The following is an 81368-nucleotide window of genomic DNA, read 5'->3' on the forward strand; positions in this document are numbered from 1 at the left end:
GGGCGGCCATTCTCCTAGAGCCATTTCAGGCAACCACCGCATCAGCCACACCCGGTCCTCCCGGACCGCCTCACATTCTTAAGGACCCCGCATGATCCAGGATCCCGGCATGAGAGCAGCTCAGCGCTCCGGCGAACTCGACTGGTTGCTGGACGACCTGGTACTGCGCGTGCACGAGGTACGGCACGCCGTGGTGCTCTCCAACGACGGACTCGCTGTCGGCGCCTCGACCGGGCTCGGCCGTGAGGACGCCGAACATCTCGCCGCCGTCGCCTCCGGTTTCCACAGCCTGGCCAAAGGTGCCGGCCGGCACTTCGGCGCCGGGGGCGTGCGCCAGACCATGGTGGAGATGGACGACGCCTTCCTGTTCGTGGCCGCCGCCGGAGACGGCTCCTGCCTGGCCGTCCTCACCGCCGTCACCGCCGACATAGGCCTGGTGGCGTACGAGATGGCACGGCTGGTCAAGCGGGTCGGCGAGCACCTCTACACGGCACCGCGCATGAACGCGCGGCCGCCCGCCGCCGGATGAGGCAAGGCGATCCGCACAGATGACCGAGGACTTCAAGGGCACCCCGCAGGAGCAGGGCAGCCAGTGGTACGACGGCGAGGCAGGCCCGCTCGTCCGGCCCTACGCCATGACCGGCGGCCGCACCAAGCCCGGCCCCACCGGAGTGGCCTTCGATCTCATCGCCCTGGTCACGCTCGACCCGGGGGCTCCCCACCTCGACGACGACCCCGCTCTGGGCCCCGAGCACCAGGCCCTTGTCGACCTGTGCCGTACGGAAACCCAGTCGGTCGCCGAACTCGCCGCGGGCGCAGACCTGCCCGTCGGCGTCGTCCGTGTCCTCCTCGGCGACCTCCTGGAACTCGGCCGCGTCACCGTGAGCCGACCCGTACCGCCTGCGCAGCTGCCCGACGAACGGATTCTGCGCGAGGTCATCGACGGACTGCGGGCGCTGTAGATGAACGTTCACGACGACCCGCGCGCGTACGGCCGCAGAGACGGCCGACTTCCGCACCCATGTGGGCGCGCAACGCGCCCGAATCGGTCACATCGAACAAAGAGCGGTCCCGGCGCCCCGCGGAGACCGGCCGTTGCCATGATGCTGACTTCGCACACGTGCACCGAAGCCGTGCGCGGACGCCGTGCCCCGGCGCGGCACGCGCGTACCGACGTCGACCCTTGCCGGCACTCCCGAGAGAAGTGATCGATGGTCTCCGAGACGTCCGACGCCACCGAGGGCGAGTCCACCGCCCTGGCGTTGAAGATACTGGTCGCCGGTGGATTCGGCGTGGGCAAGACCACCCTCGTGGGCGCGGTCAGCGAGATCAGGCCCCTGCGCACCGAGGAACTGCTGAGCGAGGCGGGTCAGTTGGTGGACGACACCGACGGCGTGGACCACAAGGTCACGACCACGGTCGCCATGGACTTCGGCCGCATCACCATCCGCTCCGGCCTCTCCCTGTACCTGTTCGGCACACCAGGACAGGACCGCTTCTGGTTCCTGTGGGACGAACTCTCGCAGGGGGCGCTGGGAGCGGTCGTCCTGGCCGACACCCGCCGCCTGGAGGACTGCTTCCCGGCTGTGGACTACTTCGAGCACCGGCACATCCCCTTCGTGGTGGCCGTCAACTGCTTCACCGGTGCCCGCGCCTACGGAGCACAGGACGTCTGCCGCGCACTGGACCTCGACCGGGGGACCCCTGTCGTGCTCTGCGACGCACGCGACCGCGACTCGGGGAAGGAGGTGCTGATCCGGCTCGTCGAGTACGCCGGGCGGATCCACACCGCCCGGCTGCTCGACTCCGTGAGCTGATCGGTCTGCCGGGGTGATCGGTCTCCGGGGGCTTCAGCCTGCTACGGCCTTCTGCGCCAGGACCTTGTCGATCGTGACCCTGACCAGGAGTTCTCCCGGCTGGCCGTTGCGCGCTCCGACCTCCTCGGCGTTCTCCTCGCCCATGTACCGAGCCGCGATCAGGGTGGCCCAGCGCCGGAGTTCGCCGAGTTCCTCGGAGAGCTGGGCGCGTCCCTGCAGGACGACGAAGTCGAACGGCGGGCGGTCGTCGTCCACGCAGAGGGCGACCCGCCCGTCCCGGGCCAGATTGCGCCCCTTCACGCTCTCCTTTGAGGTGTTGAACACCACCTCGTCCCCGTCGAGCAGGAACCAGATCGGGGCCACGTGGGGGCGCCCGTCAGCCCTGACGGTCGACAGCTTTGCGGTGCGCGTGCCCTGCGAGACAAAGGCCCGCCATTCCGTGTCAGTCATCTTCTGTGCCATGCCCCCATCCTGCTTGCCCGTCAGCCGGACGTGGTGAAGGCTGGCGGAGAGATCCTCCGACCAGGGGGAGTCGTCACACGGGGAGATCGCCATCATGGTGCACAAAGGACTGGGCTGGTTGCTGGACGACTTGACCGAGCGCGTGGAACATGTGCGGCACGCACTCGTCCTGTCCAACGACGGACTGGTGACAGGCGCGAGCACGGGACTGAGGCGCGAGGACGCCGAACATCTCGCGGCGGTCGCCTCCGGACTGCACAGCCTGGCCAAGGGGTCGGGCCGTCACTTCGGCGCCGGTCAGGTGCGCCAGACGATGGTGGAGTTCGACGACGCGGTGCTGTTCGTCACGGCGGCCGGCAGCGGCAGCTGTCTGTGCGTACTCAGTGCCGCGGAAGCAGACATCGGCCAGAGCGCCTACGAGATGACGCTGCTCGTCAACCGCGTGGGTGAGCACCTCGGCGTGGACGCCCGACAGCCTGAGCGCTTCCCATCCACAGAGCTCTGACCTGCTCCTTCTTCGACCTCCGCAAAGTTGTCCACAGGGTTGCCGCGTGATCGCCCGGAACGGCTACGGTGATGTGACTGCAAGCGCACGGAGCGTGAGCAGATCCGATCACGACTCCACGGGGGAGAGACGCCATGTCAGGCAACACCGTCACCCAGCCGGACGTCCTCACGTGCACGCCGAGCCGTGCCGCTCGCGAACTGGGACTGAAGCGACGCGAGTTCGATCTCGCGGTGAACCTCGGACGGATCCGCACGCTGCCCGACGAAGGCGGCGGAGGGCGCCGCGTCGCCCGCGCCGAGATCGAGAGGTTGCGCTCGCAGGACGGCTTTCCCGAGGCGCTCCTCGAACGGGTGCGGAGCGTGAGCACGAATGAGGCCGCACGCCTCATGGACGTGACGGGCGACCGGTTCACGCGGCTGGCCCGGCTCGGGCTGCTGGTGCCGGTCGCGTTCTACGTGAACCGTTATCGGACGCTCGTCTGGCTCTATCTGGCCGAGGAGGTCAGGCAGTTCGCGGCCGACGAGCAGAACGGGTCGCTGGTGAAGGGCCGTGTGCTGCCCGAGGGGCCGCGGGTTCGACTGCGGGACGGAGTGGACCTGCGCGCCCGCAACTGGAGGGGACGGCATCTGGGATTCCTCTTGCGCCAGGCCGCGGATCCCTGGGAGCGCGCCGGGGCCCTGGCGGCGCTGCTGGATCCCGTTCAGATCGCGGAGATCGTCAAGGATCCCTACGAGCGTGCCCACGTGCACCGGTTCCGTCCGGGGCCACCCACACACGGCGCGCCGGGGTCACCGTCGGCCCAGCTGGCCGAGCGGATCATGACGGCCGACGACCCGGACGAGATCAGCTGGCTGCGGGCCGACCTCGCCCATGTGCTGGACGAGGCCCGCGCCCACCGCCCGGCACCGCGCCCGGCACCGCGCCCGGCACCTCGTGCGGAGCGCAGGGCCGGAGGCGGAGGCGTGCGTGGTGCGGAACGCACACACCATGCGCGGTGCCTGTCGGTCTCGCGCCGCCCATCTGCTGCCGTCTCTGCGGCGCACTCCGCCCCCTGCCGGACGCCACTCGACCGGCGTCCCGAGGCGCGCACGCCCGAACCCCGGCCGGACACGCACGCACACGAGCCGGTACCCGAGCCGAAGCGCCCCCGTGGCCTTCTGGACCGCCTTCGCCGCAGAAGCTTGTGAACGACTCCGGCGCCCGCGCGGTCTTCCCCGCAACGCCCTGAACAATCGCTACAACGCCCTGAACAGTCCTTCCTGGACGACCGACACCAGAAGGCGGCCCTTCAGGTCGTAGATCCGTCCGCGGGCGAGCCCTCGCCCGCCGGTCGCGATCGGTGACTCCTGGTCGTACAGGAACCACTCGTCCGCGCGGAACGGCCGGTGGAACCACATCGCGTGGTCGAGCGACGCCATGTCGAAGCCGCGTGGACCCCACAGAGGCTCGACCGGGATGCGCACGGCGTCGAGCAGGGTCATGTCGCTGGCGTAGGTCAGGGCGCAGGTGTGCACCAGTGGGTCGTCGCCCAGCGGCCCGACCGCACGCATCCACACGGCGCTGCGCGGCTCGGCGCCCTTGACCTCTTCCGGCGTCCAGCGCAACCGGTCCACGTACCGGATGTCGAAGGGCTGGCGGCGCGCCATCCGCTCCAGCTGCTCCGGCAACGCGCCCAGCTGCTTCCGGATCTCCTCGACGACGGTCGGCAGGGACTCCGGGTCCGGTACCTCGCGGGCCGGCGGCAACTGGTGCTCGAAGCTCCCTTCCTCAGGCTTGTGAAAGGAGGCGGTGAGATTGAAGATCGTTCGGCCCTGCTGCACGGCCGTGACCCGGCGCGTCGTGAACGACCGCCCGTCCCGGACCCGCTCGACCTGGTACACGATCGGCACGCCGGGCCGCCCAGGGCGCAGGAAGTACGCGTGCAGCGAGTGCACCGGCCGGTCTCCCTCCGTGGTGCGCCCGGCGGCTACCAGCGCCTGGCCGGCCACCTGGCCACCGAAGACTCGCTGCAGCGACTCCTCGGGGCTGCGGCCGCGGAAGATGTTGACCTCGATCTGCTCCAGGTCCAGCAGATCGACAAGCCTCTCGGCCGGGTTTGTCATGGCTTTCCGTCTCCTGAACTCACAACTGGCCGACGTCGGTGACGCGGACCACGGCACGGCCTTCGGCGTCGGAGGCCGCAAGATCGATCTCGGCGCTGATGCCCCAGTCGTGATCGCTGTCGGGGTCGTCGAAGATCTGCCGGACGCGCCACAACCCGTGCTCCGGCTCCTCCTCGATCAGCAGCAGCTTGGGGCCGCGCGCGTCGGGGCCGGTGCCGAGGTCGTCGTACTCGTCCCAGTACTTGTCCATCACCTCGCCCCAGGCGTCGGCGTCCCAGCCGGACTCGGCGTCCATATCGCCCAGCTCGGCCACCTGGTCGAGGGCGGCGAGCTCGACCCGGCGGAACATGGCGTTGCGGACCAGAACCCGGAAGGCACGCGCGTTGGAGGTGACCGGCTTGACCTGGTCGGCCTTCTCCTGGGCCTCCTCTGCGGTCATCTCCTCCGGATTGGCCAGTTGCTCCCACTCGTCCAGCAGGCTGGAGTCGACCTGGCGCACCATCTCGCCGAGCCACTCGATCAGGTCCTGGAGGTCCTCGGACTTGAGGTCGTCCGGGATGTTGTGCTCAAGGGCCTTGTACGCGCCGGCCAGATAGCGCAGCACGATGCCCTCGGTCCGGGCCAGCTCGTAGAAGGACACCAACTCCGTGAAGGACATCGCCCGTTCGTACATGTCCCGGATCACGGACTTCGGCGACAGCGGATGGTCGCCGACCCATGGGTGACTCTTTCGGTATGTGCTGTAGGCGTGGAAGAGCAGTTCCTCCAGCGGCTTCGGATAGGAGATGTCCTGGAGACGCTCCATGCGCTCCTCGTACTCGACGCCGTCCGCCTTCATCGCCGCCACGGCCTCACCACGCGCCTTGTTCTGCTGGGCGGCGAGGATCTGCCGTGGGTCGTCCAGCGTGGACTCGACGACGGACACCATGTCCAGGGCGTAGGACGGCGACTCGGGGTCCAGCAGCTCGAACGCCGCGAGCGCGAAGGTGGACAGTGGCTGGTTGAGCGCGAAGTCCTGCTGAAGGTCGACGGTGAGACGGACGATGCGGCCCTCGCCGTCCGGCTTGTCCAGCTTCTCGACGATGCCGCCGTCCAACAGCGAGCGGTAGATGGCGATCGCGCGCCGGATGTGCCGCAGCTGCTGCCGGCGCGGCTCGTGGTTGTCCTCCAGGAGGTGCCGCATGGCCTCGAAGGCGTTGCCGGGCCGGGCGATCACCGACAGCAGCATGGTGTGCGTGACCCGGAAGCGGGACGTCAGCGGCTCAGGCTCGGAGGCGATGAGCTTGTCGAAGGTGTCCTCGCTCCAGGCGACGAAACCCTCCGGCGCCTTCTTGCGGACGACCTTCCGGCGCTTCTTCGGGTCGTCCCCCGCCTTGGCGAGCGCCTTCTCGTTCTCGATGACGTGCTCGGGAGCCTGGGCGACCACGAAGCCGGCCGTGTCGAAGCCCGCCCGCCCGGCGCGCCCGGCGATCTGGTGGAACTCACGTGCGCGCAGCGTGCGCACCCGACTGCCGTCGTACTTGGTCAGGGCGGTGAACAGCACGGTGCGGATGGGCACGTTGACGCCGACGCCCAGGGTGTCCGTGCCGCAGATGACCTTCAGCAGTCCGGCCTGGGCGAGTTTCTCCACCAGGCGGCGGTACTTGGGCAGCATGCCGGCGTGATGCACACCGATGCCGTGCCGGACATAACGGGAAAGGTTGCGGCCGAACTTGGTGGTGAAGCGGAAGTTGCCGATCAGCTCGGCGATCTGGTCCTTCTCCTCACGCGAGCACATGTTGATGCTCATCAGCGCCTGCGCCCGCTCCACCGCCTGGGCCTGAGTGAAGTGCACGATGTAGACGGGTGCCTGCCTGGTGTCCAGCAGCTCCGTCAGCGTCTCGGTGAGTGGGGTACGCCGGTACTCGTAGGACAGCGGTACCGGACGGGTCGCCGAGCGGACCACCGAGGTCGGCCGGCCGGTACGCCGGGTGAGGTCCTTCTCGAACATCGAGACGTCACCGAGGGTGGCCGACATGAGGACGAACTGCGCCTGCGGCAGTTCGAGGAGCGGGATCTGCCAGGCCCAGCCGCGGTCGGGCTCCGCGTAGAAGTGGAACTCGTCCATGACGACCTGGCCGATGTCCGCGTGCCTTCCGTCGCGCAGCGCGATCGAGGCCAGCACCTCGGCGGTGCAGCAGATGACCGGGGCGTCGGCGTTCACGGAGGCGTCGCCGGTGAGCATGCCGACGTTCTCGGTGCCGAACAGCTTGCACAGCTCGAAGAACTTCTCCGAGACCAGCGCCTTGATCGGAGCCGTGTAGAAGGTGACCTCGTCCCGGGCCAGGGCGGCGAAGTGGGCGCCCGCGGCGATCATGCTCTTGCCGGAGCCGGTGGGCGTCGACACGATCACGTTCGCGCCGGAGACCACCTCGATCAGCGCCTCCTCCTGGTGGGGGTAGAGCGTGAGACCGCGCTCCTGCGCCCACGACTCGAAGGCTTCGTAGAGGGCGTCGGGGTCGGCGGTCTGCGGCAGCTGATCGATGAGGGTCACGCCCCCATCTTGCCTGGCCTCCTGGCCGATGCGGGAATCGGATGCCCGCATGAAGATCGCGAACGCTACGCTGTGTCGCCGACACGACGTCAGCGCATCAAGTCAACTGGACAGCGGCGCACGAGGAATGGGGCGGGCAGCGGCAATGATGGGACCAGCACACTCTCTCTCGGGCGCCGCGGCCTGGCTCGGCGTCGGAGCCGCCGCCACCGCGGCAGGGCATGGGATGCCCTGGCCGGTCCTCCTGTGCGGCGCGCTGATCTGTGCCGGCGCCGCGCTCGCCCCCGACCTCGACCACAAGGCCGCCACCATCTCACGCTCCTTCGGTCCGCTGTCGCGCTGGCTCTGCGAGGTCGTCGACAAGCTCTCGTACGCCGTCTACAAGGCCACGAAGAAGCCGGGCGACCCGCGTCGCTCCGGCGGACACCGCACACTCACGCACACCTGGCTGTGGGCGGTCCTGATCGGCGTGGGCGCCTCGGTGCTGGCGATCACCGGCGGGCGCTGGGCGGTGCTGGCGATCCTCTTCGTGCATCTGGTGCTGGCCATCGAGGGCCTGCTGTGGCGGGCGACCCGAGGGGCCAGCGCCGATGTCCTGGTGTGGCTGCTGGCGGCCACGAGCGCCTGGATCATCGCCGGTGTTCTGGACCAGCCGGGCAACGGCGCGGACTGGCTGTTCACGGAGCCGGGCCAGGAGTACCTCTGGCTGGGACTGCCGATCGTGCTCGGCGCGCTGGTACACGACATCGGGGACGCGCTCACCGTCTCGGGGTGCCCGATACTCTGGCCGATTCCGGTGGGCCGCAAGCGCTGGTACCCGCTCGGGCCGCCGAAGGCCATGCGGTTCCGGGCGGGCAGCTGGGTGGAGCTCAAGGTACTCATGCCGACGTTCATGGTGCTCGGGGGAGTGGGCGGCGCGGCGGCCCTCAACGTGATCTGAGATCCCGCCCGGCGCGCGGCGTCAGTCGGAGCTTTGACGGGTCTCTTCCCCGTATCGGCGTTCGAAGCGGGCGACGCGGCCTTCCGTGTCCACCGTGCGGGCCTTGCCGGTGTAGAACGGGTGGCTCTCCGAGGAGATCTCCACATCCACGACGGGGTAGGTCTCGCCGTCGTCCCATTCGATGGTCTGGTCGCTGGTGGCGGTGGACCGGGTCAGAAAGGCGTACCCGGCGGAGCGGTCGCGGAAGACGACCGGGTGGTAGTCGGGGTGCTTGTCCTGCTGCATGGCTGCTCCTCGTGCGGAGGGGGCATGGCATGGGCGACGCGGGCATGAGCGCCGGGCGGGCGATGTGCACGGGCTCAGCCGGACAGCGCGTCCTCGTCGACGATGTGGACGGCGGCCTCCTCGGCGGAGGCGGCCGCGCCGTCGATGCCGACGTCCGTGGCGATCAGCGCGGACTCGTCGTCCTCGTGCGCACCCTCGTCAGGGGCGACGAGCCGCCCGGACCGGGCGGCGCCGACCTCGTTGTCCAGAAGTTCCCCGTCGGTGCCGTCGGCATCGCCGAGGCCGTCCCCTTCGGGTACGGGGGGATCGGGCAGTTCTTCGGCCAGCCGCTCGTCCAGCGTCTCGCCTCTCGCCCGCTCCGCCGCCGTCACGCCGGTGTGCTCCACCGCCCACGGACGCTCCGGGGGGGACCAGCCCCGGTCCAGGGGGTCCCTGACACCGTCGTACTCGAGGGTGTCCTCACCGTCGAGCAGCCCTGTGTCCTCCTGCTGCTCGGATCCGTCGGGCTGGTAGACGTCGTCTCCCCATCCGTCGGCGCTGTTCACGGGTACCTCCAGGTGGTGAGGACGGGGCCGCTCCGGCCACGGTCGGCGGCGTGCCGCCGGTGCCGGGGACACAGACTGCGCCCAACGCGCTACCGCGCACTTCGCCGGCGCTCCCCGAGCCTGCGCCGCTTTCCAGCCTTCCACCCCTGTTCGCCCCTGCGCAACGGCACAGGCACCGACAGCGGGCGGGTCACCGGGCGGCGAGGGCGGACCAGGGGATGCCCGCAGCGCGGGGCGCTTCCGCTGGTGAGGAGTCGAGCCGGTCGCGGGCGACGCCACTGGGCCGCCGACCGCGTCCGTGCGGCCGGTGACCACGGGGAGCGCGTCCACCGCGGGGTGCCGAGCCGGTCCAGGTCGCGCGGCAGCTCGTACTCGCGCAGCAGGGCGCTTCGGCTGGTGGGAGAGCAGCCGGTCGCGGGGGAGGCAGGGTGCTTCGGCTGGAGAGCAGAGCAGCCGGTGGCGGCTGAGGGACGGCGCTTCGGCGGGGACGGGCAGGTCGGCGGGTGACGGGCGTGCGAAGGATGCGCCGGGAGCGGGCGAGGCACCGTGGGGGGGCCCTGGCTCCAGATGCGGCCACATGCTTTCCCTCGCCGTCTCCCGAGGTGCCGCGTGCCGCCGGCCGTCACCCCCAACCCGTCCTCCCCAATCTTTCACCCCCAACCCTTCACCCTCATCCCTCATCCCTCATGCCTCACCCATGCCACGACCGCCACAGCGCCGCGTAGGCACCGTCCGCCGCGACCAGATCCCCATGGCTGCCCAGCTCGCTGATGCGGCCGTTCTCGACCACGGCGATCACGTCGGCGTCGTGGGCGGTGTGCAGGCGGTGGGCGATGGCGACGACGGTGCGGCCGTCGAGGACACGGGCAAGGGAGCGTTCCAGGTGACGTGCCGCACGCGGGTCGAGGAGGGACGTCGCCTCGTCCAGGACCAGCGTGTGCGGGTCGGCCAGCACCAGCCTGGCCAGCGCGATCTGCTGAGCCTGTGCCGGGGTGAGCGCGAGTCCGCCCGAGCCGACCTCGGTCTCCAGTCCCTTGTCCAGCGCACGGGCCCACCCGTCGGCGTCGACCGCCCCGAGGGCCGCCCACAGCTCGGCGTCGACGGCGTCGCTGCGGGCCAGCAGCAGGTTGTCGCGCAGGGAGCCGACGAAGACGTGGTGCTCCTGGTTGACGAGGGCCACGTGCGAACGGACGCGCTCCGCGGGCATGCGGGACAGCTCCGCGCCGCCGAGGGTGATCCGGCCTTCCCGCGGTGCGTAGATCCCCGCGAGCAGCCGTCCCAATGTCGACTTGCCGGCGCCGGAGGGGCCCACCAGCGCCAGCCGGGTGCCGGGGGCAACCTCAAGGGACACCTTGCGCAGTACGTCGACGCCCTCGACGTATCCGAAGTGCACCCGGTCGGCGTGCACGTCCCGGCCGTCGGGCGCCAGGGCCGAGTCCCCGGTGTCCGGCTCGATGTCGCGGACCCCGACGAGCCGGGCCAGCGACACCTGGGCGACCTGCAGCTCGTCGTACCAGCGCAGGATCAGACCGACCGGGTCGACGAGCATCTGTGCGATCAGTGCGCCCGTGGTGAGCTGCCCGACGCCGAGCCAGCCCTTGAGCACGAACACCCCGCCGACCATCAGGACGGAAGCGAGCACGGTCACATGAGTGACATTGATGACCGGAAACAGCACCGACCGCAGCCAGAGCGTGTAACGCTCCCAGGCGGTCCATTCCTTGATCCGGCGCTCGGACAGTTCCACCCGGCGGGCGCCGAGCCGGTGTGCCTCGACGGTGCGGCCCGCGTCCACGGTCTCGGCGAGCGCGGCGGCCACGGCGGCGTAGCCGGCGGCCTCCGAACGGTAGGCCGCCGGCGCCCGCCGGAAGTACCAGCGGCACCCGACCACGAGCAACGGCAGGGCCAGTAGTACGGCGGCCGCCAGCGGGGGTGCGGTGACGACCAGGCCACCCAGCAGCAGAGCCACCCACACCGCACCGATCGCCAGCTGGGGCACCGCCTCGCGCATGGCATTGGCGAGCCGGTCGATGTCGGTGGTGATCCGGGACAGCAGGTCACCCGTCCCGGCCCGCTCCAGGACTCCCGGCGGCAGCCCGACCGATCGCACCAGGAAGTCCTCGCGCAGGTCGGCCAGCATCCGCTCGCCGAGCATCGCGCCGCGCAGCCGCACCTCACGCACGAATACGGCCTGCACGACCAGCGAGAGCAGGAAGAACGCCACGGTGAGCCCCAGACGCACCTCGCGCGCCCCGTCCGACACCCGCTCGACGAGTCCGCCCAGCAGGTAGGGGCCCACCATGGAGGCGATCACGGCGACCGTGTTGACGGTCATGAGGAGCAGGAAGGCCGTGCGGTGACGGCGGAACAGTTCGGCCACGTAGGCGCGTACCGTCGCGGGGGCGCCGACAGGCAGGGTGTGCGCCGTCGTAGGGGCCGCCGGGTCGTACGCCGGGGGCGCTCCCCGCCCGCAGATCGCGCACGCCACCCGCGATCCGCGCCTCGGTGTGGGAGTCGACGGCGGACGTCGGCTCGTCCAGGACGAGCACCTCAGGGTCGGTGATCAGCGATCGGGCGAGGGCGAGCCGCTGGCGCTGGCCGCCGGAGAGGGAACGCCCGCGTTCGGTGATCCGGGCGTCCATCGGGTCGTCGGCGTCGAGCGAGCCCTGCACGAGTGCCGCCAGTACGTCCTCGCACTGCGCGGCCGCCAGTGCTTCCTCCGCGCGGACGTCTCCGGACGCGGGGACGTCGAGCAGTTCGCGCAGGGAGCCCGACAGCAGCACGGGATCCTTGTCCTGGACCAGAACGGCCGTCCTGGCGCGGTCCAGCGGCAGTGCGTCCAGCGGAACGCCGCCGAGCAGTACCGGCGTACCCGCCTCTGAGGGATGCCCGCCGAGACGCTCGGCCAGCCGCCCCGCCGCGTCAGGGTCGCCGCACACCACGGCGGTGAACCGGCCGGACGGCGCGAGCAGCCCCGTCTCCGGGTCGTACAGGTCCCCGGAGGGCAAGGCGCCTCGGTCCGCATGGCCGAGCGAGCCGGTGCGCGCGCCCGCGCCGGATGTCTCGGCCGAGCCCTCGCGCTCCCCCTCGGCATCCGTGACCCGCTCGAGCGACAGCACGCGCGCCGCCCGTTCGGCCGAGGGCCGGGAGAAGGAGTAGGCCATCGCGATCTCTTCGAAGTGCCGCAATGGGTAGGTGAGGAGCATGACCGAGCTGTAGACGGTGACGAGTTCGCCGACGGTGATCCGGCCCTGCCGGGCCAGATGGACGCCGTACCAGACGACCGCGGTCAGCAGCAGGCCGGGCAGCAGCACCTGGATCGCCGAGATCAGCGACCACATCCGGGCGCTGCGCACGGCCGCGTGACGGACCTCCTGGGAGGCACGGCGGTAGCGGTCGAGGAACAGTTCCTCACCGCCGATGCCACGCAGGACGCGCAGTCCGGCGACGGTGTCCGAGGCGAGCTCGGTCGCGTAACCTGCCTTCTCGCGCTGGAAGTCCGCCCGCCGGGTCGCTCGGGGGAGCAGCGGCAGTACGGCCAGCGCCAGCACGGGCAGGCCGACAGCCACGACGGCGCCGAGCGCCGGCTGGTAGACGACGAGGCCGACACAGACCAGCACGATCGTGACGGCCGCCGCGGTGAAGCGGGATACGGCCTCCACGAACCAGCCGATCTTCTCGACGTCGCCCGTGGAGACGGCAACGACCTCGCCGGCCGCGACCCGTCGTGTCAGCGCGGAACCCAGATGCGCGGCCTTGCGGGCCAGGAGTTGCTGCACCCGGGCGGCCGCGGTGATCCAGTTGGTGACGGCGGCCCGGTGCAGGAAGGTGTCGCCGAGGGCGTTGCCGGCGCAGGCCAGCACCATCAGCCCACCGGCGAGGGCGAGCCGCCCACCGGAGCCGTCGACCACGGCCTGCACGGCGAAGCCGACGCAGAACGGCAGCGAGGAGACCGACAGGAAGTGCACCAGGCCCCAGGCCAGTGCGATCAGCTGACCGCGCAGCTGGTTCCGGCCAAGCCACCACAGGAAGCGTGGCCCCGAACGCACGTCCGGCACGCCAGGGTCGGGATACGGAAGGTCTTGAATCTGCATGACGTCCCAGTGGCTCATGTCTGGCGGAGGGCGGAGGGCGGAGGGCGGAGGGGCGGAGGGCGGGTACGGCGTGTGGGGCGTGTGGGGCGGAGGTGGGGACAGGAGGGAATGGGAGGGGCAGCCACGGTGCCGAGTCGACACAGGGCGGAGTGGGCGGCACGCACGGTCCGGGGCATGCCGGCACCAAGCCGTGAAAGGCTCGCGCCATAACCTGGTAGGGGGCAAGCGGTTTTCCGACCCGCCGCACAGAACCGGTTACCGCCCGGCCTCCCTCGCGCCGCCCCCTGCCTCAGGGGCCGTCAGAAGGCCGGACAGAGGACGTCACGGGTTTCAGCCCCCGCGCTCGGGCCGACGGCGAGGTCCCGGTCAGAGACGTCCCCGGTCACCGAGCGGCCGACGGAGAGGTCGCGCCGGCACAGGCCGACGAGGATCCCGTCGCATCAACGGCACGGAAAGAGCCGCGCGCCGACGTCACTTCACGAGGGCGGCGTGCGGTCCTTCGTCCGGGGAAAAGGATTCAGCACTGCCCTTCCCCACCCCGCCCACCGTCGACCAGTGTGTCCAGCAGAGTCCCCAGCACCCGCCGCTCCACATCCGTCAGCGGCGCCAGGATCTCCTCCGCCGCCGACCTCCGCGCCCCGTGCAGCTCGCGCAGCGTCTCGCGTCCCTCGTCCGTGAGCTCGATCCGGATCACCCGGCGGTTGGCCGGATCCGGCGCCCTGCGCACCTGGCCGTTCGCCTCAAGCCCGTCGACCAGCGTCGTCACGGCCCTGGGTACGACCTCCAGCCGCCCCGCCAGATCGGCCATGCGGGGCGGTGCGTCGTACTCCGCGAGCGTGCGCAGGAGGCGGGACTGGGCGGGGGTGATGCCGAGGACACGCTGCTGGAGATGGCGTTTCTGGATCCGGTGCACCCGGCGGGTGAGCCGCAGCAACTGTTCCGCGAGCAGTCCGTCGGGATCGGGCATGGTCATGGGGGAACGATATCAGGATGGCATTCATTGTGAGTATAGGTAACAATGAGCTACGCTCCACTCAGTCAGCTTCGACCCACCCACGCAGGAGCCCATGAAGCCCGACCACGAACCCGTCTGGACGCCGCCGGCCGACAGCAACGAGCAGCCGCGGCAGGTGCGCCGCATCCTGAAGCTCTTCCGCCCGTACCGAGGCCGCCTCGCCGTGGTGGGTCTGCTTGTCGCCGCCGCGTCGGTCGTCTCGGTCGCCACGCCCTTCCTCCTGAAGGCGATCCTCGACACCGCGATCCCCGAGGGCCGCACCGGCCTGCTCACCCTGCTGGCCCTCGGCATGATCCTCAGCGCCGTGCTGACCAGCGTCTTCGGAGTCCTTCAGACGCTCATCTCCACCACGGTCGGCCAGCGTGTCATGCACGACCTGCGCACAGCGGTCTACGGCCGCCTGCAGCGCATGTCGCTCGCCTTCTTCACCCGCACCCGGACCGGCGAGGTCCAGTCCCGCATCGCCAACGACATCGGTGGTATGCAGGCGACCGTCACATCCACCGCCACCTCCCTGGTCTCCAACTTCACCAGCGTCGTCGCCACCGTCGTCGCGATGCTCGCCCTCGACTGGCGGCTGACCGTCGTCTCGCTGGTCCTGCTGCCGGTGTTCGTGTGGATCAGCCGCCGGGTCGGTGACGAACGCAGAAAGATCACCACTCGGCGCCAGAAGCAGATGGCCACGATGGCGGCGACGGTCACCGAGTCGCTCTCGGTCAGCGGCATTCTGCTCGGCCGCACGATGGGCCGCGCCGAGTCGCTCACGCGATCCTTCGCGGACGAGTCGGACCGGCTGGTCGATCTGGAAGTGCGGTCCAACATGGCCGGCCGCTGGCGGATGGCCGTCATCACGATCGTCATGGCCGCCATGCCCGCTGTCATCTACTGGACCGCCGGCGTCGCTCTCCACCTCGGCGGCCCCGGTGTCTCCATCGGCACGATCGTCGCCTTCGTCTCGCTCCAGCAGGGACTGTTCCGCCCGACGGTCAGCCTGCTGAGCACGGGCGTCCAGATCCAGACGTCACTGGCTCTGTTCCAGCGCATCTTCGAGTATCTGGACCTGCCCGTCGACATCACCGAAAGGGAACGCCCGACCCATCTCGACCGCGTCGAGGGAGAGGTCCGTTTCGAGGGTGTCGAGTTCCGGTACGACGGCAAGGGCACGCCGATCCTCGACGGTATCGACCTCACCGTCCCGGCCGGCGGCAGCCTCGCGATCGTCGGTCCGACCGGCGCCGGAAAGTCCACGCTGGGCTACCTCGTGCCGCGGCTCTACGACGTCACGGGTGGCCGTGTGACCCTCGACGGGGTCGACGTCCGTGACCTCGACTTCGACACCCTCGCGCGGGCGGTCGGCGTCGTCTCGCAGGAGACGTACCTCTTCCATGCCTCCGTTGCCGACAATCTGCGCTTCGCCAAGCCCGACGCCACCGACGAGGAACTGCACGCGGCAGCCCGGGCGGCCCAGATCCACGACCACATCGCCGCCCTGCCCGATGGCTACGACACGGTGGTCGGCGAGCGCGGTCACCGCTTCTCCGGCGGCGAGAAGCAGCGCCTGGCCATCGCCCGCACCATCCTGCGCGACCCGCCCGTGCTGATTCTCGACGAGGCGACGAGCGCCCTGGACACCCGCACCGAGCATGCCGTCCAGGAGGCGATCGACGCCCTGTCGGCCAACCGGACGACGCTCACGATCGCGCACCGGCTGTCCACTGTCCGCAGCGCCGACCAGATCCTCGTCCTGGACTCCGGCAGGGCGGTCGAGCGCGGGACGCACGAGGAACTGCTGGAACTGGACGGGAGATACGCGGCGCTGGTCCGCCGGGACGCCCAACTGGAGCCGACTAGATGAAGATATGCCGGGTTTGTGGTGATATACGGGTTACCGTGCCCGCATGCAGATGAACACTCCGCCACGGAGCACGACTCGCACGATTCGACTGACGCGCCGGGGCCGTATCGCCCTCGTCGCGGCCGGAGCCGTCGTAGCAGGCACCGCCGTGGCGGTGCCGCTGCTGATCCTGCGAGCCGAGGAGAAGCCGGCCAAGCCGGCCACCCTGGTCATCCCCGAGGGCTGGCGTGCGGAACAGGTCTACGCCGCCGTCGACAAGGCGCTCCGCCTGCCGTCCGGTACGACGAAGAAGGCCGTTCCCGGAGCCCACCTGAAACTGCCGAACGACGCCGGGGGCAACCCGGAGGGCTATCTCTTCCCGGCGACCTATCCGGTGCCCAAGGGGGCGACGCCGGAGAAGATGCTGGCCACGATGGTCGACACCGCCAACGACAAGTTCAACGGAGCGCCGATCGCCGCCGGTGCGCAGCGCAATGCCATGAACGTCTATCAGGCGGTCACCATCGCGAGCATCGTCCAGGCCGAGGCAGCGACCAAGGCCGACATGGGGAAGGTCGCCCGGGTCATCTTCAACCGACTGGAGCGCGGCATGCCGCTCCAGATGGACTCCACCATCAACTACGCCCTGAACCGCAGCACGCTCAGGACGACGCTGCAGGACACACGCATCAACAGCCCCTACAACTCCTACCAGCGCATGGGCCTGCCGCCCACGCCCATCGACAACCCCGGAGAGCAGGCGGTACGCGCCGCGATCACCCCGACGCCGGGGAACTGGCTGTACTTCGTCACGGTCAAGCCGGGCGACACCCGCTTCACCGCCGACTTCGCCCAGCATCAGCGCAACGTCAGCGAGTTCAACGCCCAGCAGCGGAGCCCGAGCGCGTCCCGCTGAGACGACGGGACACCACGACCGGCCCTGCTGGTGGGCGGGGTGGCCGGATGTCCCGTAAAGACGTGTGGATCACGCGGCGACCGATTCCTCCTGCTCGCGTTGCTCTCCCGGCTCCGGCTCCGTCGCCCCTGCCAGAAACCGCCTGATCTCCCGCGCCGCCGACCGGCCCGCCCGGTTCGCGCCGATGGTGCTGGCGGACGGGCCGTAGCCGACGAGATGGACCCGTGGGTCGGCGGCCGCGCGCGTCCCGTCCACGCGGATCCCGCCGCCCGGCTCGCGCAGCCGCAGGGGCGTAAGGTGCTCGATGGCTGGACGGAAGCCGGTCGCCCAGAGGATGACGTCGGCGTCGACATGCCGTCCCTCCTTCCACTCCACCCCGTCCGGGGTGATGCGGTCGAACATCGGCTGCCGGTCCAGTACTCCGTCCGCCAGGCCCTGCCGAATGGCGTCGTTCAGCGGCAGCCCGGTGACGGAGACCACACTCCTCGGCGGCAGCCCCTGCCGCACCCGCTCCTCGACCAGGGCGACCGCCGCGCGTCCCGCGTTCTCGTCGAAGGGTCCCTCGCGGAAGACGGGCGGGCGGCGGGTCACCCAGGTCGTGGCGGCCGCGAAGGGGGCGATCTCCAGCAGATGCTGGGTGCCGGAGGCGCCACCACCCACCACGACCACCCGCTGCCCGGCGAACGCCTCCGGGCCGGGGTACCGGGCGGTGTGCAACTGCCGTCCGCGAAAGCTCTCCCGGCCCGGATAGTGCGGCCAGAACGGCCGGTCCCAGGTGCCGGTCGCGTTGATCAGCGCCCGCGTGGCCCAGTCCCCGGCAGAGGTCTCGACCAGCAGCCGCCCGCCGGTGCCTTCCCGGACGGCTCGTACGTCGACCGGGCGCCGCACCCGCAGGTCGAACACCCGCTCGTAGGCGGCGAAGTACTCCTTGATGACCTGGGACGACGGCCGAGCCGGATCGGCGCCCGTAAGCTCCATCCCCGGCAGGGCGTGCATGCCGTGCACCTTGCCGTACGTCAGCGAGGGCCACCGGAACTGCCAGGCACCACCGGGACCGGGGGAATGGTCGAGCACCACGAAGTCACGGTCCGGCTCGAACCCGGTCCGCCGCAGGTGATAGGCGCCGGCCAGACCGGCCTGACCAGCACCTATGACGACAACCTCGACCTCGCGCGTGTTGTTCACGCTTCTACGAACAGCGCTGCGGCCGTGGATCTTCCCACCGGTCGGTCAGGACGCCGGGGCGTGATGAGTCAGGATGGGAAGCATGTCAGACGCCTTCACCACCCGACTGCTTTCGGTCTACTCCGGCTCCGAGGAGACGGTCGTCGATCTCACCCGTGACTGCGAGTCCTTCCTGGGGGAGGTGGCCGCGGGCCGTGACGGCCTGCTCAACGTCTTCGTCCCGCACGCGACCGCCGGAATCGCCCTCATCGAGACAGGCGCCGGCAGTGACGACGACCTCCTCACCGCCCTGCACACGCTGCTCCCCGCCGACGACCGCTGGCAGCACCGGCACGGCAGCCCCGGCCACGGCCGGGACCACGTTCTCCCGGCGATCGTCCCGCCCCATGCGACCCTGCCGGTCGTGGGCGGGCGGCTGGAACTGGGGACGTGGCAGTCGGTGTGCCTGGTCGATACAAACACCAGCAATACCAACAGGCAGGTGCGGTTGTCATTCCTCGGGTAGCTCTGAGGAATTCACGACTGTAGGGGCGATTTCCGGCCGTACCAAATGGGCGGTAACGGGGGTGGTCCGGCATCAGCCGACAGGCGACCTCGCGAACCCGTCGATGGATGAAGCGCTCGCCGGGGATCAACGAGCGGGAGCCGGCCGCGATCTGGGCGAGACGTATGAGCGCCGACCACTGCCCGAACGTACCGGACCGCCCGAGCACGGTCACCGTGGGCGGCGGATTCCCGGTCGCAGCGCATTGCATCGAGTGCCGTGCGGGCCGGCTTGATCGTCGCGGCGTCACCCAGCAGCTCCGCCGACCACGCCTCGCACAGGTCACCCAGCAGGATCGCGGCGCTCTTTCCGAACCGCGCCTCGTGTGGCCGCGGGCCTCGTTCGGTGAACTGCCGTTGTGCGGTGCGACGATCGTGCCGGGCTCCGGAGAGGTCTATGACGTCATCGTGGAGGAGCGCGAAGGTGTGGAACAGCTCGACACCGACAGCGGCCTGCAGCGCCGCGGCCGTGAGCAGCGCGCCGCTCACGGCGTACCAGCCGGCGCACAGATAAAGAGGGCGCACGCGTTTGCCACGCGCGCCAAGGAAGTCGCGCAGCACACGCAGCGGATCAGTGAGACGGATCGGGTTCGTCGTGCCGGAGGAGGCCGGCAGGGTGACCACCTTGTTGAAGACGGCCGCCGGCGACCTGGAGACCGGTCACCTCGAAGTGCTTCAGGCCGCCCAGTGTGACGGGCGCTTCAAGGGGTGGGGGACCTTCGTGCGGGCGTCGCCCCGCGCGGCGTTCAGCTGAGGCTGGGTGAGGAACAGTGCGCCGCGCAGGTCTGCCCCGCACAGGTTGGTGTCCCTCATGTCCGCGCCGATCATGTCGGCGTCGCGCAGGTCGGCGTCGGACAGGTCGGCCGCGATGAGCAGGGCGCCGCGCATGCTGGCGCCGCGCAGATTCGCGCCGCGAAGCCGCGAGCCGATGAGGCTGGCGCCCCGGTGGTTCTTCTTGCGCCCCGGGACCGCCGCACGGGCCAGTTCGCTGGCGCGCAGGAGCAGTGGGTTCACTTCGCCGCGCAGCGCGTCCACGTCGACAGCGAGCAATGTCTCGGCCGTGTCCCGGGTGAGCGCGTCGATCTGTTCGTACGCGCGGCGCAGGTCCCGGTGCGCGGGCCGGGCCGAGGGCAGGTCCAAGGCCTGCGCGGTGTACTTCAGGAGCTCCTGGAGCTGGCGCACGACGGGGAAGACTTCGTACATCGCGCGGGCCGAGTCCGGCGCCTCTCGCCAGCTGACGCCCTTGAAGGTGACCTGGGAGACCTTCTGGCCAGCGCCGAAGCAGTCGAACACCGTGCAGCCGCTGTAGCCCTTGTCGCGCAGCCGCTTGTGGATTCCGCAGCGGAAGTCCTCTTGGAGGTTTCCGCAGGGTGTGCCGGCGGACTTGTTCACCGGGAAGTCCGACGAACGAGAGAAGGGCAGCGCCACGCAGCACAAACCGAAGCAGCAGCCGCAGTCGGCTTGCAGGTCGGGGTGGGCGGCGTACGAGGTGCGCTCGGGCAAAACGGCGACTCCTGGTTCGGCGTGCGGCGAGGGCGGCGTGTGCTCGGCCCCACGCTTCCATTGTCCCTCATAAGCAGATTCTGCTCGTATGCCGTCGGGCAGAACCCACAGTGGTGGCAGGACGAGGTTCTTCTTGATCCGCCAGGCGAGGTGGCTGCCGGTCGCTTCGACCAGGCCCCACAGTTCGTGGCCGGCGAAGTTGCGGTCGGCCAGCAGCAGTATGCCGGGCCGCAGGGAGGCGAGAAGGCGGCGGGCGAGCTTGTGCTCGCTGAATTGGGCAATCGAGTCGAAGGCCGCGTCGATAAGGGCGTGGGTGCCGCACTCGATCAGGGCCATCAGTCTGACCTGACCCTATGAGGGCCGGGCCCGCTTCCTTGCTCAGCCCGGTGGTACCTACTGTCCGGGTAAGTGCGAACTCGGGAAGGAGGCCCTCAATGTCTGTCTACGTGGGTATTGACGTCCACCGCAATCGCTCGCAGATCGCCGTGGTCGGCGAGGACGGCTCGGTGCAGGTGAACCGGAACGTGCCCGACGGTGTCCAGCCCGTTATGGGGGTGATCGGGGATCTGCCGATCGGCGCGCCCGTCGCTTTCGAGGCCGCGTTCGGGTGGGGCTGGCTGGTGGAGATGCTGGAGGACTACGGCTTCGCCCCGCACCTGGTCCACCCCTCCCGGTGCAAGGCGATCGCCTCAGCCCGGCTCAAGAACGACAAGGTCGACGCCGCCACTCTTGCCCAGCTGCTGCGTGCGGATCTGCTGCCGGAGGCGTGGATCGCCCCGCTGGATGTCCGCCAGCAGCGCGCGCTGCTGCGGCACCGCTTCCACCTGGTGGGCCTGCGCACCCTGCTGCGCAACCGCATCCACGCAGTGCTGGCCGAACACGGCCTGGAGCGGGCCGGCGCCTGTCTCACCGCCGCGGGCCGAGCCTGGCTGGACGGCCTGGATCTGCCGGGCGCCTCCCGTACCGTCATCGACCAGCTGCTGGTACTCCTCGACTCACTAGCGGCGGGCCCTCGGAAGACCGACAAGCCCTCGGGAGGGAAGATCACCCGAGGATGAGCGGGAGATCTTGTCCAGCATCCAGCCGGACGGCTGCGCCGGCGTCCTCGTCCGCGGGCTCGGCGACCGCCGCGCGCGTGACGTGAAGGTGGTGTGCGGCCGAGGGGCGGGACAACCGCGATACCGGCGAGTGCGGCCACCCAACGAGATGGTTGAACTGTCAACCGATTACACTTGCCGCATAACGGGAATCGCGCGGTCGCTGACCGTGGCGGCGGGCGGAAGGTGGTCTCGATGAGCAACGTGGAAGCGGAGCCTTCGGAGGTACGGTGCGGGGCACTGGTCGACGACCGGCAGCCCGCAGCGGTGCCGCGTGTCGACGTGCTCTCCGCGCGGCAGGTACCCCTGGGCGGGCCACGGGCGATGCCCGTACGGCGGACGCTGCCGCAGCGTGCCCGGACGCTGATCGGGGCCTGGTGTTTCGCGGACCACTACGGTCCGGACGACGTCTCCCGGACGGGCGGCATGGACGTCGCCCCGCATCCCCACACCGGACTGCAGACGGTGAGCTGGCTGTTCAGCGGCGAGATCGAGCATCGCGACACCCTGGGCAGCCACGCCTTCGTCCGGCCCGGCGAGATGAACCTGATGACCGGTGGGTACGGCATCGCTCACACGGAGGTGTCCACCCCGGACACCACCGTTCTGCACGGCGTCCAGTTGTGGGTGGCGCTGCCCGAAGAGCACCGGAACACCGCGCGCGACTTCCAGCACTACGTGCCCGAAGCGGTACGGATCGAGGACGCCGAGATCAGGGTCTTCCTGGGGTCGCTCGCCGGGGACACCTCGCCGGTGCGAACCTTCTCGCCCCTGCTCGGCGCGGAGATCAACCTCGCGCCGCACGCGGCGATCACCCTGCCCGTCGACACCGCCTTCGAGCACGGCCTCCTCGTCGACAGCGGGGACGTCCGCGTGGCCAACACGCCGCTGCGCCCGGCGGAGCTGGGCTATGTCCACCCCGGCGTCGACTCCCTGACGCTGGTGAACGAGTCGGACGGCCCGGCTCGCACGGTGCTTCTCGGCGGTACCCCGTTCGACGAGGAGATCGTCATGTGGTGGAACTTCGTCGGCCGCAGTCACGAGGACATCGTCCGCGCCCGGGAGGACTGGGAGGCGTCCTCCGACCGCTTCGGCACCGTCGAGGGCTACCCGGGCGACCGCCTCCCCGCGCCGAGCCTGCCCAACGCGGTCATCGCGCCGCGCAGGAACCCTCCTCGCCGCTGAGCGCCAGAACGCTCCCCGCGCCGGCGCATCTCGGCCGATCTTCACCACCGGGAGCGGGGCGGATCAGAGGCATGACCACGCGGTCGTCCGGATTCCTGCCCTAATCTATGGCGGGTGAACGCACCGGGGGACATGGTCGACGGACGCTTCGAGCTGATCGAACGGCTCGGCAGCGGGGGCATGGGCACGGTCTGGCGGGCCCGGGACACCGTGCTGCACCGCGACGTCGCCCTCAAGGCCGTACGCCCGGACGCCGAGGCGTCCGAGGCCGTGCGGGAGCGGGTCATGCGCGAGGCGAGGGCCCTGGCGCGGCTCAGCAACCAGTATGTGGTGACGATCCACCAGATCGTCGAGGTGGATCCCCATCCCTGGATCGTGATGGAGCTGGTGCCGGGCGTCTCGCTCCAACAGCGGCTCAGGGAGGGGCCGTTGGGGCCGGGGGAGGCGGCGCGCATCGGCCGTCAGCTGCTCTCCGGTTTGCGCGCCGCCCACGCCGCGGGGATCCAGCACCGGGACGTGAAGCCGGCCAACGTGCTGCTGCGCCCCGACGGCACCGCCGTCCTCACCGACTTCGGCATCGCCGCCCTGCAGGGCGCGAGCGCGCTGACGGTCACCGGCGAACTCGTCGGCTCTCCCGAGTACATGGCGCCCGAGCGCGTCCGCGGCCACGGCGACGACCCGGCGGCCGACCTGTGGTCCCTGGGGCTCGTCCTGTACGTGTGCGTGGAAGGTGTCAGTCCGCTGCGCCGCGAGACGACCCTGGCCACGCTTGCCGCGGTACTCGACGACCCGGTGCCCCCGCCCGTCTGCTCCGGCCCCCTCGCCCCAGTCCTGCAGGCCCTCCTGGTGCGTGACCCGGCGGCGCGCCCCGGTGCCGGGCAACTGGACGCACTGCTCGCGCAGGTCGAGTCCGGCTCCACCCCGAACTGGGCGCAGCCGACACGGACGGCGACACCGCCCCCGTCCCCCACGCCGACGCGGCTGGACACGCCGAGGCCGGGCCGTAAGCCCCGCACCCGTAGGCCGTTCCTCCTCGCCGTCGTAGCGGCCGTCCTGGCCACCGTCTTGGTCACGGCACTCGCCCTCACACTGTTCACGCCCGACGACGGGAAGAAGGACGGCAAGCAGACCGTCGGTGCGCAGGGAGGCTACGGCGACAGGACCTCCTCGGCTCCGGCCGACCCCACCGCGACCCCGAGCCCGACCCCAACACCCAGCGCGACCCCGACTCCTCCCGCGCCCTCGCCCTCCGCCCCGGCCGGGGACGGCCGCTGGATCGCCCAGCTCCACTCCGAACCGCTCGCCACAGGCACCGCGGTCCGCGACCAGCGCCTCGCGCGGATCCGCGAGTCCGTGCCCGAGGCCGTATTCGTCCGCAGCGACGACTACGCCTCACTGAGACCGGGCTACTGGGTGATCTACGCCCCGGGCCCGTTCGCCGACGGACGCGCGGCGCTGACTTTCTGCGCCGAACGCGGACGCACGACGGCGAACGCCTGCGTGGGCCGCTACCTGAGCACCACCCCCACCGACTACACCCTCCAGTGCCGGCCACCGGCTACGAGTCCTGGGGGGCGGTGCACGCGGGGGTCGTAGGGGTGCGGGTAAGCGTGTGACGCCTTCAGGCCTCCGGCGCCGGTTCCCCGTCAGCAAGGGCTTGCTGCTGCCGGTGTCGTACGTCCCTGTTGGCGTCACGACCGATGCCGGGGAAAGGTTTCCAAGGCCCTTGCCAGCCCTGCGGCATCCGTACCGACCTTGCGAAAGACCAAGGAGAGCAGCTGCCGCACTCCCTGCTCGGTGAGTCGCAACTCCTTCGCCACGACGGCCACCGGCTTACCCAGCGCAGTCATCTCGGCTGCTCGGCGTTCTTGGGCGGTGAGGGTGTCTGTCTGGGAGTAGCGGAGGGGCAATGGCCGCAGACCTGCCGCCGAGAGCTCGTCCCGGGCCCGCGTCGCCACGGCCTCCGCACCGCAGTGCACCGCGCATTCCAGCCCCTGATAGAGCCGGTCAGCGGCTTCCTGCACGCGGTCGTTGCGGGACAGCGCGGCGCCGTGCCCGACCAGCGCACGGGCCAGTTCGTATGCGGCGGGCGAGCGCTGGAGTTCGCTCACTGACTCGGCGTACAAATCCAGTGCGGCCGTCCCGCCGGTCACCTCGGCCTCGGTGTGGAGGGCCTGGCCGATCGCGGAGGCAGCGCCGAAATCACGGGATCGCTTGACGGCGTCACGCGCGAGCCGGACCGCCCGTTCGGGGGCCTTCGGTGCGACGGCGTTCGCCAGGTTCAGCTGCCATGGGCACCACGCGGGATTGCGCCAAGCACGAGCCTCCAGTCGCTCGCCGAGGGTGGTCAGCACGCGTTCGGCCTCGACGTGCCGTCCCTCGGCGAGGAGCAACTCTGAGTAGACCGTCCGCGGGTCGGGGTAGATGACGGCGTTCGGCACCACGTCGCCGTAGCGGTACTCGTCGGCGAGCGCGCGGGCGTCGGTGATACGGCCGCGGGCCAGCAGGATCTGGATGAGAATGCCGATGGCGAACCACTGCGCCGGCACGGCACCCTCGACCTTCTCGGCGATACGCAGACCGTCGCGGACGAGGTCCTCCGCCTCGGCGAGGCAGCCGCGCCGATAGCGGATGTAGCCGGACAGGGTGTTGCCGAGGGCCAGGTGGGACCCGCGCCAGCCCTTGGCGACACACTCGGCGATGCCCTTGGCGAACAGTTCCTCGGCCCGGTGCGGCTGATCGCAGTACATGAATGTGAGGGCGACCGAGACGGGCACCTCGAAGCCCCGGTTCTCGTCGGTCCAGCTCATCCCGCCGCGGAGGGCTTCCTCGGCGGCCGCGAGAACGTTCTGGCGGGGCTCGCCGCGCACCAGCGCGTCCCAGGCGCGCAGACCCAGGATATAGCGCTCCTCCAGACCACGGCCCGGAAGCTGCCGGGCCAGCTTGGTAAGCCTGCGGGAACGGGTGGGTGAGTCGGGCTCGTCGGCGCGGAACATACTCCAGACGAAGTGATCCGCCTGCATGCGCAGCCTGACCCGTGCGCTGGGGGTCTGCCGGGCTTCTTGCTCGGCGACGGCCGCTGCCTCCGCCATCTGGTCCGTGTGGGCCAGCGCCTGGGTCAGCCGGTAGACGATGGAGGCGTGCAGCTCGGGTGCCACCCCAGGCTCCGCCAGCGCCTCGCGGAGGTGATTGACGGTCGACGCGGGATCCATCAGGAAGGTCGAGGAAGCCAGTTCGTTGAGGAGTTCGGCGCGCTCATCCGGGTGTGGCGGCTCCTGGAGTGCGCGGGTCAGGACCCGCCGTGCGGCTTCCGGGGCGCCGGCGCGCAGGTACTCGCGGGCGGCGTCGCGCAAGCAGGAAACCGCCTGCGCGTTGCCTTCGGCGGGAACCTCCAGCAGGTGCCGGGCAGCCGCGGTGGGGCCGAGGCCCGCGGCGCGGACCGCCACCGCGGCGGCGTTGTGCAGGCCGACGCGCAGGTGCGGGGGAATGGCACGGTAGATCGTCGTGGCGATCAGCGGGTGGACGAACTCCAAGCCGGCGTCCGGTCCCGTTCGCGGTGCCAGGATCCGGCGGGCGCGCAACTGCTCGGTCGCCGCGGTGGCCTGTTCGCTGCCGATGACCGCGATGGAGGCCGCGAGCTCCGGTGAGATGGACGTGCCGAGAACGGCGGCTGCCCACGCGAAACGGACGGTGGTCGTGCCGAGCCGCGTCAGCTGGTCGAGCAGACCGGGTCCCTTCACAGCGGAGGCCAGGTTGCGCATCGCGGGCAACTCGTCCTTGGTGCCCTTCAGCCCGTCCTCACCGAGCCGGATGGCAAGCTCGACCGTTTCGAAGGGGCTTCCGCCGGTGACCGTCCAGCATTCGTCGCAGAACATGTCCTCGGCTCCGTCGCCCAGTTCATCCCGGATGATCCGTGCCACGGCGATCGCGGTGAGTGGCGCGAGGGCGTAAGGACGGTTGCCGTGTCCCTCGAAGAGGGCGCGGAACGCCGCGGCCTCCAGGGGCAGTTCGTCGGGACGGTACGCGGCGATGATCAGGAGCGGAAGATCCGCAGCGCGTGGTGCGAAGGAGGCGAGCCAGCCCAGGGACTCGGCGTCGGCCCATTGCAGGTCGTCCAGCAGCAGGACGATGGGCCCCTTCTTCACGGTCAGGCGCGTCATCACCCAGTCGAGGCCGTCGCGCACGCCGGTCGGATCCGGAACGGATACGGTGCCAGCCGCCTCAAGCCCGAGTGCGGTCGCGACGATGTCGTACCAACTCCCCAGCAGCTCCCGCTGAGTGGCCTCGTCCATCGACGCGAGCGTGGGTTGCATGAGCTGGCGCACCACTCGGAACGCGAGCTCCTGCTCCGTCTCGCCGCCCATGCCGGACAGCACCGTGAATCCGTGAGCGACCGCTCGGGCTCGGGCCTGTGCCATGAGCGTCGTCTTGCCGAGACCGCCGGAACCGGTGAACGCCAGCAACCCGCCCTGCGGTGTCCGTGGCACGCCGTCGACAGCGTCGGTCAGCTTGGCCAACGCTGCGTCGAGAGCGCCGAGTTCTCGGTGACGCTCCAGCAACGGCTGGTGGTTGCTTTTCGGTTGGCGCAGCCCATTCACCATGTGCCGTACCCGATCCTCTCTCGTTGGCCCTCGGAGGACAGCGCCGAGCGTACGCGCACATCGATGTGCCATGGCCAAACCTGGGGACGAGGACGACAGGGATGGGTGAATCCTCCCCTCCAGTGGGTTCGGCAGGTCCTTGCCGGGGTAGTTTGGGTCGGATGGGCTCTCAGATTCCTGCGGTCGTCGTGGCCGCTTCCTCGTAGCGAGGGACGGTGCGTGACCAGTAGTAGCAACCGCGTATCCACCCCACCATGCCCTGCACGTACGCGACGCCGGCCGGGCTGAGTTCTGGCTCGATCTCCGCATAGAGCCTCTCGAATTCCCTGATGGTGCCATTGATCTGCCGGATGGCCAGGATGACGGCCTCGGGCAGTGAGCAGCTGTGTGCCCGCTTGTGAGCCAGGGCCAGATTGATGACTCCGCCCTCGCGTTGTTCCTTCACGGCGGAGTACAGGTCGGGTATCCACACCGCCGCGTCGGCCGCGAGCCGTCCCAGTCGACGCATGGTGGGGTGATAGAGCTCTTCCGGGTGCAGCTCGTGGGGCGCGTCGGCTTCGCACAGCGGATAGAAGGGCTCGACACCCGCGATCAACGCCCGTATCGAACTGCACAGCCCGATACGTACGGGAAGCGCTTGTGTCTGGGCCACGGATTCGTACAGCAGGCCGTGCACGTACTCGCGGCAGTTCCATGCCCATCGGGCAGCCTGAGCCGGTGTGCACCGTTCCTGCACCCTCCGGTAGAGGTCCGCCAGGGCGGCTCCGAGTGAGGTGGTGGCAGGGGCGTCGTCGCGCAGGATGCCGATGCTCTCGCTCAACATGGGAAGCAGCCGGCTCGGTTGTCGGCGGCCGACCTCCTCCGCACGGTCGTCGAAGATGAACTGGTAGGCGATCTGATCGGCCACGAGCTGGAGCACGTCGGAAGCCATCGCCGGACTGTTCAAGGCCGCGAGTTCGGCCGGCCGCGTGCGGACGATCATCTCCGCCATGACGGGATCGTCGGTCAGCCCCCAGGTGCGCAACCAGGAGTCGACGCCGGCCGCCGCCTCGCGGTCGTGTGGGTTGATCGCAAAGGAGAAGGGCATGTAGAGGGTTGCCTCAATCAGTTCCTTGAGGCTGCCTGTCGGTATTTCACTGCCGCATACGACGGGAATTCCCTCATAAGTTGTCGACACCGGTGTCACCTGCCATTCGATTGGGGGTGGCTGCAATGACGCGGCTCGCAGATCATCACCAGGGCCCGCGGCCCCAATGTCGCCGCAGGACGGGGCCGGCTTTCGTGCGCCGACGCCGGTCGCAAACGCCAGTGAGCGGCAACCGTCGCGACCCCCACCATCGCCTCCGCCATCGCGAAGCGGTCGCCGATGCATTTGCGGTTCCCCGCGGCGAAAGGCAGCATCGCGCCCTTCGGTACGGCCGACTGCCGCTCCGGGAGCCAGCGTTCGGGAAGGAACCGTTCCGGCTCGGGAAAGGACGAGGCGTCGTGGTGCAGGAGATAGGGGCTGTACAGAACCATCGCCCCGCGCGGCAACCGGTGCCCGCCGAGCTCCGTCTCCCGGGTGGTGATCCGCGTGAACAGCCAGCCGGGCGGTCGTACCCGCAGCGTCTCGGTGATCACGCACCGGGTGTACTCGAGGCGCGCCAGCTCGTCGTGGCCCGGTGCGCGTCCGCCGGGAAGCACCGCGTCGACCTCGCGGTGCAGTGCGTCCTCCGCCTCCGGGCTCACCGCAAGCAGGCTGAACGCCGAGGCCAGGCACATCGCCGTGGTCTCCACCCCGGTGAGCAGGAGGGTGAGGAGCTGGTCGTGGATCTCCTGGTCGGTGACCCCCCGCGGGCTCTCGCCGTGTCCTGGCCCGTCCCCGGCGCTCGTGCCGTCCCGCGCCGCGAGCAGGGTGCCCAGGAGGTCCTCGCGCGGCGGAGCCGACCGCCGTTCGGCGATGATCGCGTCGATCAGCGCGTGCAGCCGGCCAACCGCTCCCCGGTAGCGCCGGTTCGCCGGCGTGGGTATCCGGAAGACGGCGTCCACCGGCACGACCGTGCGGACGAACAGGCCCCGCACCACCTCGGCGAGACATTCCCGCACCGCCGCCGCCCGTTCGGCGTCCAGCGAGCCCGAGAACAGCACCCGGCTGGTCACGCGCGTCGTGAGTGCCATCATCGCCCCGGTCACGTCGACCTTTCCGCCCGGACGCCACTCACGGCACAGGGCCTCGGCCTCCGCGGCCATCAGCTCGGTGTACGCGGCGATGCGGGACGGGTGGAAGCCGGGCTGCAGAAGGGTGCGTTGGCGGCGGTGCTCGGACTGGGGGCAGGTGACGATGCCGTTGCCCATCAGCGCGCCGAGCCGGTCGTACTGGGTGCCGCCCTTGTCGAAGGTGTGCGGGTCCATGAGCATCTGATGGACCAGTTGCGGATCGCAGAGTATCCACGCGCGCCGCGGGCCCAGCCGTAACTCGACCAGATCCCCTTCCGCCGGCAGGGAATTCAGAAAGTCGAGCGGGCGCCGGAACAAGGCGATAGCATGACTGACGTAGGGGAATATGCCTGGTGCAGTACCCACGGTCGATTCTCGCGTCGGATCGGTCACGGCACCACTCATCGAATACCCCCTGCCTCAGCAGACACACGGAAAGTCGGTGACTGCTCACCGGCCTCCCGGCTCTTGAGTCATTGTTCTGCCCAGTTCAACCCGAGGTCGGCTCCTCGCATGCCCCTTTCCCGGGGGCGCACGGAAGCACAAAGAGGCATTGGTGAACGGCAGTTGATTTCGCTTGCGCAGAACGGCTGTTGACTTCGCGGAACGCGGTGCGCCGAACGCCGCCTCTCCTCACCGCCCCGGAGCCCCTGCCCGGAGCCCGTCCATCACGAGGTCCAGCAGCCGGGTGGCGCGAGCCTGCCAGTCGGTGTCGGGGTCGAGCTGCCAGAGGCCTGAGATGGCGAGGGTGAAGTCGTCGGCGGTCACGCCGGGGCGGATGGTGCCGGCCTCCTCGCCGGCGCGCAGCAGGAGTTCGGCGGCGGCCAGTACCGGCGTGGGGCCGGGCCTCTGCGTCCCCGACGCGCTGGTGACCTGCCGGATCGCCTCCGCGAGGCCCGCCTTGGTCATGGCGAACCGGGCGAGGTGGTCCATCCATGCCCGCAGCGCCTCGTCCGGCTCCCGGCATTCCAGCAGCTGGGTGGCGCTGTCGGCGACCTGCTGCATCTCGTGCCGGTAGACCTCGAGGACCAGTGCCTCGCGGTTGGGGAAGTTCCGGTAGAACGTGCCCTGCCCGACGCCCGCCTTCTTGGCGATCGCGCTCAGCGGGGCGTCCGCGCACCGGGTCAGCTCGGCAACGGCGACCTCCAGGATGCGCTCCCGGTTGCGCTGGGCGTCCGAGCGCTGGGGCCCTGCCTTCTTCTCCTGCACTCGTCCTCCCCACGGGCCGTGACCGGAACCCGGTGTTGCTAAGCGGACAGCTGTCCGGTACGTTTGGCGATAGTGGACAGTTGTCCGGTTGGTTCCACCATAGCGGCGAGAGAGTTGTTCTCGCCATGTACAGCGCCATATGTCAGCGCCCCCACCCACCGCCTCCGACCTTCCCGTTCCCGGCTCAGTCCGGAGTCCGGCTCAGTCCGGAGTCCCCGGCTCCTTCGGTCTTCCTCGTCCGTCCTCCTCTTCTGTCTCCTCTGTTCTTCCTCCTCTTCTGTTCTTCCTCGTCCATGTGCCTCGGATACGTGAAAGAAGGCTGATCATGGCCCCCTCGACGTCCAGCGCCATCACCTTGAACATCAACGGCGAGAAGTACCCGCTGTCCGTCGATCACCGCACCACCCTGCTCGACGCACTGCGTGAGCGCCTCGATCTGACCGGCACCAAGAAGGGCTGTGACCAGGGGCAATGCGGTGCCTGCACGGTCCTGGTGGACGGGCGCCGGGCGGTGTCCTGTCTTCAGCTCGCGGTCGCGGCCGACGGACGGGAGATCACGACCATCGAGGGCGTGGCCGACGGTGACCGGCTGCACCCGGTCCAGCAGGCGTTCCTCGACCTCGACGGCTTCCAGTGCGGCTACTGCACACCCGGACAGATCTGCTCGGCCATCGCCGTCATCGAGGAGCACGCGGCCGGCTGGCCGAGCGGCGTCACCGACGACGTACGCCCCGAAGCGGGACCGCCACCCCTGACACCGGAGGAGATCCGTGAGCGGATGAGTGGCAACCTGTGCCGCTGCGCCGCCTATGTGTCGATCGTGCAGGCCGTCGGCCGGGCGGCAGACCGACGCCACGAGACCGAGGAGGCCGCGGCATGAGGGAGTTCGGCTACCAGCGGGCCCACGACGTCCCAGGCGCCGTCGCGCTGCTCGGCGACGACCCGGACGCCCGCTTCCTGGGCGGCGGCACCAACCTCGTCGACCTGATGAAGACCGGCGTGGAGCGACCCGCGCTGCTCGTCGACGTCCGTGAACTGCCACTCGACCGGATCGAGCCGGCCGAGGGCGGCGGGCTGCGCATCGGCGCCACCGCCACCAACAGCGATCTCGCCGCCCACCCCGAGGTCCGCCGTCGCTACCCGATGCTGACGCAGGCGGTGCTGGCCGGCGCCTCGGGCCAGTTGCGCAACATGGCCACCGTCGGAGGCAACCTGCTCCAGCGCACCCGCTGCGGCTACTTCGCCGACGTGACCCAGCCCTGCAACAAGCGCGCCCCCGGCACCGGCTGCCCCGCCATCGAGGGCGAGCACCACAACCACGCCATCCTGGGTGCCTCCGAGGCATGCGTCGCCACCCACCCCTCCGACACGGCGGTCGCGCTCGCCGCCCTCGACGCCGTCGTCTCGTACGAAACGGCGGACGGACCGGGGGAGTTGCCGCTCACCCAGTTCTACCTGCCCGTGGGTGACACCCCGAACCTGGAGACCGCCCTGCCGGCGGGCGCGCTGATCACCGGCGTCACCCTCCCGCCCACCCCGGTCGCCGCCCGCTCCCGCTACCGCAAGGTGCGTGAGCGTGCCTCCTACGCCTTCGCGATCGGCTCCCTCGCCGCCGCGCTCGACGTCCACGAGGGAGCCGTACGAGAGGTGCGGCTGGCGTTCGGCGGGGTCGCGTCCCGGCCGTGGCGGGCGCGGACGGCCGAGCGCCTGCTGACCGGGGCCCCGGCGGACGCCGAGACCTTCGCCGCCGCGGCGGACGCCGAACTGGCCGCCGCCGAGCCGCTGCCGCACAACCGATACAAGGTGACCCTCATGCGCAACCTCGTCGTCGCCGTGCTGACCGAACTCGCCGGGGAGGCCGACGCCCGATGACCACCGTCACCCGCCCGGCGTCCTCCGTCGGCACCGCCCACACCCGCGTCGAGGGCCGGGACAAGGTCACCGGCGCCGCCCGCTACGCCGCGGAGATCCCCTTCGCCGAACTCGCCCACGGCTGGCTCGCGTTGTCCACGATCGCCCGTGGCCGCATCCGCGCCCTGGAGACCGACCGCGTCCTCGCGATGCCCGGCGTCATCACCGTCCTGCACCACGGCAACGCTCCCCGCCTCGACACCGACCACGTCGGCCTGCTGGGCGTCCCGCCGGACCCGTCGGCCGCCCTCTTCCAGAGCGACCGGGTGCCGCACGTCGGCTGGCCGGTGGCGCTGGTCGTCGCCGAGACCTCGGAGCAGGCCCGGGAGGCCGCCGAGGCTCTGGTCGTGCACTACGACCAGGAACCGCACGACGTCGCCTTCCACGCCGGCCACCCCGACGCCCGCCCGCTGGACGGCCACATGCCGGCGGTGACCGCCAAGGGCGAGCTGGAGGCCGCACTCGCCGCGTCCGCAGTCGTCGTGGACGCCGAGTACACCACCCCGGAGGAGCACCACAGCCCGATGGAGCCGCACGCGGCGACCGCCCGCTGGGACGGCGGGCGTCTCGACCTCGTCGACTCCAACCAGGGCGCCACCTGGGTCCAGGACAGCATCGCGAAGATCTTCTCCCTCGACCCGGGCGCGGTAAGGGTCCGCAGCGAGCACGTCGGGGGCGGATTCGGCAGCAAGGGCGTCCGCGCCCACCAGGTCGCCGCCGTGATGGCCGCCACCGCGCTCCGGCGCCCGGTGCGGGTCGTGCTGACCCGCCGCCAGATGTTCACGCTGGCCGGCCACCGCAGTCCCACCACACAGCGGGTGCGGCTCGGCGCGGACGCCGACGGACGGCTGCGGGCCCTTCAGCACCGCTCCCTCAACCACACGTCGACCGTGTTCGACTACGTCGAGCCCAGCGCCGCTGTGGCCCGGGTGATGTACGGCGCCGACGCCCACCACACCGCCAACGAGGTCGTACGGCTCGATGTGCCGACCCCGACGTGGATGCGCGCGCCGGGCGAGGCACCCGGGGCGTTCGCGCTGGAGTCCGCGCTCGACGAACTCGCCGAGAAGTGCGGCATCGACCCGATCGCCCTGCGCGCCCGCAACGAGCCGACGGCCGGACCCGTCTCCGGGCTGCCGTTCAGCAGCCGCAACCTGCCGGCCTGCTTCGAGGAGGGTGCTCGCCGCTTCGGCTGGGCGGGCCGCGACCCGCGCCCCGGTGTCCGCCGGGAGGGACGCTGGCTGGTCGGCACCGGCACGGCGGCGTCCTCCTTCTTCGCCGGAGCCGCCCCCTCGACGGCGGCGATCACCGCGGAGGCGGACGGTACGTTCACGGTGCGCACCGCCGCCGCGGACATCGGCACCGGAGCCCGTACCGCACTCACCCTGGTCGCCGCCGACGCGCTGGAGGTGCCGCCGGAGCGGGTCCGGGTACGGATCGGGGACAGCGACTTCGGTCCGGCGATGATCGCCGGCGGTTCGATGGGCACCCGCTCGTGGGCCTGGTCGATCACGGCGGCAGCCGCCGAGCTGCGCGAACGGCTTGCCCCGGGCGCGGAGATCCCACCGCAGGGCATCACCGTCCGGTCGGACACGACCGCGGCCCTCGGCGCCCTCCCGCAGCGGGAACGGCACTCCTTCGGAGCGCAGTTCGCCGAGGTCGCCGTGGACGTCACCACCGGCGAGGTGCGCGTGCGGCGCATGCTCGGCATCTTCGCCGCGGGCCGGATCGTCAACCCGCTGACCGCGCGCAACCAGCTCGTCGGCGGCATGATCTGGGGCATCTCCATGGCCCTGCACGAGGAAGCCGTCCGGGACCGGGCCTCCGGTGGCAACGTCGGCGCCGACCTCGCCGGGTACCACGTGGCCGCGCACGCCGACGTCCCCCACGTCGAGGCGGACTGGGTGGACGACCCCGACCCCGACGACCCCGTCGGCGTCAAGGGCATCGGCGAGATCGGCATCGTGGGCGCCGCGGCGGCGGTCGCCAACGCCGTCTGGCACGCGACCGGCGTACGCCACCGCGACCTGCCGATCCGGCCCGACCGAGTCCTGCTGGCGGCCGACGGTGCTTGACATCGCCGAGGTGCTCGACCGCTGGGCCGCGGAGGGCCGCGACTTCGCCGTGGCCACGGTCATCTCCGTCTCCGGCAGCGCCCCCCGCGCCCCCGGTGCCGCGCTCGCGGTCGACGCCGAGGGCACGGTCGTCGGTTCGGTCTCCGGCGGCTGCGTCGAGGGTGCGGTGTACGACCTGTGCGTCGAGTCCCTCCGCAGCGGCGGGACAGTTGTCGAACGCTTCGGCTACAGCGACGAGGACGCCTTCGCCGTGGGGCTGACATGCGGCGGCGAGATCGAGCTCCTGATCACGCCGGTCACCCAGGACGCGGAACTCGTCAGGGATGCGCTGAGGGCCGCGTCCCGGGGTGAGACAGTCGCTCTGGCGCGGGTGACACGGGGCCCGGAGGAGCTGCTCGGCAGCCCGTTGCTGGTCCACGAGGACGGCACGTACGAACTGGCGGCGCCCGGCGGGGGACAGGGGGCGCCGCACGACCTGCCGCACCGCACCCGCATCGCGGACGAGGCCCACACCATGCTGACCGCGGGCCGCACGGGCTCGCTCGAACTGGCCGGGCTGACCTTCTTCGTGGAGTCCGAGGTCCCGCCACCCCGCATGATCGTCTTCGGCGCGGTCGACTTCGCCGCGGCTCTCGTGCGCACCGCCAAACTCCTCGGGTACCACGTCACGGTCTGTGACGCCCGCCCCGTCTTCGCCACCCGCGCCCGCTTCCCCGAGGCCGACGACATCGTCGTCGACTGGCCGCACCGGTACCTCCGGCAGACCCGTACCGACGCGCGCACGGTCCTCTGCGTCCTCACGCACGACGCCAAGTTCGACGTACCCCTGCTCACCGAGGCTCTGCGGCTGCCCGTCGCGTACATCGGCGCGATGGGGTCCCGCCGCACTCACGAGGACCGCGAGCGGCGGCTGCGGGAAGCAGGCCTGACGGAGCGGGAGTTGGCCAGGCTGCGCTCACCGATCGGCCTGGACCTGGGAGCCCGTACGCCCGAGGAGACCGCGGTGTCCATCGCCGCGGAGATCATCGCGGCCCGGCAGGGCGGCACCGGCCTGCCGCTCACCGGCTCGGGGACGCCGATCCACCGGAGGGAGGGCGCGGTGGCGGCGTAGTGACGTGCTCGGGCCGCTCTGCGTGGGCGAGCGGGCGGCCGGCGGCCCCTGCTGTGGCAGGCCCACTTCGTCGTCGAGCCCACCACGCCCGCCCCCAGCACGGTGCGCGGGGACGTTCTCAGGAACGCCCGGCCTTCCCCTCCTTCAGCCGGGCCGCTTCCTTGCGCACCTCTGCCTGCGTGGCCTGCTCCTTCTCCAGCCACTCCGGGCGTTGCTGCTTCAGCGTCTCGATCTGCTCGGTGGTGAGCGGCTCGGTCATCCCGCCGCGTGCGAGACCCGCGATCGAGACGCCCAGTTTCGCCGCGACCACCGGCCGCGGGTGCGGGCCGCTGCGTCGCAGTTCCCGCAGCCACTCGGGCGGGTTCGCCTGGAGCTCGGTCAGTTCGGCGCGCGAGACGACGCCCTCCTGGAACTCGGCGGGGGTGGCAGGGAGGTACACACCCAGCTTCTTCGCCGCGGTCGCGGGCTTCATCGTCTGGGTGGTCTGGTGCGACTTCATGCACTCCAGACTATCCGCCGGATACGAGACATCCGACCACAGCCGGTAACCTGGCGGGGTGACAGGCTCGGAAGCACCCACTACGTTCCGGCTCGCGTACGTCCCTGGGGCGACACCCGGCAAGTGGGTGCGGATATGGAACGAACGCCTGCCCGACGTCTCCCTCACTCTTCTCCCCGTCACGGCCGCCGAGGCATCCGATGTGTTGCGCGACGGCGGCGCGGACGCGGGGATCGTACGCCTGCCCGTCGACCGCACGGTCTTCAGTGCGATCCCCCTCTACACCGAGACGACGGTCGTCGTGGTGCCCAAGGACCACGTGATCACGGCGGCGGACGAGGTGACGCTGGAGGACCTCGCCGACGAGGTCGTCCTCCACCCCCTCGACGACGTCCTCGGCTGGGAGCGGCCGCCCGGTGAGCCCGCCTTCGAGCGCCCCGCCACCACGGGTGACGCCGTCGAACTCGTCGCCGCCGGCATCGGCGTCCTGGCCGTCCCCCAGTCACTGGCCCGGCTGCACCACCGCCGGGACGTCACCTACCGGCCGCTGGCCGGCGCGCCCCAGTCGGGCGTGGCCCTGTCCTGGCCCGAGGACGCGCACACCGACCTGGTCGAGGACTTCATCGGCATCGTGCGCGGCCGGACGGTGAACAGCACCCGGGGCCGCACCCAGCCGGCCCCCCAGCAGGACGAGAAGCGCCGCGCCGAGTCCGCCGCGCGCCGCAAACCGGCCGCGAAGCAGACCCAGCGGTCCGGAACATCCAAGGGCGCCCGCCGCGGCGGACCCCGCCGCCGTTCCTAGGTGTGTCGTCCCGGACGCCGGAGAAACGCGGGACGGGTGATCCGTGGCGGCGCGGGCCTGCGCCCTGCGAGTGGCGCCCCGGCCCGCGCAGTCAGACGGTGCGGGCGGTGCGCGACAGCCAGTCGTACGCCGCCTGCGCCGTGAACTCCGCCTGACCGCCCCGCACCAGCAGGTCGGCGGTCGCGAACTCCGGGCCGTCCGCCTGGCCGGCGACGTAGGGCAGCGCGATGCAGCGCATGCCGGCCGCGTGGGCGGCGGCCACGCCCGGGGCTGCGTCCTCGACTACCACACAGTCGCAGGGGGCGGCGCCGAGGCGCCGGGCGGCCTCCAGGAAGACGTCGGGAGCGGGCTTGCCGTGGGCGACCTCGTCGGCCGAGACCAGGGTGCGCAGCTGCGCGTCCAGGCCCGTACCGGCCAGGACCGCCGCGATGGCCTCGGGCGCGGAACCCGACGCCACAGCCATCGGGACGCCCTCACCGGCCAGCAGCTCCACGAACTTCCGCATCTCCGGATACGCGCGCGTGGAGGCGCGGGCGAGTTCCAGGTACCGCCGGTTCTTGGCGGCGAGCAACGCGGCCACCGGGGCGCGCAGGCCGTAGCGTCTGCGCCAGTCGACGATCGTGTCCAGCGTGCTGATGCCGACGTAGCGCTCGTGGTCGGCCCAGGTGTACTCCGGCACGCCCTGCTCGGCGAGGGTCATTCTGCCCGCCTCGTAGTAGTTCGGCTCGCTGTCCACGAGTGTTCCGTCGAGATCGAAGATGACCGACAGGGCGGCTGGGTGGCTCATGGGGTCATGATGTCAAGGGCTGCTTGCGTGCCGTCCGCCCGATCGACTCGACCAGCGGCAGCAGCCGGTGCGGGACACGTTCACGCAGCGCCACCTCGGTGCGGGTGCGGACCACGCCGGGCATGCTGATCAGCTTCTGGATCACGTCTTCGAGGTGCTCGTTGTCGCGCGCGACCACCCGGGTCAGCAGATCACCGCCGCCCGTGATCGAGAACGCCTCGACGATCTCCGGTACGGCGGCCAGTTCGTCCCCCACCTCGTCCAGGTGGCCCTGCGTGACCTCGACGTGCACGAAGGCCAGCACCGGGTGGCCGAGGGCGGCGGCGGAGAGCGCCGGTCCCGTGCCCGTGATCACGCCGTCCCTCTCCAGCCGGTCGAGGCGGGCCTGGAGGGTGCCGCGGGCGACTCCGAGGATGCGGGCGTACTCACGCACGCTGGTACGCGGCTGCTCCAGCAGCAGTCGCAGGATGCGGGTGTCGAGCTCGTCCACGGCCATGGGACTGGTCCTCCTCCCGCTGATCATCATCGACTGTACCAATGGCCCAGTGCCGCAGGAGGCGGCCCGACCGCCCGACGTGGGCCGTTGGCCCGACGGCCGCCAGATGGCCTTGTTCTCTGCTGTACCAATGGCCCAGTGAATCGAGGGCGACTTGAGCCGATGGTGGAAGGGATGCTGTCATGGTGGCGTCGATGGCGCTGCGGACACCGCGGCGCCTTTTTCATGCGGTTCCATGCCGGTCCCTGCCGGTCCGCTGCCGGTTCCGCATCGGTTCCAGTGCCGGTTCACAGCGAGGGGCGGGAAGCAGTGCTGAAGAGGATGTTCGTGGCGCCGGACCCGGGCCGGGCGCGGCTGCGCTTCGCCGCGCGCGCCGTGCTCGGCATCGGTCTCGCGGTCGTCGTCTGCGGGCTCGCCGGTCACTCCCTCGTCGGCGCCGTCACCGGGGGACTGGCCGCGCTGCTCGCCCTGTTCACGGTGACGGACGCCACCGTGCGGGGGCAGGCGGTCACCACCGCGCTGCTGCCGGTCGCCGGGCTGCCCGTCCTGGCCGCCGCGGCCGGACTGCACGACCTGCCCGTCGCCCGTGACGTCACCTTCCTCGCCGTGGTCGGCCTCGGCGTCTACGCCCGCCGCTGGGGGCCGCGCGGACACAGTCTCGGCGTGTTCGCGTTCATGACCTTCTTCATCGCGCAGTTCCTGCAGGCGACGCCCGGCCAGCTGCCCGAGCTGTCGGCCGCGGTCCTGCTGTCCGTGCTCAGCGCCGCCGCGGTCCGCTTCGGTCTCTGGTGCTTCGAGCGCCGTACGCCCCCCGTCCCGACGGTTGCCCCGGCGGAGGGTTCCGGTCTCTCCCGCATCACCACCCGGCAGGCGATCCAGGCGACCGCCGGCGCGGGGCTCGCGCTGGTCGTCGGCCAGCAGGTGTCCGAGGAGCGCTGGTACTGGGCCGTCGGCGCCACCTGGTGGATCTTCGTCAACACCACCTCGCGCGGGGAGACGCTGGTACGGGGCTTCCGCCGCGTCCTCGGCACGGTGCTCGGCATCGGCCTCGGCCTGCTGGTCGCCGTACCGCTGGACGGAGCCTTCGCCCCGTCGGCCGTGCTCGTCGCGGCGTGCGTCTTCGGCATCTTCTACACGGCCGCCGTGTCCTACACCTGGATGATGCTCTGCGTGACCCTGCTCGCCGAGCTGCTCTACGGCCTGCTGGGCCTGCTCGAACCCGCACTGCTCGCGCTGCGGCTGGCCGAGACCGGCGTGGGGGCGCTGGGTGCCGTGCTGGCGGTGCTGTTCGTGCTGCCGGTCACCACGCACACGGTCAACAACGCGTGGATCCGGCGCGCCCTGCGCTGCGTCCACGCCTGCACCGCCGCGGCGGCGGCCCGGCTCGCCGGCGACGCCGCCGCGGACCCGTCGCCGCGCGTCGCCGAGCTGGAGCAGCTCCTCGGCCGGGTACGGCACGCGCTCGCCCCGCTCGTCCACCCGCTGAACCCCATGCTGGGCCGCAAGCGGCGCGCCCGGCAGGTGATCGCCCTGCTCGACGACTGCGCCCGCGAGGTCCGCGGCCTCGTCGCCGTCGCCGCCGACCCGGAGGCCTCCCACGACGTACGCCTGACCGCCGCCTGCTGGCGTGTGGAGGCCGCGGTCGAGGCACTCACCGACGGTACGGCGGAGCGGACCGCCTCCCTTGCCCCCGAGCCGCCCGCGCACGAACCGGCCCTCGCCCACCTGCACCACCTGGAGCGCGCCCTGGCGGAACTCGCCACGCCCCTGCGCACTCCGCCCGGGTCGCCGCTGGTCGGGGCCTGACGGCTCTCGCCGCGTGCCCCTCGGGCGGGCCGGGCCTGACCGGCCTGGACGTTCCCGCTCGCACTGCTCGACCCACTTGGTCCGGACCGCACCCGATCGGCTGCTAGCGTCGCCCGCGAATCCGGCAACCGAGAGGGGACAGCGGTGGGAGACGGCGGGCGGGCGTTCATCGGGTCGTTCACGGCGGCCGGCGGCCGCGGAGTGGTGACGGCGGCCGTGGACGCGGCGAGCGGTGCCCTGACCGTACTGGGCAGTCTGAACGGCGTGCCCAACCCCTCCTACCTGGCCCTCTCCGCCGACGGCCGCACCCTCTACGCGGTCAGCGAGACGACCGGCGGCGCGGTCGCGGCATACCGCGTCAACGGGCCGGAGCCCGAACCGGCCGGCCGCCCCGTCCCCGTCGGAGACGGCCCGACCCACCTCAGCGTCTTCGCGGGCCATGTCCTGACGGCCGACTACGGCTCCGGCAGCGTCACCGCCGTGCCGCTGCGCCCCGACGGCACCCTGGCCACGGCCCCTTCCGGCGTGCTGCGGCACACCGGCTCCGGTCCGCACACCCTGCGTCAGCAGGGTCCGCACGCCCACCAGGTGCAGGCCGACCCGAGCGGACGCTGGGTCCTCAGCGTCGACCTGGGCACGGACTCGGTACGCGTATGCCGCCTGGAGGAAGGCGCCCTCGCCCTGCACCGGGAGATCGCCCTGCGGCCCGGCACCGGCCCCCGCCACCTGGCCTTCCATCCCGGCGGCAGCCATGCCTACGTCGTGAACGAACTCACCCCGACCGTCACCGTCTGCCGGTGGAACGCCCTGGACGGCTCGCTGAAGCCACTCACCGAGACCCCGATCCTGCCCGCCGGCCCGGCCGGGGACGCCTACCCCTCGGGCATCGTCGCCTCGCCCGACGGCCGGTTCGTGTGGACCGCGACGCGTGGCGAGGACGTGCTGTCGGCGTTCGCCGTGGCGGGCGACGAACTGCGGCTGACGGGCACCGTGCCGTGCGGAGGCCACTGGCCTCGGGCGATCACCGTGTCGGGCGGATTCCTGTACGTGGCGAACGAGCGCTCCGGCGACGTCACATGGTTCACCGCCGACTCCGACACGGGGCTGCCCCGGCGGGCCGGCTCGGTCGCCGTGCCCGCGGCGTCCTGCGTGGTGTTCGGCCGAGGCGCGCGGTACGGGCGCTGACGCTCGCGGCACAGGCCGAGGGCCCGTCCGGCAGGCGGAACGGGCCCTCGATCGAACGGCTGTCTTACGCCGGGCTCAGCGCACCGGCGTCCCCTGCGGCTGCTGCGGGGCGATGCCCAGCGCCGTCGTGTACTTGGCCAGCGCCAGCTTGCCGATCGCGGGGTACGGGCCGAGCGCCTCGGCGGCGGCGCAGCCCGCCTCCCTCGCCGCCTCCTCGACCAGGACCGGGTCGATCTCCGGGCCGATCAGGTACGGAGCGAGCGCCAGCTGCTGCGAGCCCGAGGAACGCAGCTGCTCGGCGACGGACGAGATCGAGCCCTCCTGGTCGAGGGCCGCCGCCATCACCGGCACGGCGAGCCGCGCTGCGAGCAGCATGCCGGTGATCCCGGCAGCCTGCACGGCCTCCTCGCCGCCCACGGAGGCAAGGATGATGCCGTCGGCGGCCGTCGCCACCGTGAACAGCCGGGCGCGGTCGGCACGGGCCAGGCCCGCCTCCGACAGCCGCACGTGCAGGGCCTCGGCGAGCAGCGGGTGCGGGCCGAGCACGTCGGTCAGCTCGGCGGCGACCCGGCTGTCCATCACGGCCTGGCGGACCTGGCGCAACAGCGCGCTGTCCGGGCCGGCGAGCAGCGGCACCACGACGGCGACAGGCCCGTCGGGCTCCTTGACGTCCATCCCGGCGGCCCGCGCCTGCTCGAAGCGGGCGGTGCGCTCGTCGGCGGCGTGCGCGAGCACGGTCTGCAGCGTGGGGAACTCCGAGCCGTCCCCGTCGACATAGCCGATCCGGGCATCCAGGCCGGGGAGTTCGGAGCGGGCGATGCTCACGACCTCCTCGGCGAGGCCGCGCGTGACGGCGCTGGGAGTGCCGGGCACCGCGAGGACGAGCGCGGGCGCGCCCTCGGGAGCCGCCAGCGGCTCGGGTCGGCGGTGCCGCCCGGGCTGGCGGGGGCGCGGCATTCGTACTGGCAGGCCGGACGCGGGCCCAGTGGGGGAACTCATGGCGCCGCATGTTACTGGCTTACTGGGCTCCCCTGTTCGGGGAGGGTGCATGTGAGCGGTATCCGTCCCATTTTGTCTGATGAGTTACGTACGAAATGGAAGTGATCAGTGGGTTTCTGTGCGGTGGCCGCTGACGTGTACGGAACGAACGGGTACAACTCGGCTGTCAGTCGCCCTGTGCGCTCGCGACGTACAGCATCTTTTCGTCACGCGGCAGGCCGAGGGCCCCGGTCGCCAACTCGGTCGCGATACGCACCGAGCCGTGCAGCGGATCGCCCTCGGCGGCGACTCGCCGCGCATGCGGCAGTCGTCCGGCCAGCTCGTCCTCAAGAGGTACGAGGAGGGCGGCGCCCAGCTTGAACAGGCCACCGGTGATCGCCACTTCGGGCCGGCCCTCCGCCGGGCAGACTGCGGCAGCGGAGTCGGCCATGTGCCGCGCCGCGGCGTGCAGCACGGCCACGGCCACCGGATCGCCCTCGCCCGCGCAGTCCGCGACCCGGGGTGCGAACGAGGCGAGGACGGCGGGGCGGTCAGGTCGCGGGTACAGCTTGCCCGGCAGTTCCCGTACCGGCCCGAACAACTCCTCGGCGCACTCCAGCAGTCGGGCGGAGCCGCCCGCCCGCCCGTCGTACGCGCGCAACGCGGCCTCGAGCCCGGCCCGCCCGATCCAGGCGCCACCGCCGCAGTCGCCCAGCAGATGCCCCCAGCCGTCGGCCCTCCGCCAGGACGTGAGGTCCGTGCCGACGGCGATCAGACCCGTACCGGCGGCGACGACGGCACCGGAACGCGACCCCAGGGCGCCCGCATACGCCGTGACCGCGTCGGCGGCGAGGGCCACCGTCCGGATCCGGCACTCCCGGCGCAGGGCCCCCGGCAGTTCGGCGCGCAGGGCGTCGCCGAGCGTGCTGAAACCGGCGGCGCCGACGGCTGCCGTGCCGAGCGCCTCGAACCCGGCATCGGCGATCGCGGCCCGCACCAGGGGCACCAGTTGCTCCATCAGATGCCCGGCGTCGATGCCCCGGTCACCTGTCCGCACCGGCACCCGGGAGTCCCGTCCGGCCAGCGGTCCCCGCGCGACGTCACCGACGACGACGCGAAGCCCGGAACCGCCGGAGTCGACGGCGAGGAAGCCGCCGGCGCTCGCCGGTGCGCGGCCGTGGGGTGCTCCCGTCACGGCAGGCGCCAGTCCACCGGCTGACCTCCCTGACGCATGAGGAGGTCGTTGGCGCGGCTGAACGGGCGCGAGCCGAAGAACCCGCGGTCGGCCGACATGGGGGAGGGGTGCGCGGACTCCACCGAGGGCAGGTCGCCGAGCAGCGGGCGGAGGTTGCGCGCGTCGCGGCCCCAGAGGATGGACACCAGCGGTTTGCCGCGCGCGGCCAGGGCGCGGATGGCCTGCTCGGTGACCTCCTCCCAGCCCTTGCCCCGGTGCGCGGCCGGACGCCTCGGGGCGGTGGTGAGCGCCCTGTTCAGCAGCAGCACACCCTGCCGGGTCCACGGAGTGAGGTCGCCGCTGGACGGCTGGGGCAGTCCCAGATCGGTGTTCAGCTCCCGGTAGATGTTGATCAGACTGCCGGGCAACGGACGCACATCGGGCGCGACGGAGAAGGACAGTCCCACCGCGTGCCCGGGAGTCGGATACGGATCCTGTCCGACAATCAGGACGCGTACCTCGTCGAAGGGCTGCCGGAAGGCACGTAGGACATCCGGCCCGGCCGGGAGATAGGTGCGTCCCGCGGCGATCTCCGCACGCAGGAAGTCACCCATCTCCGCGATCCGCCCGGCCACGGGTTCCAGGGCCTGCGCCCAGCCCGCTTCGACGATTTCATGCAAGGGTCGTGGTGCCACGGCGTCACCCTACTGCCGTACAGGCAGCGGCGATCAACCAGTGGCCAACACCGCGCGACCGTAAGCCCCCCGTACGCGTCATCAGATCACCGCGGCCCGCACACACAGCACGTCCGGCAGGTGCGACGCCAACTGCCGCCAGCTGTCGCCGTCGTCGGCCGACGCGAACACCTCGCCGTTGCGGTTGCCGAAGTACACGCCAGCCGGGTCCGCGTCGTCCGTGCACAGCGCGTCGCGCAGCACCGTGCCGTAGTGGTCCTCCTGGGGCAGTCCGGCCGCCAGCGGCTCCCACGACTTGCCCGCGTCCGCCGTCCGGAAGACCCGGCACCGCCGGTCCGCGGGCACCCGGTCGGCGTCCGCGTTGATCGGGAACACATATGCCGTCTCCGCGCGGTGGGGGTGGGCCGCGGCGGCGAAACCGAAGGTCGAGGGCAGGCCCTCACCGATGTCGGTCCAGTGGGCGCCCGCGTCGTCGCTGCGGTACACCCCCCAGTGGTTCTGGAGATACATCCGGTCCGGTGTCCCCGCGTCCTGCGCGATCTTGTGAACGCACTGGCCGAACTCCGGGTCGGGATCAGGCATGAACACCGCGGAGACACCGGAGTTGGACGGGGCCCAGCTCGCGCCGCCGTCGGTCGTGCGGAACACCCCGGCCGCCGACACCGCGACCGTCAGTGTCCTGGGATCCCGCTGGTCGGTGACCACGGTGTGCAGGCCCTCGCCACCGCCGCCCGGCTGCCACTGGGAGCGCGTGGGGTGCTCCCACAGGGGGCGGACCAGCTCGAATGTCTCCCCTCTGTCCTCCGAGCGGTACAGCGCGGCCGGTTCCGTGCCCGCGTAGACCACGTCCGGCTCGGCGGCCGCCGGGTGCAGCTGCCACACGCGCTCGAGTGAAGCTCCCGTGTCCTTGGGGAACTTCACGGCCGGCTGCGCCGGTTCGGTCCAGGTGCGGCCCAGGTCGTCCGAGTGGAAGACCGACGGACCCCAGTGGGCGCTGTCGCCACCGGCCAGCAGACGCGGGGTGGTTCCCCGGGTGTCGATGGCGACCGAGTACACGGCCTGCGCGTTGAAGTAGGGACTTTCGTCGAACTCCCAGGCGCTCCCGCGCCGGCGCCCGATGAACAGGCCTTTGCGTGTGCCCACGGCGAGCAGTACTTCGGTCATGCCGATCACCTCCGCGACGTGTTTGTCCCAGACATCGGCCAGTCTGCACCCCACCACTGACAGTCACCCCCATAGATGCAGTTGCCCCAGGTCAGCGCGGTGTCGCCGGTCGCCGCCGCGCGTGCCGGCGATCGCTCCGCACCGGGCGTGCGCGCGGCCACCGCTCCTTCGGGGCGACCCCTCGCGGGCGGCCTCTGAGCATCGGCGTGCCGTGCGCCGTATGGGAGGGCGGTGGGGATGTTCGTGCGGCTCGCGAGGAGGAAGCCTTCGATGGCGTTCCGTGGTCGGAAGGTGTGGCTGTGGCGCTGGCGGCGGAACCCGCTCAAGCGACGCTCCGACAGGGTGGAGGCCTGGGTCCTGCTCGCCGTCTGGGCGCTTGCGGCGGCGGCCGCCGTGCTCGCGGGGCAGGCGGTGAGCCGGACCGTCGAACGGGAGCTTGCCCGGGAGCGCGTCGAGTGGCGCCGGATCGAGGCACGGCTGTCCGAGTCGGTGCCGGGATCGTCCCCCACCAGGTCCGGCGCGCCGGACACCGAGCGGGTGTGGGCCGAGGTCCGCTGGCCGGCGCCGGACGGCTCCGACCGCACCGGCCAGGCACGGGTCCGCCCCGGCAGCCCCGCCGGTACGCCGGTCACCGTCTGGACCGACCGGCAGGGCCGTCTGGTCACCGAGCCGACCACGCCTGAAGAGGCCCGCGTCCGCGCCGGCCTGATCGGCGCCCTCGCGGGCCTCGGCGCGACCGCCCTGCCCCTGACGGGCGGCCGTCTGCTCCGCAACCGGCTGGAACGCAGGCGCCTGGACCAATGGGAGACCGACTGGGCCCGTTTCGACACGCTACGGCGGCGTCAGACGGGCTGACCCCTTCGTCTGCGTGGGATGGGCTGGGCGCTCTGCTGCGTCAGGTGCGGTACGGCCTCGCCTGCGCCAGGTGGGCCGGGTCGCGGGGCGCCGGACGGGCTGGGCTGTGAGGGCGCCGCATGACCCGTGCCGTGGCGGCGGCGCTACGGTCTGCCTCGTATCGGCGCCACGCCGCATGAGCCTTGGCGGCGCGTGAGCCGTTGTGGCGTCATGCGCCCGGAGCCGTGGTGGCGCGCCACGCGCCGTAGCGGCGCCACAGGTCCTGCCCCGTAGCGGCACCACGAGACCTGACCCGTACCGCCCTCACACGACCGACGCCGCAGGCAATCCCGTTGGATCGGACGTGGGCAGCGCCCTGTCCAGGACGGCGCCGACGTCGGCCGTGTCAGGGAGGGTGCCGAAGGCGTGGCCCCAGTCGCCGCCCAGACGCGTCGCGCAGAACGCGTCGGCGACCGCGGGCGGGGCGTGGCGGACCAGCAGTGACGCCTGCAGGGTGAGCGCCATCAGCTCGACCAGCCGCCGCGCGCCCGCCTGCGACCCCTGCGCCAGCGTGCCCTTGAGCCGCCGCACCGCGCCGTCGAGCCGGGCGTCCGCCCCTTGGGCCGATGCCAGCTCGGCGAACAGCGCATCCGCGGTGCCCGGCTCGCGACTCAACGCCCGCAGTACGTCGAGGGCATTGACGTTCCCGGAGCCCTCCCAGATGGAGAGCAGGGGCGCCTCGCGATAGTGACGGGGCATGCCCGAGTCCTCCACGTAACCGTTGCCGCCGAGGCACTCCAGGGCCTCGGCGGTGAAGGCCGGGCCCCGCTTGGTGACCCAGTACTTGCCCACGGCGGTGGCGATGCGGCGGAACGCCGCCTCGCCCGTGTCCCCGCGCACCGCCCTGTCGGCCGCGCCCGCGAGCCGCAGGGTGAGCGTCGTGGCCGCCTCGGACTCCAGCGCCAGGTCGGCCAGCACGTTGCGCATCAGCGGCTGGTCCACCAGGCGCGCCCCGAACGCGCTGCGATACCGGACGTGGTGCCCCGCCTCCACCAGGGTCTTACGCATCAGCGTCGCCGAGGCCATCACGCAGTCCAGCCGCGTGCAGTTGACCATCTCGATGATCGTCTTGACGCCCTGCCCCTCGGGGCCGACCAGCCAGGCGACGGTCCTGTCGAACTCGGGCTCGGAGGAGGCGTTCGATCGGTTGCCGAGCTTGTCCTTCAGACGCTGGATGCGGAACGTGTTGCGGCTCCCGTCGGGCAGCACACGCGGCACCAGGAAGCAGGACAGTCCCTCGGGGGCCTGCGCCAGCACCAGGAACACGTCGCACATCGGGGCCGATGTGAACCACTTGTGCCCGCGCAGCGTGTACACGCCGGGCTCGTCGGTGGGCGTGGCGACGGTGGTGTTCGTACGGACGTCCGAGCCGCCCTGCTTCTCGGTCATCCCCATGCCGGCCAGCAGACCGCTCTTCCGTGTCGGAACGTCGAGCTCCGGGTCGTACTCCCGGCCGGTCAGCAGTGGTTCGTAGACCTTCGCGAGGTCCGGCTGACGGCGCAGCGCGGGGACGGCGGCGTACGTCATGGACGTGGGGCAGCCATGTCCGGCCTCGGCGTGGCCCCACACCAGCCCGCTCGCCGTACGGGCGACATGAGCCCCCGGCCGGTCCTCCGCCCAGGGGGCGCCCGCCAGGCCCTCGGCGACCGCGACGCGCATCAGGTGGTGCCAGCTGGGGTGGAAGTCGACCTCGTCCACCCGGTTGCCGTACCGGTCGTGGGTGCGTAGTACCGGTTCGTGCCGGTTGGCCAGTTCACCCCACTCCTGCGCCTCCTCGCTGCCGGCCTGCCGGCCGAGCCGCCGGATGCCGTCCTCGGCCCACCCGGCTCCCTCGCGCCGCAGCCCCTCCAGCAGGGCTCGGTCGTCGGACGCGTCGTAGGGGGTGAGGGCGGGGGACTGGTTGGTGACGACGTGGGTGGCGCCACCGGAAGGACCGTCATGTGTCGAGACCATGAAGGAAAGTGTTGCAGTATTGCTGCGATCGCAGCAATACTGCAACAACAAGTGCGCGCCGTACAGTACGTGACCATGCGCATCGACGAGACGACCCCGTCCGGCGCGGTCGAACTGCGCCCGCTGTCGGCCCGGTCCGTCGTGCTGAGCCTGCTGCTCGGTGTCCATCCTCCCGAAGTGCCGGGGCGGGACCTCGCCCGTGCCGTGGAATCCTTCGGCGTCGGCGGCTCCACCCTGCGCGCCGCGCTCAGCCGGATGACGGCCGCCGGTGACCTGCTGCGCACGGACACCGGCTACCGGATCGGCGAGCGCCTCCTGGAGCGTCAGCGCCGACAGGACGACGCCCTGCACCCCCGCACGCGCGCGTGGGACGGCGACTGGGAGATGGCCGTGATCACCGCGACCGGCCGCGGGCCCGCCGAACGCGCCGACCTGCGCGCCCGGCTCACCGCACTGCGGCTTGCCGAACTCCGCGAGGGCGTCTGGCTCCGGCCGGCCAACCTGCTCCGTCCCGTGCCGGACGACCTGGCGGCCGTACTCCAGCCCTTCACGGCCCGGCCCGCGCAGCCCGGCCGCGACCTGGCGGCGACCCTGTGGCCGCTGGGCACCTGGGCCGCCACGGCCCGCGCGCTGCTCGGGCACATCGCGCGCGTGGACCATCCGGCCGACCGTCTCACCACCCTCGCGGCCGCCCTGCGTCATCTGCTCGCCGACCCCGTGCTGCCGCCCGAACTTCTGCCCGCCGACTGGCCGGGGGCCGCACTGCGCACCGCCTACGCCGACTATCAGCGCGAGTTGGCGGACGCCGTGCGGCGGACGTGAGGCGGCGACCGTGCGAAGCGCCCCGCCGGTGCGCTCCCTGGAGCAAGCACTTTCCGGGCGCCTCCCTCACGGGCCTCCGGTCCAGTGGACGAGACGGAAACGCGCGCTTCCTCGGCGGCGCCACGTCCACCGGCACCGCAATGGTGTGATGCCCCATTTATGCGACTTTTCGTCATTCGTACGGGTGACGTCTGGTATCAAGGGAACCCGGCGGGGTGACACATGGATCTGCCAGGGAGCGTGAGTGTCATGGCACGGCAGAAGACCTCGCCGGAACTCCCGGCACCACTGCGCGCGCCCGTGACGGCGCTGCGCAAGGTGCCCGGGGCGGAGGCGGTGACCAAGGCGGCGGGTGGAGCGCTGGACGCGGTCGGCACCGTATCGCCGCGCGGCCGTCGCGTGGCGGTGTACACCGGCGCCGGGCTGCTCGGAGTCGCGGGCCTGGTGGAGTGGCCGGTGGCCCTCACGGTGGCGGGGGTGGCCTGGCTGACCCAGCCGAAGCCCGGGCACGAGGGCAACGGGGAGGCCACCACGACGGGCGGCACCAAGGCGACGGCCACCAAGTCGTCCACGGCGAGGCGCACGACGTCCAGCGGTGGGAAGACGGCGGGCGCCGGGCGGCGTACGTCGTCGACGAGCAAGCGTACGACCTCCAGTCGTGCGAAGTCGGGCACCTCCGGCGGGCGGAGTTCGTCCAGCGGGGGCCGGCGCAAGGCGACCACGAGCGGCAGTTAGGAGACGGCGGGCCGGAGCCCTGACACCCGGCCCGCCTGACATACGAGAAAAGGGCGTGACATGGGGCTTTGGTTGCTGAGGAGCTCATCGGCGGCCGTCTCCGACATCGTCATGGCCGGGCCGCGCCTGCTGGTGCGCGGGACCGCGCCCGCGGTCGGTGCTGCCGCCGGTGCCGTGGCCGGAACCGCGCGCGCCGGAGTGCGCGGCGCGGAGTCCATGGTGCGGGTGTCGCGGGTGGCGCGTGCGGCGGTGCCCGGCGGGGGGCGCCACTGGAGAGCCGGCAACCGGGTGCACCTCGCGCTGCGGGCGGCCACCGAACCCAAGCAGCCGGAGCACCGAGACCAGCAGGAGCGCCCCGGGCGGCGGCAGGGACCTGAGCAGCGGGAGGGATGCGAGCAGCCGAAGCGCCCCGAGCCGCCGGAGGGACCTGAGCAGCCGGAGCGGCCCGAGCAGGCGAGGCGCCCCGAGCCGGAGGGATTCGAGCAGCCGGAGGGACCCGAGCCGCCGGAGCGCCCCCAGCCGCCGGCGGGGCCCGAGCAGCCCGCGCAGCCCGAGCAGGCGGAACGGGCAGGTCGCGAGGACCGGGCAGCCGCCACCGCGCGGGCGGCCCGGCGGATGGCCGAGGCCCTCGCCGAGCACCCGGACGTCGCCTACGCCTACTGGGACGGCGGGCTCGCCCGGCTGGTGGTCGTCGCGTGCGAGGCGACCCTGACGGACGGGGTGCTCGAACGGGCGAACGAGCTGGCCGACAAGTACGATCTCGTGCCCGCGGACGTCCCGGTCGAGGAGTTCGCGCATCCCGGTGACCCGGGCGAAGTGCGGACCGTGTCGGCGGCGATCGTCGCCGACGCCGCGGGCATCGTCGCCGCGGTCACCGGATCCATGCTGCGGCTGCCGCCCTCACCCCGGTTCGTGACCGCGGGCGTCACCTTGCTGCGCGAGAACCCCCGCTTCCGCGGCTGGATGCGGTCCCGGTTCGGCTCCTCCCGTACGGACCTGATGCTGGCCGTCGCCAACGCGGCCGCCCACGGCGCCGGGCAGTCCCCGACCTCCCTGGTGCTGGACGGCGCCCTGCGTTCCCTCCAGCTCGCGGAGGCGCTGGCGCGCGGTGCCGCCTTCGAGTCCGTGCACGATCAGGTGGTCGGACCTGGACGCGACGACGTCGCCGCGCACCGCTTCCCGCGTCCGCCGCTGCGCACCGCACCCGCCCAGGAGTACGCCGTCCACGCCGAGACCGGCAGTGTGGTGGGAGCCGCCGTGACACTGCTGGTCAAGCACAGTGGCACCGAAGCGGCGGAGGCCATCCTCGCGGGCTCCCCGAAGGCCGCACGCTACGGCCCCGCGGCCTTCCACGCGGTCCTGGGCTGCGCGCTGGCCCGCACCGGTGTGCTGGTACGCAACATGGACCGGCTGCGGCAGCTGGAGACGGCCGGCACGGTCTTCCTGCATCCGAGCGCCCTGCACAGCGCGGACGGCAGCGCGGACCCGATGGCCGAGGCCGTTCTCGACGCGGCACGGCGGGCCGGCCTGCGGGTCGTGGTGGTGGCCGACCCCGCGCTCGGTGAGTTCGCCGCACTCGCGGACCACATCGTCGCCGCCGACCGCCCGCCCGCCGAGGTGGTGGACCGGCTGCGGGGCCGCGGGGGCGTCATCTCGGTTGCCCGGCCCTCCTCCGCCGACGACACCGACGCGCTGTCCGGGCTGCTGGCCGGGGACGTGGCCGTGACGCTCGCCGACGGGGACTCGGCCGTCGCCTGGGGCGCCGACCTGGTCGCGCCGGGCGGACTTGCCGACGTGTGGCGACTGCTCTGCGCGGTGCCCGCGGCCCGCGGGGTCGGCCGGCGCTCGCAGGTCCTGGCCAGGTCCGGCGCCGCCCTGTCCGGGCTGCTGGTCGCCGTGGGCGAGTCGGGGGGCGCCACCCCCAGCGGGATTCCGCTGGTCGGCCTGCGGCACGCGCCCGTCGACATCGGCGCCGCCCTCGCCCTGCTGGGCGGCACGCGGGCGGCCGTCGGTGTGGCGGCGGCCCGTGCGCCGCACCCCAGGCCCCGGGTTCCCTGGCACGCCCTCAAGGTGAACGACGTACGCAAGCGTCTGGAACGCCGCACGGAGGAGCAGCAGACGGCCGTCACCTCCGCGGTCGGCGGGGTCCGCAGGGCGGCGCGCACCGTCGTGCGCGCCCCCGGTATGACGCCGGTCCGCTGGACACTCGATCTGGGCAGGGCGGTCCGGGGAGAACTGGACGACCCGCTGACGCCCGTGCTGGCGGTCGGCTCGGCCGCCTCGGCGATCCTCGGCTCCATGGTGGACGCCCTGCTGGTGGTCGGCGCCCTCGACCTGAACGCGCTGGTCGGCGGCGTGCAGCGGCTGCGCGCCGAACGGGCGCTGTCCGGGCTCGTCGCCGAGCAGAAGCAGAAGGCCCGCGTCAGCGACGGGGACGCGGGCGGCTCGCACACCGTGGACGCCGCCCGGCTGCTCCCCGGCGATGTGATCGAGCTCAAGGTGGACGACGTCGTACCGGCCGACGCGCGCCTGCTGTGGGAGGACGGACTGGAGGTGGACGAGTCGGCGCTGACCGGCGAGTCGCTGCCGGTCGACAAACAGACGGAGCCCACACCGAGTGCCGCCGTCGCCGACCGCCGCTGCATGGTGTTCGAGGGCACCACCGTGGTGGCGGGGCAGGCGCGGGCCGTGGTGGTGGAGACAGGCGAGCGCACCGAGGCGGCCCGGGCCGTCCACCTCGCAGCCCGCAAGCCACCGGCCGCGGGTGTGCAGGCCCGGCTCCAGGAACTCACCAGCAAGGCACTGCCGTTGACGATGGCGGGCGGCGCGGCGGTGACCGGCCTGTCGCTGCTGCGCGGCGCCCCGATCCGGGAGGCTGTCAGCGGTGGTGTGGCGGTCGCGGTGGCCGCCGTGCCCGAAGGGCTGCCGCTGGTGGCCACGGTGGCGCAACTGGCGGCCGCCCGCAGGCTCAGCCACCGGGGCGTGCTCGTACGGGCGCCGCGCACGCTGGAGGCGCTCGGCCGGATGGACACGGTCTGCTTCGACAAGACCGGCACCCTCACCGAGAACAAGCTGCGGCTGGTGCGGGTGACCGACGCCGACAGCAGGACTTCCACGCCGGAGGAGGCCGCGGACACCGAGACCATGAGGGTCGCGGTACGCGCCTGTCCGCAGCCGGAGGAGGGACCCGACAAGCCGGTGCACGCCACCGACGAGGCGGTCCTGGACGCTGCCGCTCGTGACCCCGAGTGGGTGCAGACCGAGGGCCGGCCGTTCGAGGCGGGCCGCGGCTACGCCGGTGCCGTGGGCCATTCCGGCGACGGCAAGCGGGTGTTGGTGGTCAAGGGCGCGCCCGAGGTCGTGCTGCCGGCCTGCCGCGACGTCCCCGACCACGCCTACGACAAGGCCCACGACCTTGCCCGGGACGGACTGCGGGTGCTTGCGGTGGCGCAACGGCCGCTGGCCGAAGGCGAGAAGGATGCGGAGGTCGGTGAAGCGCCTCTGAAGGGACTGGAGTTCACCGGGCTCCTCGCGCTGGCCGACGTGCCCCGCGAATCGTCCACCGCGCTCGTGCACGGGTTGCGCGAGGCGGGCGTACGACCGGTCATGCTGACCGGCGACCACCCGCAGACCGCCCGCGCGATCGCCGTCCAGCTGGGCTGGCCGGAGGACACCGATGTGGTCACCGGCGACGAACTGGCCGCCGCGGACCGCTCCGAGCGCGCCCGGATGCTGCACGACGTGGGTGTGGTCGCCCGGGTCGCGCCCGAGCAGAAGCTCCAGGTCATCGAGGCGCTGATGGACTCCGGCCGGGTGGTCGGCATGGTCGGCGACGGCGCCAACGACGCCGCCGCCATCCGCGCCGCCGACGTCGGCGTGGGCATCAGCGCCCGCGGTTCCGCCGCCGCCCGCAACGCCGCGGACCTGGTCCTCACCAACGGCGACATGACCGTGCTCGTCGAGGCGGTCTCCGAGGGCCGCGCCCTGTGGCACAGCGTCGCCGACGCCGTCGCCATCCTGATCGGCGGCAACGCGGGCGAGGTCGGCTTCGGGATCGTCGGCAGCCTGCTCGGCGGGGCCTCGCCGCTGTCGACCCGTCAGATGCTGCTGGTGAACCTCTTCACGGACCTGTTCCCGGCCATGGCGGTGGCGGTCACGCCCCAGAAGGACGTGCGGGAGGAGGCGAGCGCGGGCAGCGGGCCGTTGGGTACGTCGCTGCTCGGTACGCCGCTCATGCGGCAGATCCGGCACCGGGCGCTGACCACGTGTCTCGGCGCGGTCGCGGCCTGGCTGATCGGCCGGTTCACCCCGGGGTCGGTCCGCCGTACGACCACGATGGCCCTGTGCGCCGTGGTCGGCACCCAGCTCGCCCAGACACTCGCCGACCGGCGCGACAGCCCCCTGGTCCGCCTGACCGTCCTCGGCTCCGCCGTGGCCCTGGTCGCCGTGGTCGAGACCCCGGGCGTGAGCCAGGCCCTCGGCTGCACGCCGCTCGGTCCGGTGGCCTGGGCGGGCGTCCTGGCCGCCATCGCCCTCGCGGTCGCGGGCCAGCGATCGCTGCCGCACATCGAACGGGCGGTCGTACGTCTGGGCGAGGGGGCACCCGCCGGCCTCAAGGACGCACTGGCACGCCTCGGCGCCTGAGGTGGCCAGGAAGCGCGTGCGACGGCTGACGGACGGCGGCGCGTCAAGGCCCGCTCACGCAGGCGGCGTTGGCGCGTTCCGGCGTGTCCGGCTCCGGCCTGGGGCCGGCGGACCGGGCGGCATGGCGGAAGACGTGTCGAGCCGCGTGCTGTGCCCATGACGGGTCGCGCAGGGAGCTCTCGGCCCAGCAGGACGGCGTCGCTGTCGCCGTTGGCGGTGATCCTTTCCGCCTGTTCGGCCTCCGTGATGAGCCTGATGGCGGCAACGGACCGGGAGGTCTCCGCCTTGACCCGGGCGGCGAAGGGGGCCTCGTAGCCAGGGGCGGTCGGGCCGGGGACGCCGGACGCGCTGCCGCCGGTGGAGACGTCCTGGCCTGCTCGCCGTCGCCGAGCGGCAGGCCACCCGGCTCGGTGCGGCCGGCCGAACCACCCCTGGCAGGAGGGCGGTTGAAGAGCACGGCCGCACGCCAGCGGATCCGCGGTGATCGGGTGGCAAGGCCCGCGGGTGACAGCTTCCGCGCGCCCCGACTCAGCCGGAACGGTCACCGCGACCGCGTACATCGCGGGCACGTGCCGCATCCCGTAGGCGGCCGACTGCGGTCACCACGTTTTCCGTCACGACGCGCCGCGTGCCGCGGCCAGCAGGGACTCCCAGTCCGGCAGCTTGACGACACCGCGCCCGAGGGAGGCTCCGAGTTCGGCCTCCGCGCGTTCGATGGCACGCCACCCCGACCACTCGACCGGTTCGACCCCCGCGGCCCGCAGCACGGCGAGCGGCTCGTCCGGAACGTCCTTCCGTACGAGCACGGCGGCGTCCTCGACCAGCGACAGCACCGTCTCCTTGGCGCACGGGCGGTTGGTGCCGATGACGCCCGTCGGACCGCGCTTGATCCAGCCCGCCACGTACTCGCCCGGCGCGACGACGCCGCCGCGCACCACGCGCCCGGCCAGATGCGGCACGGTACCGGTGGCCGGATCGAACGGCAGCCCCTCCAGCGGCACTCCGCGATACCCCACCGACCGCAGCACCAACTGGGCCTCGACGTCCTCGTACCGGCCCGTCCCGGTCACACCGCCCCGCCCGTCCGGCAGCGTCCGCTCGAAGCGCACCGCGCCGACCCGGCCGCCGTCGGCCAGCAACTCCACCGGACGCAGGAAGAACCGCAGCCGGATCCGGCGCGGCAGATCCTTCGCCGGTTCGGCGGCCCAGCTGCGCAGCACCTCGACGTTGCGCCGCTGCACGGCGGGCAGCGCCGACGGGTCGACGTACGCCGGGTCCAGCGCCAACTCATCAGGCTCCACACGTACTTCGGCACCCGGCAGCGCGCCGAGCTCGCGCAGCTCCTTGGTGGTGAACCGGGCCTGTGAGGGGCCTCGCCGCCCCACCATCAGGACGTCACTCACCCGGCTCGCGGTCAGCGCGGTGAGCGCCGCGTGCGGCATGTCGGTGGGGCTCAGCTCGGCCGGGCCGCGCGCCAGGATCCGGGTGACGTCCACGGCGACGTTCCCCACGCCGATGACCACGGCCGACCGCGCGCCGAGCACGAAACCGTCGGCCAGGGCGTCGGGATGGGCGCTGTACCAGGACACGAACTCGGTCGCCGAGAAACTGCCCGGCAGGTCCTCGCCCGGAATCCCGAGATGGCGGTCGGTCGCGGCGCCCACGCAGTACACCACCGCGTGGTACAGCTCCCGCAGCCGGGCGGCCGGAACCCCGCCGGCGCCGACCTGTACACCGCCGAGGAAGCGCACGCGTTCGTGCTCCAGAACTGCCCGGAGGTTGTTCTGCAGCGACTTGATCTTCTCGTGGTCGGGCGCCACGCCGTACCGCACCAGCCCGTAGGGGCAGGGCAGCCGGTCCAGCACGTCGACGAGGACGGTGGGGTCCTGCTGGACGAGGGTCTGGGCGCAGTAGACCCCGCTCGGTCCGGAGCCGACGACGGCGACACGCAGCACGGCGGAACTCCTTCGTCCGGTGGGTCACCGGTGGATCGTCCGGTGCAGTACGGCAGATCGCTGATGGGTCCAGCATGGCACCGCCGTGGCGCCGCGGACAGGGTGCCGGGCGGCACGGGGTGACGAGTCCGTCCGAATGGGTGCCCGACCCCTCCGCCCGCCCGCCTCCCGCGCCCGGCCCGGTCCGTCGCCTATCCGCCTCCCGCGCCCTGTCCGACCCGTCGCCTACCCGCTGCCCGCGCGCTGCCCGGCCCCCGCCTCACCGCTGCCCGGTGACCGCCGCGCGCCCTGTCCTGCCCGCCGCGCGCCCTGTCCTGCCCGCCGCCCCGCCCCCGCCCCCGCCCGGCCCGCGGCGGCCTCACAGCATCGCGCGCATCCGCGTGATCTCGCTGGTCTGCTGGGCGATCACATCGTCGGCCAACTCCTCGATCCGGACGTTGTTGCCCTGCGCCTTCACGTCCGCGGCCATCGTGATCGCCCCCTCGTGATGAGTGATCATCAGGGAGAGGAAGAGCCGGTCGAAGGCCTTCCCCCGCGCCGCCCGCAGTTCGGCCAACTGCGCCTCGGTCGCCATGCCGGGCATCGCGGCATGATCATGATCCCCGCCCTCCTCGGTCTTCCCGTGCTCCTCGAGCCAGCTGCGCATGACCGTGATCTCCGGCTGCTGCGCGGCCTGGATCCGTTCCGCCACCTTCCTCACCTGCGACGACTCGGCGCGGTCCGGGACGAGTCCGGTCATCTCCAGTGCCTGTGAATGGTGCGTGATCATCATGCGTGTGTAGTCGACGTCGGCGGAGTTGGGGGTGTCGTCGTCGACGCGCTGCTTCGCCGCGTCCTCGGCGGACAGGGTCCGGTTCGCCTCGCCCGGGCCGCCGGGCACGATCACCGACGGGCCGCTCGCCCCGTCCGGCCCGGCGTCCGCGCCGGAGTCGCAGGCCGTGAGCGCGAGCACGGCCGACGCGGTCAGCGGCACCGCCACGCGGACCGCCCGGGCGAAAACCTGCGTTACATATCGCTGTCCCTCTGTTGATCTGTGCATGGCGAAGACGATACTGCGGGGGTCCGTGAACCGTTCCTCCCGAACGGAAGAAGGGAAGACGCAGTGATCCTGTCGAACGATCCCCGAACGCGACTCAGACGTCTTGGCGTTGCCACCGCCGCGGCCGGACTGCTGGCCGCACTGCTGACGTCTCAGCCGGCGACCGCGACCCCCGACCCGGGGGACGGGCCGCAGACCGGCAAGGAGGTCTCCCGCAGCACCCAGGCAGAGGTGCGCGAGGCGGTGGAATCGGGGGAGATCCCCGGCCAGGACGAGATCGTCCACTCCGCCAACGTCGAGCACCTCGCCAACATCCCCAAGGACGTGCTGCCCAACACCAATTCGGACCTCGCGTTCCAGGGCCGCTACGCCTTCGCCGGCAACTACGACGGCTTCCGCATCTTCGACATCAGCAACCCGCGGGCGCCCAGGACGGTCGCCCAGGTGCTGTGCCCCGGCTCGCAGAACGACATCTCCGTCTCCGGCGACCTGCTGTTCCTGTCCACCGACTCCTCGCGCAGCGACAGCAGTTGCAACAGCACCACACAGCCCGTGACCGAGAAGTCCTCCTGGGAGGGCATGAAGGTCTTCGACATCAGCGACAAGCGCAACCCGCGCTACGTCGCCGCCGTCGAGACCGCCTGCGGCTCGCACACCCACACGCTGATCCCCGAGCGCCGCAGCGTCTACGTGTACGTCTCCTCGTACTCGCCGAACGCCGCCTACCCCGACTGCCAACCGCCGCACGACGGCATATCGGTCATCAAGGTGCCGCGCCACGCCCCGGAGAAGGCGGCGGTCGTCGGCTTCCCGGTGCTCTTCCCGGGCGAGGGCCCGGACGGTGGCGGCAACCCCGGCGGACCCACCAACCCCGGTGTCTCCAAGACCACCGGCTGCCACGACATCACCGTGCTGCCCTCCAAGGACCTGGCGGCCGGCGCCTGCATGGGTGACGGCATCCTGCTCTCCATCAAGGACCCGGAGCGCCCGAAGGTCATCGACCGTGTGCAGGACAACGTGAACTTCGCGTTCTGGCACTCGGCGACGTTCAACCAGAGGGCGAACAAGGTCGTCTTCACCGACGAGCTCGGTGGTGGCGGCGCGGCCACCTGCAACGCCGAGATCGGCCCCAACCGGGGCGCCGACGGCATCTACGACATCGTCGGCCGGGGAGACCGGCGCGAGCTCGTCTTCCGCAGCTACTACAAGATCCCCCGGCACCAGGCGGACACCGAGAACTGCGTCGCCCACAACGGCTCGCTGATCCCGGTCAGGGGCAAGGACATCATGGTCCAGGCCTGGTACCAGGGCGGTGTGTCCGTCTGGGACTTCACCGACTCCGCCCGTCCCCGGGAGATCGCCTACTTCGAGCGCGGCCCGATCAGCACGGAGCAGCTCACGGGTGGCGGCTCCTGGTCGGCGTACTACTACAACGGCTACATCTACTCGAACGACATGGCGAAGGGCTTCGACGTCCTGAAGCTCGACGACCGGCGCACGGATCCCGCGCGGTGGGTGAAGCTGCGCGAGCTCAATGTGCAGACGCAGCCGGACTACTTCGACTAGGACGACGCATCGTCTTCGGGCGGTTCGGGCGCATCCGGTGCCCGCGCCGCCCCGGTGGCGAAGAAGCGGGAGACGTCCGCGTCGCACGTCCCGCCGGGCGCCTCGGTATCCGGCGGGACACCCATCTCCCAGCCGAGCCGGTAGCGCCGGAACAGCTCGGCGCGCAAGGGGGCGATCGGCATGCCCACGTTCGGCAGCACCATGGCGTAGACCGAGCCCATCAGCAGCGCGCGCAGCATCGGATAGTCGGCGCCGGCGTCGTGGGAGCCGTGCCGGGCGACGGTGTCCCGCAGCAACTCGGCGAGCCGCTGCTGCTCGGGGCACTGCACGAAGCCCTCGGTGTCCAGCAGTCCGGCCATGTGCTGGCGCATCAGCACGGTCCGGTCCCGGGCCAGCCCCAGGATCGCGTCGATGGCCCGAGCCATCCGCTCCCGGCCCTCCTCGGTGCGCGGTTCGCGCTCCAGCGCCTCCTCAAGGGTCCGGTGCATCAGCCGGTGGACGGCGGACTGGACCAGCTGGCGCTTGCCGGGGAAGTAGTACGACACCAGCCCGCGCGCCGATCCGGCCCGGTCCGCGATGTCCGCGAGCGTCGTCGCGTCGTATCCGCGCTCGTTCACCAGCTCGACCGCCGCCTGCAGAAGCCGTTCCCGGGAACGCCGCCGCAACTCTTCATTGACCGAGGCGCTACGGGGGGTCATGCTGTAACTCCAGCGTTGACTGGCTGCCAGCCAACTATACTCAGGGTGTCCGGACCGGCCCAGGAGTGGCCGGTTCCGGCGGTGCCGTCCTGCCCCGGGCGACGCGGGGGATCGTCCGGGGTGGGCGGTGGTTCTGCGAAGTCAGCGCACCAGCCCGAGAATGGGGCGCAGCCCGTCCGGACGCCGGTCGGCCGGCAGATGGTCCACGAAGTGCAACGCGCAGCCCAGCGCCGCGGCGCCGCCGTCCGCCCACCTGTCGTCACCGACCATCAGCACCTCCCGGGGGTCGGCGCCGATGCCGGCGCAGGCGATCTCGAAGAGCCGGGGATCGGGCTTGCGGATGCCGTGCTCGTACGACAGGACGTAGCCGTCCACGTACGCGTCCAAGCCGTGCGCACGGAAGACCGGACGCAGGTCCCAGCCGATGTTGCTGACCACGCCGACCGCGATCCCGCGTTCGCGCAACGTGGCCAGCACCTCGGCGGCGTCCGGGTACGGCGTCCACGCGTCCGGCCGCATGTGGCGCTCGTAGAGCGCGTCGTGCAGACGGGGGTCGGGCAGCGGCACCCGCCGGGAGAGGCCGGTGAAGGCGGCCCGGTGCTCCTCGGGGGTCCGGTCGCGGACCTCCCACACCTCGGCGAGTCCGGCGGGAACGTGCTGAGGGGACGCGCCGCCGGGCAGCGCGCCCGCCGCCTCCAGGGCCTGCGCGGTCTTGGTGAACTCGGGCTCGGTGAGGTCGACTTCGGCCTCGGCCAGTACGGCACGCAGCCAGACCTCGGTGGGCTCGACGCGGAAGAGGGTTCCGGAGAAGTCGAAGAGAACGGCGGTCATGCGGTGATCCTAGGGGTGGGCTCCCCGCGCCGTCCGGGGAGTGGGACCGGGGACCACTGGCCGGGCGAGCCTTCGGCACAGGCCCCGTGGTCAGGGGCGCCGGCGCGCGTGGACCCCGACCGCCAGGGCCACCACCATCGCCCCGAGCAGCCAGCCCGCGACCACGTCCGTCAGCCAGTGGACCCCCAGCCACACTCGGGTCAGCCCGACGCCGGCCACCGAGACCACGGCCACGGCGAGGACCGTGCGGAACAGGGGGCCGCCTGCGTCGTGGTGGTGCAGCACCCACAGCAACAGGCCCAGGACCACCGTGGCGGTCATGGCGTGGCCGGACGGAAAGGCCGCGTAGTGAGCCGTGTCGACGGGGTCGGGCCACTCGGGCCGTTCACGGCCGACCACGGCCTTCATCGTCTGCTGCACGCCGGTGGTCACCGCCACGGTGGCCAACAGCCACAGAGCCGTCCACCACGCGGAGTGCCGCAGCACCAGCCACAGCACGACCCCCGCGCACAGGAGGCGCATCGTCACCGGATCCCAGACCCAGTCCGTGAGGAGCCGGCACACCTGCGTGAGCCGGGGCTCCTCGACCGCCCAGCCGTGGGTGGTCCGGGCGACCTCGCGGTCCAGGGTCATCAGGGGGTGCCAGTCGGCTGCGACCAGGACGAGGAGCAGCAGTGAACTCAGTGCCAGCGCGATCGCGGCACGGACGGCCGTGTGGGGGTAGGACGTACGGGGTGGGGAGTCGACGGGCCGGTGCATGGTGCGATCTTTACCGACTCCTGGGGCAGGAGGCCAATGTCCGAAGGCGCCGGGACTCAGGACGGCCTGATATCGCCGCCGGTTCGTGGCGGACATCGTCATGTGCGCCGCGACGCGCGGGGCTACCCCAGTGCCCGCAGTGCCGGTACGAACGTCACCAGCACCGGTACCACCGGCACCAGGGCCGCCGCCGCCGTCAGGCGCATCCGGCGGGCCGCCGTGAGGCGGGCAGGGGGAGTGAGCAGGCGGTGCACCCGCTGGGGCACGTGCGCGTGCGAGGCCGGACCGGGGCCGAACACACCCCGGTCCTCGTTGAGTTCCACCAGCGCCAGAGCGGTGGTCAGCCGGCCGAAGCGGCGGGATGCCACATCGTCCGCGGCGAGTTCCACCAGCCGGTGCATCTCGTCGCGGAACGCGGCGAACACCGGCACCTGCGGGAACCCGCCCGCCAGCGCCGCCGAGCAGTGCAGCAGCCAGTCGTGCCGCGCCCGCGCGTGCCCCTGCTCGTGCGCGAGGACGGCGTCCAGCTGCCGCCCCCTCAGCCGGCGCAGCGCTGCGGTGGTGACGACGAGCCGGGGCGGCGCACCAGGAAGCCACCAGGCGTCCGGCCGCTCACCCTCCAGGACGACGAGCCGCCCGTCCGCCGGTTCCTCGCCCGGCAGCAGCGGCGCGCGGACCAGGAGCTCGGCCCGCCGCTGCCGGCGTAGCGCCCGTGCGCGTACGACCTCACGGACCAGCATCGCGGCGCTCCACACCGCGCCGCCCGCCAGCGCCAGCGCGGTCCCCGCAGCCCACGGAACCGCCACGCCCAGCGCATATGCCTCGACCACCGCGCTCGGCGCCCCGGCGAACGCATGGCCGCGTACCGCGTGCCAGGCCGCCGCCGCGCTGAGCGTCATCGACAGCGCGCAGCACAGCAGCACGCCCGCCACCACGCACTGCCACACCCACAGGGCCACCACGGGTTCGCGGTCCGGCCAGTCGGCCCGCGCGAGGAGCCGCGGGGCCAGGACGGCAGTCAGGGCGCCGAGCAGCAGCAGTGCCGCGGGGACCATCATGGGAACACCCTATGAGCGGCGGACTACTCAGCGGTACGACTGTGTCGGCAAGTGACGCAGGACACGGTCCGCTCACAGGGTGATGAGCATCGCGAACATGGCGATGCCCATGGACAAGCGGCAGGCCTGCGCCAGTTCGGGCCGGTCGCCCCATCCGGCGGGGGGGTCGCCACCCGCCGTGGCGGGCATAGGGATCAGCCGGGCTCCGCTCAGCAGGACGTATCCGGTGAAGTAGAGCAGGAGCGCGCCGGTGACCGGGGCGAGGCCGGAGCCGCCGTGGGCGTGGCCGTGTGCGGCGCTCGGGGAGACGGCCATGGCCCACGCCATGTAGACCATGGCCGCGGCGCCCACCAGGTGGTGCAGGTGGTGCCTGCCGACGCGTGCCGCCCACAGGGCGCGCAGGCCCGCCGCGCCGAAGACGGCCCCGTAGACCGGCCAGGCCCACTGCGGTGGTGTGTACACCGCCGCCGGTACGGCCATCGCGGCCATGCCGAATCCCATCAGCGCCTCGTCGCCCGCGGTGCGGCGCTGCTCCTCGACACCGCTGCGCAGGCGCAGCAGGCAGTAGGCCCCGGTCGCCGCGCACAGCGCGACCAGCAGCCAGCCCGACGCGGCCGGTCCGTGCACCCGAACCTCCCCGCTCGACGGTCGGTCAAGGGTCGCTCGGTTGAAAGAGATGCCCGCTTCGTGCGGCGCGCACGCGAGCGCAGGGGTGTACGTAGGGGCGTTCGGCGGAGCGCGTTCACCCTGCCGTGAGGATTCCCGGGCGACGCCTCCGCGAAGCATCACGAGCCGTCGAGATGTGTCGTGAGTGAAACACACGTCAACGTTTCCTCATGCGCAGTGCGACTCCCGCCCCCGGCCCCACGCAGTGCCGGCCGCGCTCACCGTCACCGACCGGAGCGCGGGCGCGCCTCGAACAGGCCCTCACCGCCGCCGAACGGTCCCGCGAATGCACCGCCCGGCCACCCGCCCGCCGGCAGAGCCGCGGCCCGCCGCCGACGCGCTGGAAGCCGCCCGCCGCGGCCTCGCCGCCGCCCTCGTCGACCTGCGTGCCACCGCTGTCGCCGCGTCCGGCGAGTGGTGGCAGCGGGCCCTGCCCCAGGAGCGGGTCGTCGACGCCGAACAGGCAGGACGCCGTACGCTCGCGGCGACGGTACGACGCCAGGGCTCGCTCCTGTACCGGGACGCGCGCGGGACGACGGAGGACGCACGGCCATGACGGGGACGAACGGGCGGGGCACCGACGGGGGAGACCGGGCGGATGCGCCGGGACGGCGCGACGCGGGTGAGGCGGATCGCCCCGGCGTCTCTGCCCACCCCACCCCCGCCGACGCCGGTCCCGCCGGTGGTACAGACCGCGCGGGGCCGGGCGGACGGCGTGACACCGTCGCCGCCGTCGTCCGTCAGTGGCAGGCCGTGCATCCCGGTCTCGACACCGGCCCCATGGAGATCATCGGCCGGGTCAACCGCTGTGCCGCCCTTCTGCAGCAGGCCGAGGACGCCCCGCTGCGGCGGGCCGGGCTCAGCAAACCGGAGTTCGATCTGCTCGCCGCGCTGCGCCGCACCGGGCACGAGCTGACCCCCGGCGAACTGGTCCGCGAGACCTTCTCCTCCGGCGCCGCCGTCACCAAACGCCTCAAGCAGCTCACCGAACGCGTACTGGTCGAGCGGCGGGGCGACGACCGGGACCGTCGTGTCGCCCACGTCCGTCTCACCGACGCCGGACGCGACCTCGTCGACGCCGTCCTGCCCGACCAGCTCGCCTACGAGGGCGCCGTACTGGCCGGACTCGACCGCCCACGGCAGGGTGAACTCGCCGCGCTGCTGGGAGAGTTGCTCGGCCAGCTGGAGGGGCGCCTGGGCGCGCCGCGGTGAACGTCCCGCCGGGTCAGCCCTCGTCGCTCGCGAGGTGGACGCCGAAGACCGCGCCCTGCGGGTCGCGCAGCACGGCGATCCGCGGACCCTCGGGTACCGAGGTGGGCTCCATCAGGGCCGTGCCACCCGCCCCGGTCGCCGTCGCGGCGGCGGTGTCGACGTCGTCCACCGCGAAGTAGGGGAGCCAGTGCGGGGGCACCTCGTGCGGGAACTTGTCACCCATGACCACCATCCCGCCGAAGTCCTGGCCCGCGAGACCCCACTGGGTGTAGTGCTCGGAGGCGTTGACGGTCCACCCGAAGACGTTCGTGTAGAAGTCGCGCGCCCGTGCCGGCTCCCGGGTGAGCAGTTCCACCCAGCCCAGCGCGCCGGGCGCGTTGAACACGCCGGCGCCCTCGAAGGCCCGTGGCTGCCACAGCGAGAACACGGCGCCGGACGGATCGGCGGCCACCGCGAAGCGGCCCATGTCGAACACGTTCGTCGGGCTCATCACCACCGTCCCGCCGGAGGCCGTCACCTGCTGCGCGGTCTCGTCGGCGTCCCGGACGGCGAACGACACGGTCCAGGCGACCGGCTGCCCCTCCTGGTACAGCGGTGTCAGCGCGGCCACCGCCGCGTCTCCCAGGCGCGCGACGGTGTAGCCGCCCGCCTCCTGACGCGGGTCGGTCTCGCAGCGCCAGCCGAACAGCTCGGCGTAGAACCGTTCGGCCTGCGCCATGTCACTCGTGCCCAGTTCGGCCCAGCAGGGCCCGCCGACCACCGGCTTGTGGAGTTTCATCCGACGTCCTTCCCCAGGGAAAGCCTCCACCAGCACGCTAGTCCCGGCCACCGGCGGCGGCCATCCGGCAATCTCCTCGCGCCCGGCGCCGCCACCGACGTACGGTCAGGCCCGTACCGCACCGCGTGGCGGCCTCCAGACGCTCACCCCTGCCCGGAGGCCGAACATGTCGGCGCCGCAGGTGCGCCCCTTTCTCCGCGGCGACCGTGACCAGCTCACCGAACTGATCAACGCGCATGCCGCCGCCGTCGTCCCGGTGTCTGCGTCTTCGTCAGCACCGCGCTCGGCGCGCTGGAGGGGGAGTGCGGCACCCGCTGGACGGCGTACGCCGACGGGCACGCCGTGGGTTTCGTCGAGGTGGACACGGCGCCGGCCCGGCCCGAGCGGCACCTCCGGACCCGCGGTCTCGCGGACATCGGGAACCTGTGCGTCGAGCCGTCCCGCCGGGCCGAGGGCTGGGAGCGCCGGCTGCCGGCCCGGGCCGCCGACCGGCTCCGCCTGTGCGGCGCGGACCGCGTCCTGGCGTACGAGGAGGCCGCGGACCGTACGGCGATCGATCTGCTCACCGCCGCCGGCTTCCGGGAGCTGCCGCGTGGACCGCGGCTGGGATCACCGCCCGGCGTGACCGGGCGTCAGATGCCCGGCCTGTACCTGATCGGATGATCGGCCGGCACCTCCACCAGAACGATCGGCACGCCGTCCGGATCCGCGATCCACATCTCGACCAACCCCCAGGGCTCACGGACCGGCGGACGTACGATCTCCACGTTCCTCTCCCGCAGTTCGTCGTGCGCGGCGGACACGTCCTCGACCTGGAGCCACAGCCGGACGGCCGGGGACGGCGGGGTCTCGGAGCGGCCGGAGAGCTCGAGGTGGCCGCCGCCGAGGAAGTACACCGTCCCGCGCTCCGGTCCCGTCCCGAACTCGCGGTAGACGGCGAGGCCCAGCTGCTCGCCGTAGAAGGCACGGGACCGCTCGGGGTCGGTGGGCCGCAGCAGGATCCGTCCGCTCAGTACATGCACCATGCGCCCGGAGCCTAGTGGCAGCGTTACGCTCGTCGGTGCCCGAGCCGCGCCGAGAATCGGAGAGACACCTCATGGAGAGCGCCGCCGTCCACGGACTGACCTTCCGCGACGCCACCGACGCCGACGTGGACACGCTGGTCGCGCTGATCGAGTCGGCCTACCGGGGTGACTCCAGCCGGGTGGGGTGGACCAGCGAGGCGGACATCCTCCAGGGGCAGCGGACCGACCCGCAGGGCGTGCTGAGTGTGATCAAGGCGCCGGACAGCAGGCTGCTGACCGTTGAGCGCGACGGCGCCGTCGTCGCCTGCTGCCAGCTGGAGCACCGGGACACCCATGCCTACTTCGGCATGTTCGCCGTCAGCCCCGCGCTCCAGGGTTCCGGACTCGGCAAGGTGATCATCGCGGAGGCGGAGCGGCGGGTCCGCGAGAGCTGGGGCGCACGGGAGATGCACATGACCGTGATCTCCGTACGCGACGACCTCATCGGCTGGTACGAGCGGCGCGGCTACCGCCGTACGGGCCGGATGACCCCGTTCCCGTACGGCGACGAGCGGTTCGGCATCCCGCAACGCGACGACCTGCAGTTCGAGCTGCTGGTGAAGGAGCTCGCGTGACCGCCTACGCCGTGAACCGGTTCACGCCTACGCCGTGAACCGGCCGGTTCGCTTGGTCTCGGGGTGGTCGGTCGTCGCACGGTCCAGTTCCAGCGCCCGTACGAGAGACAACAGGGACCCGCTCGCCCCGGCCCGCGTCGAGGGTGCGCAGCTCGGCGAGGGTCTTCTGGGCGATCGGACCCGAGCCGTGCGTCGTCCGGTCGACCGGGGTGTCGTGCATCACGACGAGGGCGTCGTCGGCGTGGAGGCCTCACGGCCCCTTCTGGAAGGTATCGCCCGCGCCGTTCTGGGCAGAGGGTGACGACGAGGCCATGTGTCTTTGCCATCGCCGTGTCCGACAGGAAAAAGTGCGGTGAAGGCGGGGGCGCCGCAGAATTTTCTCCCGAGCTTCCCCTTGCTGGGAGAAACTCGGTGTGTATACGGTCTCCTTACGCGAGGTTCTCCCGTGGAGGATGGGACATGACGGAAATTCTTGTGCAGCTGGGTACGGAGGAGCAGGTTCCTCCTGTGGCCAGGGTGGTGGAGCACCCGGCGTGGCCCGTGCTCAAGGATGCCGTGGAGCAGATCCGGCCATGGCAGTCCAAGGACGGATCGATCGACTTCGAGGCCGAGGACGCCCCCGGCCGGGACCAGGCCGAGCTGGCCGTACGACGGGTCGTCGACGCCGTCGAGGCGCTCGCGCCGCTCCTGCCGCACGACGCCGCCTACCACGAGGCCCTGGTGCGCGATCTGCGCCGCTGGGCCGACGAGGGCTTCGAGGTCCCCGACTTCCTGGACTCGCTGCTCGCCTTCCAGCCCGCCGCGAACCGCCAGGACGGTCTGCAGCACCTGGTCGTCTTCCCGATGTACACGCAGAACGGCAACCCCGACCGCAACCTCGAAGCGGTGGTGCTGCGCATGGTCTGGCCGGAGTGGCTGGCCGAGCTGGAGCGCACCCGATACGACAACCCGCTGTTCTGCGGCATCACCTTCGAGGACTTCACGGCCGGGTACGACACGAACTCCGCCGTCCTCTTCCCCGAGACCATCGCCGTGCGCGAGGCGCCGGAGCGGTTCTCCTGGGGCGGCATCTTCTGCGACCGCGAGGCCGCCCGCTTCCGCCGGGTCACCGACGCCGCTGTCGGCCTCCTGGGTCTCGACCTGCCCGAGGACATCGCCGCCATGGTCCACGACCAGAAGCGCTGCGAAGAGGCCTTCGTGCTCTGGGACATGGTCCACGACCGCACCCACAGCCACGGCGACCTGCCGTTCGACCCGTTCATGATCAAGCAGCGCCAGCCGTTCTGGATGTACGGCCTGGAGGAGCTGCGCTGCGACCTCACCGCCTTCAAGGAGGCCGTGAAGCTGTCCGGTGAGGGGGTCCCGCAGGCCCGTGACGTGCAGTACGCGGTCCTCTTCGACCGCATGTTCCGCTTCCCCGTCACCGGAGAGCGGGTCCGCAACTACGACGGCCTCGGCGGCCAGCTGCTCTTCGCCTACCTGCACAAGCACGACGTCGTCCGCTGGACCGACAACAAGCTGTCCATCGACTGGGAGCGCGCTCCGCAGGTCACCAACCAGCTCTGCGCCGAGATCGAGAAGCTCTACCGGGACGGCATCGACCGCCCCAAGCTCGTGCACTGGTTCGCCGGGTACGAGCTGGTCTCCACCTACCTCGCCCCGCACCCGGGTTCCAAGTGGGCCAAGGGCCCGGACGCCCTGGACCTGAGCCGGCCGCCGCGCAATCTCGTCGATGACGTGCTTCCGGACGAGTTTCCGCTGAGCATGTTCTATGAGGCGCTGTCCAAGAAGCTCAAGAACGTGATTGCCTCGACCAAGGGCATCACGGCGGACCCCGCCGGGCAGGTCGCCGCGTGAGCGACCGCACCACACACGCTGCTCAGGAGGCGAAGACCATGCACAACGGAGCTCTCAGCGGTGCGGTGATCGCGGTGGCCGGCGCGGGCGGCCCCGCGGGCCGGGCGACGCTGCAGCGTCTGGCCGACGCGGGTGCGACCGTCGTCGGCTCCGACAACGACCCGGAGCGCCTCGCGGAGGCCGTGGACGCGGCGAGCTACGCGCACGGCGGCGCCACGGTCGTCGGCGACACCGTCGACCTGCTCGACCTGCAGGCCACCCAGGACTGGGCGAACCGCATCGAGAAGGACTTCGGGCGTGTCGACGGCCTGGTCCACCTGGTCGGCGGCTGGCGCGGCAGCGAGACCTTCACCAAGACGCGGCTCGACGACTGGGACCTGCTGGAGCTGCTGCTCATCCGCACCGTGCAGCACACCTCCCTCGCCTTCCACGAGCCGCTCCAGCGCAGCCACCGCGGCCGGTACCTCCTGATCAGCGCCGCCGGGGCCAGCAGGCCGACCGCGGGCAACGCCGCGTACGCCGCCGCCAAGGCCGCCGCCGAGGCGTGGACCCTGGCCATGGCCGACTACTTCGCCAAGGCCGGGGGCGAGCAGGGGCCGAACGCCGCGGCTGCGATCCTGGTGGTGAAGGCACTGGTGCACGACGCCATGCGCGCCGACCGCCCCCACGCGAAGTTCGCGGGCTTCACGGACGTCGGCGACCTGGCCGAGGCCATCGCCCGTGTCTGGGACAAGCCTGCCGCCGAAGTGAACGGACAACGTCTGTGGCTGACCGAGAAGCCGTGAACCCGCCGAAGACCGACGCGCGTCGCCATCACGACCCGGAGGTCCGCGGTTTCGCGAGCGACAACTACGCCGGGGTCCACCCGGAGGTGCTCGCCGCCCTGGCCGTGGCCAACGGCGGGCACCAGGTCGCGTACGGCGAGGACGACTACACCGGGAACCTCCAGCGCATCGTCCGCAGCCACTTCGGCGCCACGGCCGAGGCGTTCCCGGTGTTCAACGGCACCGGCGCCAACGTCGTGGCCCTCCAGGCGGTCGCCGACCGCTGGGGCGCCGTGATCTGCGCCGAAAGCGCGCACATCAACGTCGACGAGGGCGGCGCCCCCGAGCGGATGGGCGGCCTGAAGCTGCTCACCGTGCCCACGCCGGACGGCAAGCTCACCCCCGAGCTGATCGACCGGCAGGCCTGGGGCTGGGACGACGAGCACCGCGCGATGCCGCAGGTCGTCTCCCTGGCCCAGGCCACCGAGCTGGGCACCGTCTACACGCCCGACGAGATCCGCGCGATCTGCGAGCACGCCCACGCCCACGGGATGAAGGTGCACCTGGACGGCTCCCGGATCGCCAACGCCGCGGCCTGCCTGGACGTCCCGATGCGGACGTTCACCAACGCGGCCGGCGTCGACATCCTCTCCCTGGGCGGCACCAAGAACGGCGCCCTGTTCGGCGAGGCGGTCGTGGTGATCAACCAGGACGCCGTCAGCCACATGAGGCATCTGCGCAAGCTGTCCATGCAGCTGGCCTCCAAGATGCGTTTCGTGTCGGTGCAGTTGGAGGCCCTGCTGGCCAGGGACCTGTGGCTGCGCAACGCCCGGCACTCCAACGAGATGGCCCAGCGGCTCGCCGAGGGTGTCCGGTCCGTGCACGGCGTGGAACTGCTCTACCCGGTGCAGGCCAACGCGGTCTTCGCGCGGCTGCCGCACGACGTGAGCGAGCGCCTGCAGAAGCGCTTCCGCTTCTACTTCTGGGACGAGGCCGCCGGCGATGTGCGCTGGATGTGCTCCTTCGACACCACGGAGGAGGACGTGGACGCGTTCCTGGCGGCGCTCAAGGAGGAGATGGCGCGGTAGTGGCACCGGGCCCGTCTGTGCATAGGTATGCGATGATCTGAAAAGTCATTGAAGGCCGTGCCCGACCGGCCGTACCTCTGGCGGCACCTCCCCACCGCACTCTGAGGCAAGGGACCATGACTCTCACGCTGACTGTGTCCGACGAGGTGCGCGCACTCGCACCCGGGTTCACCCATGTCGCCGTCGAGGCGCACGGACTCGTGGGCGGGCCCAGCACGGACGACAGCGCGGCGCTCCTCGACGAGGCGGCCCGCCGGCTCGCCCTACGCCTGGACGGGCGCGCCCCGCACGAGGATCCGCACATGGCCGCCTGGCGCGAGGTGTACACGGCGTTCGGCTCGAAGCCGTCGCGCACCCGCAACTCCGCCGAGGCGCTGGCCAGGAGAGCCCTCACGGACGCCGGTCTGCCGCGGATCAACGTTCTCGTGGACGTCTACAACGCCGTCAGTGTCGCCTGTCTGATCCCCGTCGGCGGCGAGGACATCGACCGCATCCAGGGCGGGATGCGGCTCGTGCGGGCCACCGGCGACGAGGACTTCGTGACCGCCGCGGGCGGTGCCGAGACCGTCGAGCATCCCGATCCCGGCGAGGTGGTGTGGCGCGACGACGCGGGAGTGACCTGCCGCCGCTGGAACTGGCGCCAGGGCCCGCGGACCCGGCTCACCGAGGCGACCGTCTCGGGCATCTTCCTGCTGGAGACCATGGCTGCGATGCCGGTCGCCGAGACCGAGCAGGCGGCCGCCGAACTGGCGGCGCTCCTGGCGAAGTTCAGCCCCGGGGCCCGGATCACGGTGCATAGGCCCGAGCCGGCGGGCTGAGCCGCCGGCTCGCGCGGGGTCAGCGGGCCTCGGCCTCGCGGACCTGCTCCGGGGTCGGGGCCGAGCCGCCGAGGTGGGCGGGCAGCCACCAACCGTCGTCCGTGTCGCGAGGGCGGCCGGGGTAGGCGCGCTGGGCGACGTCCAGCAGGTCCTGGACCCGCTCGCGCAGGCGGCGCGTGATCGCCCCCGCGTACTGGTCGCGGGGGGCTTCGACGGCCTCGCCCACCCGGATCGTGACCGGGAGGTGGCTGCGCCGGAAGTTGCGCGGATGCCCCTTGGTCCACAGCCGCTGCGTGCCCCACACGGCCATCGGGATCAGCGGAACGCCCGCCTCCTGGGCCATCCGTGCCGCACCCGACTTGAAGCTCTTCAGGGTGAACGACTGCGAGATCGTGGCCTCCGGGAACACCCCGACGATCTCACCGGAACGCAGCGAGTCCAGAGCGTGCTGGTAGGCCGCCTCTCCCTGCTTGCGGTCCACCGGGATGTGCCGCATGCCGCGCATCAGCGGACCGGAGATCCGGTGCCGGAACACGGACTCCTTCGCCATGAAACGCACCAGGCGCTTCTGCGGGAGGGCGGCCAGGCCGTTGAAGACGAAGTCCAGATAGCTGATGTGATTGCTCACCAGCACAGCGCCGCCCGAGCGCGGGATGTTCTCCGACCCCTGACAGTCGATCTTCAGGTCCCAGACCTTGAAGAGGGTCCGTGCGAGACCGACGACGGGACGGTAGACGAGTTCTGCCATGGGCGGGGTGGACCCTTCCTGCTCTGCCTGGGGAGGAACTCCCCGCCAGAAAGTTACGTAGCCGTAGGTTTACGGCATCTCGCAGATCGTGCCCCAAGAACGGTCGGGGAGCCAGCCCCCGTGCCCGACCGGCGCGAGATCCTCGTCACGTCGGCGTACATTTCCACCTCGTGCTTTTACGGCACCTTTACTCCACGCGGAGGGCGACCTGCTGGGCGAGCAGGTACATCTCGCACGCCACGCACCACCCCGACACCGCGTGCAGGGAGGCCCCGGCGAGCACGGTCCCGGTGGCCAACAGGCCCAGCCACAGCGGGCCCAGGGTGTAGCCGACCAGTCCGACACCGGCGAACACCAGCCCCACCGCCTGTGCGAACCGCGATGGTTCGAGCCCCTTTGGACCGGTCACCGGCCCCACCCGGGGCCGTACGAACCGGTGGAACGCCCAGCCGTACGGCGAATGGCCCACACCGCCCGCCGCGCCGAGCGCGAACACCAGGGTCTGCCACGCCAGCAGCCACACGTTCCCGGTGATCAGAACGACCGCCAGGACGGCGGCCGTCACGGCTGCCCCGAAGCGCGGTCCCCTCACGTCGATGTCCATGAAGCCAGGATTCCGGGGCGGGATGACCCGCGGCAGGCGGGAATCTTTGCGGTCTCGTGAACGCTTGTGCTGGTCGTGACGGGAGAACTGACAGGCGGGGTGGTGCGCGCGCGTGCGTGACGAGGGCAACGACAGGCGGCTCGGCGCTGCCGAACTGGGCGCCGAACTCGGTGAGCGGGCCACGCTGGTGCAGTTCTCCAGCGCCTTCTGCGCGCCCTGCCGGGCGGCTCGGCGCGTCCTCGGCGAGGTGTCCGGCCTGGTGCCGGGCGTCGCCCACGTCGAGATCGACGCGGAGGCGCAACTGCACCTCGTCCGCGCGCTGGGCATCGTCAGGACCCCGACCGTGCTGGTGCTGGACGCGGACGGCCGGATCGTGCGGCGGGCCGCCGGACAGCCGCGCAAGGCCGATGTGATCGCCGCGCTCGGACAGGCGGTCCGTACCAGGGCTCCCGGCGGCTGAGTCCAGATCCCCGGTGACGGGACGAACTTGACTGGGCGCGGCATCCGTCGTCAGCTTGACCCCATGCCTTCGGAAGTCCTTCTCTTCGGCCGGGTCCACGTCGACCTCGTCCGCACCGCGAGCGCGCGCTGTCCGGGCTGGTGAACAGCCCAGGATCCGCCCGTCGCCTGCCGCAGAAGGACACCTCCATGACGGCCACCCCCGGCCTCGCCGCAGCCGCCTCCCCGCACGGTGCCGCTCCCGACCTGTTCCGTGCCGTCTTCCGGCGGCACGCGGCCGGCGTGGCGGTGATCACAGCGCGGGGAGCCGACGGTCCGGTCGGCTTCACCGCCACCTCCCTCACCTCGGTCTCCGCCGAACCGCCTTTGCTCTCCTTCGGGATAGGCACCGGGTCGTCCAGCTGGGCGGCGATCTCCGGGGCCGGGCATGTCGGGGTGCACATACTCGGTGAGCACCAGCAGGAGCTGGCCGCCACCTTCGCGCGCAGCGGCGCCGACCGCTTCGCGGCGCCCACCGTCTGGCGCGAGGGTCCCGAAGGCGTCCCGCTGCTCGACGGCGTGCTGGCCTGGACGGTGTGCGCGGTGCACGTGCGCGTACCCGCGGGTGATCACCGTCTCGTACTCGCGGAGGTCGTCGGCGGTGACCCGGCCGGCGAGGGCCGGCCGCTGCTCTACCACCAGGGACGCTTCACCGCGTTGCGCGACTGACCGGCCTGCGGAACCGTCCGGTTCCGGTTACGCTGCGTTGCGAAGGTCACAGTTCAAAGCGCTTGCTTAGCGGGCATGGACTGGATGTACTGACGAGTAATATCTCGTTCGGAGCGTGGGTCGCCCCGACCGGGATCCGCCGCTAGAGGCGCCTATGCTGCCTGCAAGAAGGCAGCCAGAAATTGACGATGCAGTAGGAGAGCCGGCGTGAGCTTGAGGATCGTTGTCACTGTGAAGTACGTGCCCGACGCCACTGGCGACCGGCACTTCGCCGATGACCTGACCGTCGACCGCGACGACGTGGACGGTCTGCTCTCCGAACTGGACGAGTACGCGGTCGAACAGGCCCTGCAGATCGCCGAGGACGCCGACGACGCCGAGGTCACGGTGCTGACGGTGGGCCCCGAGGACGCCAAGGACGCGCTGCGCAAGGCGCTGTCGATGGGCGCCGACAAGGCGATCCACGTCGAGGACGACGACCTGCACGGCACGGACGCCATCGGCACCTCGCTGGTGCTGGCGAAGGCGGTCGAGAAGGCGGGCTACGACCTGGTCATCTCCGGCATGGCCTCCACCGACGGCACCATGGGCGTCGTCCCCGCCCTGCTCGCCGAGCGCCTCGGCGTTCCGCAGGTGACCCTGCTGTCCGAGGTGGCCGTCGAGGACGGCGTGGTGACGGGCCGCCGCGACGGCGACGCCGCCTCCGAGCAGCTTCAGGCGCAGCTTCCGGCGGTGGTCTCCGTGACCGACCAGTCGGGCGAGGCGCGCTACCCGTCCTTCAAGGGCATCATGGCGGCCAAGAAGAAGCCGGTGGAGTCCTGGGACCTGTCCGACCTGGACATCGAGGCCGACGAGGTCGGCCTGGAGAACGCGTACACCACGGTCGACGCCGCGACCGAGCGCCCGGCGCGCACCGCGGGCACGATCGTCAAGGACGAGGGCGAGGGCGGCAAGCAGCTCGCTGAGTTCCTCGCGAGCCAGAAGTTCATCTGAGCCCTGCGCTCGACTGCGCTGACCGCCCCTCATACTTCGCAAGCAGGAGAGAAGAAGTCCCATGGCTGAAGTTCTCGTCTACGTCGACCACGTGGACGGTGCCGTCCGCAAGCCCACCCTGGAGCTGCTGACGCTGGCCCGTCGCATCGGTGAGCCCGTCGCCGTCGCGCTCGGCAACGGCGCCGCCGACACCGCCGCCACGCTCGCCGAGCACGGCGCGGTGAAGGTCCTCACCCACGACGCCGCCGAGTACGCCGACTACCTGGTCGTCCCCAAGGTGGACGCGCTCCAGGCCGCCCACGAGGCCGTCTCCCCGGCCGCGGTGCTGGTCCCGTCCTCCGCGGAGGGCAAGGAGATCGCCGCCCGTCTGGCGCTGCGCCTCGGCTCCGGCATCATCACCGACGCCGTCGACCTGGAGGCCGGCGACGAGGGTCCGGTGGCCACGCAGTCGGTGTTCGCCGCGTCCTACTCCACCAAGTCCCGTGTCACCAAGGGCACCCCGGTCATCACGGTCAAGCCGAACTCGGCCGCCGTGGAGGCCGCCCCGGCCGCCGGTGCGGTCGAGGCCCTGAGCGTGTCCTTCTCCGCCCAGGCCACCGGCACCAAGGTCACCTCGCGCACGCCGCGTGAGTCGACGGGCCGCCCCGAGCTGACCGAGGCAGCGATCGTGGTCTCCGGCGGTCGTGGCGTCGGCGGCGCGGAGAACTTCGCGCTGATCGAGGCGCTCGCCGACTCCCTCGGCGCGGCCGTGGGTGCCTCGCGCGCCGCGGTGGACGCGGGCTGGTACCCGCACACCAACCAGGTCGGCCAGACCGGCAAGGCGGTCTCGCCGCAGCTGTACATCGCCTCCGGCATCTCGGGCGCGATCCAGCACCGGGCCGGCATGCAGACCTCGAAGACCATCGTGGCCGTCAACAAGGACGCCGAGGCCCCGATCTTCGAGCTGGTCGACTACGGCGTCGTCGGCGACCTCTTCGACGTCGTCCCGCAGCTCACCGACGAGATCAAGACCCGCAAGGGCTGACCGTCATCGGGCTGTCCGCAGTCTGTACGAGGCCCCCGTGACCGGCGACGGTCACGGGGGCCTCGCCTCATCCGAGGGTCACCGTGGCCTGCACCGGCAGGTGGTCGCTGGGGAACTGGCCGTCCACCGAGAAGGTGTTGATGTCCGCCCGGTGCACCGTGACGCCGGGCGTGGCGAGGATCCAGTCGATGCGGTCGCCGTTCGGCGTCAGCGGCCGGTAGCCGTGGAAGGTGGCGTACAGGTCGCCCCGCTCGGCGGCCGTCTCCCAGGTGTCGGTGAGGCCGGCGCCCAGCATGGCGTCGTAGACCGGGTTGTCGTGCGCGGCGACGTTGAAGTCGCCGGTCACCAGCAGCGGCAGCGAGCGGTCCAGCCCGGCGATCCGCTGTGCGATCAGCGTGGCTGCACGCGCGCGTGCGTCCTGGCTGCGGTTGTCCAGGTGGGTGTCGAGGAAGTAGAACTCCCGGCCGCCGTCGCGCAGATCGCGGAAGCGGACCCAGGTGACCATGCGGATGGAGCCACCGCCCCAGGTGTTCGAGCCGATCACGTCGGGGGTGTCCGAGAGCCAGAAGTGGTCGTACTCCAGGGGGGCGAGGCGCCGGGTGTCGTAGAAGATCGCCATGAACTCGTCGCGGCTGCCGCCCGCGCGGCCGGTGCCGATCCAGTCGTGGTGCGGGCCGAGGTCGGACTCGATGTCCCGCACCTGCTGGTAGAGCCCTTCCTGGGTGCCGACGAGGTGCGGGCGCTCGCGGCGCAGCAGTTCGCGCATCACGGGTCTGCGCACGGCCCAGCTGTTGGGTTCGGCGGTGCTCGCGAAGCGGAGGTTGAAGGACATGGTCCCCAGTCGGCGGCCGCCGTGCTCCAGTGTCGGCGCGGCGCCGGCACGCTCCTCCGCCGAGGCGGCCGACGACGACAGTGCTGTACTGGAGAGGGGCACGGCGGCCGCCGCGGCCAACGCGCCCTTCAGCCCCAGGCGGCGGGTGACTCGGCTCCGGTTCGGCACAGGGGCTCCTTAGGTCGTGGCGGCCAGCAGAGTGTGCCTACGAAAGTGTTCCCCCGACTCGTGATGCGAACGTGAACATGCCGAAAGGTCGGGGTGGCCCGGCGGGGAAGTGGTGTTGACCAGGCGGAAGCTCCCCGGATAACTTCATTCTACGGATTGTTGATTCCGCAGAGCGGAAAATAGGAGGGTGTGGGATGGGTCAGGGCCAGCAGGAGCAGGTCGCGACGAGCCTCGCGGGCACGGTCAGCGAGGAGATCAGCGCCTCCCTCGCGCCGGTCGACGCCGAACTGGAGCGCCGCTACCCCGGAGACCCCGGCACCCGTCAGCCCGTCCACACCGTCTACGTCCCGGGTGACGCCTTCGCAGCCGGCACCCTCCGCTCCTGGGGCGACCAGGCACTCGCCGCCCTCGACGAACACGCCCCCGACGCCGCGTCGTTCGCCGCCGTACTGGGGCTCTGCGACGACCTCGCCGAGCCCGTGTACACGCGCGTGCGCGCCAAGCTGGAGCGCGAGCCCGTCGAGGACCTGCGTGTCGACTTCGAGGACGGCTACCAGGGCGGCGACGAGGACCAGGACGCCGCCCGCGCCGCCCGCCTGATCGCCGACGCGTACGCCGACGGCACCGCGGCCCCGTACATGGGCATCCGCATGAAGTGCATGGAGGCACCGGTCCGGGACCGTGGCATCCGCACCCTCGACATCTTCCTCACCGGCCTGATCCGGGCCGGTGGCCTGCCCGGCGGGCTGGTGCTCACACTGCCCAAGGTGACCTATCCGGAGCAGGTCACGGCCATGGTCCGGCTGCTGGAGGCCTTCGAGAAGACGCACGCCCTGGAGCCCGGCCGGCTGGGCTTCGAGATCCAGGTCGAGACCAGCCAGTCGATCCTCGCCTCCGACGGCACCGCCGCCGTCGCCCGGATGATCCAGGCCGCCGAGGGCCGCGCCACCGGGCTGCACTACGGCACCTTCGACTACAGCGCCTGCCTCGGCGTCTCCGCCGCCTACCAGGCCGGCGACCACCCCGCCGCCGACCACGCCAAGGCGGTCATGCAGGTCGCCGCCGCGGGCACCGGCGTCCGCGTCTCGGACGGCTCCACCAACGTCCTGCCCGTCGGTCCCACCGAGATGGTGCACGACGCCTGGCGCCTGCACTACGGACTCATCCGCCGCGCCCTGGCCCGTGCCTACTACCAGGGCTGGGACATGCACCCCGGCCACATCCCCACCCGCTACGCGGCCGTGTTCGCCTTCTACCGCGAGGGTTTCGAGCAGGCCGCCGGCCGGCTCGCCCGCTACGCCAACCGGAGCGGCGGCGACGTCATGGACGAGCCCGCCACCGCCAAGGCCCTCAGCGGCTATCTGCTGCGTGGCCTGGACTGCGGCGCCCTGGACATCGCCGATGTCGCACGCCTTACCGGGCTGACCCGGGCCGACCTCGAAGGCTTCGCGGCGCCCCGGCGGGGCGACCTGACGGCATCCGCGAGGTAGCCGACGGGCCTGCCCCGCACGGCCCCGTGTCCGTCCGCTCCGGCGTCGCTGCTCCACGGCCCGACCGGCGCTCACGGGCGGGTCGTCCAGGCGCGGGAACGGGTCAGCCGTCGCGGCAGAAGATGGTCCGGCGGGCGGCCGGTGAGGTCCTCGGCCGCGAGGTCGCCGTCACGCAACTCCGCACCGTGACCCGGCGCGGCCGCGCCCCGGACTGGCCGCACAGCGCCCCATACGCGGCACGAGGCCCACGCCGGGGTCCGGGCACGGCCCCCCGGATTCGCCGCCGTGCACGACCACGCCGAGGCCGACGGCCGTCCACTGATCGCAAGGGCCCCGGTGCCCGGACGCGTCCGGGCCGCGGAGGGCGGGTCGGCGCACGGCGGGCCGCGCGTCCGCCGCGGCCGGCGCGACCGGGCGTCCGAACGTGCCCGCGCGGACGTTCGCTGACACCTCACGCCCATGAGCGGCGGACCGGCCGTCGCGGGCCGCGGCCTCGGCTCCCGCGACGGCCGGTCCGCCGCGCGGGGACCGCTCAGCCCGCCGGCGGCAGCTCGCCCGACCCCCGGGTGATCAGCCGGGTCGGCAGTTCGATCTTCTCCGGGACGACCAGTGAACCGTCCAGCTGGCGGAACAGCCGCTCGGCGGCCGTGCGGCCCAGTGCCGCCGCGTCCTGCGCGACGACCGTGACGCCGGGCTGGAGCAGATCGGCCAGCTCGATGTCGTCGAAGCCGACCAGCGCGACCCGGCGCGGCTGCTCAGCCAGGACCCGGATCACGGTGACCGTCACCCGGTTGTTGCCCGCGAAGATCGCGGTGACGGGGCCGGGGCGGGACAGCATCTCCTCGGCCGCCCGCCGCACCCGCAGCGGATCCGTGGCCCCCAGGGACATCCATGCGTCCTCGACGGGTATGCCGGCGTCCTCCATGGCCGCCCGGTAGCCGCGCAGGCGCTCGGCGGCGGTGTGGATGCGGGGCATGTCGCCGACGAACCCGATCCGGCGGTGCCCGTGCGCGATCAGGTGGGCCACGCCGTCACGGGCTCCGCCGTAGCTGTCCGAGAGGACCACGTCGGCGTCGATGTTCCCGGCCGGGCGGTCCACGAACACCGTGGCGACACCCGCCTTCAGCTCGGGCTCCAGATAGCGGTGATCGTCGCCGGCCGGGATCACCACCAGCCCGTCCACCCGCCTGGCGCACAACGCCAGCACCAGTTCCTGCTCGCGATCGGGGTCCTCGGCGCTGGACCCGTTGATCAGCAGGGCGCCGTGCGCGCGGGCCACCTCCTCCACCGCGCGGCTCAAAGGGCCGTAGAACGGGTCGGCCAGGTCCTCCAGGACGAGTCCGATGCTCGCCGTGCGGCCCTTGCGGAGCACGCGCGCGCTGTCGTTGCGGCGGAAGCCGAGCGCCTCGATGGCCTCCTGGACGCGGCGCTCGGTCTCCGGAGTCACCCCCGGCTCCCCGTTCACGACGCGGGACACCGTCTTGAGACCGACTCCGGCGCGGGCCGCCACGTCCTTCATGGTGGGCCGGTTGCCGTAGCGGTTGGCGGCGAGGCGGTGGGTCTCGGGCACGGTGCGCTGTCCTGTCCTGTGGTCCATGGGGATGCGTTGATCCATGGTTTGTATGAGGATGTGGCGTCGAGCATAGAGCCTGGACAACGTTGTCAGAAGCGGGAGAGACTGTCCACCGCACTTCCCGGCCCGCGCCCCACCGCAGGTCGGCCGGCCCATAACCCAAGGTTGACGGGGGATCTCACACTGATGCACACCGACCTCGTGGCCGCGCTCGACATCGGCGGCACCAAGATCGCAGGCGCGCTGGTGGACGGCGGCGGCCGGATCGTGGTGCGCGCGCAGCGCCCCACACCCGCCCAGAAGGACGGCGACACCGTGATGCGGGCCGTCGAGGAGGTCATCGGCGAGCTCACCGCCTCGCCGCTGTGGGGGCGCGCGCACGCGGTCGGCATCGGCAGCGCGGGTCCCGTGGACGCCTCCGCGGGCACGGTCAGCCCGGTGAACGTCCCCGGCTGGCGCGACTATCCGCTGGTGTCCCGGGTCCGGGCGGCGACCGGCGGGCTGCACGTCGAGCTGATCGGCGACGGCGTGGCCATCACCGCCGCCGAGCACTGGCAGGGCGCCGCACGCGGACACGACAACGCGCTGTGCATGGTCGTCTCCACCGGCGTCGGCGGCGGCCTGGTCCTCGACGGGCGCCTGCACCCCGGCCCCACCGGCAACGCCGGCCACATCGGTCACATCAGCGTGGATCTCGACGGCGACCCGTGCCCGTGCGGTGCGCGCGGGTGCGTGGAGCGCATCGCCAGTGGCCCCAACATCGCCCGCCGCGCCCTGGAGGGCGGATGGCTGCCGGGTCCGGACGGCGACACCTCCGCCGCCTCCGTTGCCGCCGCCGCCCGTGCGGGGGACCCGGTCGCCGTGGCCTCCTTCGAACGCGCCGCCCAGGCCCTGGCCGCCGGCATCGCGGCCACCGCGACCCTGGTCGAGATCGACATCGCCGTGATCGGCGGAGGAGTGGGCAAGGCCGGCGACGTGCTCTTGGTGCCCCTGCGCAAGACTCTGGCCGACTACGCGACCCTGTCGTTCGTCCAGCGCCTGACCGTGGTGCCCGCCCAGATGGGTACCGACGCGGGGCTGGTGGGGGCGGCCGCCGCGGTGCTGAGCCGGAGGACGGACACCGCCGCGGCGGGCGTGTGAGACGCAGGCGGCGCAGGCGGCAGGAACGTTCACCCGGGACCCCCGGCGGGTGCCGGGGCCCGAGGGAACGGGAGACAGGTGCGTGACCCCGGGGCCGGTCCGTCAGTTGTTCGGGGCATGAAGAAGCGCAGCATGCTCGCCATCGCCTCCCTCGCCACCGGCTTCGTCGTCGCGGCGGTCACCCCCTCCCACGCCCTGGGTGAGGGTCTGAGCAAACTCAGCGTCGGAGACACCCTCGACACGATCGACCAGACCATCGCCGACGAAAGCCTGCAGATCGACAGGGGTGTCCTTGGCGGCGGCCAGAGCGACACCGACGACGGCACGCAGGGCGAGAGGGCCGAGGGCGTCAAGGGCGAGAAGGCCGACGCCAAGCCGGGCAACAAGGCCGGCGGCAGCAAGGGCGGCAAGAACGCAGGCGGCAAGGGCAGCAAGGCCGGCGGCAGCAAGGCCGGCAAGGGCCACTGAGGCGGCAACCAGCGACAAGCGGAAGCGGCGGCCCCCCCCCCCCGCCGGGGCGCGCCCACGCCGAGTGGGGCGCCGCCGGGGGGGGGGTGGCGGAGGGGGGGGGGGGGGCGGGCCCCACCGGGGCCCACCAAA

Annotated in this window: 75 protein-coding genes and 3 pseudogenes; 40 read left to right on the plus strand and 38 right to left on the minus strand. The window is 71.9% G+C overall.

From position 1 onward, the window contains the following. Positions 1 to 91: 91 nt before the first annotated feature. From ACGF8A_RS30340 to ACGF8A_RS30350, 3 genes are all read left to right on the plus strand, one after another. A complete protein-coding gene (locus tag ACGF8A_RS30340; RefSeq protein WP_393113430.1) occupies positions 92 to 529 on the plus strand; it encodes a roadblock/LC7 domain-containing protein in 438 nt (145 codons plus the stop codon). Positions 530 to 548: 19 nt separating this feature from the next. Then, positions 549 to 962, plus strand: coding sequence for a DUF742 domain-containing protein (locus tag ACGF8A_RS30345; RefSeq protein WP_393113431.1), 414 nt, complete (start codon positions 549 to 551; stop codon positions 960 to 962). A gap of 249 nt (positions 963 to 1211) precedes the next feature. Beyond that, entirely contained in the window at positions 1212 to 1817 is a 606-nt protein-coding gene (locus ACGF8A_RS30350) for an ATP/GTP-binding protein (RefSeq protein WP_393113432.1), read from the plus strand. A gap of 33 nt (positions 1818 to 1850) precedes the next feature. Here ACGF8A_RS30350 and ACGF8A_RS30355 read toward each other — a convergent pair whose 3' ends face one another. Next, positions 1851 to 2279, minus strand: coding sequence for a PPOX class F420-dependent oxidoreductase (locus tag ACGF8A_RS30355; RefSeq protein ID WP_393113433.1), 429 nt, complete (start codon positions 2277 to 2279; stop codon positions 1851 to 1853). 94 nt (positions 2280 to 2373) lie between these two features. Between ACGF8A_RS30355 and ACGF8A_RS30360 the strand changes: the two genes are divergently transcribed. Beyond that, positions 2374 to 2784, plus strand: a complete 411-nt coding sequence (locus ACGF8A_RS30360) for a roadblock/LC7 domain-containing protein (RefSeq protein ID WP_393113434.1) — start codon at positions 2374 to 2376, stop codon at positions 2782 to 2784. Positions 2785 to 2918: 134 nt separating this feature from the next. Further along, positions 2919 to 3974, plus strand: coding sequence for a DUF6397 family protein (locus ACGF8A_RS30365; RefSeq protein ID WP_393113435.1), 1056 nt, complete (start codon positions 2919 to 2921; stop codon positions 3972 to 3974). Between the two features lie 48 nt (positions 3975 to 4022). Here the strand turns inward: ACGF8A_RS30365 and ACGF8A_RS30370 are convergent, their stop codons facing one another. Next, positions 4023 to 4889 (minus strand): acyl-CoA thioesterase, encoded by an 867-nt coding sequence (locus ACGF8A_RS30370; RefSeq protein WP_393113436.1) that lies wholly within the window; start codon positions 4887 to 4889, stop codon positions 4023 to 4025. 19 nt (positions 4890 to 4908) lie between these two features. Further along, positions 4909 to 7422, minus strand: coding sequence for a DEAD/DEAH box helicase (locus ACGF8A_RS30375; protein WP_393113437.1), 2514 nt, complete (start codon positions 7420 to 7422; stop codon positions 4909 to 4911). A 145-nt stretch (positions 7423 to 7567) separates the two neighbouring features. Here ACGF8A_RS30375 and ACGF8A_RS30380 point away from each other — a divergent pair, with 145 nt between their 5' ends. Beyond that, a complete protein-coding gene (locus tag ACGF8A_RS30380; RefSeq protein WP_393113438.1) occupies positions 7568 to 8362 on the plus strand; it encodes a metal-dependent hydrolase in 795 nt (264 codons plus the stop codon). Between the two features lie 21 nt (positions 8363 to 8383). Here ACGF8A_RS30380 and ACGF8A_RS30385 read toward each other — a convergent pair whose 3' ends face one another. The 5 genes and pseudogenes from ACGF8A_RS30385 to ACGF8A_RS30405 form a co-directional block, all read right to left on the minus strand. After that, positions 8384 to 8647 (minus strand): type B 50S ribosomal protein L31, encoded by a 264-nt coding sequence (locus ACGF8A_RS30385; protein ID WP_393113439.1) that lies wholly within the window; start codon positions 8645 to 8647, stop codon positions 8384 to 8386. Between the two features lie 74 nt (positions 8648 to 8721). Next, a complete protein-coding gene (locus tag ACGF8A_RS30390; protein WP_393113440.1) occupies positions 8722 to 9192 on the minus strand; it encodes a DUF5709 domain-containing protein in 471 nt (156 codons plus the stop codon). A 691-nt stretch (positions 9193 to 9883) separates the two neighbouring features. Next, positions 9884 to 11668: an ABC transporter ATP-binding protein gene (locus ACGF8A_RS30395; protein ID WP_393113508.1), complete on the minus strand. Its 1785-nt coding sequence runs from the start codon at positions 11666 to 11668 to the stop codon at positions 9884 to 9886. After that, positions 11625 to 13286: pseudogene (locus ACGF8A_RS30400) on the minus strand (ABC transporter transmembrane domain-containing protein); the annotation flags it as partial. The pseudogene ACGF8A_RS30400 and the gene ACGF8A_RS30395, both read right to left, overlap by 44 nt. A 517-nt stretch (positions 13287 to 13803) precedes the next feature. Continuing rightward, on the minus strand, positions 13804 to 14259 hold the full coding sequence (locus ACGF8A_RS30405; protein ID WP_393113441.1) for a MarR family winged helix-turn-helix transcriptional regulator: 456 nt from the start codon (positions 14257 to 14259) through the stop codon (positions 13804 to 13806). A 94-nt stretch (positions 14260 to 14353) separates the two neighbouring features. Between ACGF8A_RS30405 and ACGF8A_RS30410 the strand changes: the two genes are divergently transcribed. Then, entirely contained in the window at positions 14354 to 16156 is a 1803-nt protein-coding gene (locus ACGF8A_RS30410; protein WP_393113442.1) for an ABC transporter ATP-binding protein, read from the plus strand. A 43-nt stretch (positions 16157 to 16199) separates the two neighbouring features. Beyond that, positions 16200 to 17051: an endolytic transglycosylase MltG gene (gene mltG, locus ACGF8A_RS30415; protein ID WP_393113443.1), complete on the plus strand. Its 852-nt coding sequence runs from the start codon at positions 16200 to 16202 to the stop codon at positions 17049 to 17051. Between the two features lie 69 nt (positions 17052 to 17120). Here mltG and ACGF8A_RS30420 read toward each other — a convergent pair whose 3' ends face one another. Continuing rightward, a complete protein-coding gene (locus ACGF8A_RS30420) occupies positions 17121 to 18236 on the minus strand; it encodes an NAD(P)-binding domain-containing protein (protein ID WP_393113444.1) in 1116 nt (371 codons plus the stop codon). Positions 18237 to 18318: 82 nt separating this feature from the next. Here ACGF8A_RS30420 and ACGF8A_RS30425 point away from each other — a divergent pair, with 82 nt between their 5' ends. Then, positions 18319 to 18741, plus strand: coding sequence for a YjbQ family protein (locus ACGF8A_RS30425; RefSeq protein WP_393113445.1), 423 nt, complete (start codon positions 18319 to 18321; stop codon positions 18739 to 18741). Between the two features lie 11 nt (positions 18742 to 18752). Here ACGF8A_RS30425 and ACGF8A_RS30430 read toward each other — a convergent pair whose 3' ends face one another. Then, on the minus strand, positions 18753 to 19403 hold the full coding sequence (locus ACGF8A_RS30430) for a polyprenyl synthetase family protein (protein ID WP_393113446.1): 651 nt from the start codon (positions 19401 to 19403) through the stop codon (positions 18753 to 18755). A 51-nt stretch (positions 19404 to 19454) separates the two neighbouring features. Continuing rightward, positions 19455 to 20282 (minus strand): pentapeptide repeat-containing protein, encoded by an 828-nt coding sequence (locus tag ACGF8A_RS30435; protein ID WP_393113509.1) that lies wholly within the window; start codon positions 20280 to 20282, stop codon positions 19455 to 19457. 434 nt (positions 20283 to 20716) lie between these two features. Between ACGF8A_RS30435 and ACGF8A_RS30440 the strand changes: the two genes are divergently transcribed. The 3 genes from ACGF8A_RS30440 to ACGF8A_RS30450 all read left to right on the plus strand — a co-directional run bounded on the left by ACGF8A_RS30440 (position 20717) and on the right by ACGF8A_RS30450 (position 24160). Continuing rightward, positions 20717 to 21340 carry a transposase gene (locus ACGF8A_RS30440; protein ID WP_393113448.1) on the plus strand — a complete coding sequence of 208 codons (624 nt, stop codon included), beginning with the start codon at positions 20717 to 20719 and terminating at the stop codon, positions 21338 to 21340. A 234-nt stretch (positions 21341 to 21574) separates the two neighbouring features. Next, positions 21575 to 22564, plus strand: coding sequence for a pirin family protein (locus ACGF8A_RS30445; protein WP_393113449.1), 990 nt, complete (start codon positions 21575 to 21577; stop codon positions 22562 to 22564). Positions 22565 to 22678: 114 nt separating this feature from the next. Further along, a complete protein-coding gene (locus ACGF8A_RS30450; protein WP_393113451.1) occupies positions 22679 to 24160 on the plus strand; it encodes a serine/threonine-protein kinase in 1482 nt (493 codons plus the stop codon). 95 nt (positions 24161 to 24255) lie between these two features. Here ACGF8A_RS30450 and ACGF8A_RS30455 read toward each other — a convergent pair whose 3' ends face one another. From ACGF8A_RS30455 to ACGF8A_RS30470, 4 genes are all read right to left on the minus strand, one after another. Continuing rightward, positions 24256 to 27165, minus strand: a complete 2910-nt coding sequence (locus ACGF8A_RS30455; RefSeq protein ID WP_393113452.1) for an ATP-binding protein — start codon at positions 27163 to 27165, stop codon at positions 24256 to 24258. Positions 27166 to 27334: 169 nt separating this feature from the next. Further along, the gene (locus ACGF8A_RS30460; protein WP_393113453.1) at positions 27335 to 28342 is read right to left on the minus strand and encodes a (-)-alpha-amorphene synthase; all 1008 of its coding nucleotides are present in this window, start codon (positions 28340 to 28342) and stop codon (positions 27335 to 27337) included. A gap of 5 nt (positions 28343 to 28347) precedes the next feature. Next, positions 28348 to 29766, minus strand: a complete 1419-nt coding sequence (locus tag ACGF8A_RS30465; protein ID WP_393113454.1) for a cytochrome P450 — start codon at positions 29764 to 29766, stop codon at positions 28348 to 28350. A gap of 228 nt (positions 29767 to 29994) precedes the next feature. Beyond that, a complete protein-coding gene (locus ACGF8A_RS30470; protein ID WP_393113456.1) occupies positions 29995 to 30570 on the minus strand; it encodes a TetR/AcrR family transcriptional regulator in 576 nt (191 codons plus the stop codon). 325 nt (positions 30571 to 30895) lie between these two features. Between ACGF8A_RS30470 and ACGF8A_RS30475 the strand changes: the two genes are divergently transcribed. The 4 genes from ACGF8A_RS30475 to ACGF8A_RS30490 are packed head-to-tail and all read left to right on the plus strand — an operon-like array spanning position 30896 to position 35667. Next, complete coding sequence (locus ACGF8A_RS30475) at positions 30896 to 31450, plus strand: (2Fe-2S)-binding protein (RefSeq protein ID WP_393113457.1); 555 nt, start codon at positions 30896 to 30898, stop codon at positions 31448 to 31450. Beyond that, the gene (locus tag ACGF8A_RS30480) at positions 31447 to 32442 is read left to right on the plus strand and encodes an FAD binding domain-containing protein (protein ID WP_393113458.1); all 996 of its coding nucleotides are present in this window, start codon (positions 31447 to 31449) and stop codon (positions 32440 to 32442) included. The genes ACGF8A_RS30475 and ACGF8A_RS30480 overlap by 4 nt, the downstream gene beginning before the upstream one ends. After that, positions 32439 to 34556 (plus strand): xanthine dehydrogenase family protein molybdopterin-binding subunit, encoded by a 2118-nt coding sequence (locus ACGF8A_RS30485; RefSeq protein WP_393113459.1) that lies wholly within the window; start codon positions 32439 to 32441, stop codon positions 34554 to 34556. Before ACGF8A_RS30480 ends, ACGF8A_RS30485 begins: the two co-directional genes overlap by 4 nt. Next, positions 34549 to 35667: an XdhC family protein gene (locus tag ACGF8A_RS30490; protein WP_393113460.1), complete on the plus strand. Its 1119-nt coding sequence runs from the start codon at positions 34549 to 34551 to the stop codon at positions 35665 to 35667. Before ACGF8A_RS30485 ends, ACGF8A_RS30490 begins: the two co-directional genes overlap by 8 nt. A 118-nt stretch (positions 35668 to 35785) precedes the next feature. Here the strand turns inward: ACGF8A_RS30490 and ACGF8A_RS30495 are convergent, their stop codons facing one another. Then, a complete protein-coding gene (locus ACGF8A_RS30495) occupies positions 35786 to 36166 on the minus strand; it encodes a DUF5997 family protein (RefSeq protein WP_393113461.1) in 381 nt (126 codons plus the stop codon). Positions 36167 to 36224: 58 nt separating this feature from the next. Here ACGF8A_RS30495 and ACGF8A_RS30500 point away from each other — a divergent pair, with 58 nt between their 5' ends. After that, positions 36225 to 36968, plus strand: coding sequence for a LysR family substrate-binding domain-containing protein (locus ACGF8A_RS30500; protein WP_393113462.1), 744 nt, complete (start codon positions 36225 to 36227; stop codon positions 36966 to 36968). A 91-nt stretch (positions 36969 to 37059) separates the two neighbouring features. Here ACGF8A_RS30500 and ACGF8A_RS30505 read toward each other — a convergent pair whose 3' ends face one another. Then, entirely contained in the window at positions 37060 to 37755 is a 696-nt protein-coding gene (locus tag ACGF8A_RS30505) for an HAD family hydrolase (RefSeq protein WP_393113463.1), read from the minus strand. 4 nt (positions 37756 to 37759) lie between these two features. Next, a complete protein-coding gene (locus tag ACGF8A_RS30510) occupies positions 37760 to 38251 on the minus strand; it encodes an Lrp/AsnC family transcriptional regulator (protein ID WP_393113464.1) in 492 nt (163 codons plus the stop codon). A gap of 309 nt (positions 38252 to 38560) precedes the next feature. On the opposite strand from ACGF8A_RS30510, the gene ACGF8A_RS30515 reads away from it, so the two are divergent. Both ACGF8A_RS30515 and ACGF8A_RS30520 read left to right on the plus strand, forming a co-directional pair. Beyond that, positions 38561 to 40057: an FUSC family protein gene (locus ACGF8A_RS30515; RefSeq protein WP_393113465.1), complete on the plus strand. Its 1497-nt coding sequence runs from the start codon at positions 38561 to 38563 to the stop codon at positions 40055 to 40057. 144 nt (positions 40058 to 40201) lie between these two features. Continuing rightward, a complete protein-coding gene (locus tag ACGF8A_RS30520; RefSeq protein ID WP_393113466.1) occupies positions 40202 to 41242 on the plus strand; it encodes a lactonase family protein in 1041 nt (346 codons plus the stop codon). Between the two features lie 75 nt (positions 41243 to 41317). Here ACGF8A_RS30520 and ACGF8A_RS30525 read toward each other — a convergent pair whose 3' ends face one another. From ACGF8A_RS30525 to ACGF8A_RS30540, 4 genes are all read right to left on the minus strand, one after another. After that, entirely contained in the window at positions 41318 to 42241 is a 924-nt protein-coding gene (locus ACGF8A_RS30525) for a sirohydrochlorin chelatase (RefSeq protein ID WP_393113467.1), read from the minus strand. A 166-nt stretch (positions 42242 to 42407) separates the two neighbouring features. After that, entirely contained in the window at positions 42408 to 43415 is a 1008-nt protein-coding gene (locus ACGF8A_RS30530; protein ID WP_393113468.1) for an N-acetylglucosamine kinase, read from the minus strand. Beyond that, positions 43412 to 44089: a uracil-DNA glycosylase gene (locus ACGF8A_RS30535; RefSeq protein ID WP_393113469.1), complete on the minus strand. Its 678-nt coding sequence runs from the start codon at positions 44087 to 44089 to the stop codon at positions 43412 to 43414. The genes ACGF8A_RS30530 and ACGF8A_RS30535 overlap by 4 nt, the downstream gene beginning before the upstream one ends. 81 nt (positions 44090 to 44170) lie before the next feature. Next, the gene (locus ACGF8A_RS30540) at positions 44171 to 45253 is read right to left on the minus strand and encodes a WD40/YVTN/BNR-like repeat-containing protein (RefSeq protein WP_393113470.1); all 1083 of its coding nucleotides are present in this window, start codon (positions 45251 to 45253) and stop codon (positions 44171 to 44173) included. A 270-nt stretch (positions 45254 to 45523) separates the two neighbouring features. Between ACGF8A_RS30540 and ACGF8A_RS30545 the strand changes: the two genes are divergently transcribed. Further along, positions 45524 to 46108 (plus strand): hypothetical protein, encoded by a 585-nt coding sequence (locus ACGF8A_RS30545; RefSeq protein WP_393113471.1) that lies wholly within the window; start codon positions 45524 to 45526, stop codon positions 46106 to 46108. Positions 46109 to 46411: 303 nt separating this feature from the next. Here ACGF8A_RS30545 and ACGF8A_RS30550 read toward each other — a convergent pair whose 3' ends face one another. Beyond that, positions 46412 to 48100 carry a DNA alkylation response protein gene (locus tag ACGF8A_RS30550; protein WP_393113472.1) on the minus strand — a complete coding sequence of 563 codons (1689 nt, stop codon included), beginning with the start codon at positions 48098 to 48100 and terminating at the stop codon, positions 46412 to 46414. A gap of 75 nt (positions 48101 to 48175) precedes the next feature. Between ACGF8A_RS30550 and ACGF8A_RS30555 the strand changes: the two genes are divergently transcribed. From ACGF8A_RS30555 to ACGF8A_RS30565, 3 genes are all read left to right on the plus strand, one after another. After that, positions 48176 to 48922 (plus strand): PaaX family transcriptional regulator C-terminal domain-containing protein, encoded by a 747-nt coding sequence (locus tag ACGF8A_RS30555; protein WP_393113473.1) that lies wholly within the window; start codon positions 48176 to 48178, stop codon positions 48920 to 48922. A gap of 249 nt (positions 48923 to 49171) precedes the next feature. Further along, positions 49172 to 49657: a hypothetical protein gene (locus ACGF8A_RS30560; protein WP_393113475.1), complete on the plus strand. Its 486-nt coding sequence runs from the start codon at positions 49172 to 49174 to the stop codon at positions 49655 to 49657. A gap of 111 nt (positions 49658 to 49768) precedes the next feature. After that, positions 49769 to 54301: an HAD-IC family P-type ATPase gene (locus tag ACGF8A_RS30565; RefSeq protein WP_393113510.1), complete on the plus strand. Its 4533-nt coding sequence runs from the start codon at positions 49769 to 49771 to the stop codon at positions 54299 to 54301. A 43-nt stretch (positions 54302 to 54344) separates the two neighbouring features. On the opposite strand, the pseudogene ACGF8A_RS30570 reads toward ACGF8A_RS30565, so the two are convergent. The 3 genes and pseudogenes from ACGF8A_RS30570 to ACGF8A_RS30580 all read right to left on the minus strand — a co-directional run. After that, positions 54345 to 54669: pseudogene (locus ACGF8A_RS30570) on the minus strand (hypothetical protein); the annotation flags it as partial. A 246-nt stretch (positions 54670 to 54915) separates the two neighbouring features. Further along, on the minus strand, positions 54916 to 56256 hold the full coding sequence (locus ACGF8A_RS30575; RefSeq protein WP_393113476.1) for an FAD-dependent oxidoreductase: 1341 nt from the start codon (positions 56254 to 56256) through the stop codon (positions 54916 to 54918). Between the two features lie 358 nt (positions 56257 to 56614). After that, the gene (locus ACGF8A_RS30580) at positions 56615 to 57295 is read right to left on the minus strand and encodes a DUF305 domain-containing protein (protein ID WP_393113477.1); all 681 of its coding nucleotides are present in this window, start codon (positions 57293 to 57295) and stop codon (positions 56615 to 56617) included. A gap of 63 nt (positions 57296 to 57358) precedes the next feature. Between ACGF8A_RS30580 and ACGF8A_RS30585 the strand changes: the two genes are divergently transcribed. Continuing rightward, positions 57359 to 58861, plus strand: coding sequence for an LVIVD repeat-containing protein (locus ACGF8A_RS30585; RefSeq protein ID WP_393113478.1), 1503 nt, complete (start codon positions 57359 to 57361; stop codon positions 58859 to 58861). Here the strand turns inward: ACGF8A_RS30585 and ACGF8A_RS30590 are convergent. From ACGF8A_RS30590 to ACGF8A_RS30610, 5 genes are all read right to left on the minus strand, one after another. Then, complete coding sequence (locus ACGF8A_RS30590; protein WP_393113479.1) at positions 58858 to 59559, minus strand: TetR/AcrR family transcriptional regulator; 702 nt, start codon at positions 59557 to 59559, stop codon at positions 58858 to 58860. The genes ACGF8A_RS30585 and ACGF8A_RS30590 overlap by 4 nt on opposite strands. Positions 59560 to 59700: 141 nt before the next feature. Further along, complete coding sequence (locus ACGF8A_RS30595) at positions 59701 to 60390, minus strand: HAD family hydrolase (RefSeq protein ID WP_393113480.1); 690 nt, start codon at positions 60388 to 60390, stop codon at positions 59701 to 59703. Positions 60391 to 60480: 90 nt separating this feature from the next. Continuing rightward, positions 60481 to 61149, minus strand: coding sequence for a phosphatase PAP2 family protein (locus tag ACGF8A_RS30600; protein ID WP_393113482.1), 669 nt, complete (start codon positions 61147 to 61149; stop codon positions 60481 to 60483). 122 nt (positions 61150 to 61271) lie between these two features. Continuing rightward, on the minus strand, positions 61272 to 62207 hold the full coding sequence (locus ACGF8A_RS30605) for a M56 family metallopeptidase (RefSeq protein WP_393113483.1): 936 nt from the start codon (positions 62205 to 62207) through the stop codon (positions 61272 to 61274). Positions 62208 to 62279: 72 nt separating this feature from the next. Further along, a complete protein-coding gene (locus ACGF8A_RS30610; protein ID WP_393113485.1) occupies positions 62280 to 62834 on the minus strand; it encodes a DUF5134 domain-containing protein in 555 nt (184 codons plus the stop codon). Positions 62835 to 63159: 325 nt separating this feature from the next. Between ACGF8A_RS30610 and ACGF8A_RS30615 the strand changes: the two genes are divergently transcribed. Together ACGF8A_RS30615 and ACGF8A_RS30620 are read left to right on the plus strand one after the other, a co-directional pair. Continuing rightward, positions 63160 to 63429, plus strand: a complete 270-nt coding sequence (locus tag ACGF8A_RS30615) for a hypothetical protein (protein ID WP_393113486.1) — start codon at positions 63160 to 63162, stop codon at positions 63427 to 63429. Beyond that, positions 63426 to 64085, plus strand: a complete 660-nt coding sequence (locus ACGF8A_RS30620; RefSeq protein ID WP_393113488.1) for a MarR family winged helix-turn-helix transcriptional regulator — start codon at positions 63426 to 63428, stop codon at positions 64083 to 64085. Before ACGF8A_RS30615 ends, ACGF8A_RS30620 begins: the two co-directional genes overlap by 4 nt. Before the next feature lie 13 nt (positions 64086 to 64098). Here the strand turns inward: ACGF8A_RS30620 and ACGF8A_RS30625 are convergent, their stop codons facing one another. Then, positions 64099 to 64863 carry a VOC family protein gene (locus tag ACGF8A_RS30625; protein ID WP_393113489.1) on the minus strand — a complete coding sequence of 255 codons (765 nt, stop codon included), beginning with the start codon at positions 64861 to 64863 and terminating at the stop codon, positions 64099 to 64101. A gap of 342 nt (positions 64864 to 65205) precedes the next feature. Between ACGF8A_RS30625 and ACGF8A_RS30630 the strand changes: the two genes are divergently transcribed. Beyond that, positions 65206 to 65526 (plus strand): hypothetical protein, encoded by a 321-nt coding sequence (locus tag ACGF8A_RS30630; RefSeq protein WP_393113490.1) that lies wholly within the window; start codon positions 65206 to 65208, stop codon positions 65524 to 65526. On the opposite strand, the gene ACGF8A_RS30635 is transcribed toward ACGF8A_RS30630, so the two are convergent. Further along, positions 65496 to 65888, minus strand: coding sequence for a VOC family protein (locus ACGF8A_RS30635; protein WP_393113492.1), 393 nt, complete (start codon positions 65886 to 65888; stop codon positions 65496 to 65498). The two genes, ACGF8A_RS30630 and ACGF8A_RS30635, sit on opposite strands and share 31 nt — an antisense overlap. A gap of 71 nt (positions 65889 to 65959) precedes the next feature. Here ACGF8A_RS30635 and ACGF8A_RS30640 point away from each other — a divergent pair, with 71 nt between their 5' ends. Then, entirely contained in the window at positions 65960 to 66502 is a 543-nt protein-coding gene (locus ACGF8A_RS30640) for a GNAT family N-acetyltransferase (RefSeq protein WP_393113493.1), read from the plus strand. A 109-nt stretch (positions 66503 to 66611) separates the two neighbouring features. On the opposite strand, the pseudogene ACGF8A_RS30645 reads toward ACGF8A_RS30640, so the two are convergent. Then, positions 66612 to 66749, minus strand: a pseudogene (locus tag ACGF8A_RS30645) (glycerophosphodiester phosphodiesterase family protein); the annotation flags it as partial. 212 nt (positions 66750 to 66961) lie between these two features. On the opposite strand from ACGF8A_RS30645, the gene ACGF8A_RS30650 reads away from it, so the two are divergent. The 4 genes from ACGF8A_RS30650 (at position 66962) to ACGF8A_RS30665 (ending at position 71029) form a co-directional block, all read left to right on the plus strand. Further along, positions 66962 to 68359 carry a DUF6421 family protein gene (locus tag ACGF8A_RS30650; protein ID WP_393113494.1) on the plus strand — a complete coding sequence of 466 codons (1398 nt, stop codon included), beginning with the start codon at positions 66962 to 66964 and terminating at the stop codon, positions 68357 to 68359. A 38-nt stretch (positions 68360 to 68397) separates the two neighbouring features. Further along, the gene (locus tag ACGF8A_RS30655) at positions 68398 to 69144 is read left to right on the plus strand and encodes an SDR family NAD(P)-dependent oxidoreductase (protein ID WP_393113495.1); all 747 of its coding nucleotides are present in this window, start codon (positions 68398 to 68400) and stop codon (positions 69142 to 69144) included. Further along, entirely contained in the window at positions 69141 to 70211 is a 1071-nt protein-coding gene (locus ACGF8A_RS30660; RefSeq protein WP_393113511.1) for a threonine aldolase family protein, read from the plus strand. The genes ACGF8A_RS30655 and ACGF8A_RS30660 overlap by 4 nt, the downstream gene beginning before the upstream one ends. Positions 70212 to 70327: 116 nt before the next feature. After that, the gene (locus ACGF8A_RS30665) at positions 70328 to 71029 is read left to right on the plus strand and encodes a B3/4 domain-containing protein (RefSeq protein WP_393113496.1); all 702 of its coding nucleotides are present in this window, start codon (positions 70328 to 70330) and stop codon (positions 71027 to 71029) included. 19 nt (positions 71030 to 71048) lie between these two features. Here ACGF8A_RS30665 and ACGF8A_RS30670 read toward each other — a convergent pair whose 3' ends face one another. Together ACGF8A_RS30670 and ACGF8A_RS30675 are read right to left on the minus strand one after the other, a co-directional pair. Next, positions 71049 to 71777, minus strand: coding sequence for a lysophospholipid acyltransferase family protein (locus ACGF8A_RS30670; protein WP_393113497.1), 729 nt, complete (start codon positions 71775 to 71777; stop codon positions 71049 to 71051). 187 nt (positions 71778 to 71964) lie between these two features. Continuing rightward, a complete protein-coding gene (locus ACGF8A_RS30675; RefSeq protein ID WP_393113498.1) occupies positions 71965 to 72381 on the minus strand; it encodes a DUF4395 domain-containing protein in 417 nt (138 codons plus the stop codon). Between the two features lie 112 nt (positions 72382 to 72493). On the opposite strand from ACGF8A_RS30675, the gene ACGF8A_RS30680 reads away from it, so the two are divergent. From ACGF8A_RS30680 to ACGF8A_RS30700, 5 genes are all read left to right on the plus strand, one after another. Further along, positions 72494 to 72841, plus strand: coding sequence for a TlpA family protein disulfide reductase (locus ACGF8A_RS30680; RefSeq protein ID WP_393113499.1), 348 nt, complete (start codon positions 72494 to 72496; stop codon positions 72839 to 72841). 63 nt (positions 72842 to 72904) lie between these two features. Continuing rightward, complete coding sequence (locus ACGF8A_RS30685; RefSeq protein ID WP_393113512.1) at positions 72905 to 72985, plus strand: putative leader peptide; 81 nt, start codon at positions 72905 to 72907, stop codon at positions 72983 to 72985. A gap of 44 nt (positions 72986 to 73029) precedes the next feature. Next, positions 73030 to 73548: a flavin reductase family protein gene (locus tag ACGF8A_RS30690; RefSeq protein WP_393113500.1), complete on the plus strand. Its 519-nt coding sequence runs from the start codon at positions 73030 to 73032 to the stop codon at positions 73546 to 73548. A 207-nt stretch (positions 73549 to 73755) separates the two neighbouring features. Continuing rightward, positions 73756 to 74541 carry an electron transfer flavoprotein subunit beta/FixA family protein gene (locus tag ACGF8A_RS30695; RefSeq protein WP_393113501.1) on the plus strand — a complete coding sequence of 262 codons (786 nt, stop codon included), beginning with the start codon at positions 73756 to 73758 and terminating at the stop codon, positions 74539 to 74541. 61 nt (positions 74542 to 74602) lie between these two features. Then, positions 74603 to 75565: an electron transfer flavoprotein subunit alpha/FixB family protein gene (locus ACGF8A_RS30700; RefSeq protein ID WP_393113502.1), complete on the plus strand. Its 963-nt coding sequence runs from the start codon at positions 74603 to 74605 to the stop codon at positions 75563 to 75565. A gap of 67 nt (positions 75566 to 75632) precedes the next feature. Here the strand turns inward: ACGF8A_RS30700 and ACGF8A_RS30705 are convergent, their stop codons facing one another. After that, positions 75633 to 76565 (minus strand): endonuclease/exonuclease/phosphatase family protein, encoded by a 933-nt coding sequence (locus ACGF8A_RS30705; protein ID WP_393113504.1) that lies wholly within the window; start codon positions 76563 to 76565, stop codon positions 75633 to 75635. Between the two features lie 194 nt (positions 76566 to 76759). On the opposite strand from ACGF8A_RS30705, the gene ACGF8A_RS30710 reads away from it, so the two are divergent. Beyond that, positions 76760 to 78055: a DUF6986 family protein gene (locus tag ACGF8A_RS30710; RefSeq protein ID WP_393113505.1), complete on the plus strand. Its 1296-nt coding sequence runs from the start codon at positions 76760 to 76762 to the stop codon at positions 78053 to 78055. A 532-nt stretch (positions 78056 to 78587) separates the two neighbouring features. Here the strand turns inward: ACGF8A_RS30710 and ACGF8A_RS30715 are convergent. Beyond that, the gene (locus ACGF8A_RS30715) at positions 78588 to 79652 is read right to left on the minus strand and encodes a LacI family DNA-binding transcriptional regulator (protein ID WP_393113513.1); all 1065 of its coding nucleotides are present in this window, start codon (positions 79650 to 79652) and stop codon (positions 78588 to 78590) included. 162 nt (positions 79653 to 79814) lie between these two features. Here ACGF8A_RS30715 and ACGF8A_RS30720 point away from each other — a divergent pair, with 162 nt between their 5' ends. Next, positions 79815 to 80768 carry an ROK family protein gene (locus tag ACGF8A_RS30720; RefSeq protein WP_393113506.1) on the plus strand — a complete coding sequence of 318 codons (954 nt, stop codon included), beginning with the start codon at positions 79815 to 79817 and terminating at the stop codon, positions 80766 to 80768. Positions 80769 to 80885: 117 nt separating this feature from the next. Further along, entirely contained in the window at positions 80886 to 81236 is a 351-nt protein-coding gene (locus ACGF8A_RS30725) for a hypothetical protein (protein ID WP_393113507.1), read from the plus strand. The last annotated feature ends 132 nt before the right edge of the window (positions 81237 to 81368 follow it).

This window comes from Streptomyces sp. NPDC047706, from assembly GCF_043204795.1.
Taxonomy (GTDB): Bacteria; Actinomycetota; Actinomycetes; order Streptomycetales; family Streptomycetaceae; genus Streptomyces.

Excerpts from the sequence above, each read along its gene's own strand:
- ACGF8A_RS30510 (WP_393113464.1), bottom strand. The coding sequence starts at position 38,251 with ATGGCCGTGGACGAGCTCGACACCCGCATCCTGCGACTGCTGCTGGAG.
- ACGF8A_RS30545 (WP_393113471.1), top strand. The coding sequence starts at position 45,524 with ATGGCGTTCCGTGGTCGGAAGGTGTGGCTGTGGCGCTGGCGGCGGAAC.
- ACGF8A_RS30455 (WP_393113452.1), bottom strand. The coding sequence starts at position 27,165 with ATGGTGAATGGGCTGCGCCAACCGAAAAGCAACCACCAGCCGTTGCTG.
- ACGF8A_RS30590 (WP_393113479.1), bottom strand. The coding sequence starts at position 59,559 with ATGACCCCCCGTAGCGCCTCGGTCAATGAAGAGTTGCGGCGGCGTTCC.
- ACGF8A_RS30605 (WP_393113483.1), bottom strand. The coding sequence starts at position 62,207 with ATGATGGTCCCCGCGGCACTGCTGCTGCTCGGCGCCCTGACTGCCGTC.
- mltG (WP_393113443.1), top strand. The coding sequence starts at position 16,200 with ATGCAGATGAACACTCCGCCACGGAGCACGACTCGCACGATTCGACTG.
- ACGF8A_RS30505 (WP_393113463.1), bottom strand. The coding sequence starts at position 37,755 with ATGAGCCACCCAGCCGCCCTGTCGGTCATCTTCGATCTCGACGGAACA.
- ACGF8A_RS30410 (WP_393113442.1), top strand. The coding sequence starts at position 14,354 with ATGAAGCCCGACCACGAACCCGTCTGGACGCCGCCGGCCGACAGCAAC.
- ACGF8A_RS30440 (WP_393113448.1), top strand. The coding sequence starts at position 20,717 with ATGTCTGTCTACGTGGGTATTGACGTCCACCGCAATCGCTCGCAGATC.
- ACGF8A_RS30725 (WP_393113507.1), top strand. The coding sequence starts at position 80,886 with ATGAAGAAGCGCAGCATGCTCGCCATCGCCTCCCTCGCCACCGGCTTC.
- ACGF8A_RS30385 (WP_393113439.1), bottom strand. The coding sequence starts at position 8,647 with ATGCAGCAGGACAAGCACCCCGACTACCACCCGGTCGTCTTCCGCGAC.
- ACGF8A_RS30665 (WP_393113496.1), top strand. The coding sequence starts at position 70,328 with ATGACTCTCACGCTGACTGTGTCCGACGAGGTGCGCGCACTCGCACCC.
- ACGF8A_RS30715 (WP_393113513.1), bottom strand. The coding sequence starts at position 79,652 with ATGGACCACAGGACAGGACAGCGCACCGTGCCCGAGACCCACCGCCTC.
- ACGF8A_RS30565 (WP_393113510.1), top strand. The coding sequence starts at position 49,769 with ATGGCCGGGCCGCGCCTGCTGGTGCGCGGGACCGCGCCCGCGGTCGGT.
- ACGF8A_RS30350 (WP_393113432.1), top strand. The coding sequence starts at position 1,212 with ATGGTCTCCGAGACGTCCGACGCCACCGAGGGCGAGTCCACCGCCCTG.
- ACGF8A_RS30480 (WP_393113458.1), top strand. The coding sequence starts at position 31,447 with ATGAGGGAGTTCGGCTACCAGCGGGCCCACGACGTCCCAGGCGCCGTC.
- ACGF8A_RS30370 (WP_393113436.1), bottom strand. The coding sequence starts at position 4,889 with ATGACAAACCCGGCCGAGAGGCTTGTCGATCTGCTGGACCTGGAGCAG.
- ACGF8A_RS30650 (WP_393113494.1), top strand. The coding sequence starts at position 66,962 with ATGACGGAAATTCTTGTGCAGCTGGGTACGGAGGAGCAGGTTCCTCCT.
- ACGF8A_RS30635 (WP_393113492.1), bottom strand. The coding sequence starts at position 65,888 with ATGGTGCATGTACTGAGCGGACGGATCCTGCTGCGGCCCACCGACCCC.
- ACGF8A_RS30525 (WP_393113467.1), bottom strand. The coding sequence starts at position 42,241 with ATGAGTTCCCCCACTGGGCCCGCGTCCGGCCTGCCAGTACGAATGCCG.
- ACGF8A_RS30550 (WP_393113472.1), bottom strand. The coding sequence starts at position 48,100 with ATGGTCTCGACACATGACGGTCCTTCCGGTGGCGCCACCCACGTCGTC.
- ACGF8A_RS30710 (WP_393113505.1), top strand. The coding sequence starts at position 76,760 with ATGGGTCAGGGCCAGCAGGAGCAGGTCGCGACGAGCCTCGCGGGCACG.
- ACGF8A_RS30720 (WP_393113506.1), top strand. The coding sequence starts at position 79,815 with ATGCACACCGACCTCGTGGCCGCGCTCGACATCGGCGGCACCAAGATC.
- ACGF8A_RS30355 (WP_393113433.1), bottom strand. The coding sequence starts at position 2,279 with ATGGCACAGAAGATGACTGACACGGAATGGCGGGCCTTTGTCTCGCAG.
- ACGF8A_RS30340 (WP_393113430.1), top strand. The coding sequence starts at position 92 with ATGATCCAGGATCCCGGCATGAGAGCAGCTCAGCGCTCCGGCGAACTC.
- ACGF8A_RS30595 (WP_393113480.1), bottom strand. The coding sequence starts at position 60,390 with ATGACCGCCGTTCTCTTCGACTTCTCCGGAACCCTCTTCCGCGTCGAG.
- ACGF8A_RS30495 (WP_393113461.1), bottom strand. The coding sequence starts at position 36,166 with ATGAAGTCGCACCAGACCACCCAGACGATGAAGCCCGCGACCGCGGCG.
- ACGF8A_RS30425 (WP_393113445.1), top strand. The coding sequence starts at position 18,319 with ATGTCAGACGCCTTCACCACCCGACTGCTTTCGGTCTACTCCGGCTCC.
- ACGF8A_RS30580 (WP_393113477.1), bottom strand. The coding sequence starts at position 57,295 with ATGCACAGATCAACAGAGGGACAGCGATATGTAACGCAGGTTTTCGCC.
- ACGF8A_RS30485 (WP_393113459.1), top strand. The coding sequence starts at position 32,439 with ATGACCACCGTCACCCGCCCGGCGTCCTCCGTCGGCACCGCCCACACC.
- ACGF8A_RS30675 (WP_393113498.1), bottom strand. The coding sequence starts at position 72,381 with ATGGACATCGACGTGAGGGGACCGCGCTTCGGGGCAGCCGTGACGGCC.
- ACGF8A_RS30620 (WP_393113488.1), top strand. The coding sequence starts at position 63,426 with ATGACGGGGACGAACGGGCGGGGCACCGACGGGGGAGACCGGGCGGAT.
- ACGF8A_RS30690 (WP_393113500.1), top strand. The coding sequence starts at position 73,030 with ATGACGGCCACCCCCGGCCTCGCCGCAGCCGCCTCCCCGCACGGTGCC.
- ACGF8A_RS30380 (WP_393113438.1), top strand. The coding sequence starts at position 7,568 with ATGATGGGACCAGCACACTCTCTCTCGGGCGCCGCGGCCTGGCTCGGC.
- ACGF8A_RS30365 (WP_393113435.1), top strand. The coding sequence starts at position 2,919 with ATGTCAGGCAACACCGTCACCCAGCCGGACGTCCTCACGTGCACGCCG.
- ACGF8A_RS30360 (WP_393113434.1), top strand. The coding sequence starts at position 2,374 with ATGGTGCACAAAGGACTGGGCTGGTTGCTGGACGACTTGACCGAGCGC.
- ACGF8A_RS30560 (WP_393113475.1), top strand. The coding sequence starts at position 49,172 with ATGGCACGGCAGAAGACCTCGCCGGAACTCCCGGCACCACTGCGCGCG.
- ACGF8A_RS30685 (WP_393113512.1), top strand. The coding sequence starts at position 72,905 with ATGCCTTCGGAAGTCCTTCTCTTCGGCCGGGTCCACGTCGACCTCGTC.
- ACGF8A_RS30700 (WP_393113502.1), top strand. The coding sequence starts at position 74,603 with ATGGCTGAAGTTCTCGTCTACGTCGACCACGTGGACGGTGCCGTCCGC.
- ACGF8A_RS30670 (WP_393113497.1), bottom strand. The coding sequence starts at position 71,777 with ATGGCAGAACTCGTCTACCGTCCCGTCGTCGGTCTCGCACGGACCCTC.
- ACGF8A_RS30615 (WP_393113486.1), top strand. The coding sequence starts at position 63,160 with ATGCACCGCCCGGCCACCCGCCCGCCGGCAGAGCCGCGGCCCGCCGCC.
- ACGF8A_RS30555 (WP_393113473.1), top strand. The coding sequence starts at position 48,176 with ATGCGCATCGACGAGACGACCCCGTCCGGCGCGGTCGAACTGCGCCCG.
- ACGF8A_RS30475 (WP_393113457.1), top strand. The coding sequence starts at position 30,896 with ATGGCCCCCTCGACGTCCAGCGCCATCACCTTGAACATCAACGGCGAG.
- ACGF8A_RS30625 (WP_393113489.1), bottom strand. The coding sequence starts at position 64,863 with ATGAAACTCCACAAGCCGGTGGTCGGCGGGCCCTGCTGGGCCGAACTG.
- ACGF8A_RS30465 (WP_393113454.1), bottom strand. The coding sequence starts at position 29,766 with ATGAGTGGTGCCGTGACCGATCCGACGCGAGAATCGACCGTGGGTACT.
- ACGF8A_RS30600 (WP_393113482.1), bottom strand. The coding sequence starts at position 61,149 with ATGCACCGGCCCGTCGACTCCCCACCCCGTACGTCCTACCCCCACACG.
- ACGF8A_RS30445 (WP_393113449.1), top strand. The coding sequence starts at position 21,575 with ATGAGCAACGTGGAAGCGGAGCCTTCGGAGGTACGGTGCGGGGCACTG.
- ACGF8A_RS30540 (WP_393113470.1), bottom strand. The coding sequence starts at position 45,253 with ATGACCGAAGTACTGCTCGCCGTGGGCACACGCAAAGGCCTGTTCATC.
- ACGF8A_RS30345 (WP_393113431.1), top strand. The coding sequence starts at position 549 with ATGACCGAGGACTTCAAGGGCACCCCGCAGGAGCAGGGCAGCCAGTGG.
- ACGF8A_RS30640 (WP_393113493.1), top strand. The coding sequence starts at position 65,960 with ATGGAGAGCGCCGCCGTCCACGGACTGACCTTCCGCGACGCCACCGAC.
- ACGF8A_RS30405 (WP_393113441.1), bottom strand. The coding sequence starts at position 14,259 with ATGACCATGCCCGATCCCGACGGACTGCTCGCGGAACAGTTGCTGCGG.
- ACGF8A_RS30655 (WP_393113495.1), top strand. The coding sequence starts at position 68,398 with ATGCACAACGGAGCTCTCAGCGGTGCGGTGATCGCGGTGGCCGGCGCG.